Origin of the sequence: Siminovitchia acidinfaciens, from assembly GCF_003605385.1 — a bacterium.
In the GTDB taxonomy this organism is placed as follows: domain Bacteria; phylum Bacillota; class Bacilli; order Bacillales; family Bacillaceae_C; genus Siminovitchia; species Siminovitchia acidinfaciens.
Genome location: NZ_QYTV02000007.1, coordinates 57,672 through 172,781 on the forward strand (window position 1 = coordinate 57,672; position 115,110 = coordinate 172,781).

The following is a 115,110-nucleotide window of genomic DNA, read 5'->3' on the forward strand; positions in this document are numbered from 1 at the left end:
AAAATCAAAAAATTTCTTGCCCGGAAATTCATACCGATGCAAGGCAAGTGCTGCGAGGGTACCTATAATGGCGGAAATCACAGTAGTCACAACCGCAATAAATAGACTGTTCTGCGTTGCACTCAATATTTGCCCGTTTGAAAACAATTGTGTGTACCAGTCAAATGTAAAGCCCGTCCATGTGGTCCCTGTCTTTGAGTCATTAAAAGAGTAAACCATCAGCACAATGATAGGAACGTAGAAAAACAAAAACATGATGAAAGTATAAACACCAAGTATCTTCTTAGTTTTTGGCCGCATCTGCATCTGCCTTTCCAAAGTTGCAATAATTGAATAAAGTGGCTCAACGCGGCCACTTTATTCAATGCAATATTTTAGTATTATTGAATCTTGAGCTCGTTATATAAGCGATTGATTGACTCTAAAGTTTTCGGTTCCAATATTTGATACCATTGGCCTCTTGAGACCTCTTCATCTGTTGGGTAGATTGCAGTATTATTTTTGATTTCCTCATCCATTAACTCTACTGCTGCAGCGTTTGGACTGCTCCCCTTAACTTCTTCTGCATTTTGTTTACTATTTTCTGGTTCAAGTAGATAATTAATGAATACTTCTGCTGTATATTTATTTTCTGCAGTTTTTGGAATAGCGATATTATCCATCCAGAGCACTCCGCCTTCTTCAGGCAAAATAAACCCTACATCAGGATTCGAAGCCATGGCTTTAGCAGCTCCCGTGTTGTATGACATTCCTATCCAAGCTTCCCCGCTTGTAAACTGCGCCTCAGGGGTGCCATCATAAGTTAGAACATTAGGATGAAGTTCTTCCAGCTTTTTCTTTGCTTCCTCCAACTGCTCTTCTGTAGGATTATTGATGTCATACCCTAAGATTTGAAGTGGTACCGTGAATACTTCCCTGGCACTTTCATTCATGGATACATGCCCTTTATATTCAGGATTCCATAAATCTTCCCAGCTCTTTGGCTCTCCAACCTTTGCTTTATTGTAAGCAAGTCCAATACTTCCATAGAAATAAGGAACAGAATATTTGTTGCCGGGATCAAAATCCTGATCTTTCAGCGGTTCTGATATGTGTTCAAAATTTGGAATATTTTCCATGTCCAGCTCTAAAAGAAAATCATCATTAATCATTTGTTCTACAAAATAATCAGTCGGAAACACGACATCATAGGAGACGGCTCCGCTTTTGATCTTTGTATACATCTCCTGGTTGGCACTATATGTGTCCAGAATTACTTTTACACCAAATTCTTTTTCAAAACTTTTTACTAGATCCTGGGATATATATTCTCCCCAGTTAAATACTTTCAACTCTTTCGCCAGCTTTTGCTCCCCGTCTTCTTCGCCCGATGATTCGGATGAAGATTTTGAAGAATTGCCACAGGCCGCCAAAACTAGTAACAAAACGAAAACGGCCAATAGAGATGTGATTTTTCTCAAGATGATCCCCCCATTTTATTAAACTATCAAACTTTTGAAAACCCTTTCAATTGTAAATTATAGTATATGTTGCATTTTGTATTATTACAAATATATAATATATATGAATACCATATAAATTTTAAATAGTCTTATTATTTTACAAAAGGGAGAAGTAAAATGGATCTTCATCGATTGCGCTGTTTTATTAAAATTGTAGAGGAAGGAAGCGTCTCTAAGGCGGCGGAAGCATTGAATATGACACAGCCACCCTTAAGCATCATGATGGGGAAGCTTGAAAAGGAACTGAATGTGTCATTGTTTGACCGTTCTGGCAGAAGGCTGAATTTAACACGGGACGGGGAATTTTTATACCAGCGCGGAAAAGAATTGATCGCGACAACTGAAAATATGGTAAAAGAACTCGTGGAACACAATGATGGGATGCGCGGGACTGTGACTGCCGGCTGTATCACTTCAGCGAATTTATTCATCATTCCCGATGCGGTTAAAAAGCTTCGGGAAGAAGCGCCGAACATCGTAATGCGTGTAAAAGAAGGGAATTCTTCCTTCGTTTTGAATGAATTGAGGAACCATAAAATAGATATCGGCATCGTCCGAACAATATTTGAAGCTGAGGATCTTCATACATCCACTTTATTGACAGAACCATTACTGCTGGCACTGCCGCCTGGCCATCCATTATTGGAAAAGCCGTCTATCAGCATCGCCGATCTGCGGAATGAAAAATTCATCCTTCCGACCTCCTCTCACGGCTCGGGAATCGCCGAAGAGATTATGGAAGCCTGTAATAACAGCGGATTTTCACCCGACGTTGTTTATTGGGGAACAGAAGTTTTTCCGATGCTCTTCATGGTGATGAAAGGTGTAGGAATCAGCTTCGCGCCTTATAATTTCAGTCGAATCAATTGGCCGGAGCTCCCTAAGCTCGTTCCACTGGCGGAACCCAAATTGGAAACGAAGCTCAGTTTGGTCACCCTGCAAAACCATTACCAGCCATCAATTGTTGAACGCTTTTTGGATATAACCAAAAGTGTCGCCAAGGAATTGCAGCCAAAAATATAAATAGGGCGGGGATTGACCTCCGCCCACATAATATTATTTTACTTCAGCCAATGTTTCTTTCATGCTTTCATAGGAATCATTCCAGAAGTCCGAGTTTTCCTTGAATGTTTTTGCCACAATCTTGATCATAGACTTAAATTTCTCTTCGTAGCTATCATCGTCTTTTGAAGGTAAGTCTTTCTTGAATTCACCGACAAATGCTTTCGTTGATTCAGTGATTGGACCCCACTTGGCCACCTGCTCGCCGTTTTCATCAATGAAAATAAAAATGGGGATGACACGATTGCCGTTTGTTAAATATTGATCCATCAAGTCCAAATGCTGATCGCGCGGCAGGAGTCTGACATCCATCTCTGTTTTTTCTGCCAAGCGCAGCAAAACAGGAACATTTAGCATACAATGACCGCACCATACCTCAGCCAACGCGACAACGCGTAAGTTCTTCCCTTTGATTTTATTGAAAAATCCCTCGTCAGCAGGCGGTTGGAAGTTTTCATAAATATGTAAAAAGCTGTCTTTATGATACTCCAAATCTTCAATGTATTGCTCAGTCGTTAGCCCTTTATCAAACCATTCGTTCAAATTCATTATCTTCACTCCTTCAGTGTTCTAAAAAAAGCTTATCGAATCGCGATTATTCTGTAAACTAAACTGCTCGTGTCCTATAATATAAGAAGACATAGAAAAATTTGGAATAAGAAAGGGGCAAGACATTTGGAAAAAATCATTCACGCCGTTCAAGATGAATATCCGGACGAATTTGCGCACTGTTTTGGATGCGGGCGGCTAAATGAAGCAGGGCATCGCTTTCGAACAGGATGGCTGGACGACAGGACCCTCACTATTTATGAACCCAAAGAGGAACACAAGGCGATTCCCGGGTTTGTTTATGGCGGTCTGCTCGCTTCACTGGTCGACTGTCACGGAACAGGTTCAGCAGCGCTCGCTTTACATAGGAAAAACGGCCATGAACCAGGCAGCGGCCTGGCGCCTCCCCGATTTGTCACGGCCTCTTTGCATGTCGACTACTTGAAACCTACACCACAAGGCGCAACATTAAAAGCGATCGGAACAGTTGAAGAAATCCACCCGAAGAAATGGAAAACTTCAGTGGAAGTCTTTGCCACAGATACCCTTTGTGCAAAAGGTGAAGTGGTAGCGGTAGTCATGCCGGATACTTTTAAAAAATGAATAGAAGCCGGTTAAAAAGTCTCTCTATTTCGAGTGGAAGCACATGCTTGTTTATATTTTAAGAAAGCGAATACCAAGAGCGTGATAATTCATTTTCGTTTAATCTTACCAAAAAAGTGGGCACCCGTAGGGGTGCCTTCATAGTGACCGCGTTAACGGTTTATTATCCGATTCGGTCGCTTAGGGCTGCCTTTAGTTACCATGTAAGCTATTTTTTCGCCGCCACGGTCACTTAGGAACGCCCTTAGTTACCATGTGAGATCTTTTTTCACCGCCGCGGTCACTCAGAATCGCCCTTAGTTACCGTGTAAGCTATTTTTTTGCCGCCGCGGTCACTTAGCCTTTGTGTGTTTGCCAAAAATGGTTTCCAATCACGACCATAATGGCTTAGCCCACATATTAGGTTAATTTCAATCAGGATCAAATCAATTTTGCACGACTTTCTTGCGGACCTCTTTCAAGAATGAAATAGCGTTCCTTCCAAAGCACTGACATATCGGATTGCTGAATTTTGGACAGCTTCGCCGGCATTTTCTTTGACCACTTTTTGAAAAGCGTTATATAACCTATCAAAATGAAGTTCCTTCACACGTTCAGCTATGTCTTTTACTTTGCTTGCGGGCAGCGGAATCAGATTCGGATAGCTATACATAAAGCTGACCCAGTTCGTATCAGCCACGACTTGAATGATATCGCCGCTCAATAAAATACCTTTCCCGCTGTTTCCATAAGGCCAATGCAGAACTGCTCCTCCTTTGAAATGGCCACCGAGCCGATGCAGAACAAGTCCTTCCGCCAGTTTATACTGATCACCTTTCCAAAAAACGATTCGATCGCTCGGCTCCGTCACCCACTGCATGTCATCCTCATGAATGTAAATGGGAACGTCGAAGCTTTTCGCCCATTCAGCCTGTGTCGAATAGTAATGCGGATGGGATAGTGCTATGGCATCGATTCCACCCAGCTCCCTGATTTTCTTTTCCGTTTCTTCATCAAGAAAAGTAATGCAATCCCATAAAACATTGAACCCGCTCTCTTGAACGAGGAAGGCGGACTGACCAATCCCGAACTCCGGTTTTGTTGTGATTCTGTGTAAACCTTCCTCCATTTTTACAATTTCATTTTCATATTTTTCGCTGCTCCGCATATCATCAAGTGTTGTCCATGTTTGTCCGGCCGGATTCACATACTGCCTCTCTTCTGTACAAATAATGCATAGTTCGGGTGGCCGAATGCTGTAAGGATATTGGACACCGCAGGTCGTGCAAATGAATTTTAACATTTCCATCCTCCCCTTATCTTTAAAATCCCTTTGGATTCGCTTGGCTTATCACTGTCTTTTTGGCCTAGTCTAGTAGGATATTGTGTTTTCCGGGATATCCCGAGTTTTTCAATGTCCTTCGAAACTATGAATCCTTCATAGTTACCGTATGTACGTTTTTTACGCCTATTCGGGCATTATGAGCTCAAACACCTTCCCCTGATTTAGCAATCAAGTTTTCATGAATTCGTTCATCACGGAACGGTAATGGAACGTCGCAAAAAGCGCCTGTTCCCCAATCGTCTTCCTCGTACAAAAAGCAATTGTCCCGAACCGACAATAGAACCACTCAAAAATTGTTTTCTTCAAACGATGCCAGACTAATAGAAAGCCCTTACAATATAGTTAATCCTAATATATCCGAGGTGGTGATTAAAATGGAAGCGGTAACAAGAAATTTCTTTTTATTCCTTTCCAAAAACAACCTTCTGAATGACATGGCCAAAAAAAGAGGCAGCAGCATTGTCACGGGGAAGATTATCGCCGGGACTGATTTTCCAAGCTCTGTCCAAATCATCAAAGATCTTAACAGTAAAGGCTTGACCACCACTGTTGACCATTTGGGAGAGTTTGTCAATTCCGAAGAAACGGCCAATAAAAGGACAAAAGAGGCTATCCAGACAATCGAAACAATCAGCAGAGAAAACCTTGATTCCCACATGTCTGTCAAAATGACGTCGCTTGGCCTTGATATCAGCCGGGACCTTGTCTTCAGAAACATGACAAGCATTTTGGACACGGCGGAAAAGCATGGTGTCATGGTAACGATTGACATGGAAGACGAGCCCCGTTGTGAGAAAACGCTGGAGCTTTTCAAACAATTCAAGGAATCATACAGCTGCGTCAGCACCGTGTTGCAGGCCTACTTGTACCGCACAGAACAGGATTTAAAAGAGTTAAGTGTTTTGAAACCGTTTTTACGGCTTGTAAAAGGAGCCTACAAAGAGCCGGCATCCGTCGCCTATCCGGACAAAAAAGATGTCGATGCCAATTATAAAAAATTGATAGAGCAAAGTTTGAAATCCGGCGTGTATACTGCAATCGCCACTCATGATGATGGGATGATCGAATATACGAAAGAACTCGCTGCAAAACTGCAGATCCCAAGCGATCAATTCGAATTTCAGATGTTATACGGCATGCGAAGTAAAACACAGCTGGACCTAGTGCAGCAAGGATATAAAGTGAGAGTTTATGTCCCTTACGGCCGCGACTGGTATGGATATTTCATGAGAAGACTGGCTGAAAGACCGGCAAATATTTCATTTGCATTTAAAGGAATGGTAAAAGGTTAATAATTTTATTATGATAAGGAGTTGTGTCGGATGATCACTTTTAAACACGAACCATTTATGGACTTTTCCACAGAGGAAAACAAAGAGGCCTTTAAATCAGGGCTGGAATTGGTGGAAAGCTATCTTGGCAAGGATTATCCTTTGGTCATTGGCGGTGAGAAAATCACGACGGAAGAAAAAATCGTTTCTGTGAATCCCGCCCAAAAAGACCAGGTTGTCGGCCGCGTCTCCAAAGCGAACAGGGAATTGGCCCAACAGGCAATGGATAGTGCGCTCACAGCCTTGGAATCATGGAAAAAAGTAAAGCCGGAAATCCGTGCGGACGTTCTGTTCAAAGCGGCTGCTATCATTCGCCGAAGAAAGCATGAATTTTCCGCTCTGCTTGTCAAAGAAGCGGGCAAGCCTTGGAATGAAGCGGATGCCGATACTGCTGAAGGTATCGACTTCCTGGAATACTACGGAAGGCAGATGCTAGAGCTCAAAGATGGCAAAAAAGTGGAAAGCCGGCCAGGTGAATACAACCGCTACGATTATATCCCGCTTGGCGTCGGCGTCATCATTTCCCCATGGAATTTCGCCTTTGCCATTATGGCTGGAACAACAGTGGCTGCCATCGTTTCTGGCAACACGGTCCTGCTCAAACCCGCATCGACGACACCTGTTGTCGCAGCCAAATTTGTTGAAGTGATGGAAGAAGCTGGGCTGCCAAAAGGCGTGCTTAACTATATCCCAGGTAGCGGATCAGAAGTCGGCGACTTCCTTGTCGACCATCCGAAAACCCGATTTATCAGCTTTACCGGATCAAGAGAAGTCGGCACTCGCATCTATGAGCGTGCTGCCGTTGTGAACGAAGGGCAGATCTGGCTGAAGCGTGTCATCGCCGAAATGGGAGGAAAAGATACGATTGTTGTGGATAAGGAAGCGGATCTCGAGCTTGCCGCCCAATCAATTGTACAGTCTGCATTCGGATTTTCCGGACAAAAATGCTCTGCGTGTTCCCGTGCAGTCATCGTCGAAGACGTATATGACGAAGTTTTAAATCGTGCAGTCGAACTGACAAAAGAGCTGACCATCGGCGATCCTGCGGATCAGAACAACTTCATGGGGCCAGTGAACGACCAAAATGCCTTTGATAAAATCATGAAGTATATTGAATTAGGCAAGGACGAAGGTGAATTGATGACCGGCGGAGAAGGCGATGACTCGAAGGGATACTTCATCAAGCCAACTATTTTCGCAGGACTTGATCCAAAGGCACGCCTTATGCAGGAAGAGATTTTCGGCCCTGTTGTCGCTTTTTCCAAAGCGAAAGATTTTACAGAAGCCCTCGAAATCGCCAATAATACGGAATACGGCCTGACAGGAGCGGTGATTACGAACAACCGCATGAATATGGAAATAGCCCGCGAAGAATTTCATGTCGGTAACCTGTATTTCAACCGCGGCTGCACAGGAGCAATTGTTGGCTATCAGCCTTTCGGCGGCTTCAATATGTCCGGCACCGATTCTAAGGCGGGAGGCCCTGATTACCTGCTTCTTCATATGCAGGCGAAAACTACATCTGAGATGCTGTAGTCACTAAAACGGAGTTGAATTTTATGACAGATGAAACATTAAAGCTAGTAACGATTGTTGTGTATATGATTTTAATGCTCGTGATCGGCTGGGTCGCCTACAGGAGAACTGGCGACCTGACCGACTATATGCTCGGTGGCCGCTCGCTCGGACCGGCAGTCACAGCACTCAGTGCCGGGGCGGCGGATATGAGCGGATGGCTCCTAATGGGATTGCCCGGAGCCGTCTACGCTACTGGATTGACCAGTGTCTGGATTGCCATCGGATTGACTGTGGGAGCCTATTTAAACTGGATTTTTGTTGCACCAAGGCTGCGCAGTTACACACAGGTGAGTAATGATTCGATTACGATTCCATCTTTCTTTGAAAACCGGCTGAAAGACAATACAAAACTGTTAAGGATCATTTCATCCCTTGTCATCCTAGTCTTTTTTACCTTTTACGTTTCTTCGGGACTTGTCGCAGGAGCCGTTTTCTTCGAAAGCTCATTTGGTTTCGGCTATCAGCAAGGGTTGCTCATCATTGCCCTCGTTGTCGTTGCCTACACACTTTTTGGAGGATTCCTTGCCGTAAGCTGGACGGACTTTGCACAGGGACTAATCATGTTAATTGCGCTTTTGATCGTGCCGGCCTTGGCTGTCATAAAAACCGGCGGTCCAGCACAAACAGTGGAAACGATTCAATCCATTGATCCTGCCCTTTTCTCCTTTTTCAGGGATACCACTTTTATCGGGATTGTTTCTCTGCTTGCCTGGGGGCTCGGATATGTCGGACAGCCGCATATCATCGTCAGATTCATGGCGATCAGTTCTGTGCGGGAAACGAAGGTTGCCCGCCGGATCGGGATGGGCTGGATGATCTTATCATTGCTGGGAGCCGTACTGACAGCATTGATCGGAATCGCTTATTTCCATACAACGAACCACACGCTGCAGGATCCGGAAGCTGTATTCATTGAGCTTGGCCAAATCCTTTTCCACCCGCTGTTTGCAGGATTTGTTCTAGCTGCGATTCTTGCCGCAATCATGAGTACCATATCCTCGCAGTTGATTGTCACGTCAAGTGCACTTACAGAGGACTTGTATAAATTAATTTTCCGCCGCGGGGCAAGCGATAAAGAGCTCGTCTTTTTCGGACGGATGGCGGTTCTGGCCGTCGCAGTGATCGCATACATCCTCAGCTCAAATAAAACCGAATCGATCCTGAACCTTGTCGCCCATGCCTGGGCCGGATTCGGAGCTTCATTCGGACCGGTAGTTGTTTTAAGCCTCTACTGGAGAAAATTGACCAACTGGGGAGCGATTGCCGGAATGGTTGCCGGGGCTGTGACCGTTCTTGTATGGCAAAACTTGGATTTCGCTTTATATGAAATTGTGCCAGGCTTCATCATCAACCTTCTTGTTGCAGTGGTTGTCAGCCTGATCACGTATAAACCAAATGACGAAATTGAAAAAGAATTTGATGAGAGCTTACGCCTTTTGAAGGAATAGGACTTTTACTGAAGCGGTCAATGAAAAGTATGATAAACTTTTCATTGACCGCTTGTATTTTTGGATGGGGGGAGTTTGATTGGACCGCCTCTTGGAAAAAATCCGTTCTTTGACGAGTATCGAAGAAATAACCGAAATAATCAGCGAATATTTAAAAAAGCCTGTTGTTATTGAGGACGAGCAGTTCACCCTATTGGCGTACAGCTCATTTTATATCGACCAGTTTGATGAAGCGAACAAGCAAACCATTTTTACAAAGCGCTGGACGATCCCTATCTTGGAAAAATTCATGGATGACGGCATTGTCGACCAGCTAAAAACAATACCGGAACCCTTCAGAGTGGAAAAAATAGAGGCAATCGGATTGAACCAGCGTGTTGTTGTAAGCGCTAGATATAAAGAACGCGTCTTAGGATTCATCTGGGTGCAGGAAACGGACCACCTTCTGACCGACGAAGAATTCGGCTATTTACAGGAAGTTTCCTTTCATGTGGGTAAACTCCTCTATCAAAAAAAGCAATTGAAGTTAAAGAGAGACGAAGAGAAGAACAACTTTTATAAAAAAGTGATGGACGACACTTTCCAAACGGAAGCCCAAATTAAATGGGAAGCCGCGAATGTCAATATTTCCATGCCTGACTCGTTTATTTCCATTGTTTTTGCAGTCGACCCTACAAGTGAGGAAGCCTTCGGAGAGCTGATTGAAAAAGTGGGACTTTTCGCAAATGCACTAAAAATGCCAACCCACCTTTTTATTGATCAGCTAAAGGTGATTGTTATGATCGGAAGTAGTCTGTCATCACCCAAAGACCTGTCTATACAAGCAAACGCACTGGTATCGTCGGTATTGGCTCAATTTAGTGAGGAGCAGGTATACGCGGGAATCAGCCGTGAATATACCTCTGTCATCCATTTGCGAAAAAGTTATATGGAAGCAATTGAGGTTATAAGAACTGCAAAATTTATCGGGATGGAAGAACTCCCGTCTTTTGAATATCAAAAGCTTGGGCTATTCCGCTACCTGGAAGCGATTTTCCATTATCAAAAACAAATGGACGATGTGAATCCAGACCTTCTGAAACTGAAACAAAAAGACGATGAAAGCCAGACAAGCTTGCTTCAGACGTTGGAAGTCTATTTGGAAGAAAACTGCCGCCTAAAGCACGCGGCGAAAAAATTGTACATCCATACAAACACATTAAAATACCGATTGAATCAAATCGAAGAGCTGACCTCCATCAGATTTGATGATTTTCATGCGAATTGCCAGTTGTATATTGATTTACAAATTATGAAGGTGAGTGGCGGGAAAAGCTTTAGCGGAGGGTAATCGGAGGGGGCAATCACCCTCCACACACTATTCTTCACTATTTTCCCTGTTATTTTGTATCACTAAAAATAAAACAGGGGCAGGAATACCCTGCCCACGCTACTTTCCTTATTCACCAAAGGCCTGCATAGCTACGAACTTCCATTCCAATTTGAGGGAATCTCCCTGAAATTGATTTTGGTCTTTTCCATTGTCAACGAAAGAGAATTTTACGACAAGGCGCTCACTGGCACCGCTTGGAAGCCCCCCTTTGCCAATCGCAGGAATGGTAATGTTCTTAGCTACCGCATCCGGTGACATATTTTTCAGGCTTGCCAATGTAGTCTTATAGATCGGTTGATTGTTCTTGTCCATATTCAGCAGAAACTCCACTGCAATATGATTCCCAAAATCTTCTGTATTGTCTCCCATTGCATCAATGACAGTATAATCTGTTTCAATTATGACCTTCCCTATGTCCAGAGTCCCGTTGTTTTTAAGTGTAAAGTTTCGGAGAAACGAATCTCCCGGTTTAATATTCTTTACATTGATTAAGGTATTCGGGTTCACAGACAGATCAAGGGTTCCTGATGCAAATGTATTATCTGTCATCTTGTTATCGCTAAAATAGGCGTAGGTGCCCCCGCTTATTAAAGCAATACCAAGTAAAATTGATGTCAGGCCGACAAGAAACCTTCTTTTTATGTTCATCATTCATTCCCCCACCCATGAAGTACTCTGCCGGAGGCTGAAAAGCTTAGGAAGCATCCTTTATTTCCTTAGCAATGAAACTATGGTCTACTAGATAATCCCAAATGGTTGCACTGATAACGTCGCCCGCAAACTGAATTCTTTCAGGGCTTACATTCTCTATCGTATCACGATAGGTATGGTACTCAGGTTCCAATCCACCGCTTTTGGTCCCCATGTTAAAGCATGATGCTATAATACCAGCATTGTGGAATGGGACATGGTCTGATGACCCTCTCCTAAAAAGAATCAGCTTCTCTTTATCCTTTCCTTGTTTGTCAAATGCCGCATTCGTATAATCCCAGGCGATGTTCGTTTTTCCATCGACTGTGTTGAATGCTAGATAGGACCCAGGTTCATATTTCGAACCGAGCATTTCCATCTGGAAGTTGATCTCACTTCTGTCAATGTCCGCCTGGGGCAAGTTCTTCACATAATAGTTAGATCCTACCAAGCCGATCTCTTCGGCGCCGAAGGCAACAAATCTCAATTCTTTATCAGTAAGGGAGTTCTTCAGAATTCTAGCCATCTCTACAATCGTACCCGTACCTGAAGCGTCATCATTCGCTCCCGGAGAATAATTAACACTGTCATAATGGGATGTAATATAAACAATCTTAGGATTTACAACATTGGCTGGTTTCTTTACTGCAACAACATTTTGTGATGTTTGATTTGAAAACGTGTGAATAACCAATTTCCCCTTCACAGTCCCTTTGGAAAGCTGGGCAAGTAAAGATTCTCCCAACTCTTTTGTCGTCCCGACTACCGGAATCGTGCTGTTGCCATTCAATGTTGGACGAAGCGGGGTAACTGTGTCCACGTTATCGTAAATAACGACACCTATCGCTCCGGCATTCGTTGCATTCTGAACTTTTTCCTGGAAAGTGTTATCTCCCCTTTGAATTAATGCAATCTTTCCTTTTGCAGCAGCAGAGAAGTCCCCAGGTAGACCAAGACCCGCATTATAGATATCGCCCGTCACACCATTTTCTCCTGTTCCAGCAGATCCTGTCGCAGCTCCCAAGGCAATTTCCTTGTTTTTATTTGTAAGGATTTTTAGAGTTCTTTCCGTCCGGTTGGATATAGCAAACTCTTGAATGGAGGTTTCATAGCCTAAGCTTTGGAACTGGTTTTTCAAGTATTCCGCGGCTTGCTTTTCACCTTCTGAGCCTGGCACTCTCGTTCCAATTTCTACACTTAGCTCACGTATATGATCCATGACTCTTTCAGAATCAAAAATGACATCCCACTGGCCAATTAATGCATCCGCATATTCACTTAACAGATTGGCAGCATTCCCGGAAATCATTCTGGTTTTTTCATAGTTGTTTAAAAGGACATGGAAGCTTTCCATATGTTTAATGGCTTTCTTGTATGACTTGCTGCTTTCATAATGTCCTACCGCAGTAATATGGGTTTTTAATGCTCGCGCAACAGCAGCACTTGTAATCTCTCCATCTTTCTCCAACCTATCAATCAGCGCCTGCATGTTGACTATGCTGGCTTGAGATTCCTCCTGAACGATTGGTGTACTGCTTGTCTGACTGTATTCTATGCTTTTCGGGGAAAATCCGACCAGCGTAGAACTGATTAATACAGCCGACATAAGAGTGCCAAAGCGGCGTATTTTCATATAAAAGGCCCCTTTTATAATTTTTTAATGTAAAAAATTTTCCGTTAAATCGGAGCAGGTTAATCACCTGCTCCGATTCTATCCCTTACTTCTGTTCGCCTGGTTTTTGCGTTGCATTGAATTTCCATGTCAATTCCAGCGAATCTCCTTGGAATTGGTTTTGATCACCTTTATCCATAAAGCTGAATTGCACTATAAGGTCATGAGTTTTACCTACAGGAAGCCCTTTATCACCTAATTCAGGATAAAAAATATTCTGACTTATAGCTTCTGGAGTCATATTTTTCAGGTCCGCCAAAGTTGTTTCAAAAATTACCTCATCGAAATTATCCATGTTATACAGGAACTCCACCTGAATATGCTCGCCAAAATCTCCAGTATTGTCTCCTTTTGCATCCTTGACGGTATAGTCTGTTTCCAGCAACACCTTATCGATGTCCAATGTTCCTCCGTTTCCTAGCTCAAAGTCACGGAGAAAAGAATCGCCAGGAGCCATATCTTTAACGTTAATAATTTCTGTCGGACTTAAGCTTAAATCCAAAGTCCCCGCCGCGAAAGTATTTTGCGATGTTTCCGTGTCGCTGAAATAAGCGTATGTACCCCCGCCAATCAACGCAGCTCCCAACGCAACAGACATCATACCCATACCAAACTTTTTCTTCATTGACATTTTTCATTCCCCCAATAAATTTATTATTTCCATCTCTAAGAGATAGGTACTGCCAATTTGCAAGATTAATAGGTTTATTTATTTGGCGTTTCCGCCTCTGCATTCTTATAGCTTTCTGCAATACGAATTGTTCGCCAGATAGATAAAAGGCCATAGCCTACCAGCAATATTCCCGGCAAGAACAACAGAAGCGCACCACCTAATTGTGATTCGGTGATTTTAAATATATAACCAACATAAGGAATGGTAATATCCGTGTATTTACCTACAATATTATTGACATGGACAGGTTCCAGATCAGGACCGTTGTTATTATCACCTTTTGTGATAAAATGGCTCCCTCCGTCTTGCACTTCAACAATCCTATGTGTTACGAGGATTTTTTCCTCTGTAATAAAAGTGATAACATCGCCTTTTGCAAACTGATCCCCTGCATCTGTATTTTTGATCAAAATGATTGACCCGGTTTTTATTCCAGGCTCCATCGAACCGGATAAGACAGCCTTCATTTGATATCCGAATATGCTGGGAGGTTCCCCTGCCATTTTGGAAGTGACAACATTGAACAAGATCACAGCCAGGAAGATATACAAAAATGTCGATCCGATATTACCGACTATTTTTTTTGTCTTTTGCCAGTTCATTGTAAAAATCACTCCCATCTATGTTTGGATTCTAACCTTCCAGTTACGGAGCATTTTTACCATTTTCTTGCTCCTCATCATTGTTGCCATCATTAGATTGATTCGAACTACCCTCATTTTGATCTTCAGCAGGAGGTTTCGTCGTCTCAGCTTTTTCACTCTGTTCGTCAGTATCACTATCTACCTGATTTTCTGTCTGCTCTCTTTCTGACTTTTCCTCTTTTTTGTCCAGCGGCTCTTCAGTTTCGTTTGACTCCAACTGCTTTTCCTCTGGTTCCCTTGCCTCATCTATTTCCTCTTGATCATTGGTATCGGGCTCTTCGGCTTCTCCCAGTTGGTCACTGACAGACATTTCACCGGAGACATTTTCCTCATAGGTGTAATGTGCAGTCGTGGGAGTAGTCAGAAGAGAGGCAATACAAAACAACAAATATAATATGGCAAGCCGCTTGACTACTAGATTGTTTTTCAAGTAATCTGCTATTTTTTTTGCTATTTGAATGCCTCTCATCCTATTTACTCCTCTCAATTAAGATGCTTTTTTCGATTGTGCTCCTTGTTGGGCCATGAGGTCCGCTACAGCCTGGTTAATGATGCTTCCGATAATCCCCATTCTTTCAGGGCTGACGTTTTCAATGACGTCACCAGGAGTGTGATACCACGGCTCCAAGCGATGGACAACCGGCTCCTCCCAGATATACAGGGCTGAGGCTATACCAACTTCATAAAACGGGATGTGATCCGATCCGCCTGAGCGGTACATATGCATGATTTTTTGGTCTATTCCCAACTTGGCGGCGGCTGCTTTGCCAGCCTCCCATGCAAGGTTGGATTTACCATCACCTGTATTGACAGACAATTGGGTAGCCTTGTCCCAATTTGTTCCAACCATATCAAGGTTAAAGTTAACTAAACTTCTGTCCCTTTCTTCTTTTGACAATTGGCCAACATAATATCTGGATCCAACCAATCCAATCTCTTCCGCACCAAATGCGATGAATCTGATTTCTTTATTTGTCGGCATGTCCTTTAGGTTTCTGGCCAACTCCATGATAGAGGCAGTTCCCGATCCATTGTCGTTAGCTCCTGGAGAACCTGGCACACTGTCATAATGCGCTGTAACATAAACGATTTCCGGGTTAGCAACCCCTTTTGGCTTTTTCACTGCAATGACGTTTTGTGATTTTTGATTTGTATGGTTCTGGACCGCAAGATTCAATTTCAATCCGCCCGCGGACAGCTTTGAAAGCAATGCCTTTCCGTCCGCCTGTGTGATTCCCACCACTGGGATGCTGCTCTGGTTATTTCCTAAGCTTGGGTTAGGCGGGGCTAAGCTCTCCACATTGTTGTAGATAACCACCCCGGCTGACCCTGCCTTTATGGCGTTATCAACCTTTTCCCAGTAAGTGTTGTCTCCTCTTTCAATGAGAGCTATTTTGCCTGCAGCTTCTTCAGTAAAATTTTCCGGCTTACCCAATCCCGCATTGAAGACATCACCAGTGACTCCATTTTTATCCGTCCGCGCGGAACCGGCTGACACCGCTGAATGCAATTTTTTGTTATTATCAGAGACTATCTTCAATTCACCGCTGACTCTATCCCGGATACTGAATTCTTGAGTCGAGACGTCATAACCGAGTCTTTCAAACTCATTTTGAATGTATTGTGCAGCCTGCCTTTCTTCATCCGTTCCCGTCACTCTCGGTCCAATTTCCACACTTAAATGGTGAATATGCTGCATCGCTTTTTCCGGATTAAAATTCGTATCCCATTTTTCAATCAAATCATCCGCATAGCCTTTAAGGATACGTGCCGCTTTTCCGGAAATCAGCTTGCCCTTTTCTTGCTGATCTATCAATGTCTTGAAGCCGCCCATATGCTTGATGACTTTTTCCGCTTCTCTTTTCTGCTCGTAAAGATCAACTGCAGTCAAGTGAGTTTTTAATGCGCGTGCCGCTACGGCGCCATTAAACTCACCTTCTGCTTCAAAGCGTTCAACCAGTTTCTTCATTGCATTGGCGCTTACACCTTCCGCCAAGTAATCAATGACAATTTTCGCCTGGTTGTAATTGTTTTTATCTCCGTCAGGATTGTATCCGTTTTCAATGTTTCCTGCTGCATCCACCGAGAACCATTTCACCACCGTTGTCTCATCAATCTTTAACGATTCTGCAGCCTCTCTTGTGCCCGCTACTTGAATCACTTTAGATTTAAGTGTTGGCCTTGAACCGTCAAGCGTGTAATAGACAGTTGCCGGTTCACTCGTTTCAAACTTGATTTTCACAGGATTGTCGTAAGTCCCAGCTCCAGGAACCAGCTTGGATTCAGGGTTAACATCGTCATTGGCATTTTCATAAGCCACTTCAAACATGCCGATCAAGCCATTGGCGAATTCCATCGCCTCAGCGTGCCCTTCACTGAATGCCGGCTGGAAACCTACGGCTGTCCAACGTTTTGTGTTGGCATTCCATAGATCCGCGCCAACTTCAAAGTTCCATGCATAGATACCGTGCTCATACCAAAGCGTATCAGCAGAGTTTCCGCCTGCAGAGTATAATACATCAGGAATCGGGCCGGTCCTGCTTGGTAAAATAACTGTTCCGCGATGTTCTTTTATTCTTTTTAAAATATGATCTGAAGCCTGCCAGTAATAAGCTTCCTCTCCTGCTGTCGGGCGAGGCAGCGTTACCCGGTTTGCATCATATGCACCAGGAGACCACATGAAATACCCGCCGTACGCATGGATATTCATCGCAAATTTAAGGTTTGGATTTTCTTCCGCCAACCAATTCAAGTTCCGGGCTTCCGGCTCTGAGAATGGTTCCGGTCCGGCAAAGGTATCGGAAGTACAGCTTTTTGAACCGCCAATCCAGCCATCCCAAACAGTTCCAATTTTGTAGTTTCGGTTTAAGTCGACTCCCCATGAATTGCGGTAAGCCGGGTCAGATGCTTCAGGTCCGCAATGGTTTGTCATATTCCGGCGCATGGAGTTGTAATCATAAAATGAATAGTGTCCACCATCAGGGTTAACGCTTGGAACAATAAATATATCCAAATTATCTACTAGCTTCTTCGTATTCTCATCTGTATGGTAATTTCGCAATAGTCTCTCTGCCGTTTCAACAGTCACAAGCGGTGTCACCCATTCACGGGCATGTTCCTGTGAATATCCAAGTACACCAGGCTTCGAGCCGTCCCGTACTTTACCGATCCGAATAGCTTTCACTTCGAATGGATCCCTTGAAACTTCTTTTGGTGCCCTTAAATTATCGGTCAGTTTTATATTGCTTTGCGGTTGAACAACGCCTGTTCCATTGGAGGTTCTATATCTAGTCGCCGATACCAAATCACCAGCTTTTTCATTGATCGCCGCGATAACTTCAGCGGATGTACTATTTCTCCCAAGATCTACCATTATATTCTTCCCATCGACTGTTACATCTAATGTGGAATTTACACTTTTTGGAGTTCTAATATCTACTGTAATATCGTTTCCACCCTCATGTCCCCATGCTTTTGATGTAAGGACAATTGCCGAGTTCACTACACTGCCAATGGTGACCTGGGCTTTCCGTCGGTACCCATTTGTTTTTTCAGGGAGTACTATGATTTCAGCCAGTTCTGGAAACTCTTCGGCAAGCTGTTCAATCCTTTCAGTCACTTCTGTCGGCGTCATGTATTTGTCGACAAAGTCACTGAAATAATCATCATCTGCAGGAGTGCCATCGCCGATCCATTCAGTTAAGCCTGTTTCCACTTTTCCGCCCTGGTTAGTGGAAATGACTACATTTTCAGGAACAGAATTAATATCGGTCAAAACATAGTGGTATAAATATTCGCCAGCATCAACTTTCCTTGTCATTGAAGCCGTTCGCTTATTGCCTTTTTCATCTGTCCATTCTGCATTCATGACAGTATTAGGCCCAGCACTAGATTTAACTTCAAGATATAAAAACAAGCCTGACTGATTTTTGAAGTAATCTGCCCGAAAAACTTTCACAGTGTCTGCCTGCTGTGCCAGTTGCTGCTTTTGCTTTTCTGTTTGTTCCTGCTGCCTTAAAAGCTTTTCGCCTTCTTCGGCAGTTTGGAGAACAGTCACTTTGTACCCTTTAATTTTGAGCATCTCAATGTCAGCATCTGTCAAAACCGCCTGCACCTCGAGCTGCCCGTTTCGATCACTGACATATCCAGTCAAGTCGAAACCTCTTACCACCAAGTCTTCCACTGCCTTCCGATCTGGTACGACAATTTCTACAAGCGTCGTTTTCCGTTCAAACTCAACCTCTGTCGTCTCCTCTTTTGGGGTTGCTGCAATGGGGCTGACAAAAAAAGAGGATACCGTTAAAGCAACGATGCTTGTCCCCGCCAAGAAATGTGACACAAATCGTCTATAAGACACTGAATTCCCCCCTACATAAATTTTTTGAATTTCCTTCGTTGATTATATCAGTATTTTTAGAAGATTGTTACGATTTGAAATAAAATGATTATATCGGATTATAAAGATAACATTTTTTACAACGGCAGTTAGTATTTAAGTAATATCGCAACTTTTACTTACTTAATAAAAACTAGTCCTTTTTTCCTGTTTAGCTAAAAAACTATTTTTATAGAGGATATTGCACTTCTGAAAATATGTTTAATTTTCTAGCATAAACAAACATAAAAAACCCCCTCAGCCGTAAGCTTAGGGGCTTCATATGAAGCTGCTAATCTTTAACTGGCTTTGCCGGCCAGCGTTGGATTTTTCTTCTCCATCAATACTTTCAAATAGTTACTATTAGCCTTTAACATTTGATGTGTTCCGCTTGTCATCAAGTTATTCTTTCTATGATGGTCAATCAGCGTATTAAAACCGTCCAAATGCTTAATGACTTTATCGTATTGTCCCGTTTCTTCATAATGCTTTAAGGATGTTGCATGGACCTTAAGAGTTTGAGCAACGCCCTTATTTGAAAACTTGCCAATTACCTCGTAACGTTCTACAAGCGCTTTAATGTGGTCTGCAGATACAACTGGACCTACACCAGGATTTGGAGGATTCATCGGGATCGTTCCAGCATAATCTGTGTTATATCCGGTAATTGGACGAATCGGAATGTCATACCAGCGTTCAGGATCAGCTTTATACAAGTCTCCTGTAGCAAGACCAGACAAAAATCCATGTGTGGCGATCACATTTTGTTGAATCATAGGATCACGCTCACCATCCAGGACTTGACTGGAGGTCTCCAAGAATATAGCAGGATTGCTATGTCCTTCAGGATTTATTCCTTCATAATTTATGCCAAGCATCATACCGGAGACTACCCCACCACGGATATCAATTACAGTGCTACCCGTATCATACTGATCAACAGTAAATTCTTTATATGGGGCAAGAGAATCATAAATTTGAACCGCTGCCTGGCGCGCAAGTTTATCGTACAATCCATCCTTAATAGTCGGAAGAGTTGGTCCTCCTGGTGCTAACGAGATTCCAAGTGACATTGATACAGGAATACTTGTACCAGTAAAGTTTTTAGTCCCTTGATGATGAATATCCAAGGCAAATTCAGGCTTAATATCTGCCCAGAATTTGTAAAAGCCCATTGATTCAATTGCATCAAATCTGCTTTCAAACCAGTCCCTATTTAAATCAACGGAGATCTGTCTACCTCTTTCATCCAGTTTGGGCTTACCCGTTTCATGATCATACAGGATTGTACCACGCTGATTTAGTTCGGCACCATCCGGATTGTACATTGGGATAATGTACATTGTTAATTCTTTCATCATCTCTTTGTAAGAGGAATCCTTCTCATTTATTAAATTTTCAATGATACGTAACGTTGCGTTCGTTCCATAAGGTTCTCCTCCATGGATACGTCCTTGAACCCATACTTTCTTATCTCCATTGCCTATTTTTGCAACATACAGATCCCTTCCTGCTTCACTTCGGCCTTCTTCAATCCCATACTCCCTAAGTGTGAATACATCAAGTTTGCCATCGCTTTGTTCTTCCAGCTGCCCAAGAATATCGACCATTTCATCGTATTTAATAGCATTCGTGCCGACGATGCTGTCCGACTGTGCTCCAGCAATCCCGCTGGAGGAAAAAATAAGAAACAGAGCTGCGGCCACCAGAAATATGCGTCTCTTTAACAACTTCACCACTCCTCTCAATTTTTCCCCTCTTGTTCATTAGGTTGATTCATAGAGTTATGTAAGAGGATAATAGAACCAGTGTCCTAGCAGAAACAATCGACTTTATCCAATCATCATCATCAATTGCACGCATCACTCCCTTCAAAAACCTGTCATTTATTGCTAAGTTCAGTCAGTAAAAATAGAATTAATAAACATAACCGAAACCACCCTAATTCGTGTGTTTTCTGTTATATAGATAGGTATAGAGACCCTTAATATATTTTCTTTAATAAGAAAGCTATTTCAAAAGGATTATATCAGATTTATCTAAATATTTTTATAACTAAATTGAAAACAGGTATTAAGAAATGTAAAACTTGAAAATCAATTCTTGTTATTTGGTACTTAATTACTTTATATTAGTATGAGAAACAGGGATAAAGGACTCATGGCATCCTTTCAACAAAATAAAGGGTGATTTTCGGTTTGTACCAAAAATCACCCTTTTAGCCTCTGCCATGATAAGTTAGATTAAAAAGACAAGATAAAATGATTGATCCCGTACGGTTCAGGACTTCCTTAAATAACCCCGCTTTCCTTATACCGCTCAAACTCTTCTTCCGTCAGTCCAAGCAAATCTTGATAAACCTCTTCGTTATGCTCCCCAATCGCCGGTCCGCTCCATTTGATACTTCCAGGCGTTTTGCTCAGCTTCGGTACAATGCCCGGCATATGTACGGCTCCCATATCACGGTCAGCCACTTCCTGGATCATATCCCTTTCGTGGTAATGCGGATCATTGGCGATATCCTCCATACTATAGATAGGCCCGGAAGGTACTCCATTTTGATCCATGATATCAAGCACTTCCTCAGCATTCATTGTTTTCACCCAAGCAGCAATCAAATCATCCAGCTCTTTCTGGTTCTGTCCTCTCGCTTCATGATGGCTGAATTTTGGATCCTCAAGCCACTCTTCTTTTCCAATTGCGACAGCAAGGCGGTTAAACAGATTATCCGAGTTTGCAGCGACAATAAGCCATTTGCCATCTTTTGTCAGATAAATATTGGAAGGAGCTACACCCGGAAGGATCGAGCCTGTCCGTTCTTTCACAATGCCGTATTTAAAATATTCTCCGAGGGCATTTTCCATCACCGCAAAGACCGATTCATATAGCGCGACGTCGATAACCTGTCCTTCTTGCTCGTTGTTTTTCACCTGGCTGAACAAGGCCATGACCGTCCCAAGCGCTCCGAATAAAGAGGCGAGCGTATCTCCGATGCTGACACCAATCCGTGGCGGTGGTGCGTCCGGAGTACCGACAACGTAACGTAGGCCGCCCATTGCCTCTCCTACGCTGCCGAATCCTCCTTTATCCCTATATGGCCCAGTTTGTCCAAATCCGGAAATCCGTACCATGATAATTTTTCTGTTCACTTTCTTTAAATCTTCATATCCGAGATTCAACTTCTCCAGTGCACCTGGACGAAGGTTTTCCACAACGATATCAGCGGTTGCACAAAGCTCCTTCGCAAGCCGCTGCCCTTCTTCCGTCTTCAAATTCAAAGTGATGCATTTTTTATTCCGTGCCTGGGTTGCCCACCAGACAGACTTGTCCCCTTCCGTTTTATTGCCCCACTTCCGGATGGGATCCCCTGATCCTGGCATCTCGATTTTGATGACTTCCGCTCCGAAATCTCCAAGCATTCTCGTTAAAAACGGACCAGCGATGAAATTCCCGAACTCGATGACCCTCACTCCACGCAACGGTCCATCCTGATTTATATTATGCATAATCTCTCCCCAAACCTTTTTGATTCTATTATAAGGCCTAGAGGTTAAAATAAGAATAGACTCACAATGAGGAGGTATCCGAACGTGAATTCAATCGTACTATTTGACGGCATTTGCAATTTTTGCGATGCAAGCGTTCAGTTCATTATAAAAAATGATCCAAAAGGAAATTTCCGTTTTGCTTCGCTTCAAAGCGATATCGGACAAAAACTCCTCAAGGAATACAACGTGCCTGCTGATGTCGACAGCATCGTTTTGATTGAAAATGATAAAGCCTACTGTAAATCAGCGGCCGCTCTTAAAATCTGCCGTCATTTAAATGGACTTTGGAAAATAGCCTATACATTCATCATAATTCCAGCTCCATTGAGGAACCTTGTCTACGATCTCATAGCACGTAACCGCTACAAATGGTTTGGCAAAAAAGAAAGCTGTATACTGCCGTCGCCCGAGGTGCAGTCCAGGTTTTTATCCTAAAGAGCGTGCGAATTGATATTGAACCCTCTCTTCCATCCTTTTCCCTATCATATTTGACTGATCTATAGGAAGAAACATTTATCCAGCATAAGCCCTTCTATTCATTTTGATTTTTTCAACAGGTAAACAGTCTTCCGAGAACGAACGGATTACTTAAAGTCAAAATTTTATGGAGGGATTTCATTGAAGCTTAAAAGAAAGGTAGCATTATTATCTGGCACAGTTTTATTAAGTGCGGGAATGCTTGCCCCAGTGCACACAAGTTTGCCGGGAAAGCCACTTCAAGCCTCTGCTAATCAAGAATATTCAGTAGCCGGATTTATTAGTCATGCAGAACTCGTTAATCAGATGGACCAGCTGAAAAATTCAAAGTACGCTGACGTAGAAGTTGCTGGCCATTCCAATCATGGCCGTGAAATTTACAAGGTGACGGTCGGAAAAGGTGATAAGGTAGTACTCATCCAAAGTGAAATCCATGGAAATGAAAAAGTAGGTACGAAGGCATTATTAAATATGCTTCAGCAGCTCAGCCAGAACGATTCTCCCGAAATAAAGAAGCTTCGCGAGGAATTAACGATCGTAGCGATGCCAATGATCAACCCGGACGCCACTGAACTAAATCGGCGAGGTAACGAAATGACCTGGGAAGAAGTGGTTTCAAAGTTCCCTGAGCTTGAAGGTGTACGCCCTTCATGGAATTATTACACTTATGTCAATAGATATTGGGACTATGCTTCGAACCCTGGATTTGATGTCAATCGGGACTTCAATCCAAATCTTGACTACACTCCGAAGAGACAGGATTTTCCGGGCAATTCCGCGAGACCTGGCTGGTATATCACTCCAGAAGCACAGACAGTTCGAGACGTTTACAAAGATTTGAAAAAGCAGTTTGGAAACGTGGATGTCTTTATCGATTTGCATCATCAAGGTGAATATGTCATTAAGGATACCGATGACCCTGTCACATTATCTCTTTCCGGCGTTTTTGTACCAGACCCCAACACTGAAGAAGGGGCGAAATATCGTGAATATGCCGACCAATATCAAGGTGATTTTTCTAAACAGCTAAATGTAGCTGCATACAACGCTTTGCAGCAAATAGGCAATTCACCTTTCAAAAACATATCACTCTATCCACAAGACTTGGATTTGCCGGGAACAGCCCTTGGATCCTTCGCGTTGAATGGGAGCGGAGCAATACTGTTTGAAATAACGGGTCAAACTCAGAGCTATGGCCAAAAGCGGATGGGTCAATTAACGAAGGCTGTAGAAACCGGAGTGCTTGGTATCCTGGATAGTGTTGCAACAGGGGATGTATATGAAATCGATGTAGAGGCCTATGATGAGATACCACTGACAGAAAGATAGTTTTATATTAACTCCCTGCAGGGTTGCACTGGACACTCTTGCAGGGAGACTTTTTTTGTAAAAGTCTAGGGAGTTTTGTAGTTATTAAGAGTACTCTATATCCTAAAAATAAGAGGATAAAAACATGCAGTATCGAACTTAATGATGTGGAAGAAAAAAATGAGAGGAATGACGGTTATGCAACAAAAAACCATTGCCGCTTTCGAATATGAGGTTGTTCAGAAAGAGTACATGCTGGTTGGACAAAGTGTTTCCGTAAACTTCCCAGACGCCTTCCCCGATGCTGCCATCAAATTACAAAAGGAATTTTTACAGAGAGCGGATGAGATTCATAACGCAAAGAATAAAAAAATATTGTTCAGTCCGTATATGTGCAACGATATTATCGCAACTTATTTCGCTTGTTTTGAAGTGGATGTGATAGATTTAGTCCCCGACGGAATGATCAGCTTCAAACTTCCGATGACAAGATATGCCAAAATATCATGTTCGAATAAGACAATGAGCGAAGGATATGAAGCCATATTCGCCTGGATCCGAAAGAATGGCCACAAACAGAAATGGTTCGATCATTCATTTCCTGTTGAAATTTATTATCTTGATGAAAAGGCTGGGGAAGAAGCGGCGGATATAATGATACCCATCTATTAATAATATTGAGGATGTTTGGAAAAAGGATAGTCATCCCGTGCTTAACAAAGGACTGAAGCCTTTTCTCCTTTTGCGATGTTTGGTGTCCAATGAGTATAATAATAAAAAATGCTGGCAGGTTTTATGCCGGTAAAAAAGGAATAGTAAGGAGACTCCTATGCAAAAAATAGTTCCGCATTTTTGGTATGACAAAGAAGCAAAGGAAGCCGCATTGTTTTACATCAGTTTATTTGATGGCTCTAAACTTTTAAATGTGACAGTTCTTGAGAATACCCCTTCTGGAGACGCGGAATATGTGAGCTTTAACTTGGCCGGACAACGATTCGATGCAATAAGTGCAGGTCCTTACTTTAAATTCACCCCATCCATTTCCTTGATGGTGGCATGTTCTTCTATTGAAGAAGTAAATGCCAAATGGAATGCTCTCATCGAAGGAGGCACCGAATTAATGCCGCTGGCTGAATACCCTTTTAGCAAATGGTATGGCTGGGTTCAGGATCGATTTGGTTTGTCTTGGCAGTTGATGCTAGTGGAGGAAGGACAAGCGGTACAAAAAATTACCCCGAACTTTCTTTTTTCTAGTGAATCCTGCGGGAGAGCTGAGGAAGCAGTAAAGTACTACGTGGATGTATTTGAAAATTCTAGCATGGGGCCAATCAGCAGATACGGAAAAGGAGAAGCGGCGTCGCCGAAGGCAAAAGTGAATTATGCTAGCTTCAATCTTAGCGGTATTCATTTTTCAGCTATGGATCATGCCTTCGAGGCAGATTTCAATTTTAACGAAGCATTTTCATTCATGATAAACTGCAATGATCAGAAAGAGATTGATTACTTTTGGGATAAGCTTTCTGCGATGCCTGAGGCAGAACAATGCGGATGGGTAAGGGATTCATTTGGCGTTTCATGGCAGATTGTTCCAGCAAATATGGATGAGATCATGTTTAAAGGGTCAAGAGATGAAATCAAGAGTGTTACTGATGCCCTTTTGAAAATGAAAAAAATTGATATTGCTGCATTGGAAAAAGCTCGTCTTGATAAATGAGGCCCTTCAATTACGCAAAATTCGCCTTTTCTAGTAGATTTAACACAAAAATAGGTAAGGAAACAAATCACCTTTTGTTTCCTCACCTGTTTTTGTATTCGCATCCTCAACTTTTAACTCATACTTCATTCAACGTTTCCTGTTCCATTCCGTATTGTACATCATTAATAACCCACCTATTTTCCGCACTTTTTTTATAAAAGATAGTCAATGTCGCAGACCCATGTAAATCTGTGGAACTGTATTGACTGATGATCATTTCGGTCTCACTTATTTGCCTGAATTCGTACGGTAGCTTACTGTCGAACCACAGCGGCGGCTCGGTGGGGATATGTTCAAGCACTCCGTTTTTTTCGATGAAGAATGTATTAAGAAACTCCCCCGCAAGGTCCAAATCGCTAATATTTCTATAGTAATTGATAAAGTCCTCTTTCGTTTTTAAATCATCATTGGCTGGATTCAGCGGAAGGATAAAATCGTCTGCAAGACCAATAGCAATTTCCTCCAACCCTTTTTCGTCATTGATATTTTCCATCCCCTTGCTATGCTCGAGATGCACAGCTTGTGGGCTATGTACCTTAATGTCCATTGGAATAAAAGAAAATAATAAGCTTGCTGCCAGCATATTAGTGATTATTTGGGTGGGCATATACAGTCCTCCTTGTTATTCATCATAATGCTTTCAAGCTCTATTTATGATTTTCCCTTACATCCCGCCGGCAAACCCTTGAAGAAAATAAAAAGCTGCAGACATCCGGATTTTCTCGCAGCCAACAGCTTTTTTAAAGCAGAAAAACCTATTTGATTGGTATCCAGATCTCGTTATAGGAATCATCCTTAAATGGATCCTTATCTATATACGCTTCGAAAGGTGCTATTTCAGCCGGCTCATATCCGTTCGAAGGAAACCATTCCGAGTAAATTTGCTTCCACGTACTTATGATGGCAATTGGAACACGCCCACGAACTTCAAAAACAGCCCATTTAGCAGCAGGGAAATGAAAACTTGAAAATTCCTCCGGCACTTCTCCCTCATGTTCCGCAGCAATCCAATAATCGGTTGTGTTTTTCTTAACATTAGAATTGGTGCAAATGCCCAGCAATCCTTTAATTTGACCATTGTTTAATCTCAGCAATCGGCCAGCGGTTCCGTCCCCATTAACCTCAGTCCAAAATTCCGGCACACCCGGAATCCCCGCTCCCTCATTCCGCGGGAACTCCCGTTTTATTCCTGATGCTTCAAATGCACCTTTTTCAACAATACGATAATTCATTGGTTTTGCTCCTTTCAGATTTACTTGAATCGCAAGGCGGTTGTATGACTGTAGCTTTCCCATCCCTTTTCGGGCTTCACTTGGGGTAATGCCATGCTGTTTTCTGAAAGCTCTTGTAAAAGACTCGGGAGTATCGTAGCCATATTTAAAGGCAAGTTCGATGATTTTACTGTCGGTGCTGGATAATTCTTGAGCCGCCAATGTCAGTCGGCGCCGGCGAAGATATTCTCCTATAGACATGTCGGTCAAAATCATAAATATCCGCTGAAAGTGAAAGGTAGACACATTCGCTTGTTTCGTAATATCGTCAATAGTGATGGAATCCAATAAATGTTCCTCCATGTAGTCTATTGCCCTCTGCAATGACTCAACCAATGCCATGCTCATCAACTCCCACTTCGAATGTTACCAACTATGGTCTTTTTTATCCTGACTTTCTGTGCTTTGAGTGGTCAGGTCATTTAATTCTGAACTTTTATGTATAAAAAGGCCAGGAACCATCCGAGCCTTTCCTTTTCCCTATCTAAAATTTGATACTCTCCAGTACAATGGGGCCTCTGCTCCTTCATCATCACCTTGATGGAGAGTCGTCCACGTCCGCTGCACCCCATGCTTCAAATACACTTCATGATTTGGAGACCGGTCATGCACCCCGGAAAAGTCATAGAACCCGTTTGGTTGCAGCTTAGCCGACACTTGATAATCGACTGCCATCGAATCGGCCAAAGGATTTTCAACTGAATGTTTCAGCACATAGGTAACTTCAGTTTCTTCCACTTTTACATCTTCCAACTGAATACCTTCATCGAAAGCTGTTTCCTCTTTCTTTAAATTTCGCAGCATGCCGTAACCTTTCGTTTTCCCAATATCTTTTCCCAACTGGACATCTGGAAACGGCTCATCCCCTGTTACAACGACTTCTGCCATTGTACGGTAATCTGTTGAGGCTGAGTCAAATCCGCGCCCGTCCCCTTTAAAATAGCGGTAAGGGGATCCTTCTTCTGGATTTTTTATCCATCTTTCTCCCCAAAACGTTTTATACAGGAAGCGCCATTCCTTTCTTTCAGTTGCGGTGTCTCCAGAGTTCAAAATTTCTTCCAAAGGATCAAGAACCTTTGATATTTGAAAAGTTTCCATGACGACATCTTTTTCTTTAGGTTCTGTTCTCAATCGAACCTGCTCATCCAACTCTTTCTCCAATTCCATCAACGGCCGTTCAGCGTGTATCAAATATGTATATTCAACTTGGCTTCGAACCCAGCGGTCAACGAAAAAAGGTTCTTGCACTTTGGCTATCCTTTTTCCATTTCGGAAAATAAGATACTCTTCTACACCTTCAATGGGCTCCCATTCCATTCCAAAAAACGACTTTGAAATAATTGCAGTTTGAATACAGTCCTCCAGCAAATTCTCGGATTGCCGTGATTCCACCGCTGTCGAAGTTTGAACCTTGATCCGCTCGGGTGTTCCTCTCCTGGCTCCTGCTTCGATTGTATAAAGATATGTAGTCCCTGCAGCCAAATTAATATCTGTAAAGGATTCATCGTCCCCTTCATAAATCAGCGTTCCATCCCTATATATACGAAATGGACTTTTTTCGTTTTTCAAATAAAACGTCACTTCATTTATCCTCTGTTCAATCGACTCAATTGGAAAGCCTTTTGGATATGACATCTTCGGCTGAAGCTTTTTACCAATTACAACCAGCGCAGTTCCAATTAAACTGATTAATGGTATCAAATAACGTCTGAACATATACTCGTCCTCGCTCTCCCTTGATAAATAGTTTTCGAACCAGTGACAAGAACCCTTCATATTCTAATCTGCAAGGAGGGTAATCAATGATCTCGTCAGGTTTGTTTTTCCAGGAAATGCTCACATTATATTGTATCGCCATTTTAGGCTGGATCGCCAGAAAAAGGAATTTCCTATGCAAAAAATCAATAGGTATGCTGACCCAGCTTCTCCTGTATATTACGCTGCCAGCCTTGATTTTACATTCCCTGAACATTGAATTATCTATGGGGCTTTTAAAAGATTTTATATGGCTAATTACCATGTCAGCATATATTTGTATCCTGTCCGCAATGCTTGCCGCCTATTTCAATAAAAAAGCCCGTCTGCCAGCACATCAAAAATCCGTGTACGAAAGCCTGATGATTTTTGGAAATCAGGGATTTATCGGATATGCCGTCAGCTTCATTCTTTTGGGGGAAACTGGAATTATTTATCTTACAGTGTTTAATATTTGCTATTTGGTCTTTATCTGGGCGTACGGAATCCATCTTTTTACTAGAAAAAAAGATGCGGTGAACTGGAGAGCCGTTTTGGTGAACCCGGGCATTCTTTCTACAGTCGTAGGTCTAGTCCTATTATTCCTTCCTTTTACATGGCCGTCTTTTTTAGCCGGCACACTGGAAAGCGTCGGAAAGATGACTGTTCCCTTATCAATGATCCTCGTCGGCGCATTGGTTGCTAATGTGAAACTGAAAGTCCTTTTGACCTCACTGAAAAACAAATATTTGTGGGCATCATCCATGCTGCGGATTTTTTTCTTTCCCTTGCTGTTGCTTCCGTTTGCCGCGTTGCCCATTCCATTTCCTGTCATGTTGACCGCCTTTATCGTCTCCGGCATGCCCTCGGCTCCGACTATCTGTATATACGCACAAAAGTATGGCGGAGATTCACTTTTTGCTTCATTGGGCGTATTAATAACAACCGCGCTCTGTATCCTAACAATTCCAATACTTTACCTGATTCTCACTCATACCTTGCCGCTAATTTCCTCATAATAAAAATGAGGTGGAAAAAATGACAAAGGTTCGGCTTGGCTATGTGGCGATGAGCATGGAATTGCAAAATGCGTCTCCATCAAAAACAATGACGTTCGCCCAGTTTCAAAAACTCAATGACAGGGACGCTGCCATACGCAAATTGGAGCGGATTGCATTAGAAAATCTTCACAATACACTCAGATTGCTGAGGCATAATGCTGTTAATGATATTCACTTTTATCGGATGACCTCCCGTTTAATTCCGCTGGCAACCCATGAGGAGCTAAGTGATTGGAATTTCATCTCCCCTCTTAAGGAGAAGCTTCGAGAGCTTGGAGATTTTGTAAAAAAACACGAGATGAGAGTCGATTTCCATCCTGACCATTTTGTTCTGATCAACTCATTGAAAGAAGATGTGTTAAAAAACTCCATCAAAAACCTGAACCTTCATCGTTTGCTCCTGCGCGGAATGGGGATTGATATGACTCACCGATGCGTCATGCATGTGGGCGGTAACTACAAGGATACGGAAAAATCGCTTGAACGGTTTGTGGACAATTGGATGCTCGTCCCCTATCCTATTCAAAAAATGATCATGCTTGAAAATGACGATACCTCTTTCACGATGGAAGACACGCTATATGTATGTGAAAAGCTAGGCATCCCGCTCGTCTTTGACTATCATCATCACCTTGCCCACCATCAGAATCCGGATTGGCAAGAAAATTGGGGACGCGTTGTGGACACTTGGAGTTTCTCTCCCCTGCCCATTAAAATGCATATTTCCAGTCCAAAAAGTGAGAAAGCGTTTCGGCATCACGCTGATTTTGTGGACGTGGACATGTTTTTTCGCTTCCTTAACGAGATAAAAGGAACGGTTAACCAAATTGATTGCATGATTGAGGCAAAGCAGAAGGATCAAGCTCTTTTTACATTGATGGAGCAGTGCAAACAAAGAGGAGATGTAGAAATCATTGACGGCTCTTCTTTTTTGCTGAAATAATCGAAAAGACTGTGAACCTTTTCTCATTAAATCACACCAAGAAACGCCCTGTGATACACTTAGAACGACAAATAATTATTGGAGTGTATCGTAAAATGAACAATAACAATTATGCTGCTGGACATGTTAAACGTAATTACCGGCCGGCAATCATTGCCATTTCAGTCGTGCTGATCGGGGCAATCGGCGTCCTTGCGGGGATGCCTGGAGTGGAGGACTTCGATGCCTTTGACGTCACAATACTCCCTCTAATGAATGCCATTTTAAACAGCTTTACCTTCTTGTTTCTACTGGGCGCATTGATCGCCATAATGAAACGCAATGTCAAGGTTCATCGCCGCTTTATCTACGCTGCATTTGTGACCACATTTTTCTTTCTTATCACTTACGTAGCGTTCCACTTCCTCTCTCCTTCCACACCTTATGGAGGCTCGGGGCTGTTGGCCGGCATTTATTACTTCATTTTGATTACACACATTTTGCTCGCTGCCGCCATTGTGCCACTAGCGCTGACAAGTGTTGCAAGAGCCTGGAATATGGAAAATGAACGCCATCGCAAAATCGCCCGCTGGACGATGCCGATCTGGTTATACGTGAGCCTGACCGGCGTGTTGGTTTATATTATGATTTCGCCTTATTATTAAGTGAAAAAAGTGTCCCGTAAAAAAATCGGGACACTTTTTTGTTAAACTCTCAGCCAATGACAACTTGCCCCTGCAACGACCGCAAGGACGATAAAATACTGAGTGCGGTCAGATGGCTTGTCTTAGGGTTGTCCGGCGATGGATTGTTCTGTAAGGTGAACTCCATCTTTCCAAAGTCACCGGCAGCTTGAATGGTATGAGTATTTTTATCCACTTTTGGATCAGCGATTATCTTAACCTCCGTTTTTTCCACTCCAATACCTGCCAATGAAAGAGTGATGGCGACATTGGCATTTTCCGGGAATCGGGCAATTGCCTCTTTCGCGGACCCATCGAATAATACCCTCTCTTCAGTGATTTCTCCACCCGACAAAGCTTCTCCGGGTTTCCGCGTGACCAATGAAACGGAATGCAAATCCCCCATAATGCCAGCCGCTTTGATAGCATCCAATCCGCCAATAGCACCGGCAGGCAAGTATAATTTCGTAGCATTTTCCTCGGCAACCAATTTCAATTTGTTAAAAAAAGCTGGATCTGCCAAAGCACCGACACTGATAACAACCATATCTTTCTCACATAGTATCCGATAGGCGTACTTCTGCACAGTCTCGATATTTGAGCTTTCGACTATTAGGTCTATTCCGGAGTTCAAAAAGGAATCCAGCTTATCAAAAAACGTGAAATCATACTTTCCTGATAATGAGGGCATGATTTCCTTCGCCTTCTCCCTCTCATCCAATACCGAAATGATTCGGTAATTGGGTATTAACTGATCAATATTTAATTTTTCTAATAAAAACTTCCCCATGGTTCCTGCACCAATGAGTCCGATATTCATTAAGATGTCACACTCCCAAAACTAAATGCAAATAATCGCGCGAACGATCAGTTTTCTTCTAATTATGGCCCACCGCACTCCTTCCAGAATGGGATGAGCCATTTATTTTCTTCCAGTAAAAACGAGCTCAGACCAGCTTCTGCCCACAGTTGGAGCAGAAATTACCGCCGCTCGTCTTCTCCCCGCAATTCGGACAAAAGTTCGGGATCTTTCCGCCGCTCGACGAAGGTGCACCGGACTGATTCGGGACCTGCTCCTGCTGCGCTTGATTCATATTTTTCATCATCTGCCCAGCCATACCCATTCCCATCATCATTCCAGCCATGTCCGCGGCAGTTCCCCCGCCTTTGACTTTTCCTGAAGCGATTCCGTCCGTCATGGACACCTGCTGGTATTTTTGCAAATCACCAATCATGCCATGTGAAGCAGTTTTTGTAATCATATCCTGGATTTCCTTCGGATAGTTGAAACTCATGATGTTAAATCCTGTAATCGTCATTCCGCTGTCAATGATCTGCATATCAAGGTCTGTCTTGATCCCCTGTGCAATTTCAAATGCATTGGCCTGCAGGTTGAACATGTCTTTTCCTTCTTTGGAAATCCATTTCATGAGCAGTTGATCCAAAATGGATGTAATCCGTATTTTCACATCCTCTACAAGGTAGCGGCCTTTCACCCCTGCGATTTTATCTATAAGAGCAATGTAGTCATTCACTTTAAAATTGAAGGTTCCATTGGCGCGAACCGGCATGCCGCCCGGGAGCTGCGGTGTAGGAATATTTATCGGGTTTTTCGTACCCCATTTCACCGTAAACTCTTTTGTATTGACGAACAGGACTTCCACTCTCATTCCGCTGTTGAAGCCGAACTTGAACCCTTTTAAGGTGGACAGGAACGGGATAATCTGGGACTCGATATTGTAATCCCCTTCTTCCTGGAAAATCCCTTCAATTTTTCCGTTATTGATAAAAATAGCGTCCTGGCCCGGTTGGATGATGAGCCGGCTTCCTTTTTTGATTTCGCGGTTACTCCATTTCCAAAAGATCATATCGTCTCTGAATTCTTCCCATTCAACTACATTGGCAAATTGACTTCTAAAAAAGCTCATCATATCCATTCCTTTCGAACCTAGAATTTCCCTCTGCTGCCGCTGTGCGAATGTCCGCCTCGCGTCATACCTCCGCCTCCACCGCCGCCAAAGCCACTGCCGCTGCTTTTATTGGATGGCTTCCTTCTTTTCGTTGTGGTAGTACGAATATATTGGTCCCTTCTATGTTTCACTCTCGTATTCTCGTTATCCTGGTACGTTCGTGCATTGACGGTCACTCTGCCCCCTATATTAAAGGCCATTATTCCCACCGCACCGCCTGCAATCACAAGTGAAGCAATGATTTGGAACCAAAGGTTAAACAATATATTATCCGGGTTCACCCCCGGCCTGATTCCCATATATTTGGATGATGTCTTAATAAAAGATCCAAAGGCTTTGTAATAATCTCCACTTGATAATGCCGGCGTTATTTTTTCTCGCACTAGAGTCGCACGATGATTATCCAAATAGGTTTCCGCCTTATAAAAGCCTGCCACATACACGTCCCTGTTTTTCATATCGAGCGTCAGAATAGCCGTGTTCCCGTGTGGCTTGTCATATCCAGGCGCTTTTTCATCGTAGAAGTTCTGCATATATTCAACAACATCTATGTTTTTTTCATTATTGGTCGTCAGTATGATAAAATCTGTATCCCGCTTGGCTCCATGCTTTTCAGCCAATTTCTCAAGCTCTTTGACTTCTGTATCGCTGAGAAGTCCGGCATCATCATAGATTCGTTGTTTGGCAGGAGTGTCTGCAGTTGCAAAAGCAAAAGGCAATAATAGAAAGAAGAAAACAATCAGAATGAGTGTTTTTCTAAAAATGTTCACCACAGACCCCCTCCCATCGCAATGGAGATGAGTTTTAACGTAACAAACGAGGTGCCTGCGATGCCTCCGAACCAGGCAGCTACCCTTGAAACGCTTATCGGCGGCTTTCCGACCACTTTTCCTGTTTGGCCATTCATCGCAAAAGTATGCTCCGCTTTATCATAATCATAATAGACCATCCAGACAGGAAGAAGCACATAATTACTGCGGACTTTCTTCGTGTTGATATGCTTATGATTATAACTGACTGAAGAATATCCAGTAATAGTGGAACTTATATACGTATCTATGAACTTCTGAATTTTAGCTTCAACTCGCGGATACAGCTCTTTATCATCGAAATTATATTTTTCCGCAATATATCCCGCCAGATAGGGAGTTTTAAAATCCTTTAACTGGTCATAAGGGTAAGGCTCCAACTTATCCATGATTTTGTCGTCCATTTTTTCAGAGGCATCAACAGGGACTTTCAAGTATGACAGGTCAATATCCCGGTACACATCAAAATACTTCGTTTCAGTATACTCATAGTCACCGCTGGTATAAGTCCTCACCTTTGTAGCGATCGCTTCGACCTTAGCCTTGGTGTTTAAATCATACAGCCAAAAAGGGACATACATCCCTGTGATGCCTTTGATCCGGTCCGCTGTCATGAACCCTTTTGGAGTGAGGCGGCCGTTTCTGCACCACTTTTTAAAAGCCTGCATCGCCTCTTCCTTGCTGATGGTAAAAGGAATCACCTTTGCGGGAGCCAGAGCACCAGAAAGACGTTCCTGTAAAACCACCCCGGCACCGCAGAAGCTGCATGTCGTCGCAGCGGTCTCAGCCTCCGTGATCAACATGGCTCCGCAGTTTTCGCAGTGATATTCCTTTGCTTCATCATCTGTTAAAACAGCCGTATTCAAATCTTCGGCAAACTCTTCGATATGATCCTCCCTGCCGCAGCTTTGGCATGTCAACATTCCCGAATCACTGTCAAACCCCATGTCATCCCCGCAATTAGGGCATTTGTAATGGATGACCAATGAGATCCCCCCCCTTTTTTCATACAAGCCTAAAGCACTATTACTTGAACAGTTAGAGAGCTGCAGCCAAGGCTACAGCTCAGTACAGCAATTTTTATTGTTTAGCTAGTGCTGCAGCCCTCCTTGCACCGAAAAGTTATTCCTTATTTTTGATTTGCTCTTTCAAGGCTGCCAGTTCATCTTCGACATCCGGTCTACTATCATATTTTGCCGTCAAATCTTTTATGTCATCTTTTGGCTCCGCATTCAACTCAGCCATGGCATTGGCTTCATCAAGGGCCCTCTCCACTTTTTCTTCCATTCTATCGAACGAGGACATGGAGCGGTTGGCACCTGTAACAGATGAGCCGATTTTATTCAGCCTTTCCTGCGTCTTTGCTACTGCCATCTTGCTTTTGATCATCGTTCTGCGCGCTTCTAGCTCACCGATATCAGATACAAGCTTATCGTGCATTTCTCTCATCCGGACCGCATTGGAAGCCGCCAAACTGTATGCCTGCTGCAGTTCCGCTTCTTTTTCAGCCAAAGAAGCCTTCTTCTCCAGGAATTTCCTTGCGTCATCATCATTGCCTGCTTCCAAAGCTTTGACTGCATAGCTCTGCATCTTTTCAATGTCAGCTGAACACTCATTCAACGCTCTTTTTGAGCGCTGCTCCTCCGCCATCACGGAAGCCGTTTCTGCTTTGACTTTGCCCAAATCGCTGTTTAGGTTTCTCATATACTGATCGATCATTTTCTCCGGGTTCTCCGCTTTGTCCAATAATGCATTGATATTGCTCGACATGATATCTTTAAACCTTGCTAAAATACCCATAACAGCCACCCCTTAAAATATTGTCTAAACATATATACTGAGTGAGCGATGAAAAAGATTCATTTAATTCAAATTTATAAAAAAAGCGTCCTTGCACAGGACGCGATGTTTTACTTACTTCTGATATAAAACTTCTCCACCAATAATCGTCATCTCAATATCGGTATCCAACAGCTCATCCGGGTGCTCTATCTCAAACAAATCCCGCGAATAGACCGTCATATCCGCCAATTTGCCCCTGGCTATCGTTCCTTTTTTATCTTCTTCATTCGTTGCGTACGCTCCGCCGATCGTAAATACTTCAAGCGCCTCCTGAATGGACAGCTTTTCTTTTTCATTCCAGCCTTCATGGGAATCTTCAGGATGTCTCTGGGTCAAAGCCGCATGCATTCCCAAAAGCGGGTCAATAGGTTCAACCGGCGCATCGGATCCTCCCGCACATAATACTCCTGCGGACAATAGCGATTTCCATGCATACAAATACTTTATTCTTTCTTTACCCAGTCTTTCCTGCACCCAAGGATAGTCCCCGACTACAAACCTCGGCTGGATATCTGCCACAAGACTCGGTTTTGCCAGGCGCTGAATTAAATCCTCCCGCAACAGCGATACATGAATGATGCGATCGCGATATTTTACGCTTGAAAATTGATCAAGAACCTGCAGTACATCCTCCACCGCCTGATCGCCGATTGTATGAATGGCGACAGGCATGGAATGCTCTCTGGACTCCTTGACCATTTGATAAAGTGTCTCCTTATCTTGCATCGCCTCACCGTACTCACCAGGCGCATCCTGGTATGGCTGCGAAAGCAGGGCTGTCCTTCTCCCGAGCGCACCGTCCGCAAAAATTTTAATCGCCCCAATTTGCAGCGTGTCATTCCCGTAACCCGCATACATCCCTCTTTCCCTCAAACGATTAAGGAATGGATAATCAATCAAAAGGTTGCAGCGCAAGCCTTTTTTCTCCTGATTGAGCAATTCATCATACATTTTGTATGTCTGATCAAACCCGCCCAAATAACGGGGATCATTCGTATGTACACTTGTCAGCCCTCGCTGCATCGCATGTTCCATCGCCAGTGCGAGTCCATGTTTCAATTCGTCGTACGTCTTCTCCGGCATGCGGTCTGTAACTAACGTGGAAGCCGACTCAAGTAGCAGTCCCGTAGGCTGCTGCGTATTGGGGTCCAGAACAATACTCCCCCCTGTCGGTACCTCGATTGATGGGTGATACTGGATCATTTCAAGCGCTTTGCTGTTCACAAGGAAGGCATGGTGACAGACTCTTTTTATAAAAAGAGGGCAATGCGGCGCTGCTTCATCCAACTCTTGAATTGTCGGTAATCCGCCATCAGCAAAAAGGTTCTCATCAAAACCAAGTCCTGACAGCCATTTTCCTGGTTCAGTCTCATTTGCCCTTTCCCTGATTTTTTCGAGCATCTCTTTTTTGGATCCGACACCCACTAAATTTAAATCTAAAAATTGAAGTGCAACTCCTGAAAGATGCAAATGGCTGTCGATTAATCCGGGAGTAACGGTCTTCCCTTGTAAGTCAACTATTTTCGCGTCATGTCTTCCCCACTGTGAAATCATATCATCGTGTGATCCCAAGTCTATTACTCTACCGTTTTCAACAACCACAGATTCAACTACAGGCTGATCCCTTTCAAGAGTATAGACCTTTCCTTTTGTAAAAATAATTTTTGTCATATGTATTCCTCCAAACAGTGAAAACCACCTAATATCGGGGTACACAAAGTTATCTTTATTTTACCAAAATTCCTGAATAAGGGTTTATTATTTCACACGAAAAAACTCCCACCGCAAATTTTGCAATGGGAATTTTTCAATCGCACATTATTAATGAACATCCATCTTATTACCCAGTACAGGCTTCAACTCATCTTCGACCGTATCTTCGGTCATTTTTACTTTGGACCGGTAAGCGGCCCGGATAATCAAATGCCCGGAGACCGGAGCAGTGATAAATACAAACAGGATTCCCAAAATGAGTCTGACACTGATAAAGTGTTCGGTCATCCATATATAGATAAACGCTCCTACTAGCGACAACTGTACCCCCAATGTGGTACTTTTTGTCGCTGCATGTGCCCGAGTATAAACATCAGGAAACCGAATAATACCCATTGCACTGATCACAGAAATAACGCTGCCGATTAAAATGAGAAATGCTCCGATAAATTCATCGATTTCGCTTACGTTCAATAATAACACCTCTCTCGATAAATTTTGAGAGCGCAATGGTACTGATAAATGCAAGTATGCCCAAAATGAGGATCACTTCAAGAAACGCTTTTGTTTTAAGTAAAACAGAGATGACAGCAATGCCCGAAATAAGGTTCACCACGATCATGTCCAGCGCAACAACCCGGTCAGGGATGGAAGGTCCGCGGATAATGCGATAAAGAGCAATGGCAATCGCGATAGCAAAAAGAACAAGAGCCGTACTCAGCATCATTTCAATCATGAGCGTGTCACCTCCATGATGGCTTTTTCAAACTTCCCTAATGACCGTAACAACGTATCTTTATAGCGTTCTATGTCTAGCGCATGAATGTAAAACACATTTCCTTCCGGCGATACCTCCATGACTACCGATCCCGGGGTCAAGGTCAAAAGCATGGCAAGCGTCGTCACTTCCCAATCCGTTTTCAATTCCGTCTTATATGAAAATATCCCTGGTTTAATATCCACTTTCCGGCTGACAATATGCTTCATCACCAAGAACGCGGACAATAATAGCTCCCAATTAAAAATAAAAATCAGTTTTAAAACATAGTAGAAACGCTGCAAATAAAACTGCTGACCGAAAAAACGGTGCATGAGGAACACAATGACAATACCTGCCAAAAAACCGATAAAAAAAGTTGAAAACCTTAACTCGTCCTCATCATTAAGAACCATCCAAAGGAATGCTATAAATAAATTAAGAATAAATTGAGCAGGCATTTGCATTCCTCCCCTTTCATGCTTACTTTACTCATTTTGATTTAAAACCCCTTCGATATAAAGGTTGGGGTTCGAAAGCGTCAGCGCGGCATCACGGACATAGCCAGATAACAATTCCGCCCCCAAACCGAGTCCAATTGATGCAGCAGCAAGCAAAATGCCTGGAATCAGCAAACCTTTTCGAAGAGGAACCGCTTCATCCTCACTGATGGTCGTCTCACCCCAAAAGCACTGTTTAAAAATGCGGAGCAGTGAATACAGTACAAAGAGACTTGAAATTAAAGAGATGGCAAGCAGAATAAAGGAGCCGGACTCGATTGCTCCCTGACTGACCAGCACTTTTCCTAAAAATCCGCTTAACGGCGGAATGCCTGCAAGCGACAGCATTACAATGAAAAATAACCAGCCCAATGTCGGGTAATTGCGAATAAGTCCACTCATCCTATCCATTTTTGAGGTACCAGTTAGGGCAATCATCGTTCCTGCCAGCAGGAACAATAAAGCTTTTGAAAACATGTCGTGGACGAGATAATATATGGACCCTTCTATTGCTGCTGGTGTTGAAACGGCAAGCCCAACGAGGATGAACCCGGCCCCGATAATGACATTATAAGAAACAATCAAACGAATATCCTTATAGGCGATGGCTCCCAGGCTACCGCCTATCAATGTCACCCCTGCCATGATACCAATCAGAGTATGAGTGATCTGCGGTTCGTGGTAGAAAATAAGGGAAAACACCCGAAACATAGAATAAATACCCACTTTAGTCAATAATGCGCCAAACAAAGCGGCCACTGCCGTCGGAGGAGCGCTGTATGAGCCTGGCAGCCAGAAATAAAGCAGAAGCCCCGCCTTCAATCCGAACACAATCAAAAATAATATACTGATCATTGTTAAAATCGGGGTTTGTCCGGATTCAGCAACCCTTTGAGATAAATGCGCCATATTCAAGGTTCCGACCGCACCGTACAGATAAGCTACCGCTACGAGAAAGAACCAAGAAGAAAGCACATTGATTGCTACATAAATCACCGATTCCTTCAATTGGACCTTTGTTCCACCAAGGGATATTAGAATGTATGAAGCCAGTAACATCACTTCAAAACAGACGAAAAGATTGAAAATATCTCCGGTTAAAAACGAGCCGTTTACTCCCGCAACCATGAATAGGACAAATGGATAAAAAAACATATTTTCCCGGGAACGGCCGATGGAAAAGAACGCATACAACAGACAAATCGCTGTGACAATACTTGTCGTCAATACAAGCAGCATAGAAAAAGAATCTGCCACGAAGAGAATGCCAAAAGGCGGTTCCCAGCCTCCAAAATCAAGGCGAAGAATTCCCGTGCTCCGGATAAGATTTAAAATGTACAGGCTGATGCCTGCAACGGCAGCCATAATACCGATGCTGATCCAGCGCTGAAACTGTATGTGTCTACGGAAAAAAACGAGCAAAATACCAGTGATTAGTGGAAGTGCCATTGGTAAGACAATCATATTATTCATCTTTGGTACCTCTTAACAGAACTTCATGGCCAACGTCAGTTTCCTGATACGACCGGTAAGCCATAACAAGAAAAACAGCTGTGACAGCAAAACTGATGACGATTGCTGTTAGAATAAGAGCCTGTGGAATGGCATCCGTATATGTATTTGGTTTTTCTCCCAACAACGGCACCGTGCCTTTTTTCAATCCCCCCATGACCATCAATAGCAGGTGAACCGCATGGGATAAAATTGCGGACCCCAAAATCACGCGCAACAGATTTTTGGAGAGGATTAAATAGGTTGCCACTGTTACAAGGACGCCTGATAGAATGGTTATTAATGTTTCCATAAACTTAAACATCCTCACTTATACTTAGAATGATCGAAACCACTACACCAACGACCGTCAAGGCAACACCCGCTTCAAATAATGTGATCGTAGCGAATTCGGTTTCACCGAAATAAGGCAGGTGGAAAGTGGAATATGCTTGGAATAAAAAAGGTTTGCCAAAGACGACAGCCCCCAAGCCGGTTGTTACCGAGATGAGCACCCCAAGTGCAGCAACCCGCTTGAAATCAAAAGGAATCCCCTTCTGGATCGTATCTATATCAAAAGCAAGGAATAGCAGGACAAAGGCAGAGGCAAGGACAAGACCACCGATAAAGCCTCCTCCAGGACTGTTATGTCCGGAGAAAAACAAATACACAGCGACAGTCAATATGATGAACACAACGATTTTTGTAACCGTTTCTAATATGACATCATTGATCTTCAACTTTATCTCCTCCTTTACCCAGCTTTAATTTTGTCAATGTATACACGCCAATCCCCGCAATGAAAAGAACAACGACTTCAAGCATCGTATCAAACGCACGGAAGTCTCCCAATATCGCATTTACAATATTCTTACCGCCGGTCAATTCATCGGCTTTTTCAAAAAATCCCGAGATAGTGGTGAATAATTTACCACTTTGAACGGACAGAGCACCCAGGACAAAAATGACACCCACAGAAATTGAGATAAACAGATTAAGCAATTTTACCTTCGGAGCAGTCTGTCCTTCCCCCCTCTCCCATTGAGGAAGGAAGTAAAAGCAAACTAAAAACAAGGCAGTTGTCACTGTCTCGACAACAATTTGGGTAAGTGCCAAGTCCGGCGCGCGTAGTACTACAAACAAAGCCGCAATCCCATAGCCCAGAACTCCATTCAGTAATATGGCTGTCACCCTTGTTGCTGCAAACGGAATAGAGATGCCTGCAGCCATCATGACCAGAACCAGAATCCACTCAAATAAACGGATAGGCGCTTGATTAAATTGACTAATGGAGAATGCTCCTGTCATAAATAAAGCTCCGCCAATGACTAATATGAAAAAGAGATAAATATATAGCAAATAATCCCTCAGAATACCTGTCATATAAAACCTGGTAAAAGCGGAGGAGCTGCTTTCCAGTCTTAGCAGCGTATTGTTATAAAGAATATCAAATGACCATGTTGTTGGAAAAAGTGAAAAAACACCTTTCCACTTTCGCATGTATACATAAAGAAGGGATCCAAAAGCAACAACACCGATCGTCATGAAAACTTCCATATTAAAGCCGTGCCAGACCGATATGTGCTGGCCTAATTCAACTTTTTCAGCTAACGACGGGAAAATGCTTACCATTGCCGGGCGTAATAAATAGTCCCCAACGATATTCGGAAAGAAGAAAATCGCCAAAACCAAAGCAGCCAAAATCGACGGCGGGATAAGCATGCCGACAGGCGCTTCATGCACCTCACGGTCTCCGACTTCAAGTCGGCTTGTACCAAGGAAAGTTTTAAAAACGATAATCATGCTGTAAACAAACGTAAAGACACTTGCGGTCCATGCAATTACAGGAATCAGTATGCCCCATGTATCCAGTGAAAAAATGCCAACTTGAGTAATATTCAAAACAGCGGCGAAAAACATTTCCTTGCTTAGGAACCCATTAAACGGGGGCAGCCCAGCCATCGAAAAACTTCCTATCATCGCAATCGTAAACGACACAGGCATGAAGGACATCAACCCGCCCAATCGGCGTATATCCCTTGTTCCGACCTCATGGTCAACGATGCCCACCACCATGAACAGCGCACCCTTAAAGGTGGAATGGTTAATCAAGTGGAAAAGGCCGGCAAAGGTCGCTTGTGTAAACAGAACTGCTTCCATACTTGCCCCCATGTCCAGGGACATGGAGCCAATTCCCAAAAGACTCATAATCAAACCCAACTGACTGATGGTTGAATACGCCAGTAGCGCTTTCAGATCTGTTTGGCGGACAGCTGTAAAAGAACCCCAGGAAAGCGTTACAAGACCTATTCCTGTCACAAGCCAAAACCAAAGTTCCCCTTCACCAAATACAGGTGTGAACCGGGCCACCAAATAAATACCTGCTTTGACCATCGTAGCAGAGTGCAAATAAGCACTGACTGGCGTCGGAGCCTCCATCGCGTCAGGAAGCCAAATATGAAACGGAAACTGGGCTGATTTGGTGAACGCACCTATCAGCAGCAGAACAAGGGCAGGGGTAAACAGCGGATGATTGATATCAACAGCCGCAATGATTTCTCTTATGTTCATCGTACCTGTCATTAAATAAATCATGATAAAGCTGGTAAGCATGGCCAATCCGCCGCTTACAGTAATCAACATGGCTTTTTGCGCCCCATATCTTGATCCCTTTCTGTGAAACCAGAAAGCAATCAACAGGAAAGATGAAATGCTTGTAAGTTCCCAGAATACATATAAAACCATTAAATTATCTGAAAAGACAACACCAAGCATGCTGCCCATAAAAAGGAGCAAATAAATATAAAAGTGCTTCAAAGATTCTTCTGAGGATAAATAATAAATTGAGTAGAGGATAACGAGACTTCCAATACCAGTGATCAAAAGTCCAAAAATCAAGCTAAGTCCATCTAAGTATGTAGTAAAGTCTATACTATAAGAAGGGATCCACATCATCTTGTTCAAATAGATATTCCCGTTCGCAACCGATGGGATATAACGGGCTATAGCAATAAACAAAGCTGCCGGCACCAGAAAAACAAGCCAGCCTATATAATTAGGGGCATTTCTTTTAAATAAGATGGGAAGAAAAATGGCAGCCAGAAAAGGGATCATGATGATCAGATTCACAGTTAACAAAACCAGACCTCACTTTCATCGCGATATTTGCATTTGCTGTCACAAGGTTATTTTTACAATAATCACCATATTTCTATATATATTTGTTTGAAGCATTCTGCTTTACGATTTGGGCGGCGTACAGGTAGTGCTAGTGCCACTGACGCCACAGGACGCGCTGGTGCAAGCAAAGCAAAAGGACAAGGAAAGCTTCAGCAGCATAAACATCACATGGAGGAAAAGCGTTTGCTTTTTTCGAGGGCGCGGCGACTTGAGGCCGCGACGCACAAGAAATGAAACCTTTCATTTCTCAAAAAAAAGCTTCTTTTTCGTACTACACACAAAAAACGAACATGCATACAATACCTTTAACTTGTTGCAGTTTTGAAAAACACCTTTCTCCACTTGACTCCTGAGTCGGCAAGCGAGATAATGAGATGCCATAAGGATTCTTTTTATCAAATAAAAGAAAAGAGAGGTGTTCAATCTTACCGGTTGAACAAAGATTCCTTGAAACCTTTTTAACTTGGGGACCTGCTGTTAAATCATGCGGCCAGATGAAATTTTGAATTAACTTATCCGTGGACAATGCGGGAAAAAAACTATAAAGTGTTCTATGTATTTTTTCCTTTTAAATTATACACTAAACATAAAGCGTCTGCACTTTACAAGATTGACTGCGTCCATCAATATACTTGTTCCAATATTAAGGTGTCCTAAAGGACTTGAAATAAGGTCTTGAAAAAACACCAAATTTAGTTATAATAATTTAGTTATATTTTTATAAATTGGCCAGTTTCCAATATTGTAGCCATAATTTTGATCTAGAGGTGAAATCGTCGTGAAGAATAGAAAGGGTCGTATGGATGAGAGTATTCTTGTTTGCGTATATTACGGTCCAAATGGAGAACGGTTAATTAAGCGTGGCGCCAAAATGGCGAATATGCTGGATTGTCCTTTGTATATATTGACAGTCGATCCGCTTCCATATGACGAATTCGATGCAGAAAAATCTGGATATGTTGACCGGTGGAAGGAACTGGCTGATGAATTGGGCGCAGAAGAGTTTATTCTCATGGATAATGAAAAACGTCCAATTGCCAAAGCCATTGCCGAAGTTGCACACAAATATAATGTTACTCAAATTGTTATCGGGCAAACTGCCCAAAACAGATGGGAAGAGATTACAAAAGGATCTTTTGTAAATGTCCTTTTGAGAGTGATGTCCTTCATTGATATTCATATCGTATCCTTCGATCGCACACTTCAAACGGAAGAAGATTCCGCTTTTGAAAGAGGAGTGCGCTGCTATTTGCTAAAAGAAGGCGATGACTATGCTCTAAGCTTTTCCTGTCTGAGAGACATCTGCTATGAAGGCATATTTTATAAAGAAATCGGAACGGATTTCAATAATGGGATATTTAAATATACGCATAATGGGAGGCCCTACGAGGTCCAGGTCCATGATAGTAAAATTACCGAACCGCTGAAGACACCGGGAAACGTAAAGTTTCATGGTAAAGGATAAGGTAGAGGATGTATGCAATATAATTAAGAGAGGCCCACTTTTCAATAAGTGAACCTCTCTTTTTGTTTTGTAAAAATTTTTTTAATATTACGTTTCAACCGTTTCTTCCTTATTCGTCACTTCCAGGACATCCAGCAGGAACACAAATACTGGAATTCCAATGATCAGCCCCCACACTCCAAAGAAGTTTTGTGAAAAAATAAGAACAATGAACGTATAAAATACCGGCAAATCGGTTTTTGCCGACATCAATTTTGGATTTAGTATATAGGCTTCCACTGCATGAATGATGGTGATGGCAACCACAACGTAAACAACCTTGATGAAACCGCCAATCGTATAGGCAATCAGACAAAGCGGAATCAGCGAAATGATGACCCCGGCCACCGGAATGAGCCCAAGAAAGAACACCATGATGGCCAGCACAAATAATTGCGGAAAGCCCATGATTGTCAAAGCTATGATCGTCAATACCGTATTGACTAACGCAATGATGAACTGTGCTTCGATGACTTTACCAAAGGTACGTGTGAATTTCTTTCCGAAAAATTCAATTTCAAAATAAAATGGCGCCAGCTTGCTCTCTTTAAACTTGCTGGTAAATTCCTTCAATCGAGGTTTTTCCAAGAGGAAAAACAGGCTTAAGATTAAGGCAATAATCACCTGAACGCTCGTTTTACTAATATCCGTAAAAGATTTTACCAAAAATGATAATCCATTTTCCAAATACGCGGCAAGCTGATTTTTAGAAATAATAGTTTCAATAAAGCTTAAGATGGCATTTTCATGCGGCTGCGAGTAAAATGCAGTGATTTGTTTAATCAACTGGCTGATTTCCGCGGTGATGATCGGGAAATACTTTACAAGCCCATATGTGAGTATGCCTACAATGGCGGTATACATGATCAAAACAAGCACCCGCCTGTGGAGAGGAATCCGTTTGGCCGTGAACTCTATGAGACGATTCATTAAATACGAAAAAATAAAAGTCAGTAATATTAAGTTGATCATACTTCTAAGGCTGTACAAGATTAAAACGATCAGCCCAAAAATGATAATTCGTTTTACTCCCTTTTTCTGAAAAAACGCTGCCACATCCGTCAAGTTCATTTCCCCTTGCTGTAAATCTTCCTATTATTTAATTATCGCCACGAACGCAAAAGATTACAAGGAAAATTAAATGGTTTTTAGCATAAAATTAAAAATTTTAATAAATATTATTATCAGATTATCCACCCTTTGGATTTTTTTCCATTGTAAGCGTACTCCATTTAATAGATAAATAGAAAAACCCCCGCTTGGGGGAGTTATTCAAACGCTGCATCTGAAAGTTCGGCAGCCCAAAATATCCTTGTATACAATTGATAAGTGATGATGTTTTTCAAATATCTTATAAAACGAAGGATCAATTTGCTTTGAAAGTGAATAATCATTGGTAATTTCTGTTGGTAGGGCATCAGGCTGCAACTCCACCTTTTCCACTTCGATATGTTTAAAACCCGCATTTTGAAATTGGGTGAGCCATTCCTGTTCATCCAACAATTGCCTGACGCCGTAGAAATTCAGGATCTCCTCTAGCTGCTTCTCCGAAACAACTGCATTACGGACCATTTCAATAGCCAGTAAAACTCCATTTGGCTTTAAGACCCGTTTATATTCGGGAATTGTTTTTGAGATATCCGTAAAAGCAGTGACAGATTCGGAAAGGAGGAGATCAAATGTCTCGTTTTCAAAAGGAAGGTTTTCAGCGCTGCCATGCTGAGTTTCGATTTGAAGGTTCATCGATTGGAATCTTTTTTTTGCCTTCTCCAACATCATTTTATTGTAATCCAATGCTGTGACCTGGCACTGGTGCTGTTTTGCAATAAACGCAGATGTTTGTCCGGTTCCACAACCGACATCGAGCACTTTCGTGGATTCATCAACTTTTTCCCTGGATAAAATCCTTCTAGTTAGATTAAGGCCGCCGGGATGGGCACCTCCAACACCGAATAAGGCCAAGCAATTCAAATAAGTGCTTTCCACATGCATTACCGCCTTTTGTTTGAAGTCTCCTATATGATATTCAAGAAGGCGGCAAATGCCCCTATGGGGTCTTTTATGGGGGCTGCCCCCATAAAAGACCCCATAGGGGAGCCTCTCCAACTTTATGCAGTTCCTAATACTACTCCAAGTTCTTTCAAGTACTGTCTGTACGCGATGCTCACACGGTCTGATACAAGTGACAGCTCCACCTGCAGATCGAGTGGCAGTTCTTCGGGCTTCTGGTTTTGAACAATCGGCTTGTCCTGTGAAAAAATTTCATCCTGGAAAGCAATGATCTCTTCGTCAGACAATCCAGTTTCATAGTTAAATGACAAAATACCATAAGCGATGGATGTTTCTTCATCAACCGGGCGAACCGTCAACATAATTGTCATGAGTGTATCTTTTTCGCGATCCCTTTTTGTAAACCGAACTGTGAATGGGCGAAGAATTTCATATGTATAATATACATATTTCGCCTGCCCGGAGCCGTCTGGATCTGGCTGGAAGATTGCAATTTCATCAGAGTAAATGCGGCCATCTTCATAATTGACTTTGTAATTTTCTATTTCCCGGTGCGTTTCCGCCCCCAAATATCCCTCATGAACAACGGCAAGATGGCCGACATCCAGGAAGTTTTCAATGATACGTGGCGGCTTTGCCTGCACTTCCTGCGGACCCCAAATAACGTTGTGGAACTCGGTGCCATCCATTTCAGGATACGGAAAAATATCCGGTTGATTTCCTGCGAGATTGACCCAGATAAATCCGTATTTTTCCATACAGGAATAGGATGTCGCTTTCGCTTTTTTCGGAATTGGTTTTCCTTCCGGCAGCTGTGGAATTTTAACACAGTCTCCGTTGTCACCGTACTCCCACGCATGGTAAGGGCATACTAGACAATCATTTTTAACTTCTCCCAATGACAGGGCAGCCCCACGGTGAATACAAAGATCCTTAAAAGCATGCACACCTTTGCTGTTCCTGAAAATTGCAAGGCGCTCTCCCATTAAAACAACCTGAATCGGCTTTTCTTTCACATCTTCTGAACGGCAGGCGACAAGCCAGTCTTCCTGCAGCACTTTGTCCTCTAACATATTGAGTCCTCCTAAACGCATATCATACTCCCATTTTAATAATGAAGCTCGAACTTTTCAAGCTAATCACGAACTAATTGTGTATATTTTATGTTATTGTTCGTATTTACCATATACAAGCCAACCATTTTTATATATAATTCATTCATAAACTTAAAACCTAAATACGAGGAGCGATATGATTGGAAAATAAACCGGAAAGCAGCATCATTATCGGTGTAGACGATAAAGTAAGTTATCCCAAGGCCTTTATTCTCGGGTTGCAGCATGTACTCGCAATGGACTTATATATAGCACCTATCATCATTGCCGGCCTACTTTCGTTAAGTGCCGAAAATACTTCTTTCTTTGTGCAAATGTGCTTTTTGGCAACCGGCTTGGCCACATTGATTCAAACCGGAGCTGGAATCAAGCTGCCTGTGGTTCAAGGGCCATCTTATGTGCCAATCGGTGCGATTGCCGCAATCGGAAGCAAGCTCGGACTCGGCGCCGTTGCCGGAAGTTTGATTCCAGGTGCCATTCTGATCACCCTTCTCGGTTACCCATTAAAAGTATTTGCAAAAACGGTAAGAAAAATCATCCCTCCGCTTGTTGGAGGAACTGTCATTATTATAGTTGGGATAGCCTTGATGCCGATCGGCCTCAACAATGTTTTTCTTGCAGAAGGTAACATCGGCGAAAATGTCATTATCGCCGCAGTTTCTGCAGGTGTACTGATTATTTGTATGCTTCTTGGCCGCCGCCTGCCAAACTTCGGGACTTTTTTCCGGCTTGTGTCTGTCATTGTTGCCATAGTCGTTGGAACAATCACTGCCAGCTTCTTTGGAAGCATTGATTTCTCACCGGTAAAAGAAGCCAGCTGGTTCGCTCTCCCTTCATTGTTGCCTTTTGGAAAACCTGTTTTTAATTTGAGCGCCATCATTACGATGATCTTCGTTTATTTTATTATTTTGATGGAAACAACTGGAACTTGGTTCGTAGTCTCTACTGTTACAGGCAAAGAATTGGATGAAAAACGCCTAAACCGCGCATCTGTTGGCGAAGGCCTCGGCTGTCTCGTCGGCTCATTATTCGGAAGCACTCCGCTTACAGGATACTCTTCTAATGCAGGACTTCTTGCCATCACTGGGGTGGCAAGCCGTATGGTCGTTATGGCGAGCGGATTGATCCTTGTCTGCCTCGGATTGATACCAAAGCTTTCAACAGCTATCACCTGTATTCCTGAACCTGTCATCAATGGAATTTTCGGCATCGTCTGCGTAGCCATTGTGACAAACGGAATGAAAGTAATTCAGCCGATTAATATCGATGACCGCAACATGATCGTTATTGGCGTGCCAATTTTACTTACCATCGCAGTCACTGTTTTGCCAAAAGAAGTGCTCTATGCTGTTCCAGACTGGGCAAACTATATCCTATCTTCCGGTATCACTGTTGGGGCATTGGCAACAGTTGTCTTGAATTTATTGATCCCTCAAGATAAAAAAGCAGATAAGGGAAAACTTAAAGAGGCAGTTTAATTGAAAGAAGCCCAGCGGAATGCCGGGCTTCTATTTGTTTAATTTCCAAACAGAATAATTGAGGGCCAAAGCGAAGATCACCCACCCAATATAAGGAACCATCAGTGATCCGGCAGTTCTGTCCACCTTGAAGAATTCATACGTCGTAAGAGCAATCGCACCAAGCAATACGGTCATTTCCACGAGTGCCGTTCCGCGCAAACCCCATCTAAAAAACAAAAAGGACCAAAGAAAATTTAGACCGAGCTGAAAATCATACGCCTTAATCGCCGGGATTTCTCGGCTCTTTTGAGCATTTTTTAAATCAACTCGATATTTGGCCACTCCCATCGCACTGTACAAAATCGTCCATACAGTTGGAAAAACAGCAGCAGGTGGTGAAAATGAAGGCTTGTCCAATTTATTATACTTCTCCTGAGAATTACGATTTGCCAGCCATCCAACGATTGATCCGCCAACAACAGGAACCAAGATTCCTATAGTGAGTTTTTTAGTATTCAGGCGTCCGTTCACTTTTAGAAGTTCCACTTTTTATCCTCCTTTTTCTTTAGTTGTATGCTTCCCTTTTTCATCGTAAAAAAACGGACAGTGCTTGTCTCTATTACTAATTCCTTCTGACTTACGTCGAGCAGATTTCAAATATAGTGTGACATATTCCATATGCTCCACAGGAATGTTTTAACCCACACCTTAAAATTCTGTTATAATGGACTTAATTTTTCCTTTGTTATCTGAACTTTGAAAAGGAAGTGATTTATTGAAATCTTCTCCCTCAGCCAGAGACACATACGTCTTCCTGGCAGTTTCGTTTGTATTTTGGGTCTCACATTTTATCTATGTTCCTGTATTGGCCCCATATATTGAGTCGCAGGGAGGAACATATACATATATGGGTCTTGTATTAGGCAGTTATGGGATTATGCAATTATTATGCCGTATGCCCGTTGGAATTTTTTCAGACATTATGAAAATGAGAAAGCCGTTTATTCTTCTTGGAATACTGATCAGTTCACTTAGCTGCTTAATATTTGCTTTAACGGATCATTTGGGATGGATTCTTGCGGCACGCTCGCTTGCCGGACTGGCAGCCGCAACGTGGGTCGTTTTTACAGTGCTGTATTCAAGCTATTATACGGACCAGCAAATTACCCGGGCAATGGGCAGCATTTCCCTCGTTGTCGTTTTGGCCCAATTCACCGGCACGAGTATCAGCGGTTACCTGGTGGACCTGTGGGGATGGAAAGCTCCATTCTGGATAGGATCAATCATTAGCTTAGCGGGGATGCTCCTCGCCGTTTCTATCTCTGAGTCCAAAGAAAAAGTCGGCGGCACTCCAATAAAATTGAAGGATCTGTCATCGGTTATTACTGAACCACTATTAATTAAAGTGTCGCTGCTATCAGTTGTAGCCCACGGCATCCTCTTTACCACTATGTTTGGGTTCACTCCAGCCTATGCCTTAAAAATTGGGTTTCAGACGAATGAAATCAGTTTGATCGTAATTGCATTCATGGTGCCGCATGCCTTTTCGACTATCTTAACTGGAAAAGTTTTCGTTCCCATGCTGGGCCAATGGAGAACACTGCAATTGGCATTCGGTTCTGTTGCCATTTTTACAATCCTAACTCCTTTTGTAAAAACAAAATTACTGCTTTGCATTTTACAAGGATTCAACGGATTTTCATTAGGCCTGTTATATCCTGTTTTACTGGCAATGGCCATAGAAACCATCCCCCATCAAAAAAGGGCGACAGCCATGGGAGTATACCAAGCGTTGTATGCTATCGGCATGTTTGCCGGCCCGTTTTTTGGCGGAATGTTAAACTCTTATATGGGAATTGGAGGAGCTTTTTACTTGTCTGGGGTATTGGGAGTATTTGCAACTGTATTTTCGGTCATTTGGAGCTATCAAACTAACAAATACAAAGGACTTACCAAATCCATTTCAACTAAAAAAAGGACCGTCTAAAAAGCTCTGTATCTAGTAAAACCGGCGCTTATCTTAGTCAGCGAAAGCAAATACCAAGAACTGCATTGTTCACTATCATCCAGCAATCTGGCCTTACCAGCAAAAGCGAGCATTCTTCGTGCCCTTCTTGGTGACCGCGAGGGCGCTATTCCTCTGATGCGGTCACTTAGGACCGACCTTAGTTACCAAGTTGAAGATTTTTTTGGCGTTGCGGGGACTTAGGACTGACCTTAGTTACCGGGGTGGTGATTTTTTGATGTTGCAGGCACTTAGGACCGCGCTTAGTTACCGAGGGGGAGACTTTCTCGCAGGTGCGGGCACTTAGAATTGCGCTTAGTTACCGAGGTGGAGATTTTCTCGCCGGTGCGGGCACTTAGAACTGCCCTTAATTACCAGGGTGGTGATTTTTTCGCCATTTTGGTAACTTAGCCCTTCCTTTCGACATTTATCCGCGGTCCAAAAGTGGTTACCACCCGCAACCCTATGTAAATTTGGCCCTCATTTAAGTTTAACTTCAATAAAGGGCCGTTCAGAAAGTCAAAGACTTTCTGAACGGCCCTTTTTCAACCTTATGATTTGCTGTTTTCCAACTCTTCGACCATAATCGATAGTTCTTCCCAGCGTTCCATTTTCTTTTCGAGGGCAGCTTCAGTTTCCTGCTGCTTGGAGAAAAGCTTCTGCACTTTTTCAGAGTCGCTTCCCGCTTCTGCAATCTTTACTCCAAGCTCCTCAATCTGTTCTTCGAGTGCAGCGATTTCTTCCTCAATGACTTCCCATTCTTTCTGGTCTTTGTAGCTAAGTCTGACCGGTTTTTTATTTACGGATCTTTCTTTTACCGCAGCTTGCTTTTCCTTCGGTTCAGGCTTTGTTTCCTCTTCGGCTGTTGCCAAAAACTCACTGTAATTTCCGTAAAACTCCTTAATGGCGCCAGCTCCTTTGAAGACAAGGAGGCGGTCGACTACACGGTCAAGAAAATAGCGGTCATGCGATACAGCAACGACGACACCCGGGAAATTTTCCAGATATTCTTCCAGTACACCGAGCGTCTGCGTATCCAGATCATTCGTCGGCTCATCCAGAAACAGCACGTTTGGCTCAGTCATCAGTACCTTCAATAAATAGAGCCTGCGTTTTTCTCCCCCAGACAGCTTCCGAATATATGTCCATTGGGCCGGTCGCGGAAAAAGGAATCGTTCCAGCATTTGCTCCGCCGTAATCGCTTCTCCGTTTTTCGTATGAATGACCTGTGCGGTTTCTTTTATATAGTCGATAACACGCTGATTCCCGTCCAGCTCCTCGTCCCCTTGGGTATAGTAGCCGATTTTTACAGTTTCACCCGTGTCAACTTCTCCGGCATCCGGTTGGATGCGGCCTGCCATCATGTTTAATAAAGTCGTTTTCCCGGAACCATTTGGACCAATAATACCAATCTTATCGCCGGGTTTGAGCAAATAGTCAAAGGATGAAACAAGCTGACGGCCGCCCAAGCTTTTCTCAATCCCCATCAGTTCAATGACCTTTTTGCCAAGCCGGCTCGTACCAACCTGGAAAGCTGCTTCATCTTTTTTCGTGTTGAATTTTCGATCTTGCATCTGATCAATTCGCTCGATACGCGCCTTTTGTTTTGTCGAGCGGGCTCTGGCACCGCGCCGAAGCCATGCCAACTCTCTTCGAAGGGTATTAGCATGCTTCTGTTCGCTCGCCAACTCCTCAGCCTCGCGTTCCGCCTTCTTTTCAAGAAAATATTCATAATTTCCTTCATACGCATGTAACTGTCCATTATCCAATTCATATATCCGGTTGGTCACGCGGTTAAGAAAATATCGGTCATGGGTTACAAGTAACATGGCACCTGGGTAACTCGTCAAATATTTTTCCAGCCATTCAACAGTCCTGTGGTCAAGGTGGTTCGTCGGTTCATCGAGAATCAGGAGATTGGCGGGTTGTATCAGGGCTTTTGCGATGGCTACTCGTTTTTTCTGGCCACCCGACAGCAATCCTACCTTTTGATCAAATTGCTGGATGCCGAGTTTGGTCAGCACCGTTTTGGCCTGTGCACTGGCATCCCACGCCTTCAACTCATCCATTTTTTGCTGCATGGAAAACAGCTGCTCCTGCGCATGAATACTCTCTGGCTCCCTCTCCAGCCTTTGGAGCGCCTGCTCATATTGGCGCATCGCCTTCATAATATCCGCATCACCGAAATAGATCTGCTCAATGACCGTCAATTCCGGATCAAGTTCCGGCTCCTGGGCCAGGTATTCAATCCGATAATCCTTTGCATGATTGATTTCTCCTTGATCTGGCGCCTCTATTCCGGCAATAATTTTTAAAAAGCTTGATTTACCTGTGCCATTTACTCCGATCAGGCCGATCCGCTCACGGTCCCGAATAATGCACTCAATCCCGTCAAACAGGATTTTGTCACCGTATGATTTTTGTAAACCTTCAACTGTCAGCATAGGTCAACCTCGTTTCAAAATTTTAATATTGCCCGCCCTCAGTTTCGCTAATGAAATAAGCTCCACGAATAAAAGGCAAAAAATAGTGACAAAAAGAGCCGATAAAAGACTGTTTTTCACCACAAGCATGATTCCCGGTTTAAACTCAATTAAAGAAGTGAATGTAAAAAACATGCCGAACGTAAAAAGCCGGCTCCAATGTGAAATATTGCTTTTAAAAAGAACATCCGGAATAGGATGTTTTTTCAGTTTGGTAATAAAAATAATTAACTCTATGATTTCAACAATAATTAAAACGGCAAAAACAACTGTCCAAAAACCGATCGCGTAAGCCATTGGTATCAATTTATTATACAGCAAAGCTACGCCGGAGATGGATAAAGCGCCGTGAAAAATACAATTCGTCGCATTCCAATGATTGATTAAAAAATGGCTGAGGATAAATAAGAAACTGACGATGTAAAGAATTAGTCCCAGGCAGATGATAAGAAGGGTAAATCCTCCATCTAGTTCCGGAAAAACAGTTGGAAGCATGATGGCTATGGACTGTGTACTTACCGTGGTCAAAAAAAGATTCCCCGACAAAATTGTATTTTTCCATTCCGTAAGTCCAACCCAAAAAGTATAAAGCGATAATCCCAGATAACCAAACCATAGAAAGATGTTTGATAACGCCAGCATGACTAGCCAGATATGGTTGGCTGTACCAGTAAAAGTTGTTAAGACAACAATAATGGAAGTTCCGGCAACCCATGTTCCAATCGTAAAGCGGTTGATCGTAGAATTAAAATGTCTGTCAACGAAAGAACGGTTGGCAAGAGTCACAAGCATATTCATCCAAAAAATCAGCCAAAGAAAAAAGGTCGCATAATACAACATTGTATTTATGACTGAATGATTAACAGGCCAATGAAGAACGCCGAAATTGATAATGCCCAGCGTCATGATGACTGCCATAAAGCCTGTGTTCATATATATCTTTTTCCGATAAAATGCCAGATTTAAGATAACCGCTAAGGCAAAGAGTATGAAAACCATGAGTAAAACCCTTTCGTTGCTTCGTGATTATATTATAAATCAAACTTGAGATGTCTGCTTTATAATTAATAGGTGTAACTTTTTTATTCAGAAATGAGTCGCAAACCTAGACCGCTATTGCATTGAATACATCCAAATCATATTAACTGAACAAGCAAAAAAACTCCCCGAAAAATCAGGGAGTCGACAGTTTATGATGGGCTTACCGTAAATAGACACCTTTAGCTATACTTGAAAACTTAAACAACCCAGACATTCCCGCATGCGTTCCTTAGCTCATCTACCATGTGCTCATTCAGTCGATCATCTGTAATCACATGGTCGACTTCTGACATTTTTGCAAATGTATGCAGCGAGATTTTACCGATTTTACTATGGTCTGTGACTACAAAAATCTCCTTGGAGGACCGGATCATGCTTGTCTTTGCAGACACCAATGTATCATCGAAATGAGTTAATCCTTTTTCTGGATGCAAGGCTGGTGTTCCAATGAAGGCCTTTGATACGTTTAGATTGGCTAATGTGTGATTGGTCACTTCCCCATTAAGGATAAAGTTTTCACGGTACAGAACCCCGCCTGTGACAATCACTTTCAGATTGGAATATCTGAGCAGCGCTGCAATATGAATATCATTAGTAACCACGGTAATGTTTTTTCTATTCTTAATTGCCTCGGCTATGTGTTTTGTGGTAGTACCTGAATCGAGAATAATAGAGTCCCCTTCTTCGATAAAGGAAGCCGCTTTTACACCTATTCGCCTCTTTTCTTCGACAAATGCACCTTCTCTTAAATCGAAGTGGGGTTCAGACAATACTTCCTCTTCGTTTAAAACCACTCCGCCGTGAGTTCTTTTTATTTTTTTATCTTTTGCCAGTTCAGTAAGATCGCGTCTTATGGTTGCTTCATGAACTTTAAAATAAATTGATAGATCTTGGATGGACGCCGCTTTTGTCTCTTGAACATATTTCAATATTTGCTGTTTTCTTTCAGCAGGCAGCATGTCTTTCACCAACTTTTTACCTTTTAAGTTTAATTATATCTAATAAAGGCGCAGTTTCTTAATAAAAAAACGACGGAATCATGGCGCATACAGTAGGAGCATATATATCGGACCACATTTGATTCTTACTGGAATATCATTTTTCAAATGGCAGGCCATATTTTCACGATAGATCCAACAAAAATCCTAGATAGGAAAAAGACGGCATCAATTTGCCGTCTTTCATTCATTATTCCGAAGTCGCTGGATTAGCAGCAGGGATGATTTCCTTGCTGGTACTTTCTTCAGGTAATTTAATAAAATATGTCAATGCTGAGCTGAGGAAATATAGGATTGCAAAAATCCAGATAATCCCCACATCACCAACAGTGCCGATGAATAACCCGACAATTGCCGGTCCAATAAATACGGGCATACCCGCTCCCAAGTTCAACACGGCTAATGCGGCTCCCTTGTCCTCTTTTACAAGGGATGGCACCAATGCAGTAAGCGGCACATAAGCGGCTAGGCACGCTCCCCATACAATCCCGATAGCGCCAACTAAGAAAATGTTTCCGTTTGTCCATAGCGGGATATAGAAAAGACCGAGAGTCGTAATTCCACAGCCAATTCCACCAAACCACATGATTGTATTTCTCCAGCCGATTTTATCACCGACCATACCAAAGATTAAATTAAATAAAATATTACTTGTAAAGATGGCACCCCATATGGCTAGCCACTGGCTTGTCGGTACTCCGTGACTCGCTAAATAAAGCGGCAAAAAAACAGGGAATGCGAACTGGGCAGTCGTGTTAATAATACGGACAATTCCTCCAAGAAGAACTTTGGGCTCTTCTTTCATAATGGTAATGCCCTTACCCAATTCTTTAATTTTTTCAGCCGAAGTCCCTTTATTTGATGGCAATTTATCTTTATTGATAATCAAAGCAAGGAACGCACCAATGGAAACCCATAAAAGCGAACTCCATAATGTATTGATATGCCCTAAATGTTTAATAGCCCACACGGAATAGTAGGCACCAAGGACATTCAGTCCCCCTGTAAACACGAACCAAAACCATCCGACAGCAGAACCAAGACGCCGTTTTTCAGCCCTATATGAAATCCATACTAAAAATGAGTACGCAAAAAGTGGATATCCAAAACCACGGAGGGCATACATAGGAACCATGATTGCCAAATTCATGGACGATAACCCAAAGCTGATAAAGCCAACCGTTCCAATAATATATAGTAAAAATCCAAGGAACATTGTTTTCTTTCCGCCTAAGGCTTCAGCAAGAACGCCGCTGAACCAGGCAGATATCGCAACTGTCACTCCATAGGCAGTAAATAGCAAACTTGTCTGCTGGACAGTAAAACCATGGTCGATCAACCAAGGGCTTAGCCAGCCGATTTCCAAGCCGTCTCCCATCATAAAAATCAGAATCCCTATATAACCCCATACAATCTTTTTAGGCATACCGATTTTGTCAAACACAGTTGTGGCCGTACCCATTTCTCCATCTCCTTAGATAAAATGACTGATTAAAAAATTTAAATCATTGATTGTTCTTGCTTTCCCACTCCAAAGAAAGATATGTCTTTTTCCATCCTTTATGTTGGGCGGCATCTTCCATCGCACTCGTTAAGTCTTCTATTGTACGAACAGGTACACGTTTCTCAGGAATAAGCTTCAATAATGCATTTTGATAGTCTTCATCCAAAAAGGCATCCATTAATTGCTGAAACTCTTTTGTAGTACTTCGTGAACTTCCAACTAGACGAATTCCTTTTTCCAAAATATCTCTAGTATTAATTGGGACTAACTCTTCTGTTACGCCCATTAACACAAGGTTTCCTGCAGTATCCAGCAGGTCAATCGCCTGGTTGATCGCGCTGGAGCTGAACTTTCCGCCTGTGCATTCAAAAACGGTTTTAACGCCTTTTTCGGAAGCAAAGTCATAGTCATGGACCAACGCTGTAGTTGCGAAGCTTTCGAATTGTTCTATTTTTTCCGGGATAGCCCCAAATATCAGCAGGTTTTCTTTAGGAACTTGATAGATGAAGTGCAGAGCTGCGGCAGTCAAATATCCAACAGGCCCGTCCCCAAAAACTGCTACTTTTTGGGAATTGGAGGTCGTCAATTCCTCTATAAGATTGATGGCGAATAAAGAGACCGAACACAACTCCGCCATAATTGCTATATCATCATCCAAATTTTCAGGAACGTGTACAAGATTCTCTCCACCGATGACTAAATTGCTTTGGCCTATACCGTCATAACCGCTTCCCAAAAACACACCATCTGAACAATAGTTGTCATATCCGCCGCCTTTGCAGCTATCGCAACATTCTTCTTTGGAATGATTATTTAAGACATAACCGGGAATACTTGGTACGATGACGACACGGTCGCCTTGTTTAAAATCAGGGTGAAGCGAATGTTTTACGATTGCCAAGCCTTCATGAAATAAAGCCATCGGCAATTTCGCTTCCAGGGCTTCTTTTCTTCTATTACCCGTAAAATATCTCAAATCTGCATGGCAAACACTTGCCAGATAAGGCTCAACTTCGACATCATTTTCTTTCAAGATATGTTGAAGGGTCTGTTTTTGAAAAACACCGGGAGCTGTCAAACGAAAAGCTGTTGAGGTTACTTTTTTGTCAGTTGCTGCAGTCATTATAACTCCACCCTCATTGTTTATTTTTGCTCACATTTTTTTATCCTTGCTTATATTAATATTTAATTCAACCTAAGTCAATAAAATTTTTGCTTATTTACGCTTATACATATTGATTTATTGTTTATTCATGTTTAGTATTGGTAGAGGAAAAAATGCCTTACAGGGGTGTCATTATGAAGTATTCAATTGGTATTGATTTCGGGACAGGGTCGGGCAGAGTGCTGATTGTTAACGTTCAAACGGGGGAAATTGCCGGGATGAGCGTAGTGAAATATTCAAGCGGCACAATTGAAAAAGCATTATTTGATAACATGATCCCTGATTCCTTTGCACTTCAAGATTCAGCAGATTATATAGATGTTTTGCAGAAGGGGATTCCTGCTGCATTAGCCGATGCCGGCATCAACAAAGAGGACATCATTGGGATGGGAATCGATTTTACTTCATCTACAATGGTTGTGACAGATGAGACATTCACCCCTTTGAGCTGGTATGAAAATTATAAAACTAACCCGCATGCTTATGTGAAATTGTGGAAGCACCATGGAGCAAGCGAAGAAACAGCCGCAATTTTGGAAACCTCACAAAAACAAAAAGAAAAGTGGCTCGGTAATTATGGCCTAAATGTAAGCAGTGAATGGATGATCCCTAAAATTTTAGAGCTGAAAAATAAAGCTCCTGAAATTTTGAAAAAAACGGCTTATATCATGGAAGCCGGAGATTGGATTGTTTCAAGACTAGTCCATGAAAATGTGCGCAGCAATTGCGCTCGGGGATTCAAATCTTTTTGGAATGAACAAGACGGATTTTATTATGACTTCTTTGAACAGATAGATCCAGATCTCCCAACCATCGTTAAAGAGAAGTTAGAGGGAAGATTAGTTAAAATTGGAGAAAAAGCCGGAGTACTGACAAGGGAAATGAGTGAATCCTTGGGGCTTCCCGAGGGGCTTCCGGTGGCAGCGGCAATCATTGATGCCCATTCTTCATTGCTTGGAATCGGATCCAGGCAAAGAAACCAGCTAACGATGGTCATGGGAACATCTACCTGCCATTTGATGCTTCACGAAGACCAAAAGAAAGTTCCTGGTATTTCCGGAAGTGTCAAAGATGCCATCATTCCCGGCCTGTTCGCTTATGAAGCAGGTCAATCAGCTGTTGGTGACCTTTTTGAATTCGCTGTTAAACAGGCCCCGAAAGAATATATAGATGAAGCAAAAGAGAGAAATATCTCCGTATATAAATTATTGGAACAAAAAGCAGCTGGCAAGAAACCTGGTGAGGCAGGGCTGGTTGCATTAGACTGGCATAATGGAAACAGGTCCCTCTTGAGCAATAGCGGTCTCAGGGCTCTGCTCATTGGCCAGACTTTGCATACGAAACATGAAGATATTTATCGAGCTTACATGGAAGCAACGGCTTTTGGCACGAAAATGATTATGAGCGCTTACGAGGAAGCCGGCATGGATGTGGAAGAGGTGTTTGCCTGCGGAGGACTGCCCCAAAAAAGCCCGCTGTTAATGCGAATATATGCTGATATTTTGAATAAACCCATTTATATATCAGCAACTGACTATGCCCCCGCTGTCGGAGCAGCTATATTAGGCGCAGTGGCAGGAAAAACTTATGACAGTATAGAAGATGCCGTTGCAGGCATGGAGCAGCCATTTTTAAAAACGGTGCACCCCATCCCCGAAAACGTTGAAATATATAAGAAACTGTTTGCCATTTACAAAGATATGCATGATTATTTCGGCAAGCAAAACACCCATATAATGGAAGAGTTAAATAAGCTATCATATCTATGATCATACAAGGGCCCCCTTAATGTGGGCCCCTTTTTTAAATGTTTATCAGGTCCTTACAGGACAGATAGCCTGCATCCCCGGTGCAATTTACCGGGCCTGCTTTTTCTCAACATCTTCATACTTAACAACGCGTGCAATCTCAGCATTCAATTGCTTATCCGGATATTCCTTCCCATATTTGGACACGGACATTTTATAGAAAACAGCCCCTAAAATGGTCCAGGCAAAAACGATGACCCACTCATACGGCCAAACCAACGCGGATGGCATACCTGGCAAATAAAGGATACCTACACCAATGGACATAACCACCGCAATCCACCCGATGGACGTTCCTCCGCGGAGACGGAACGGACGGTCCATTGTCGGTTCCTTTTTCCTTAAAATAATAAAGGAAGCTGCAACCATAAACCAGGCGATGACAAGACCGAATCCTCCTGCATCAACAAACCAAACAAGTGCTGGACGCCCTAATAAAGGTGCAGCAGTAGATAAAACAGCAATCAGCAGGATTGCTTTATGCGGTGTATTGTATTTTGGATGAAGTTCTCCCAATGATTTTGGAAGCATTCCTGCTTTGGCAAGCGCATATATAGCACGGCTTCCACCAACATAGAAACCGATCCAGCTTGTCAAGATTCCGCCGATTCCTCCAAGTACGAGGACATTCCCCATAAATTGGCTTCCGCCGAACGCTTTCGCCATCGCATCGGCAGTGACCAAATTGGAATTGGCGATTTCAGCCGGATTCAGCACGCGAGAAACTCCAAATATGACGGAAACATACCACAAGATGGCTAAAAATACCGAAAAAATCAACAGAGAACCGATTCTTTTTGGAGGAAGGTTTATTTCCTCCGCCGCCTGCGGGATGACGTCAAATCCGACAAACATGAACGGCGTCATAATGATGACTGTCAGCAATCCTGCCGTTCCTTTTTCAAATAACGGCTGCATGTTTTCCATATTGCCCGCAACCGTACTTCCTGTAATCAATAATACTCCAGCTATAATAATCAATAAGGTCAAAATAAAGTTAATAATCGTTGAAAATTTAATTCCCCTGTAATTGACCCAGGCAATAATGATAGATCCTATAATTCCTACTCCTGCCCAAGTCAACGTGACATCCCAGCCTGCAATCGTATATAAGTGTCCTTTGCTGTATCCAGGAATTAAGTATTCGAAAACCGTAGGCAAGGCAACAGCCTCAAACGCTACAACAGATACATATCCAAGAATGATGGCCCAAGTGGTGACAAACGACGCCACCCTGCCCATTGCCTTAAAGCTGTATATGAGCTCACCGCCCGCAAGCGGAAGTGCCGACGCCAGCTCAGAATAGGTCAATCCAACGAAAACGACTAGCAAGCCGCCGATCAAAAATGCCAGAATGGCCCCGAGCGATCCCGCTTCTGTAATCCAAAGCCCAGCTGTGACAACCCAGCCCCACCCAATCATGGCACCGAATGCCAAGGCAAGGACATCCCTGTTTCCAAGGGTTTTAATAAAGCGTTGTTCCTCTTTCATTTCGAACCTCCTTTTGTATGCGTTTACAAAAACAAGCCTGATTAAAGCTCTTTTTTTCACCTCATTTCTTATTAATCATTTAATCTTCCATGAAAAAATCTGACAAGAAACGCCAAAAGTCTCACGGGATTATTTCGAATTTAACAAACATTATGTATTCAGTCAAGACTTTAATAATAGATATAGAGTTCTCCTATAAATGAATAGTTACTTCGAAAAAAGAAAACCGAACATTATTCTCGTTATTCTCAGAAACTATTCAAAACCAGAGTGTACTACCAAAGCCAATATTACGATGAGCTTGGAGGAAACATAAGAATATTGCTCCAATAATAATGAAACTAATGCATCTTTAATAATATTTATATGTGAAAAAGAAACGTCCCCCATCTTTTTAACTTGACAGGGGACCTCTAATATTAAATCCACATATTAAACAATCCTTCGTTGAAACCCAAATTCAGTGAGTGTACTTTTACCTCACTCGTTTATTTGAACATTATATTGGCATTGGCGGATATTACAAAAATCATAAAAACGATTCGCCTTTGGATATTTTTCGGGGATTATTTTTCTGACTGGAGGGAAATTTAAAGAACGAAGTAGTTATTGACTATGATATATCCATCTTTATTGCAGGAAATTAGAAGGGAAATAACTATGCAAAAAACTACCGGAAGGCCGCAGTTAAAGGAAAACCTCAAATTTTTCCTAACAGCATCAATGAAGGGGATTTCTCAAGTCTTGCTTATTGATAATGCGGTTACTGGCTTTTTCATTCTGCTAATAATTACGAGTACTTCAATTTTTTTAGGCATTATTACATTGTTATCGACTATTATAGGAACCCTAATTGGGATTGTGGGGGGAGCTGACAAAGAGAGTGTCACTCAAGGTCTGTTCGGCTTTAATTCAGTTTTAACGGGCATTGCTTTGGCCCTGTTCATGAACGGACCCTACCACTGGATTATCGCTTTGCTCGGAGCCGCTTTAGCAGCCATATTAGCAGCTGCTATGATGCACGCGATGAAACCCCTGGGTATTCCGGTCCTTTCGGCTCCTTTTATTTTAATTACTTGGTTTACGCTGCTTGTTTCATACAGATTAAAAGCCTTCACACTCACTTCGGAATTAGTTCCCCAGGATTTAGCCCGTTGGAAACTTGATACAACAGGGAAAGTCGATTGGACAGAAGGAGCCTTTTATGGAATTGGACAAATTTTTTTCCTGCATGAAACCATTGCAGGAGTGTTGCTGTTTCTCGCTGTCTTCTGGGCCGGTTGGAGACTGGGTATTTTTGCTATAATGGGAAATCTAACCGCTTTGCTTGCCTCATACTGGCTTGGCGGAGAACACACGCTAATTTTCATGGGACTATATGGTTATAATGGGATATTGGCAATTCTTGCTGTGGCAATTGTTTTTAATGATAACAAGGGATGGATACAACCGCTGTTATCGGGTATACTCGCCGCCTTTTTAACGGTTCCTCTTACAGCCAGTATCACAACATTGTTATTACCATATGGACTGCCCGCATTAACCATGCCCTTTATTTTAAGCACATGGATTATTTTGGGAGCAAGGAAGGTTCTTCCCAAATTATAAAAGGCATTCGCACAACTGTTGTGCAGAATGCCTCTATACAAACAACTAGGTTGAACTTTCAAACAATCGCTTATCTCCTTGCACGCTGTGTAACTCATGAGAAGGGCTGAAATGGAAGCAGTTGATTTCATACTGAGCCGTTCGCGAAATTGTGCTTCAAACATGGTAACTTCCAAACCTCATAGCAGTTTAACTTGCTATATTAACTATGTTTCACTTTTAAAATGTTAAAAATAACAATTTTGCAAGGCTCGACTGAAATGAATTAAGAACGGACAATGAACTCAAGATCCGCTCTGTTTACCTGCAATTGCAGCAACTTCATGAGACTCTTCTTCCCAACCCTTGCACACATCCACCCACTGGCTGGCTGAAGAATATTCATATAGTTCATCGCATGTTAATTCAATCGCTGAATTTGTACTTCCGCAGGCGGGAAAAACTGTATCAAAACGCTTCAATGATATATCCAAATGCACCTTTAAATCATTTGCCAACCCAAACGGACACACGCCTCCAATGGCATGTCCGGTCTGCTCCAATACTTCGTCCGGTGAAAGCATGCGCGCTTTAAAATTAAAAGTTTTGCGAAACTTTTTATTGTCGATTTTCGCATCGCCGGCGGCTACCACCAATATTGCCTGATCCTCTTCCCCTCTGAAAGAGAGCGTTTTGGCAATCCGTGCCGGAATCACGCCTATTGTTGCAGCAGCCTGCTCTACCGTTGCGCTGGATGTTTCAAACTCCATAATATCTGCTTCACGATTCCACTTTTCAAAATGAGCTTTTACAGTTTCAAATGACATGTCGTTCTTCCTTTCTAAATTATTGAGCTGCTGATGCCCCTCAGCTTCAGTCTATCATTAAATTTTGTTTAATCTTTCTTAAAGATCCTTTTTGATGAATAGCAAAAAGGTCATATCCATCTTTTGTTCATAAGAAGCGGTATGCAGCATCCTCCTCGTATTCTTTCGAACACAGATCCGGCCGCGGTACTAATTCAAGTATAAATGAATGGCTGAAGTATCTCTTTCATCTATTCACTTTCTCCGTTAACCTCTTTTTTCATTCTTCCTAAAAAAACTAGTAACGGTTTTATTATTTTTTGTTAAATGATAGTTACGTTCAAAAAGCATGGCGTTTGGGGGTTATACGGTATGAAAAACGCAATTTCATAAGGTTAATTATACTTTCCTACCAGACAAAATTATTTTTTTCTGAATTTTTAACAACAATATGTAGTGTACGTATTGATTATTAACAACAACATGTAGTATAATCTTTTTAACCTATTGCTAGCCGGGAGGGACCTGCCCCTAATGTGAATCTCCATTTATTTTTGGTTTTCCTGTGTAGCTTTTTCACCCATACTCCCCCAGCTGCACAGATACTTAAAACTACAAAGGAGAATTATCGAGATGGAGAAATTGCCAAACAACAAAAGAAAACAAACATTGCTGGATGAAATCAATTCATTGAGGAAAGAAATGATCATCTATGGCACTACTAAGGGATTAACCAATAAAAAAACGATTGAAATAAGTCAAAAGCTGGATATCATTTTAAATAAATACCAACTGACTTAATATTATTTTCGTCACTCTCCCTCCTGCGACGTCTTTTAGGTAGAAAGTTAATTGCTAACAACAGGTTGAAATCTTTTTTTATAAAATTCATGATATTGACTTAAAAATTATACTATTAAATAGCTTGTTTCATTATTTTCCCTCATAGATAATGTTTTACTTTCCCCATCATTCCCTCAGCCTCTATTCTTATAATCAATGCAAACACCTTTCGTTCTCCTTTGCAAAAAAAGATTCAACAAATCGGCCCAATTCATCCAATGATTCAACCCGTATCGATGCTACATTTATGTTACGGAGTTGATCATAATGGCTTTAACTACTAAAAATGATGCGGCCCTGCTCGCAGAAGCAACACAATTCATTCATACTTGTTACAGCGAGCTTGGCCTGTCAAAAGAAAAGCAATCGAAGCGGATGGAAGAGATACAGAAGGAAATTTCAAATACAGGTACATACACACACAAAGGCTTTGAATTGACGCACGGAGCAAAAATGGCTTGGCGCAATAGCAATCGCTGTATTGGACGATTGCTTTGGCATATGCTGGATGTTTTTGATGAACGAGAGGTTGAAACAGCTGATGTAGCTTTTGAAAAACTGGTAAAACATATTCATTATGCTACAAACGGGGGTAAAATTCGCCCTACGATTACAATCTTTGCTCCGAGGAAAAATGGGAATGACCCACTTCGAATATGGAACCATCAATTAATTCGCTATGCCGGGTATGAAAAAGAGGGTAAAATCATCGGTGATTCGACATCACTCCAATTAACAAAAATGTGTGAAAACATGGGCTGGCAAGGAGACCAAACCCCCTTTGATGTTCTTCCTCTGATGCTACAAGAGCATGATGAAAAGCCAAAACTATATGAAATACCGAAAGAATTCGTAAAAGAAGTTGAAATTACTCATCCAAACATGCACGGGTTCAACAACCTTGGTGTGAGATGGTATGCTGTGCCTATCATTTCAAACATGCGCTTGGAAATAGGCGGCATTGATTATCCTATGGCCCCCTTTAACGGCTGGTATATGGGAACAGAAATCGGGGCGAGAAACCTTGCAGATCAGGATCGCTACGATTTATTGCCGAAAATCGCAGAATTGATGGGATTAGATACTAAGTCAATTCGTTCATTATGGATTGACAAAGCATTGGTTGAATTAAATATTGCGGTGATGCATTCCTACCACGAAGCCGGTGTAACGATAGTTGACCACCATACAGCTGCGGAACAGTTTAAACGTTTTGAAAAAAAGGAATTGGAAATCGGCAGAGATGTCACCGGTGATTGGACATGGCTTATCCCTCCACTTTCACCTGCTACAACTCATATTTATCATCAACCATATAAGAATGACATCATTAGCCCGAATTATTTTTATCAAGAAGATCCAAAGAGAAATTGACGAGTCAATAAAGCCTCATGCGTTTCAAATATGGTGCCGTGGGGCTATTATTTTTTTTACTTTCGTCAAATAAATCTACCTTGCTTATGTGGTTGATTTTAATAGATATCGTATTAAAGTCCCTTCGTGCATATTACGAAGAGGCTTTTTTATCACAGAATGCCGCACCTAATTTCCTCCTAATTGGATCCATGATAATAATCCCTCTTTTATATTACCCAGCAGAATATAAGAACCAGGACTAATAGATTACATTCAATAATTGTAATTAAAGGTTAATATTTCCATAACAACTTGTTATTAGATTGTTATGCTATTGTCATCTTCATCGGTTATGGTAGGAGACGTGCAGGTATGAGGCACTGCAAAATATTCGATTGAAAAATTAAAGTCGAATATTTAGACCAAGCCTCCTATATTGTCACTACATAAAAGGAGGGGATATACATAACGACAGAAAAATTATAGAGTTACTTCCATTTATGTAGGTAGCTGTCAAAGGTTAAGAATTAAAAAACGAAGGGAGTTTGATGATTCTTGGTAAAAGATCCTAACCAAAAAGGAAAGAATAATAACAAAAAATTGTTACCGTTTGTAATGTCGACCTCAATGTTGACAGCCGCTGTTTTCTCGGTAGGTGCTCCAGCTTTAGCAGACGAGAATGATGAAAAATCGGAATTTAAAAATCATGGTGAAATGGTATCCTCTTATGCCACAAGCATTCCTGGCTCGCCTGAAAAAGGAAAAATAATGAGGACAATTGCAAGTAAAAATTGGCAAGAAGCTGCTCCGACTGGCGAAGAACAACCTGCAGATGATACAGACGATGTTGAACAGCCTGCTGACGATGCAGACGACGCTGAACAACCTGCTGACGATGCAGACGACGCTGAACAACCTGCGGATGATGCAGACGACGCTGAACAACCTGCGGACGATGCAAACGACGCTGAACAACCTGCGGATAATGCAGACGACGCTGAACAACCTGCGGATGATGCAGACGACGTTGAACAGCCTGCTGACGATGCAACTGGCGAAGAACAACCTGCGGATGATGCAGACGACGTTGAACAGCCTGCTGACGATGCAACTGACGAAGAACAACCTGCAGATGATGCAGACGATGTTGAACAGCCTGCTGACGATGCAGACGACGTTGAACAGCCTGCTGACGATGCAACTGACGAAGAACAACCTGCAGATGATGCAGACGACGTTGAACAGCCTGTAGACGATGCAACTGACGAAGAACAACCTGTAGATGATGCAGATGACGTTGAACAGCCTGCAGATGATGCAGACGACGAAGAACAGCCTGCAGATGATGCAGATGACGTTGAACAGCCTGCAGATGATGCAACTGACGAAGAACAACCTGCGGATGATGCAGATGATGTTGGACAGCCTGCAGATGATGAAGGTGACACAGAAGAGCCTTCTGAAATAGACGATAACAAAGAAAGGCCAGCAGACGATACTATCAATGAAGATAATACGTCAGCTGACCAATCAACCGATGGTACTATTGTAACAGAAGAGCACGTAACTGTCTATAAGTCTCTTTTGAATGATTTCGACAATTTAATCGATTACTATAATACACTTATAGAAAATCATTTTGGAGTTATTTTACCAAGTGATGGCGAAGAACCAGCTATTGGCGATGATACTGCGGAAGAACCAATTGCTGGAGATGACGCTGCAGAAGAACCTGTTGCTGAAGATGACGCTGCAGAAGAACCTGTTGCTGGAGATGACGCTGCAGAAGAACCTGTTGCTGAAGATGACGCTGCAGAAGAACCTGTTGCTGAAGATGACGCTGCAGAAGAACCTGTTGCTGAAGATGACGCTGCAGAAGAACCTGTTGCTGAAGATGACGCTGCAGAAGAACCTGTTGCTGAAGATGACGCTGCAGAAGAACCTGTTGCTGAAGATGACGCTGCAGAAGAACCTGTTGCTGAAGATGACGCTGCAGAAGAACCTGTTGCTGAAGATGACGCTGCAGAAGAACCTGTTGCTGAAGATGACGCTGCAGAAGAACCTGTTGCTGAAGATGACGCTGCAGAAGAACCTGTTGCTGAAGATGACGCTGCAGAAGAACCTGTTGCTGAAGATGACGCTGCAGAAGAACCTGTTGCTGAAGATGACGCTGCAGAAGAACCTGTTGCTGAAGATGACGCTGCAGAAGAACCTGTTGCTGAAGATGACGCTGCAGAAGAACCTGTTGCTGAAGATGACGCTGCAGAAGAACCTGTTGCTGAAGATGACGCTGCAGAAGAACCTGTTGCTGAAGATGACGCTGCAGAAGAACCTGTTGCTGAAGATGACGCTGCAGAAGAACCTGTTGCTGAAGATGACGCTGCAGAAGAACCTGTTGCTGAAGATGACGCTGCAGAAGAACCCGTTGCTGAAGATGACGCTGCAGAAGAACCCGTTGCTGAAGATGACGCTGCAGAAGAACCTGTTGCTGGAGATGATGCTGCGGAAGAACCAACAAACGAGTTTGAGCAAACAACAGCCTGGGATAAATTAGTCGGCTATTACCAAAATCTTGTTTTTGCATACGAATCTTTTGTCAGCTTTTTAAAAAAATAAGCAATCCCGTTTAAAAGGACCTTGCCATTGGGCAGGGTTCTTTTTCTTTGATTATTAATCTGGTTCAACAACCTATAAAGACATACTTAGAAAAGAGTCCGAACCGATCGGAACTATTTTTGTAGATCATAGCATCATTTACACACTTAAGGGATTTTAATACCTGTTAAGAAATTTATAGCTGTTACCGACGATGGCAAGGAGATGATTCCTTCCTCATAACACGCATGGCTTAGGGCCTGTAGAAACAGAATCTGCTGGAGAGACTGATAGAACATATCCGTACTAAGCTTATCAAATGGATATCTAAAATAATTGATGATGACATCGCGGTATGCGTGTTTATTTTTGATCAAAACATTTAAAATGAGCAGTCAGTAGCTATAGGATATGAAAATTGCAAAATTGATATGTCCAAAGTAGAGCTGGCATAATTATGAAGGCGATCTCCTTTAAACTTATATTATAATATACAAAAAGTTAACTATAATTATATTTCATTTAGCAAGGAGGCATAAGAATGGGAGATGCAAAAAGCACTGTTAAAGCTGGTTTTATTGAAGCTCTTCCATTAGCCATCGCCATTTCGGCGTATGGATTATCCTATGGCGTACTCGCCAATCAAGCAAATTTTAGCTTGGCTGCTACTGTCGCCATGTCCATGTTAGTGTTTTCCGGATCGGTCCAACTGGTTACAGTTGCAATGCTGGCTGCAGGTGTAACGATGCCCAGTGTCCTTTTGACCTCCGTCCTGTTGAATTTGCGTAACTTATTATACGGTGCCTCCCTTGCGGAAGGTCTTTCCACTGCCAAGAAGAAGTGGCGATGGTTGTTGTCGTTTGGCGTGTCGGATGAACCTTTTGTGCTGGGTAGCGCTAGATTTAAAAAATATGGCCCGGACCCTCTCTATTTTGGAATTGTAACCGGTACATTCTACTTGGCCTGGATTGCCTCTTCGTACTTTGGTGCGTTTATCGGCGACCAGATTGATCCTTTAAAATTCGGATTGGACTTGGCCTTCCCTGTCACCTTTACGGCCCTGCTCATTCCTTCGCTTAAAGGGAAACCAGTCGTTGCAACAGCAGTTGCTGCAGCACTGATTGCAAGTTCGCTTGAATATTTTTGGCCTGGCAATGACTTGAAAATAATATTAACCGGTCTTTTGGCGCCGCTTGCGGGTCTATATGCAGCCAGGAGGGCAGAACATGCTTAACCATTGGATACTGATTGGACTACTAGCTGTTTCCACTTTTTTATCGAGAATTATCGGCCTTGAATTCATGACTGGACGAGAATTGAGCCCGACCTTGCGCTTATATTTCAATTACGTCCCGGTTGCAATCATGACTGCATTAATCATCAACCAAATTTTAACAAGCACGGAGGGACAGTTCTCGATTTCAATTCCAGTTCTTGTGGGATGCCTGGCGGGGGCAATTGCAATGAAACTATTTAAATCTTTTCTTCCTACAGTTGTAATAGGGATTGTGGCTGGGCTACTGGTACGGTATTTATAAAATTGAGCAGGAAAACGGACTGGAACGTTTATAAGAGAGTTGGAACGCCTGGTTGCAAATTGCAACCAGGCGTTCCAACCTTTTTTATGAAAATAATAGACTATTCAGCTCCCGGTGAAAAACACCCAAAAGTAAAAGCAAAAATGCCAAGCACATTGTCTTGGCATCTTTGCTTTTATATATTTTAAAAGGGGGGTGTAATTCTGGAACCTTCACATCGAGCAGTGGCGGCTGCAAAGGTCAATGCTCTGGTTCCCTACTGCGCGTCATCATGTTAATGATCAAGTAAGTACTCAACATCATATACCTCCTTTATTTCTTCAAGCCACGCAGGGACTTCATCATTCATTTTCGATTCGAACAAGGTGGATCTGATCTCTTCTTTTGCTGATTCATAGTCCGCCTTTTTCGCTTTTGTTTTCCCATTGAGCTTAATGATATGGTAGCCGTACTCGGTTTTGACGGGATCACTTACCTCCCCAACTTTCATGGAAAATACTGCCTCTTCGAATTCTTTGACCATTTCTCCTCTTCCGAACGTACCAAGGTCCCCTCCGAATTCACTGGTCATTTCATCCGTTGAATGTTTTTCGGCTAATGCAGCAAAGTCTTCCCCTTCACCCAACTTCTTGATTACATTCCTTGCAGCGGCTTCGTCCTTTACTAATATGTGGCTCGCCGTCACCTGTTCCTTTTGTTCGAACTGGTCTTTGTTTTCCTTAAAATACGACTTCATTTCCTTCTCGGTGATTGTAATTCGTTTTTCCATCAGCTTCGTCAAAGCCAAGTAATCTTTAATGTTACTCTCGAAATCTGCAGCGTTCATGCCGCTGGCTTCCAATGCTTTTTTAAAAGCAGCTTCACCGCCGTATTCTTCCTTATATTTCTCTACTTCTTCATCGATGTCTTCCCTGGGTACATTAATGTTCTCTTTCTCTATCTCCATCTCGATCATTTTTTGGTTTACCAATGACTGCAAGACATCCGTCCCGTAGTTGGCTACAAGTTCATCATGCAGTTCACCTTCACTGATCTTTTCCCCGTTGATACTGGCAACATATTTTTTCTTATCCATTGAAAGCAAGCCGATAATTGCTGCAACAATAAAAAGGACTGCAATAATCATTATGTTAAGGCTGGACTTCATCTTTCTCTCCCTGTTGATTACTTGCAAGCTTCGCTGTAAATTTCCGTTTTTCGCCTTTCCGGTAGACTTTTAACGTTACCTGATCCCCGATGGAGGCCTTGGTGTATAAAAATTTCCGAAGACTGCTTTCATCTTTGATAGGTTCACCATTTATGGATACGATGACATCCTCAGCGTGCAGCCCCGCTTTGGCGATGTCTGAGTTTTTGTCAACCGAAGCGACCACTACTCCCTCTTGCACTGTTTCCGGAAGATCCTGCAAATAGAAGGCCGGAACTTTGCTTAATCCAACGACACTTACTCCCAAATAAGGGCGGACCACCTGTCCGTTTTTAATAAGCTCTTCAGTAATCGTTGTAACCTCATTACTTGGAATGGCAAATCCCAACCCTTCCACGCCGCCTTCTGATATCTTCAAGCTGTTGATGCCGACAAGCTCCCCGGAAGCGTTAATGAGGGCTCCCCCACTGTTTCCCGGATTGATTGCGGCATCCGTCTGGATGACATTAAGATCCCAATCGCCAGCTGATGTATTCACTTGGATTGTACGATTGACAGCACTGACAATCCCCTGTGTCACTGTTCTAGACAAGTCAAGCCCAAGTGGATTTCCGATTGCAACAACTTGGTCACCGGCACGAAGCGAGTCGGAATCACCGAACTTAAGCGGCTTGATATCATAGTTTCCTTTGATCTTTAAAACTGCGATATCCGTTAATGGATCCGTTCCAATCAAATCCGCCTTCACTTCTTTTCCGTCATATAAGGACACGCCGATTTTACCCGCACCCTCTATGACATGGTTATTTGTTACAATATAAGCTTCATGATCCGTTTTTTTATAAATGACTCCAGATCCCGTTCCCGCGGTCACTTCCGTTGAATTTAGATACCGGTCATTTTGCTTTCTTTTATTGACAACACCAACAACCGCTTTGGATGATTGCTCAACAATATCAGCGAGCGAATTCACACTTGCTTGAACTTTTTGCACAGGTAGATTTGATGTGTTTTCAGCCCGTTGCTCAGAATGACTTGTGTCAAAATACTGCACTGAAGCCAAAGTGATGGCTGATCCAACAACACCTGCAGTCACCGTAGATAAAAAGCGTTTGAACACTGGCATCTTATTGTCCATTTTCCATCAACCTTTCATCGTTATCTCTTATTTTCACTTTACTGGCCCAGTGTGTCAGGCAGATGTCAGGTCGCTTTTAAAAATAAAAATTGTTACATTTACCCATTGAATTTTTAATGCTAGTCCCCTCGTAAAAAAATAAAAAACTGCCGCAAATAAAACGGCAGTTTAATCTACTTTTGGCAAGCTGATCCGGAAGGTCGTCCCCGACGATGTACTTTCAATCAGTTCAAGATCCCCACTCATCGCCTGGGCAATCATCTTGCTGTACGGCAGCCCTAATCCCAGCCCACCGACTTTAAACTTTTTGTCATTACCTCGATAAAATCTTTCGAAAATGAGGAGCTGCTCCTCTTTTGGAATTCCCGTTCCCGTATCTTTTATATCAATTTGAAGTGTATCACTCACGTTCGTGATAAAGATTTCAATGTTACCAGGAGGATTGACCGCCTGTTTGGCGTTGTTAAGCAGGTTTGTCATGATTTGCTGTAGCCGGATTGCATCCACTCGTATAATTGCATCGTCATGCAAAGGTCTCACTTCAACAACAATTCCATCAACAGCTTGGCCCGTCTCCCATTGATAGACGCAGTCTTTTACAATCTCGTTGATCGAATGGTTATCCATCGTCAATGGAACAGCATTGGCTGCAAACGAATTGAAAGCCAATAAATCTTCCACCATCGTTCTCATCTTGACGGTTTCTTTTAAAGATATTTTTAAAAACTCCTTGGCTTCTTCCCCACTTACCACTTTATCGTCAATCGCCTGCAATAGGCCACTAATCGATGTAACCGGCGTTTTCAATTCGTGAGTAACTCCCGCAAGCAATTCCGTCCGCAAGGCTTCCAGCTTCTGTAACTGCTCCGACATTTCTTTAAAGGAATGGATCAATTCATCGACTTCTTGTGCCTTTGAATCGCTCGGTAGATCTATTTGATAGTTCCCTTTCCGTACCTGTTCAGCAGCTTTTGATACTTCCTGGATCGGTCTGGATAATTTTCTTGATAAAATATATACTGCAGCCCAACCAAGGAGGGCAAGACTGAAAATCATAATCGTAAGCTGTTGGTATTCCTGATCAACTTTTGATAGATTGCCCTCGGTTTCAGCAATCACAACCCAGCCCAATAATAAAGACTCAAACTCAATCGGTTTTTTTACAATATAAAAAGGTTCATACCCTATTCCCTCCGAGTGCTTTTGAACTTCATTGGGATCATTAAGGATGGAAGGATCCAACTGATGCTTCAAAGGGCTTTGCGGACGATTACTGGCCAGGATAGTACCTCTGGCATTAGCAACATAAATAAATGGATTTCTCTTCATATTCAAAAGATGGCCGCGTTCGGAAAACAAACCAGGTATATCATTCAGCGGAGGTATAGCCGGTTCTTCATTTCCCACTAACCGGTTGGCGGTTTCTTCCGCCATGAACTCCATCATATGCAGCCTGTTTTCCAAAGTCGTATGCCGGATCCATAAAGCGGAAACGACTGCCATAATAATCAAGCCGATTAAAATAGTTAATAAATATCGCGTTGTCCAGTAACGCTGCAGCGGAATCTTTCTTCCAATTCTACTGGACACTTAGCTGATACCCCAATCCCCGTAACGTGCGAATTTCCCCGTCTTTGGCAGGCCAATCCTTCAGAGATTTCCTTAACCGCTTGATAGACAGATCGACCGCACGGTCGCTGCCATCATATTCCCAGCCCCATACGTGTTCTATGAGCTGATCCCTTGTGAATGTTTGATTGGGGTGCTCAGCCAGAAAAAGCAACAGCGATAAATCCCGCGGTGTCAATTGGATCTCTTCGCCGTTCAATCTCACGCGGTGTCCTTGAAAATCAATTTCCAATTGTCCATACCGTTTGATAGCATGATCAATTTTTTCATACCTTCGCAATACGGCTTTCACTCTTGCGACAACTTCCTCCCCGACAAACGGCTTGGATATATAATCGTCCGCCCCTTTATTTAAGCCGTCCAGCCGATAATTCACATCACCGAGAGCTGTTAGCATAATAACAGGGCAATCGCTTTTTCTTCTGATTTCTCGTAATATCTCCCAGCCGCTCAACCCCGGAAGCATCACATCCAGCAAAACAAGTGCAGGCTTGACTTCATCAAATTTTGCTAATGCTTCATTGCCGTTTGATACTGATTCAGTATGGAAATCCGCCTTTCTCAAATACACCTTGAGTACCTGATTGATGGGATATTCATCTTCGACGATTAAAATGGTTGTCATGATCCCTCACCAACATTCCCGCAATTTTAATGGTTCATTGACTATATCATGAAAAGATGTCAGGACGATGTCAAGGGTTTGATAAAAGAAAAGCGAAGGCGCTCGTTTAGCGACGTACAAACTGAAATGCGGAAGACGGCCGTTTAGGGGCGACAAGCGCTGGAAGGCTCAGAGCGCGACATCCTGTGCCATTGCATCCGGACAACACGCGACGCAGGACACCTAGTGGGCATATGTTTTCTTACGTCATGAAAAAAATGCCAACGGAACATTAAAGGTTCCATTGGCATTTTTAATATTGCGGGACTATCAGTATTTCATTATTGCTAAAAAGATCTTAAAACATAGTACAAACCGGTTTCTATAAGACAAACTTTTTATGCCATATCTTCAATCGTCTTTAGGTATTCCTCTTTTTTCGCATTGTCAAAACGGCCTTCCGCCTTGGAAATTACAACGGTAGCGGTAGCATTTCCAATTACATTTACTACCGTACGCCCCATGTCGAGAAGACGGTCGACTCCCGCAATAAATGCAAGCCCTTCGAGGGGAATGCCCACTGTTCCTAATGTTGCAAGCAGAACGACAAAGGAGACACCTGGTACGCCTGCAATCCCATTGGAGGTAATCATCAATACTAAGACCAAGGTAACTTGCTCCATAATGCTTAAGTCAATCCCGTACATTTGCGCAATAAAGATAGCCGCAAGCGCCTGATAAAGTGTCGAGCCGTCCAAGTTAAAGGAGTATCCCGTCGGGATGACAAAGGAGACAATGTCTTTCGGACAACCTTTCTTTTCCATCTTTTCCATCAACTTAGGCAATACAGTTTCCGAGCTTGACGTTGAATACGCAAGGATGAGTTCGTCTTTTAATAATTTGATTGTTGTAAAGATGCTTTCTCCTACTTTTTTCGAAATGGCACCAAGTACGACAACAACGAAGAAAATCATCGTTAAATAGACCAGGATCATTAATTTTCCAAGCGGCACCAATGAGCTTAAACCGAATTTTGAAACCGTGACACCAATTAATCCAAACACACCAAATGGCGCAAATTTCATGATTAGATTAGTCACCCAGAACATGGCATCTGCAGTCCCCCTGAAAAATGCCAGTACCGGTTTTCCTCTCTCGCCGATTGATGCAACCCCTAAGCCGAATAATACCGAAAAGAAGATGATCGGAAGCATTTCACCTGCTGCCATCGACTGGATAATATTATTAGGGACAATTCCGACAAGGACGTCCATAACCCCGCTATTTTGTACCTCTTCTGTCGTTTGGACATATTGATTAATATCACCTTTGGAAAGGGACGACATGTCCACACCTACACCCGGTTTAAAGATGTTTGCTGCAGAAAGTCCAACAATGATGGCGATCAGGGAAACAAATTGAAAGTAAATCATGGTTTTTCCGCCCAGTTTACCCAATTGCTTAATATTTCCTGTCCCGGCAACACCTACAATCAATGTAGAAACGATAATTGGTACGACGATCATTTTAATCATATTTATAAAAATTGTACCGAGCGGCTGCAAATAAGTTTCGACCGCAGGGTTCCCATAAAAAACAGCCCCAACAATAATTCCTAAAATTAATCCAACGAGAATTTGATAGGCTAAAGGAAATTTAAATTTCTTCCTCATCGAAAAGTCACCTCTTCTTATTTATTGAAAACGCTTGCTTTAAAAAGTTTATAAGAAGAGTTTATTGATGACTTATAGAATCCTATTAAATCCGACAAATATTTAATTATTTATTTTCATATTCCCAATCGATTAATTTCAAAGATGTATCTGTTCATTCAATTTTGATAATATTTATCCATTGTTTCAAGATATAGCACTTGAAGGAATTTCCGAATATTAACTTTTACTTTGCTTGGCTTTTGGTCGCCCTCTTGAATTTGTTTCATTCGATTTCTCATGTCCTGGAAGTCAAAATAACGGGGTGCGTAATATTCAAACTCTGGATTGGTGTAGTCAATGGAGCCTAATGAAGCCAAATTATTTACAGCTGTAAGAATCGTTCTACGGATTCGCTGTTCAATGGCTTTGCTTTCTTTTTTAACATCCACATCTTTGAATTTTTGAGCAACCGCTTCGTATAAATCCTTTAAAGGCGGCAATTGTCCGTTATGTTCATTTTCCTCCATTAAAATTTCAATCATCAATATAATATCGTCGCTCCCTGTTTCGCCGACAATGCCCATATCATTCAAAATGGAGATAACGATTTCCTTCACATCTCGTTGTTTATATGGCTTTTCATTTGAAACGATATGAGCTAATGATTGTTTGATTTGAATTAAAGAATCTTTTAGTCGAAATTGTTCTGCCGTCTTTTTTAAAATGCTAGTTACTTCAACTCGATTAATCGGCTTATGTATAAAATACTCTACGCCCTTTTCATATGCTTCCCCCACCATTTCCTTATTGACTACTTGAGAAATCATAATGAATTGTCCTAGGAACCCCTCGTTCCTTAGCCGTTCAATTGTTTCAATTCCATCCAGTTCCGGCATCAATAAGTCGATTAAAACAAAATCAGGCTGAGTCGACAACACAAGCGATAGCGATTCTTTTCCACTTGCCGCTTCACCTATTACCAGACCAAGCCCACTTTCGTTTATGATTTTCTTTAACATTCTACGGCTTGCTGTATCATCATCTACAATAAAATAACGCAGTTTTTTCCACTCACTTTCTAATATTATTGGTTGGAATCTGGATTCGAAAAATAGTGCCGCTCTCAGGTGTTTCTATTTGGATTTGTCCTTCCATAGCATGAATAACTTCTCTCACATGAGAAAGACCGATCCCTGTTGCAGCGACGCCCTGATCACTGAATTTTGTCGTATAGCCAGGTTCGAATACGATGTTTACATCGTCTTTCGGTATTCCCTCGCCGGAATCTCTTATAAAAAAATATGTATATCCTGATTCCTCAATTATTTCAAGATTAATTTCCCCTCTGGCAGTAATGGATTCCACCGCATTTGCCGTAATATTATTCAATAGAGCAAGCAGAGGGATGTGTTGATCTGTTTCAAAGTCAATAGACATCGTCAAATGAAAAGCAATATCCTTCTTTAGAAGCTTACTATATTTTTCATTCGCTGTAATTACAAAATCTAGAAGGTCTGAGAGAAGAAAAACATCATCTTTTCTCTGGCTGGTAATTTTCGAAAGACCAGAGTAAATTCGCTGCGAATCCTTTTTCACTTCATGTATTTCTTGTGCGATGTGTAACGCTTGCACACTTAAATCTTCAAGACTTTTCTTTTTTAGCCTTCTATATAAATCATGGCTTGAAGCAGTAATTTGTTCAATATGATTCATTGATTTTTGCAAGTAAAGGGTTTCCGCATACAATTCGGAACCAACACCAAGCATTTCTTGGATTTGCTTCTTTTGTTCGGAAATCGTGATAGCACTATAAAGACCAACAACAAAATAACTTCGTAATAATGCCACGCCGCACAATATTGCCAATTCCTGAAAGGTGAAATTAACACCGTTTATTAATAATGATCGTACAAGGTGCTCTGCACTGTTTCCGATTAGTTCAGATCCTGCAGCAAAAACTCCTAGCAGCAGAGGATTTGTTTTATACTTTTCTAAACCTATTATTGATAATCCCAGTGCAAATAAAAAATAAAACAATGCAGCGGGTATATGATTTTTCAAACTGCTCAACAAGTCAGCATGATGAAAAGTCGTATCAATAAATAAGCGAAAACAAACGACTGTTACGCCAGTGATCAAGCCGGCCCGTATAAGAGAGTCGGGAGGCCGAATAAGAATAAGCAAGAAAAAAATAATGCTTCCCAATCCAAACCGAATCGCTTCTCCATTAAAAGGAATTACTTTAATTTCACTTGCAATCGCAGTCAATAAAGCTATAAAGATCAAATATAAACGATCAACTCCAATGGAGCTATTCTTGAGAATGTTGCTCATAGAAAGCTTGGACGCCTCCTTTTTGTATAAGGATATATATTTATAATAACAAAGTTTTAGTGCTTTTTTGATCCACGCAAAACATGAAATAAGTACTTTGTTTTTTAATTTAAAAAAGCTGGTCGGATCATCCTTCATGGATGGTTCGATCAGCTTTTCAGTTGGGGCGGATTTTTCCAGGCGAGTGCAAACACGAAACCAGCTAATAAAAAGACGGCTGAAAAATAATACGGGTAGTCTAAATCAACATCAAATAGGATGCCCCCGATAATTGGGCCTAAAACGTTCCCTATGCTAGTAAACATTGAGTTCATCCCGCCAACAAAGCCTTGTTCATTGCCGGCAATTTTTGATAAATAGGATGTCACCGCTGGGCGGATCAAGTCAAAGCCGACAAAAATGATAAACGTAACGAAAAGGATGTTCATGTATGCATGAACAATTGTCATAAGAAATACGAGCAGGACGGATAGGATCAAGCAATAGCGAATTAATCCTATTTCACCAAGCACCTTTGTCAAACGGTCGAAAAATACAACTTGCGCAACCGCTCCGACAATGGCACCGCCTGTTATGACAATGGCAATATCCCTGGGAGTGAACGCAAATTTATGGTCCACAAATAAAGAGAAGAACGACTCAAAGACAGTCAGGCTGAACGCTGTGATTAAAATAATAATAAAAGCAAAAAAGTACTTCGGTACAAATATTCGCCTGATCCCCCGTTGTTGATCTTGCGTTGCTACTTCTTTATTCGGCTCCGGCTCCCGAAGCGTAACCATGGATAAAACTGCTGCTATGAAAGCAAATGCAGCGGCTGTAAAAAACGGAACCCGCGTTCCAATTTCAGCCAAAAACCCTCCTAGGCCGGGGCCGATAATAAATCCCGTTGAAATGGCCGCCGACATATAGCCGAGCGCTTTAGGGCGCGTTTCCATCGTCGTAATATCCGCAATAAAAGCGGTGACTGCCGGCATGACAAAAGCCGCACTGATTCCACCAAGCAAACGGGAAACAAAGAGAACCTCCACCGTTTTACCGAGCCCAAATAACAATTCCGAGACACTGAAAATGGCGAGGCCATACACAATCATCTTTTTGCGTCCATATTTGTCCGCCCAGCGGCCGGAAATTGGTGATACCAGAAGCTGCATAACAGCAAATGCCGCAACAAGATTGCCCACGACCGTACCCGATAATTTCAATTCATTCATGATCGTCGGCAACACCGGAATAACTAACCCAATCCCCAAAAAGGCAATAAAAAGATTTCCTAGTAATATGGCTAACGTAATATTTTGTTTTTTCATTTGGCTTTCTCCTTCTATTCATCCCAGGAGGAGATTTATAAGAACCAATATAATCTTAAAGCTGCCGATGAGTCAATGTTTTTGAAATTGAAAAAACGAAAAAAACCATAGATAAACCTGATAAAAGGAGTTATCCATGGTTCAATTGAATCCACGCTTTCACTTTTTCTTCTAAATATCCGGCCGGGGTTCTTCCTTTTCGGCCTGATTGCCTTTGTGGTTCCTTTCGACAATCTCCTTTAACTCTCCTGTATCGCCTTTGGCATTTATAATTTCGATGATTTGATTCAACCCTTCGCTTGTTTCGTCTTTCTCATTTTCCATGATAAGGCCTCCATTTTTTAATATTTCCCTTAGTATGTTTGAATTAAAGGTAAATATCCGAAGGCTGCATCTTTAAAATCAATACAACATATAGTTCGAGTGTAAACAATGACACCATTCCTGAGCCAAAAAGCCCTTGTGCGGGATATTTTTTGGGGAGGAAATTTAAAATTGGGATATGGAGATAAGTCCGGTTCTTTTCAGAGCCACTTCCATTTAACTGCTATGTGCAATGTTTTTATGAAAGAGTGGCGGAATTTTTATAAGTGCTGATTGTTGTGGGAAAAGTTACGGGTATTTTAAATATATGAAGGGAATTACCGTAAACCGAAGGGGTTTTTCAACTTACGGAGAGTATTACCGAAGTTCGAAGAATACTTCGTATTCCAAGTAGTATCATCGAAATTCGAAGAGTATTCTCAAACTTTCATGAGCAACCAATATTTATTAATGTAGTTGGCACCTCAAGTAACCCCCCATAATTCGGGCAAACGGGCCCTTTCGTCCCTATACTTTATTCAATACCTCCAAAGTTTTTAGGACATGCTCCAAAAAGGGAGGTATTTCCCTCATGTTCTCTTCACTGATTTTCACCTTAAATTTCACTTCTATCTGATTCATATAACCTGGTGCATCTTCTCCATATGTGAAACTCAGTGTCTGTGTTAACTCGATGTCATTTTCCCATACTGCATACAAAGCATCTTCAATTTTCACGCACTGCTCGCGTGCATCATGAACATGTTTGTAAAATCGTAAAAACAACGTACATCCATACGTTGCATCAGGTGTTTCCAATATCTCCCCTGCCAAATCTTCCAGAGAAGCAGCCAACAATACTTCTGCTGTTACATCCGGCTGATTCACAAGCGTGAATTGAATGGATAGCTCCCTGGAAAGTATTGCAAAGTCCGTGCGGTCCGAGCGGTTTACTATCGTAATCTTTTCATCAATATTATCCAGATCATATATACGATTTTCAAATGCCACTTTTAAGTTTTCAAAATGAGTCGGATGGTACATTTAAAGTTCTCCTTTTACTTTTTACAATTAACGATCGATTGTAAAGTTATTTTCCCTAAGCATGTCGGTGAAAAAGCAAAAACATGTACCGCTCGCTGCTAATTGCGAACCAAAAGAATACGCCTGAACTTAACTAGAATGGTTCGCCTCTCACTAGCACGCTCCGCAACGAAGTGGGCACAAAACCCAAAGGTCAACATTATCATACCAATATTTACGCTTTCCGAAAAATCCCGTAGCAAAAGCTGCTCGATTTTCTTTATATACACAGAAAAAAGCAGGGGAATTTCCACCTGCTTTGATGTTCAAGTTAAAGAAAGTATAAAATTAGACAGAAGTATCTATTCAAACGACATTCGTTATGTCAAGCTTTAGGCGCCGATAGGCGGGTGCCCTGCGTTTTTCTTTAAACCTTATTCAACTACACGTCTGACAACGCCCTTAAATGCACCTTTCCAATAAGTGTTGCTCATCGAGTCGACAGAAACTCCGTGGGAGCTATTGTCATTTAAGAATGTGCCATTGCCGAGATAGATCCCTACATGACCGTTTCTTTTATACGTATCAAAGAATACAAGGTCTCCCCTTTTCATCTCTGAAGCACTGACTGCTCTTCCCTGGTTGACTAATTCACTCGTTGTCCAACCAAGATTCACTCCTGCTGAAGCGTATGCCCAGCGGACAAATGAGGAACAATCAAAACGTCTGTTTTGGATATCAGCGGCTGTTCTTCCTCCACCCCATTTATACGGAGAACGTCCGACAATTGAAGAGCCTGTGCTGATTGCCGTTTCAATGGCACCTGATCCTTTTTTTACAGTAGGAGCAGATGGGGCAGCCGGACGGCTTGCCTGGACTGTGCTTCCATTGGATGTCGGTGAAGACTTCTTGGCTGTGTCTCCATTGGATGTTGCTGAAGACTTCTTGGCTGTAATGCTTTTGGATGTTTGTTTTGCCGCTGCATTTCCAGTTGATTGTGCAACTGTTTCAGCTGTTTTGCTTTCTTCCTCAGCTACAGCGATTGCTTCCTTCTCAGCTTTTTCTTCTTCAGCTTTCTTTGCTTCTGCTATGATAATTGCCTTTTGGTTCTCCAGGTCTTCCAGTTCTTTGTTAGCTTTGCTTCGTTGCTCTTTCACTGCGGCAAGCATGCTGTTTTTATCATTTACCTGATATGTAAGCTGTTCTTTTAAGTTTTCAATCTCTTTAAGCTCACTTTGGACTTTTTCTAATTTCGTTTTCAATTCCGTTTCAGATGCTTCCAGCGTTTGTTTATCCTTCTCCTGTTCCTCCAGGATACTCTTATCGGCGTTTAATATTTTTGTCAACGCCATTGAACGGTCAACAAAATCACTGAAGCTTTCAGCTTCAAGCAATACATCGATATAGCTGGACGAGCCAGTTTGCTGGACAGCGCGAGCTCGTTTTTTCATCAGCTCAAATCGCTTCTCCATCCGTTCTTCTACCTCTGCTATATCCTTCTCCAACTGCTTCGCTTCTTTTTTATTTTTAGAAATATCCTCCTTAGTGGAGGTTATCTTTTCATTCGTTTCGTTTACCTTGGCTTCCAACTTTCCAAGAAGTTCGTTCATTTCCCGTTCTTTTTCCTGCATTGTGGAAACCTCTTGCTTTTTCGCGGAAATCTCTTGATCTAAATTCTCATGAGCATATACTTCAACATTCGGAATTGATGAAAATATCAATCCCGCACCAAGTACTGATGCTAGTAATCTTGTTTTCAATTTAAAATTTCCCCCATTGGAACTATTTATTTATATATCTATGTTCCTAATTTTTCCTAAAAAACATACTTATCCGACACCTATTGATAGTCATCCTTGATTATAGCATCATATTTCGACAGATTACTTTACATTCATCTTGCATTAATATTTCAATCATGTTACAAAATTTTTCCTATTCAACCAAGGTGTGGTTTTTATGGGAGGGGAAATATATGAAAAACACAAAACTTCTCACGTTTCTTACTTTGTATGTTCTATGCTGATATGCAACCAAGTGCACTTAAAGGAGGCTAAAGTAATAGTTCTAAGAATCTACCCTCTTAAAAAGTCGAAAATTTTTTCAATAACGGCTAAATGTGCCCGCTGCCTATACCAGGCAGACACAACGAGTATTTTTATGCTCGTTTTTTCGGTTGCTTGCTGCAATCAGATACAATAAAGATATTCACCTTTTCCTTCATAATAAGGAACGTGTATACATGGGCCCGTTTAATTGGATCATAGTTGTATTCAGGTAATCTGCAATGAATCCTCTTCTAGAATATTTTTTCATATAAATAAGTTATTGGTACCATTACCTCCCTTATTTAACATGACCCTTAGGCTTTTTCTTGCACCACCTGTTACATATTAGCTTTTAACCAATGAAAAAAGCCCTCCCTGCAGTTTACATGGACTAAGGGAAGGCTAATCACAATTTAAAGTTTGGCTTTTGCTATATTACTAGCGGAAATATTTTTTACCGCCTCAATGGTTTTGTCGATATCATCCATTGATATTTCTCTATGGGTAACAAAGCGGATTCTGTTTGGGCCTGCAGGGTTAGCCAGCACACCAAACTTGTTAAGCCTGCTTACGAACTCTTCCGCTGTCATTCCCAGTTGACCGATAGAAAACATGATCATATTGGTCTCTACACTTTCTGCGTCAATATCGATTCCATCAATAAGAGCAAGGCCTTCGGCAAGGGCTTTTGCATGAGTATGATCCTCTTGGAGGCGGTCAATCATTTCTTCCAATGCTACAATACCCGCCGCTCCTATGATTCCTGCCTGACGGGTGCCTCCGCCTAGCATTTTCCGCCACTTTCTGGCTCTTTCAATCAATTCCTTTGGACCAGCCAAAATAGATCCCATTGGTGCACTTAATCCCTTAGATAAACAAAATTGTACAGTATCGGTATACTTGGTTATCTCTTTCGGATCGACACCGAGACCAACCGCTGCGTTGAACAGTCTAGCACCGTCCAGATGGACAGGGATTTGATGCTGTCTAGAAACTTGATATACATCTTCCATATAGCTTAGGGGAAGAATACTCCCGGCTGAATCGCCGTGTGTATTTTCCAGGCAAATAAGGCCTGTTTTAGGACAGTGGACGTCCTCTTCACGGATGGCAGCTGCAATCTCCGCAACGGGCATCTGCCCATTAATCCCTTTAATCGTTCTTGTCTGAACACCAGCAATCGTCGCAAGGCCTGCTGTTTCATAGTAGAAGATATGAGATCGCTCTTCTAAAATCACTTCATCTCCGCGCTGCGTATGTGATAATACCGCGACTTGGTTCCCCTGTGTCCCGCTTGTCACAAATAACGCCGCCTCTTTCCCAACTATCTCTGCAGCCAGCTGCTCCAATCGATTGATCGTCGGATCTTCACCATATACATCATCCCCGACCACAGCATCACGCATGGCATCTCTCATTTTTTCAGTAGGTGTTGTTACTGTATCACTTCGTAAATCTATTGGCATATGTAGTGCTCCTTCCAAATGGATTCCTTCCTTAATAGTAGCAAAATCCTCTTTCGTTCACACCACAATTTTAAAAAAGTGAAAATTTTGTCCCTTAGGCGGCGACAGTTGAATCATCTAGACTTAGATAACATCACCTCTGGTTTATTTATGACGGATTGAACGGACAATGAAGAAAATCATAGGAATGAAAATGAATGCTAGAAAGACAGGCATAAACCAAAATCCAAGCGATTCTGCTTTTCCAAGTCCGACCTGGATCGTATTCCAGCTGATAGCGGCAAACAGAAAGACCATGATATTCTTGAGAACATTCAGCATCAGCCTTGAATTTTTGTATTGGAACTCTATATTTCTTTCATTAAGATTAAGATAATTATGCCACTCCGGATGCTTTTCAAAAAAGCTCAAGAAAATTGCCAAAAAACCAGCAATTACCGGAAGTATGATTAGTTCCCATTTTGATCCCATGCGTGTAATATTCCCTGCCGCATCATAATGTCCCGGCACTTCGGCAGGCAAATTGCTCCAGATCACAATCAAATAAATGACCCACGAGAAAAAGACGATTAAAGCAGTCCAATCAAGTGCTTTTTCAAAATTTGTTTTTGGAATATCAAGTTTCGGACGATTATAACTCTGCATATGAACACCTCTTTACCTCTAATACGGACGGGCCCTCCAGGTGGTTTCGTTGTTTTCCAAGGAAAAAAGACCTCTCTCAGGAGGTCTCACCATAGACAGCTTGCGAATAAAAGTTGATGCTTACTATTCTATCTCCCAAGTCCCCCTTTGTCACCGGTTCAAACTTCGGTTTCTTTTGAAATGTGTCAATACGCCCTTACCCAAATACAATGTCATTCTGTAGCTTCTTGATATACACATTTATTAATAAAAGTTGGGTTTTTAGAAAAAGTGAAGGGTAATTTATAAAATGTAAGGCCAGGATCAAGAACAAGCGAAATCATTTTTAAAAGAGTTTATTAAAATCAAAAGTGTCAATCCTCCGGGTAATGAGAAGGAAGTCGCTCTAAAATTTAAGGCCCTTTTTGATGTACATGACATCGAATCTGAGTTTGTTGAGTATGACGAAAACCGAACCAATTTATTACCCATTTAAAAGGTGAGGTTGAAGGCCTGTCCTAGGACTCACCGGCCATATGGATGTTGTTCCAACGAATGAATTCGAATGGAACTGAAGAAGCAGATGAGAAAATATATGGGCGTGGGACCAGTGATATGAAAAGCGGTTTGGTTGCCTGTGCTTTGGCTATGGTGTCATTAAATGAAGAAGGGCTTCCGAAAAAAGAGGAAATCATCCTTTTTGCAACAGTCGGAGAGGAAGCCGGTGCAGTCGGTGCCCGGCGGTTAACTTAATAAGTTTCCTGAGTTCTGGGATATGCACAGAAAGCTATTAGGTTAAGACAGCTTAGAAAAGTTGTCTTAACCTAATCTTTGTGAGGCTCTCTCCGTTTTCTTGGTGCGTGAAAGAACGAGTTTTATTGTACCGGCCCCTTCGTAATCTCCGTAAGTTTAGAATTGACCGCAAAGACCTTTGCATTCACCTTCGGAATTCCAAAGCCTGCCAATCTTTTGGAATGCATATCTAAATATTTTTCAGCAGTTTCTTTTGTTTTGAAAAGATAAATTCCACCGGCTTCTTCTGTCTCCGGACTTTCCGTCCAAATCTTCCATATGAATCCTTCTTCCTCATTAATGCTCTTCGCTAGATCAGAAAACGCCTCCGCCATTTCATCTCCGAATGGCCCACTCATCTTGAAATCCACTTGTAAAACGAATGCCATGGTCATCCTCCTTTTTATTCAGCAGTAAAATATAATTCCCCTAGAAATTCCTTCGCTTGATAACTGCCTGGTTTTAGTTCTTTCTCAACAAAAGCTTTAATATCCTGTTTTTCCACATCGTACATCACTTCAATTTCTTTTGAAAATAGAAGTTTCTCTTTTTCGATTAAGTCAGAAAGAGATGTCTGCTCCGTTGGTTCTAATTCTTCTGCATCCAGGATGCGCTTTAACCCATCAACGTAATATTCAAGTGGACGACCGCCTACAATTTTTACGCCTTTATTTTCCTCGTTGACCATGATAATAGTTGGAAATCCTCTGACACCCAGGCTTCTGGCAAGAGCAAAATCCTCATCTAACAATTGTTGTCCAATTGGCTGTTCAGCTTTATTTACAATGGTTTCCCCATCCAAGCCTAGGCCATTGACAATGTCCACCATAACGGGTTTCTTCGCAATATTTCGATTGAATACGAATAGTGCTTCTCTGGCACGTCGCAAATAATCATTGGCTGCTTCATCGCCATGTTGTTTTTGGATTACTTTAAACACACGGGAAGGCGGATAAGATGATTGAACTGGATTATCGATCATGAGTGAACCATCAATAGGCATGCGGAAGTGCTCTCCCACTTCCCTCCAGTGTCCGGCAACATCTGCAGGTCCTGAAATTCCGTTGGCTGGATCTACGGGACCGTCACCCCATTTTTCCAGCAGCCCGCCCATAACCGTATGAAAGTTAAAATATTGTCCATATTGCTCTGTAAAACGGAGTAGGACCGGTTCAATTGCCCAGCAATGAGAGCAAATAGGATCTGTTACATAATAAAGTTCAATGGATTTTTTAGGTTGATTAAAATCAATAACCTCCATATCTTCCTCTTCAGCTACTCCACATATCCCTGTTTCCATATCACAAATCATATTGTTCTTGTTTGTCATTTTAATTCTGCCTCCTTTTAGATTTTCCATTTTCATCGTAATCTTTGCTGATAAAATTAATCTCTGATTGTTTTTAATGCAGTTGACCAATCCACAACCTCATCCAACATTCTTTGGACAGTTTCTTGATGGAATGGTGCTGGGTTAAAGGTGCTCATTTCTTCAAAATCGGTAAAGAGACTTAAGGCCGGCTGTGTTCCTACTGTTGCAACTTTTGGTACAGTCAAAATCAAACGTAAATTGTTCGCCGCTGTCACTCCAAGAGATGAGCCATAGCTGACAATTCCGGCCGCTTTGTTATTCCATTCGACGTAAAGATAATCAATGGCATCTTTCAACCCGGACGTAATTCCTTTGTTATATTCCGGAGTGACAAAAACAAATCCATCGAGCTCACTAATTTTTTCAGACCAAACTTTCGCTTCCGGAGTCTGATAGTCCTGTGACATAATAGCTGGAACAGATTCGTTATATCTTGGCAGATTGTAATCCTTTATATCAACCAGCTCAAATTCGGCATCCGCTCTTTGATCTGCGATGGATTTCACCCAGTCTGCAACTTGTATATTTACTCTCGAATCTCTTGTGCTTCCAGTAATAATACCAATTTTAACCATGATGTTTTCCCCCTATTAATGTTGTTTGAATTTGAATGAAGCCTCCTAATTGCTTTACAACTTCATATTAGTAGATAATAAAAAGCAGCAACACCAATAATTTATTGAATTTGTCGTTTATACAACACATCAAAGGAATTGTTTAAAAAGTAGGGGGACCGTGAGATGACTCAATCAAAGACAGATCCTCGGATTCTGCGTACCCGTAAACTAATTATGGATTCTTTTATTGAACTTTCTGGTAAAAAAGAGTTCAAGGACATTACCATTAAGGATATAACAACAGAGGCGATGATAAACCGTGCCACATTCTATTATCATTTTGAAGATATATATGACTTGTTGGACAAGGTCTTATCAGAGGTATTATTAATTAACTTGAACGGTCATAACTTCGAGGAAAAAGAACTGAACGAAGAATCGATTATCAGTATCTTCGTAGCCATAACAACCTTTCAAACATCATTATCCAATCGCTGTCACAGAGGGTACGAAGATACCATCGCCCGCATTATCAGGGAGCAACTCGAAATCATTTTCTACAAATTGTTGTTAAAGCAACATAAAATTGAAGAGGATGAAAGCCTAAAAATTTCTGCTGTTATCCTAAGCTGGGGAATTTACGGAGCTTCGGTAGAATGGAGAAGAAATGCTAGTAATATATCGCCTGAAGAATTTATTCAGTCAGCTATTCCTTATATGTTGTCTGGAGTAAAGTTGGGTTCTATATCCAAAGCGGAGTAATATGACATTTTAAAAGAATAGTTAATGAAAAAAGGTGCTGGTTGACAGTCCCTTTTTTCAAACTATGTGTTAATAAAAGTTTGTTGAAACAACCACTGTCGGTTCTACGCTTATAGGCACCAACTTTCTAAAATATTTTTCTCCGTCAATTATGATTGATGCTGGTTTTGAACCCTCATATAGGCGGTCAAATCAGTTCCGAATATTAACTTCCATACCCTAAAGTCATCCATAGAGTCTTCTACTCCTTGTATCATAGCGTTCTCTATCCCAAAATGTTTTTCCTAACCATTCATCTAAATTTGAATGACTTGTAAAGACTACTGCTTCGTCACCACAATCGTCTTCTTCAATTACAAAATAATAAGTTGTTGATAGGTCTTTTTTATGAGATTCCACAAACACTTTAAAAGCTCTCTAATTGTCTTTTAATCCTAGATCAAACATCTTCATTTAACGCCTTCTTGTATTGAAGTTTGTATCTACTACAAGAAAAAAGAATTGTTTTTCGTTAGTTCAAAAAAATCTAAAAAAACGGGACTTTTGGATCTAATACTGGTAAACTATTCCTAAGAATATGTGATTGTTGTGATTAAATTCACATTTTTTTCATAGATCACCATTTAGTTAACAACCTAAAATACCTTCATTGCTAAAAGGATATAGGTACTAAAGATTTTTTCATTTTAAAGTTAAGTAAAATAAGGAGCTAAAATGAAATCTAATTTATCAATTTTTAAATCAAAAACTGGAGAAGAAGAGTTTTTAAAATCTTATGATGAAGTAATGAAGCTATGGGAGGTAGCATACGAAGAAGTAAAAATTCCCACACAGTTTGGAGAAACACATGTAATCATTAGCGGACCAAAAGATGGTATTCCTATAGTAATGTTGCATGGTATGACTGGTAATTCGAGTTTCTGGTATCAAAATATCACTGCCCTTCAAACCTATCGGGTATACTGCATAGATACATTAGGGGATTTTGGAAAAAGCCTTGTGCAGGCTCCATTGAAAACAGAAGAAGACTGCGTTTTATGGCTTGATGAAGTATTTAATGGACTAGGTATACATAACATTCATTTAATAGGTCACTCAATGGGTGGATGGCTCTCATTGAATTATGCAAGAAAACGACAGGAAAATCTAAGAAAATTGGTCCTAATTGCACCGGTTGCTTCAATATTACCAATTCCTTTTATAAAACTAGCTTGGTATATTTATCCTTCTATGCTGTTTCCATCGGAAAAAAGAATTAAAAAAGGATGGAAATGGTTCTGTGCAAAAGGAAATGATATTCACCCCATTATAATGCAGCAGATTATTACAGCTTATAAGCAATGCAGACCCCTTCTTGCTGTGATTCCAAAAAGCTTTCCAAAAGAAGAACTGAGTGGACTTAAAATTCCTATATTGTTTATAGTGGGAGATGAAGAAAAAATTTATCGTGCAAATAAGGCAAGAAAAACAATAAAAGAGAAAATTCCACATGTTGAAACAACAATCATTCCGAATTGCGGTCATCTATTAATTACAGAACAAGCTACTAAAGTTAATAAGGCTATAGTTGATTTTTTAGTTAGGGAACATTGATAATAGTTCATTTAAAACATGAATTAATCCTTTGTACAGTTACTAATGATATTGTGTTCTATTTCTTCCTTCCATCAAATTTTTTTGCCCATTTCTTGAAAGTTGTTATATGATACTAAGCTTGGCAGGACAATCTTTACTTTTTTAAAAACTCGACTAAACTATCATTGACTTCATCTGCTTTCTCAATAGAAAGACCATGTCCCGCGTTTAAGATAACTTTATATTCAATATGCGGTATCAACTGCTTAGCTTTTTTTAACATTTTGTGATAATTATAAATTACTTCCTTATCCCCTACCATAACCAATGAGGGCATACTAATTTTCTGAAAGTCTTCTTTGCTAAAAACAGAGGGAACAATTGTTTTAGTAAATTTAAAGTGTTTTATGCCTAAATAAAACTGTTCGAATAAACCTGGATGAACCTGATTACCTTTGGCAACAAACCATCTACAGAATGAGTTAATGACAAAAGAACGTCTTGGAAAAATCATTATTCCCATGAGCCTAAAAAAGAATTGCTTATGAAAAGGAATAAATGAGGCTGCTGGAGCTAAAAGAATTAGTTTACCAACTTTTTCGGGATAAAGAATTGAAAAGTTAATTGCCTGCCAGCCGCCTGCTGAGTGTCCACACACTGCTGCCTTTTCAATTCCCAATGCATCTAGAACGTCAGAAAGCCATTCTGCACAGTCTTTTTTTTCCTTATAAGGTTTTGTAACCACGCTTAAGTTTAAATCAGCCAATATATCTATCGCATATGTACGGTAATGTTTGCTAAGTTCATGAATGTTCGGATACCACATGGTTGCTCCAAATCCAAAGCCGTGCAATAGAATTAAAGGAGGAGCATCCTTTGGGCCAGCTTCAATAATATGTGTTTCTCCATAACGCGTAGAAACGTAAAATCTTTCGTAATCTACTTTCCATAACGAAAGATTTGAATCATAAATTTCTTTAAATTTCTCCGCACCCTCAATATTTCTAAATGCCAAAGTATAATTGGTCAATCTAAAATTCCCCTTTATAAAGAAAAATTAATTTATAGTACAACTTCTACAAATGTTCTTTGACCGCTTTAATAACATCTAAAGGTGCTTCAAATGGCACAATGTGGCCAATGTTGTCTAGTATGCTAATTGTTGCATCTGAACAGCCTGCAAGTTCAGGGCATCTCATTGCCCCACCCTGTTCCGTTCTGCCTATCTTTACATGTACCGAAACACGGCGTCGCTTTCTATAACATGTGAGGTCACAGCACTTGAAGTCGTTGCCTCAGATTCTTGCCCTGTAATAGGCTATGTTCGCTTTCAACGAACCTGGCTTTAAAAATTCCTCTATTATATAATTGAGCTCTTGCTCTCTGAGTTTTTCATGTTTACCAATCCAATGTTTATAAGTTACCACGACACTAATATTAAGCCTTTTTCTATTTTGATATTCCGATTACGGCTTTGGCGATGTTTATGGAGGCACTGACGTCCGTATGGCTTTGATAGCCACATTGATACAGTGGAAATTATTTAGATGGCTGTTTCGTTTATCGACATGTCCGCATTTACATGTTTGAGAGGTATGTTCAGGGTTGACATATTCAACTGCGATTCCTACCATTTTCGCTTTATTTTCAATAAAATGCTGCAGCTGATAATGTAACCAGTTGTGCAAATTGCGACCTGATTCTATTCTTGACTTTCCCGTATGCCTGTCAGATCTTTCATTCGGATCAGATGAACACCGTTCTCCAATACAAACTTGATGATCTGACGGCTTACCTTATGGTTTGTATCTCTCATCCAGTTGGCTTCTTTCCGGAGGTTCTGTAAACTCTTAAATAGCATATTATGTCTAATATTCAACATTTCTTTTCAGAATCCTTTGTTGTAAGCACGATTAATTGTAAAACATGCACCTGCTTAAAATGGTCACTCTTTTGGCTTCAGTATAAATACGCATACACCATTAGTTAACAAGACTTGATTCGATGTTTGTTTAGATTTGAAATAATTAAGGGCAATTCTTGCTACAGAGTTGCCCTTTTATTGAAAAAGGTGTTCACTTTATTTCTGACTTTTTTTCAGCATTTTTTGTAAGTATTCTTCGGATTTCCCTACAGGGATACTAAGACTTTCCCAATATTCATTTCTTAATTGCTTACCAATATACACGATTTGCCCTATATGATAAGCATAATGGGCCATTTGCCTTTCAATCGCTTCTAGTACCGTATGTCTTTCCCCGCGGATGAATACATCTTTTAATAAATCCTGATCCTCTAATTCATTTAATGTTTTAAAGAGGGTATTCCAACCCTTTTCCCAAACGATTAACATTTCTTGTTTTGACGATAGATCATCCTCAAATTCTTCGTCACGATTCCTATATGTTTTTTCCCCATCGGAGGTTAAAAAATCTGACCATCTGGACACCATGTTTCCACTTAAATGTTTTACTATTACAGCTACACTGTTAGAAGCTTCATTTAAATTCCAGTGAATATCCCCTTCTGACAATTGATTTACAGTCTTATCACCGAGGTCTTTAAGACTGTGAAATCTTTCTTTTACAATTTTTAAATATTCATTTCCAAGTTTCATAATTGTCTCCTTTCAAATAACCCTAAATTAATTTTGAATTTCTAACAATAAACCCTTTTTATTTCGAATTAAACAATAGTACCTATTATTAAGATCCAATTAGAAATAGGAGAATGAAAGTAATTTTGATTGAAAACGGTAAATTATACTGATAACCAGACTCATATTTCCATGATTCACGGTTGATTTTATTAAGTATACGTTGTTGTTCATCTACCATACATTGATACTCGTAATGGTTCATAACAGATCTCCTTTACGCCCTCCGCAAAACGCGATATGGTTATTGATTATATACAAACCGGAATGCTTATTCTCTTCCTTCGTTAGTACATTGTTTCGATTGGTCCAAATCAACTTTATGACAATCTTTACCGTGACTGTCTTTTGAAGGTCTGTATATGATTACTGCTTAGACTTTTTTATAAGTTTCCAAAAGGGCATCCATTTTTATTGATTCCTCCATATAAAAAAGAATGAGTGGTATTGCTAGTATCGCCAACTAAGGAAGTCAACCTGGGCCATGAGATATTTCGACCAGTAACCACAACTGCCACTTTACGGCCATTTAACTCCTTGCCACATTGCTTTAAGGCAGCAATTCCTGCAGCACCAGAAGGTTCAACGATATACTGGGAATCCAACATTATTTTCATTGCAGCAATAATTTCCGCTTCAGTCACTGTTAAAATTCGATCAATATGTTTTTGGATGATTGGAAAAGTAACCGTTTCAGGCTCAATTGATCCGCTTAATCCTTCGGCTATCGATGGCTTTAAATCAACTGGAGTTACCTTTCCGTTTTGATACCAGACAGCTAAAGAAGGACTGTTTTTGGTTTGGACACCCCAGACTTCAATTTTCGGATTTACGCCCTTTAGAGCCAGGCACATACCAGAGGCGAGTCCTCCACCACCCATACTTGTAATAACTATACCTACATCAGATAAATCATCTAAAATCTCTAATCCAACAGTTCCGCCTGCAGCAATAACGGCCCGGTCATTATATGCAGAAAGGAAAAAATGTTCCTTTTCTTCGGCAGCTTTTAAAGCGGATACTCTAGCTTCCTCGATGGAGTCAAAAAATGATAACAGGGCTCCATATCTTTCCAGCGATTGAACCTTGCCTAGATCGGCGTCCCTTGGTAAATAAACATGGACTGGGATATTTAACTTATGAGCTGCATACGCTAAGCCAATTCCATGATTCCCAGCTGTCGAAGCAATCACACCACCTTTACTTTTTGTTTTATCCAAAGACAAAAGTTTATTAAAAGCTCCCCTGGTTTTGAAGCTTCCAGTAACCTGAAGATTCTCCAGTTTTAAATAAACATTTGAAGAATATAAATAACTAAACTCCTCGCTATACTCCAGGGGCGTATGGCGAATGTACGGGCGAATCCGTTCATGAGCTAGAGCGATCTCCTGCAGCGTAATTGCGCTTAGATTCAAAACATCAACTCCTTATTTTATCGGTTATTTAGATTTTACAATCTGCCCTTTGCATTGGATAATACATGTTAAACATAAGGTTATAACCATCTGTTATAAGGAGGTTGTCGGTTTGAATCTTCAACAAATGGAATACGTCAAAACAATTGCTGAGACAAAAAGTATGAATAAAGCATCGGAAGTTCTTCACGTTTCCCAGCCAGCCTTAACAAAACAATTAAAAATTTTGGAGGATGAATTAAAAACGATCTTGTTTGAAAGAGATAACAGCGGTTGTCATTTAACAAAAGAGGGAGAGCTTTTTCTGGTGGAGGCTAAAAAAATACTGAATCAAGTGCATTCCCTAAAACAACAGTTCGTGCAAAGAGAAAATAAAGTTATTAATATAGGGACATTGCCAAGCATTGCTGCCCATTTTTTGCCTGGCATTGTTAAGAAACTTAACAATTCAGGCCATAAAATCAATATTCACATCGCGGAAACCAGCGAGCAAATCAAAAACCTCTTATTTGATGGAAAAATTGACGTTGGATTTGGGCAAGACGTGAAGAAAAGAGACTATGTATATTCAATTTTGATAGAACCATATTATCTAATTGTTCCTGAGGCCCATCCATTAGGCGAAGCTAAATCAATATCACTCAGCGATATAACCAATCAAAATATGATTGTACCTACGCTTCCCTGTGATATCCGAATATCACTTGATAAATATTTAAAGCACCAAGGAATTGTTATGGAAAACATGATGGAAGTCGGTCAAAACGACTCTATGTTATCACTCGTCAAAAACGGGGTTGGTTTGACCATCCTTCCGAAGATGGCCGTTAATGCTATAGATAAAAGTGTAAAAGCTATACCGATTAAAAGCGGGGAATTCAATAGAAAGATCTCTTTGTTAACTCACTCTAAAGAATTACATGATTTGATCATCGGCCAAATCTAATTAAAATACATGCGCACGAAGTGTTTGATGAAGAAATCCGAGTCGCATAAAAAGTGAAGAAAGCTCGAACAAGGGTCTTCCCCTTCCCTTTGATTAACCATTATATTAGCGTTCAACAAAAAGAGATGCAGAAAAGTTTGGATGTCTCATGAAAAGTGAACTGGATTTTGACTGAATATAATCAAAAAATGGTCACGGGATAATCCCGTGACCATTAAACATTGATGTTATCATGTTTTGTTTATTACATCATACCAGGCATTCCGCCCATGCCGCCCATGTCAGGCATGCCCATGCCGCCGCCTTCTTCAGGTTTGTCAGCAACTACTGCCTCAGTTGTAAGAAGCATAGCAGCTACAGATGCAGCGTTTTGAAGCGCGTAGCGAGTAACTTTCGTTGGATCAACGATACCAGCGTCGATCATGTTTACCCACTCGCCGTCAGCAGCGTTGAAGCCGATACCGATTTCTTCTTTTTTCAAGCGATCAACAACGACAGATCCTTCAAGACCAGCGTTTTGAGCGATTTGACGTACTGGCTCTTCAAGCGCACGAAGTACGATTTTGACACCAGTAGCTACGTCGCCTTCGCCTTGAATTTCAGCTACTTTTTTGTAGACGTTAACGAGTGCAGTTCCACCACCGGAAACGATTCCTTCTTCAACAGCTGCACGAGTAGCGTTTAATGCGTCTTCGATGCGAAGTTTGCGCTCTTTCAACTCAGTTTCAGTTGCAGCACCAACTTTGATCACAGCTACGCCGCCAGCCAATTTAGCCAAGCGCTCTTGAAGTTTTTCTTTGTCGAACTCAGAAGTTGTTTCTTCCAGTTGCGCACGGATTTGGTTTACGCGGCTTCCGATGTTTTGAGACTCGCCAGCACCTTCAACGATTGTTGTGTTTTCTTTGGATACAACAACTTTTGCAGCGCGTCCAAGTGATTCAATTCCTGCAGTTTTCAAGTCAAGTCCAAGATCTTCTGTGATCACTTCTCCGCCAGTCAAGATCGCGATATCTTCAAGCATAGCTTTACGGCGGTCGCCAAATCCTGGAGCTTTCACTGCTACTGCGTTGAATGTTCCGCGAAGTTTGTTCACTACTAGCGTAGCTAATGCTTCACCTTCAACATCTTCAGCAATGATCAACAAAGGTCTGCTTTGCTGAACCACTTGCTCAAGAAGTGGAAGTACTTCCTGGATGTTAGTGATTTTCTTGTCAGTGATCAAAATGTAAGGATCTTCAAGGACAGCTTCCATTTTATCGGAGTCTGTTACCATGTAAGGAGATGCATATCCGCGGTCGAATTGCATACCTTCCACAACGTCCAACTCAGTTGTGAATCCTTTTGATTCCTCGATAGTGATGACACCGTCGTTTCCAACGCGCTCCATTGCTTCTGCAATCAGTTGCCCTACTTCTTCGTCACCGGAAGATATGGATGCAACTTGAGCGATGGACTCTTTGTCTTCGATTTGCTTAGAAATGTTGTGAAGTTCTTCAACTGCAGTCGCAACCGCTTTTTCAATTCCTTTGCGGACGCCGACTGGGTTGGCACCAGCAGTAACGTTCTTCAAGCCTTCTTGGATCATTGCTTGAGCAAGAACAGTAGCTGTAGTTGTTCCGTCACCGGCTACATCGTTTGTTTTGCTTGCAACTTCAGAAACAAGCTTTGCACCCATGTTTTCGAATGCATCTTCAAGCTCGATTTCTTTCGCAATTGTTACACCGTCATTCGTGATGAGCGGAGAACCGAATTTTTTCTCAAGAACTACGTTGCGTCCTTTCGGCCCCAAAGTAACTTTTACTGCATCAGCCAATTGGTCTACACCGCGAAGCATCGCACGGCGTGCATCTTCGTTAAACTTAATGTCTTTAGCCATTTATAATATCCTCCCTATCGTTTAATTCTCTCATATAAAAAGCGTTCTTTTTTTATTAGCCGATAACAGCCAATATGTCAGACTCACGTAAAATTAAATATTCAGTACCTTGGTATTTCACTTCTGTACCAGCGTATTTAGAGAAGATGATGCTGTCGCCTTCGGATACTTCAAGTGCAACACGCTCGCCGCTGTCAAGTACACGTCCAGTTCCAACAGCAACTACTTTACCTTCCTGCGGTTTTTCCTTCGCAGAATCCGGAAGAACGATGCCGCTCGCAGTTTTCTCCTCTGACTCCACCAGTTCAATGATTACGCGATCCCCAAGTGGTTTTAACAAGTGAAACAACCTCCTTAAAGTATATGTAAGTTTTTTATTAGCACTCTAACGTCCTGAGTGCTAACACAAATATTATATTAAATAATTTGTTTTCCATTTGCAAGCGTTAACCACTAATTTTCAAAAAAAGTTTCCTCATATTTCGAGTTTATCAGGATGGGTAGTTTGTCGGAAATTGGCGGGCGGTTCCTCCTAATTGGCACTAATAAACTATTTTACACAAACAACTGGGGGTTTAGTCCGGGGTCTGACCCCCACCTCGGTGACGCGTTAAAGCGCTGGGGGTCTGCCCCCTAAAATAATTGTTATATTGCTTCACTCTATCAATTCGCATATAATTGTGGTAATCATCAGAAGTAACAGAAAAGTGATCGACTTCAGATGATGCAGAAAAATCAAGGGGGGAAAAATATTATGAAAAAGGTATCGCGAATTTGGTCACTGGCATTTCTCTTATTAGCCCTGACTGCCCTATTATTTGGCTGCGGCGGAGGGTCAAAAGGCTCTGAATCTACAGGCGGAGGCGATTCAAGTGACGGCGATGGCAAGAAAAAGCTCGTTGTCGGAACGGATGCTACATACGCACCAATGGAGTATATGGATAATAACGGAAATATTGTCGGTATTGACATCGATATTGTGGAAGCGATTGCAGAAGAAGCAGGCTTTGATGTTGAATTTAAAAACATCGGCTGGGAGCCTTTATTCCCTGCAGTAGAAAACGGAGAAGTTGACTTTGCGGTTTCTTCCATCACCATCACGGAAGAGCGCCAGGAAACTTATGATTTTTCCGAGCCATACTATATCGCAAACCAAGTCATCCTTGTAAAAAAGGGATCGGATATTAAGTCGTTCCAAGATCTGAAGGATAAGAAGACGTCTCTTCAAATCAATACGACAGGCCATACAATGCTAAAAGAAATTCAAGGAAAGACAAGCTCTAAAATCATAGCTTCCGAAACAATGCCACTAGCTATTGAAGAGTTGCTGAACGGAAATGCTGAGGCAGCTGTCGGGGATAACTCCACTGTTAACGAGTACATTAAAAATAACCCTAACGTAGAAGTAGAAATCGTTGAAGATGACAGTGCAGAAAAAGAATACTACGGATTGATGGTCAAAAAAGGAAACTCCGAAGTAGTCAATCTATTGAATGATGGAATCAAGAAAATTAAAGAGAATGGGAAATTGAAAGAAATTACCGGCTTCGATGTTGAGTAAAAAGTACCTATTATCAGGAGTCTGACCCCCAGATCGGTGGCGAGTTAAAGCGTAGGGGGTCTGTCCTCCCTGAACGATTTCTATTATAAAATAATTGTCGTATTGATAAGCTGGGATAATTGCCCTATAATTATGTTAATCATCAGAAGTTACAGAAAAGTAACAAGCTTCAGATGGTACATAATATAATAGGGGGAAAGATGCATGAAGAAAATATCGCGTTTTTGGTCATTGGGGTTCCTATTATTAAGTACAGCGTTTCTTTTATTTGGCTGCGGATCGAAAGACTCTGACTCCGCAAGCGGGGGAGAATCATCTAGTGATGGTGATGCCAAGAAAAAGCTCGTAGTAGGAACTGAAGCGGCTTATGCACCAATGGAGTATATGGATAGCAACGGAAATATTGTAGGAATCGACATCGATATTGTGAAAGCGATTGCAGAAGAGGTCGGAGTGGAAGTTGAATTTAAAAATATCGGCTGGGAGCCATTATTCCCTGCGGTAGACAACGGGGAAATTGATTTTGCCGTATCTTCCATTACGATTACGGAGGAGCGCCAAGAAACTTACGATTTTTCAGATCCCTATTATGTCGCAAATCAAGTCATCCTTGTTAAGGAAGACTCGGATATTGCCAGCTTTAATGATTTAAAAGATAAAAAAGCATCCGTTCAAATTAATACAACGGGTCACAAGATGTTAAAAGAACTCATGGGAAAAACAAGCTCTAAAATTTCAGCAACCGAAACAGTGCCTTTGGCCATTGAAGAGATGTTGAATGGAAATGTGGACGCAGTTGTCACTGATAACGCTCCGGTTAATGAGTACATTAAAAACAATCCAAACGTCAAGGTGAAAATGGTAGAGGATGATACCGCTGAAAAGGAATATTATGGATTAATGATTAAAAAAGGCAACACAGAGCTAGTGAACTTGTTAAATGAAGGTATTCAAAAGATCAAAGATAACGGAAAGCTAAAAGAGATCACCGGTTTTGATATTGAGTAGTATCCATTGATCATCTAACGAACATTCACAGCTAGGGGTGGTTATGATAGATTTTTTAGACATTAGATTGGATATGATCTGGAATTATAAGGAGTTATTTATTAGGGGACTATGGGTAACTCTTGGGCTCACAGCGGTTGGCTATATCTCTGGAGTGATTTTGGGCCTATTCATTGGTATGGGTAAACTATCATCCAAAAAATGGATCTATTTACCTTGTAAGTATTATGTCGATTTTTTCCGAGGAACTCCGTTATTGGTGCAAATATTGCTCATTCATCTGGCCCTCATTCCATCAATTTTCGGTCATTCACTCGGATATTTTGTATCAGGAGCTCTCGCCCTGACATTAAACTGCGCGGCTTATAATGCGGAAATAATACGAGCGGGGATTCAATCGATTGAAAAAGGGCAAATGGAAGCGGCAAGGTCTTTGGGAATGCCAAGAAGTGTTGCGATGAAGCATATCATTCTACCGCAGGCGTTCCGGCGCATGGTTCCGCCATTAGGCAATGAACTGATCGCCTTATTGAAAGATTCATCGCTTGTAACCGTTATTGCGGCAAACGACTTATTGTATGCAGGTAAGGTTGTTGCCGGCGCATACGCGAGATTCTGGGAGCCTTATATCACTGTAGCGATTCTCTACTTGCTCCTAACTTTTGTTATAACTAAAATTATTGCTTATGTTGAAAAGCGCTTCAGCAATAGTTACATCCCCAAACAAAGGCGGCGTGTGTTTTCCTTTGGCCGTTCGGCGGTGGAGGTGAACAAATGATTAAGATTCAAGGGTTGCATAAATCGTTTGGAGATCTGCAAGTGTTAAAGGGAATCGATTATGAAATCAAAGAAAAAGAGGTCATATGTGTTATTGGACCGAGCGGTTCCGGAAAAAGCACCTTCCTCCGCTGCATCAACCTTTTAGAGGAAATCACGGATGGGACCATCTATGTTGGCGGCGTCAAAGTCAACGATCCGAAAACAGATATTAATGAATTACGGAAAGAAGTGGGAATGGTCTTCCAGCAATTCAACCTCTTTCCGCATATGACCGTATTGGATAACATTACAATTTCACCTGTTAAAATTAGAAAAATGAAGCCCCGGGATGCCGAGGAGCTGGCGCATCAGTTACTTCAAAAGGTCGGTCTTGGCGATAAGGCAAACTCATATCCGGAGCAATTATCAGGCGGACAGATGCAAAGGGTTGCCATTGCAAGAGCACTTGCAATGAAGCCAAAAATCATGTTGTTCGACGAGCCTACATCGGCTCTGGACCCGGAAATGGTAAAAGAGGTTCTGGACGTCATGAAGCAGCTGGCATTGGACGGAATGACCATGGTAGTTGTAACGCATGAAATGGGCTTTGCGAGGGAAATGGGAGACCGGGTATTATTCATGGACCAAGGCTACCTTGTTGAAGAGGGGCCTCCTGAGCAGATTTTCAGCTCACCGAACAGTGAGAGGACGAAGGCGTTTTTAAGTAAGGTCTTATAAGAAAAGCCCAAGGCGCGCAGCCTTAGGCGACAAGCATGAGACAAATTTTGATGATTAAATTGGAAGTCCAATCCAAACCACCAGATGAGGTGGTTTGGATTTTTTTGTGTTCACTTCTCTCTGCTTATCTTCTTTTTGATATGATAGAGTAAGAGAAACAATTGGAGATGAACACCCGTGGATTTGCTTTTAATCGTATTACCAGTCTTTTTAATATTTTTTGCCGGATGGCTTGGACAAAAACTGCTCGGGTTTGATATTAAATCGATTTCGAAAATGGCACTTTATATTATGTCTCCGTTCCTTGCCTTCCGAACGTTTTATACAAATGAAGTCACGATGGACTATGTATATATTTTCTTATTCAGCTGCCTTTTATCGCTCATTCTGATCGGGGTTACATGGATAACAGGGGTGGCCATGCGCGCGGATCGCCCGAAGCTTTCAGCAATGATTCTTGGTGGAGCATTCATGAACAGCGGAAACTACGGGGCACCGGTTGTTTTATTTGCGCTCGGTGCAGTGGCCTTCGATTATGCTGTTATCATGATGGTTTTCCAATCTTTCTTGATGAATTCCATCGGCATTTTGGTAGCATCCATCGGCGGTAAAGAAAATGCCTCGATTCGGAATGCTGTCATGCAAGTGGTCAAGATGCCCGTCATTTACGGAGCCGTGTTCGGTCTTGTTTTACAGCTTCTTCCCATTCATTTACACGAAACAATAATGAATGCTGTTGAGCTAATTGCGGATGCTTCGATTCCCACGGTGATGCTTGTACTAGGCATGCAGCTGGCTGCTATGCAAAGAAGGCGCGTCGCCTATAGGTTTGTTTCCGCAACTGTCGGCATCCGGATGATTTTATCGCCAATAGTCGCTCTTCTGCTTTTGTATTTCCTGCCAATAAGCGATTCGATCAAGGCTGTACTTTTCATCCAGGCGTCCATGCCGGCGGCAGCAAACACGACTTTGTTGGCAATCCAATTTGATACGGAGCCGGATCTTGTCTCGTTTACAACATTCATAACGACGATCGTGAGTCTATTGACGATTCCGTATGTTCTCTTCCTAATAGGTGTGTGAACAACATTTGAATCCCTTTCTGTTTATTAGTAAAATGGAACTTACGGTTTTAAATCGTTGGAAGGGACTTTTTACATGATGAATAGAAAATATACTTTCATTGTACTAACCTATATTGCAATGCAATTATCCGTCTTTATCGGCATGCCGCTTTTTTATGTTATTGGTACAAAGGTTTTGAATATCGCTCCTAAGGAAGCGGAAATTCAAGCGACAGGCTATTGGCTTGTTTTCAGTTTTTTGCTGGGCTTGGCTATTGTTTTGTTCCTGTTGCGGAATAAAGAAAGACAAAACAAAATCGAAAGAGCGGAACCCTTGCCTCTTGGCATATCACTTGCCTGGGCTGTGGGTGGAATTTTCCTTGCTTTTTTTGCGCAAATCCTGGCAGTCAGCATTGAAAATATGATCGGGGTAAAGCCTGGGTCTGAAAATACGCAGGAGATATTGCAGATGATCGAGCTTTTTCCTGCAATTGTTTTGATCAGTTCGATTATCGGACCAATCCTGGAAGAGATTGTTTTTAGAAAAGTGATCTTCGGCACACTCTATAATCGACTGCCTTTCGGAATGGCGGCGGTAATCAGCTCTATCATTTTCGCTTTTGCACACATGGAGCCGGTCCACTTAATTTTATATACGGCAATGGGATTTGTTTTCGCTTTTTTATATGTCAAGACAAAAAGAATTATCGTTCCAATTATCGCTCACGTCATGATGAATACGCTCGTCGTTGTGGCGCAGAGATATATCCCTGAAGATTTGGAGAAGAATATTCAAAGCTTCATACATTTGGTACGGTGGATGGGAGGTTTCATTTCATGAGGTCACCGTTGTTTTCCGGTATGGTCTACATCGTGCTTGGTGTCGTATTCACCTTTTTTGCCATTCAACAAGTAAAATTGAACGAATGGGGTTTCATGGTATATTTACTGATCATTTTAGCCACCTTCGACTTTGGAGCAGGCTTTCGATTAATATCCCTCCACTTCCGGTTAAAAAATGAACAGAGAAAGTAATAAATGACGAGCATTTGTTATATAAAAACCATGAGGCCGCGCAGACAGTCTTGGAAATTCACTGTCTGCGCGGTATTTTTTTAGTGCTTATATTAATATGCGGGCGGTTGGGAACCAGATAAGATGGTTGATTCAAGGGCTAAGTGACCGTTAAGACAAAAAAAATTGCACCCACGGTCACTTAGAGAGCGGCTAACTTACCGCACCAGCGAAAAAAGTGCCTGCATGGTAACTAAGAGCGGACTTAAGTCACCGACACGGTAATAAAATTGCTCTCGCGGGCACTAAGGGACCCGCTAACTGACCGTCCCAGCGAAAAAAAGCCTTCACGGTAACTAAGAGCGGACTTAAGTCACCGACACAGCAATAAAGTTGCTCTCACGGGCACTAAGAGAGTGGCTAAGTGACCGATACAGAGAAAAAATATTATCGCGGTAACTTAGAGCGATCTTCCCCTGCCAGTGTCAATTTCAAACGAAGCCGCTTCTTTAGTCCATTCTCCCCCGCTTTCCATGACAAAAGCGCAAGAGCCTTGATCAGTCCCGACAAGCACAAGACGATTCCCGAGGAGGCGGTTCTTCAGCCACCACAGGGAAGCAGCTTACTTCAGTCCCATCATGTGAAGCTTCCCTGAGTCTGCCTCGTGCAGCTTTGCGACGAGCTGAACAGTTACTTCCTCGAATAAGCTTTGGCGCAGGAGCACATTCTTCCTGAATCTGTTTCCTTGCAGGCTTGTGACCTCGAGGGGCTAGGCGCTGGCCGCCTTAAAGCGCCACGTCCTGTGGCGCCGGCGGCACTAGGACATCCTGTCCGTCGGAGCTGGACGTAGCACGAATAGATAATCAGTCATTAACAAACTTGTGCGCTTTATAATTAAAGCAGGCGAGAAAACGAGTCATTTTCGTTTTCCCACCTGCTTTTTTTAAAATAAAAATGCCATTTATTTTACAATCGCAAGACGGTGATGGTTAACTGCTCCTACAAATTCAAGCAATTGCTTGTTTGTACGCTGCAAAATCGACTCGTCGACAATCGGATTTTCCAGATGTTTGTCGAGCTGGCTGTCCAAATAATAGATTCCCTGAAGGCTCTTTCCCTTCAATGCCGAAATCACCGGTTTTAGTGAAAATTCAATGGCCAACAAATGGGCCGGGCTTCCTCCGGTCATCAGCGGAAGCACAGGGATGTCTTTCAGTGCATCCTGAGGAAGGAGGTCAAGCAACGTTTTTAAAGCTCCTGAATATGCAGCTTTATATACCGGCGATCCGATAATCACACCGGCTGCCCCCTGGACATCTGCTGATATGTTTTCGATGATCGGGCTGTCAAACTTTGCATAGATCAAGTCTTCAGGCGGGACATCTCTGACAGAAATATGCCGAATGCTGAAACCTTCTTGTTCAAGCAAATTCCCTAAGTGTTTCAATATTTTCTCCGACCTTGAAAGCTCAGCCGGACTTCCAGATATGATGATAATATCGCTCATGCCATTCTCTCCTCTTTACCCTGGGCGGTCTGCCCGTAATTTTTTTAATATAAAAAACCTCTCCTGAAAAATAAGAAGAGGTTCGTTTGCAAATTTATCGTTCTCTTCTTATCTTTCAAGCTAAAAAAGCTTGCTGGATTTGGCACAGTACCTTTACGGTCTGTTGCCGAGGCTTCGTAGGGCCAGTCCCTCCACCTCTCTGGATAAGAATTCGTATATTAAATTATATTGATTGCATAAGACTTGTCCATATCATAGCTGATTCAAAATTGTCTGTCAAGCCAGTTTTCTTTTACTTGACCGCTTTTTATCGATCAGCATTCATTTCCCTTTCCCATTCGGCTTCGGCTGCTTGCACCTTTTTATAGCCAATTTTAGAAATCCAAATGCTGATTTCGTAAAGTAATAGCAACGGTACTGTGACCATCATATGTGAAATCACATCAGGTGGCGTGATGAATGCCGCGATCACGATCAAAACGAAATAGGCATATTTCCGGACCTGCCTCAACAAGACCGGCGTAACAATGCCAAGCCGCGTTAAAAAGAGAACTACGACTGGCAATTGAAACAGAATGCCAAACGGAATGGTGATTTGAAACAGGAAATGGAAATACTCATTGATGCCAATCGTTGTCTGGATTTCCATATTGCCCGACAAACCAAGCATGAAACGAATCACAAACGGAAACAGGACAAAGTATGAAAATAGAACCCCTGCCAAAAATAACGTAACAGAAACAGGAATATAACTGAGCGTCACTTTCCGTTCCTTATCTAGTAAGCCAGGGCTGATAAATGCCCATAACTGATATAAAATGACTGGCGATGTCATGATAAATGCCAGTACAAATGCCATTTGCATGAACACCTTGAACGGGTCGGTCACCCGGAAGGCATTCATCGTTATATCATGCGCAACACTTGCATGCTGGATCAATTTAATGAGCGGCTGCGATAAAAAAAAGCTCACAACAACTGCTAACACAAAGAAAACGACTATAATCATCAGCCGTTTTCTTAATTCTTCTATATGATCAAGAATCGTCATGTCTTTCTGACTCATGTCGTTCATCCTATCACTGGTTGGCGTCTTTCTTCTTGTCCTTTTCATCGTCGTCATCTGCCAGCCCTTTAGTTGCATTCTTGAATTCGCGCAACGTACTTCCCGCTGCTTTGCCTAGTTCCGGCAACTTCTTTGGACCAAAAATCAATAGAGCGACAAGGGCAATAATAATTAAACTTCCTGGACCTACTCCCACGGGGCCCACCTCCTCATACTGTTATTTTAACGGAATCTCGTCCGTTTAGCCATTTATATTCGTATTTTCCTGTGAAATTTCCGTGTCGCCGTTAGGATAATTTTTCAAAAAGTAGATAAGCGACTGCAGCTCGACTGCCAAGTCAATATGGTGGACACGAATTGACGGTGGCACATTGAGGCGCGCCGGCGAAAAATTCATGATTCCTTTGACATTCGTCTGTTTGATCCGGTCGGTGATTGTCTGGGCAGCGCCGGCAGGTACAGTCAATATCGCAACCGTTACATCTTCATCCCGAAGGCGCTCCTCCAACTCTTCCATATCATAAATCCGGACGCCGCATATTTCTTGTCCGACTTTTCCTTTATCCACATCAAACGCCATTTCAATCTTCGTATTATTGTTTTTTAAGAAATTATAATTCAAAAAGGCCGTTCCCAAATTTCCTACGCCGATCAAAGCTACCTTTGAAAGCTCATCCTGATCCAATGTTTTTCGGAAAAAAGTAAGTAGATAATTTACATTATACCCATATCCCTTTTTTCCAAGCGCCCCAAAATAAGAAAAGTCCCTTCGAATGGTGGCGGAGTCCACTTTGACCGCTTCACTTAATTCAGCGGATGATACTCTTTGTTTTCCCGAAGCATGCAAATTCTTCAAAAATCTGTAGTAAAGCGGAAGCCGTTTGGCTGTTGCTTGTGGTATTTTTGTTGTTTCTTCGTTCATTTATCCAATCCTCCAAGACATACGAAAATGCCGTATGCAGATAACGAACTGCCGACATATATTCCTTCAAAAAACCTAGCGCCGATAATCTTTACTGGATACTCCACCTGTTTTTTCTATTAAAAAAGTAGGTCCGATCACCATTCCTTTATCAATGGCCTTGCACATATCGTAGACGGTGAGCGCCGCAGCGGAAACTGCTGTAAGAGCCTCCATTTCAACACCCGTATTTCCAACCGTTTTCACGGACGCTGAAATGATCAGCTGTTTATGATCGGCTTTGCCGTCCTGCCATTCAAAGGAAAAATTGATCCCTTTCAAAGGAATCGGGTGACACATTGGAATAATGTCCCAAGTTTTCTTGGCAGCCATGATGCCAGCCACCTGGGCAACTGCAAGGACATCCCCTTTTTTTACCTTGTTTTGACTAATATGTTCATAAATTGTGTTGTTGACTTCGATGCTCGATTGGGCGATGGCTGTACGGACTGTCTCAGGTTTTCCGCTTACATCCACCATTTGAGCCCTGCCTTCTTCATTAAAGTGAGTCAGTTTCTCCACGCTCAACACCTCCTATACATCATACACTATTTTGTCAAGCCTGTGGTGTTTCTGCCGAAGAAAATTGTTAATTGTCAAAAGCTGAAATATGGTACACTGTCTATGATTAGAGGTGTAAAATCATGTTATTGTTACAGGTGCAGCAGATCACAAAGCACTTCGGTGCCGATCTCATTTTATCGAATATAAAACTGGAACTTCATAACAGGGACCGAACTGCGCTTGTCGGAAGAAATGGCGCGGGAAAGTCCACTTTATTGAAAATTATCGCAGGAGAACTATCCCATGATTCAGGTCAAATCGTAAAACCGAAAGATGTTTCAATCGGCTATTTATCGCAGCATACAGGCCTGGAATCGGAACTGACAATTTGGGAAGAAATGCTTTCTGTTTTTGATGATGTCAGGGAAATGGAACAAAACCTCCGCAGTATCGAGCAGAAAATGTCCGACCCTTCAAATTATGAGCAGAAAGGCGCTTATGAAAAACTTTTATCGGAATATGACCGGTTGCAGGAAACTTTCAAAGAAATCGGCGGCTATCAATATGAATCCGATATAAGATCTGTCCTCCACGGTTTCAGGTTTTTCGAGGAAGATTACAATACAAATATTTCAACGCTCAGCGGCGGCCAGAAAACCCGCCTGGCTTTGGCGAAGCTGCTTTTAACAAAACCGGATTTGCTTATTCTGGATGAGCCGACCAACCACTTGGATATTGAGTCAATGGCCTGGCTTGAAAAGTACCTGCAAAATTATCCTGGTGCTCTGCTCCTCGTTTCGCATGACCGATATTTCCTGGATCAAATCGTAACGCAAGTGTATGAGCTGTCCAGGAACGAAATCTCGATTTTTCACGGTAACTACAGCAAATATTTGGAGCAAAAAGCACAAGCGTATGAACGGGACATGAAGCTTTTTGAAAAACAGCAGGGAGAAATCGCCAAGATGCAGGACTTCATCCAACGCAACCTTGCCAGAGCCTCCACAACCAAGCGTGCCCAAAGCCGCCGAAGGCAGCTGGAAAGAATGAACATCATGGACCGGCCGGCTGGCGATGAAAAATCAGCATCCTTCTCTTTTACAATCGAAAAGCAAACAGGAAATGACGTACTCTCGGTTGTTGACGGTGCTGTCGGGTATGATGGCGAACCTTTGGCTGCAAATATTGATCTGTCCATCTCTCGCGGCGACAGCATTGCGCTTGTCGGACCGAACGGAATTGGCAAGTCAACCTTGCTGAAAACAATCATTGAGAAGCTGCCGATTTTATCGGGGGAGATCAAATACGGCTCCAATGTGCAGATCGGCTACTACGATCAGGAGCAGGCCGATTTGTCATCCAACAAAACGGTGCTGCAGGAACTATGGGATCATTATCCAATGACAAACGAGAGAGACATTAGGACCGTTTTAGGAAACTTCCTGTTCAGTGGCGACGATGTGCTTAAGGTCGTTTCTTCTTTAAGTGGAGGCGAAAAGGCCCGCCTTGCTTTAGCCATATTGATGCTGCAAAAGGCCAACCTGCTTATACTGGACGAGCCGACCAACCACTTGGACCTTGACAGCAAGGAAGTTCTGGAAAATTCGCTTGTGGATTACCCAGGGACAATTTTATTCGTTTCCCATGACCGCTACTTTATCAACAGGATCGCAACCAAAGTTGTTGAGTTGTCCGGAGAGGGAACTGTGGAATACCTTGGGGACTACGACTATTTTGTGGAAAAAAAGACGGAAATAGCAGAACTTGAAAAACTCGCACAGGAAAAAGAATTGGAAAAAAGCAAAACTGCTTCAAAATCTGTGGATAAAAATTCTTATGCACAAGATAAGGAACTTCAAAAGCTTGAGAGGAAGCGAAAACGAAGACTCACAGAAATTGAAGAGCTTGTTGAGCAGCTGGAATTGGAGCTGGCCGAAAAAGAAGAATTGCTATGCCAGCCCGATGTCTACGAAGATCATGAACAGTCGCTTGCCATCCATTTGGAAGTGGAAAAGATCAAGGAAGAAATCGATCAGCTTATGGAAGAATGGACCGAACTTTCAGAAGTACTTGATTCATAAGCAAGGCCTGCGTGATGCAGGCCCTGTTTTAATTGATGATGTAGAGGAATGCTAGACTGCTTGCTGCAAGTTTCACTTCCGAAGAAAAGGCATGATCCAATTCCGACTTCCAAGCAGCTGGGACTGTCGAATACAAGATTAGCCGTTTTTCAAAAAGGAATTGTTCTTACCCTCTTCTGGTTATTCACACTTTTATCCACATATCCAATCTATTAATTTCAAGTTATAAACAAACCTATCAACACTATCCACAATTCAACCTGAATAAATCCACATTACCCACAACCTTGTGGATTACATAGCTGGAACAATTAATTTCTTTATTTTATTATTAACATTTCCCCAAAATAACCGAAGTTAACCACAGAACAAAAGCGCAAGTGCCTTGATCAGCATTGGGCAAACAAAATTTTTTACGAGGAGGCAGTTCTTCAGCGAAGTTACTTACTACACTTGCATCATGTGAAGAATTACCGCAGCTTTACGACGAGTTCTCCAAATACACTATACCGCCGGAGCATAATCATCTTTACAGGCTTGTGACCTCGAGGGGAAAGGCGCTTACGCCTTAAAACGCCAAGTACTATGGCACCCGCAGGCTCAGGATGCAATATCCTATCCGTCGGAGGCTCGGCTTAGTACAAAATAATAATAAGTCAACAAACAAAGCGCTTTATATAATTCCTGCACATAAAAAAGCAACTGGAGATAAATCCAGCTGCTTTTTAAAAATTCTCTATATCCAATCCGGGATTTGCGTTCATATCAAGCTTGCCTCTTTTTCCCTCTTCATACAGCATGCTTCCTGCTGCTGCAATCATTGCAGCGTTATCTGTGCAAAGGTAAAGTGGCGGAATAATCAGTTCAACGCCATCTACATTGCCAAATGCTTTTTCCAATGATGCGCGCAGTCCTTTATTGGCCGCTACCCCGCCTGCGAGCAACACTTGTTTTACCCCATATTCTTTTGCCGCGCGGACAGTTTTTTCAGTTAACACTTCAACCACACTTGCTTGAAAACTAGCTGCCAAATCTTCTGGGGATATTTTTTCTCCGCGCTGTTCCGCATTGTGCAAAGTGTTGATAACTGCCGATTTTAACCCGCTGAAGCTGAAATTGTACGATCCTTCTTCTAGCCAGGCTCTTGGCAAATCGATGTTGGGAGTTCCTGTATGCGCTAGTTTATCAATGTGCGGGCCTCCTGGATATGGCAGGTTCAACGTACGTGCCACCTTGTCGTAGGCCTCCCCTGCGGCATCATCAAGCGTTTCGCCTATCACTTGGAAGGATCCGTCCTTTTCCATGTAAATGAGTTCCGTATGGCCGCCAGAAACGACAAGCGATAATAAGGGAAATGTAAAATTTGTGATCAACCGGTTCGCATAAATATGGCCGGCGATGTGGTGCACCCCGACAAGCGGCTTGTTCAAGCTGAATGCCATTGCTTTTGCTGCGTTGACACCGACAAGAAGGGCACCGACCAGACCTGGACCTTCCGTGACAGCAATTGCATCGATTTCATCATAAGTGACATTCGCTTTTTCCAGTGCTTCCTCAATGACAATCGTAATCTGCTCCACATGGTGCCTGGAAGCAAGTTCAGGTACAACCCCGCCGAACCTGCGGTGGCTCTCGATTTGAGATGCCACGACATTTGATAGAATTTCTGTCCCATTTTTAACAACCGAGGCTGCAGTTTCGTCACAGCTTGTTTCGATTCCGAGCACTATTAAATCTTTTTTACTCATATATTCACCCACATGACCTGTGCATCTTCTCTATTGTCGGTATAATAACCTCTTCTGATGCCGCCTTCCTGGAATCCCAGCTTCTTATAAAGTGATTTCGCTACATGATTGCTGACACGAACTTCAAGCGTCATCGTTTTCGCTCCGGCTTCCTTAGCCAGGCTCATCATTTTACACAGCAATTTCTCACCAAGCTTGCGCCCGCGATATTCAGGAAGGATGGCTATATTTGTCACATGCGCCTCATCTAAAATAATCCAAACACCGCAGTAACCTGCCTGTGTACCGTCCACTTCGATAAAAACATAGGAGGCAAAGCGGTTATGGGCTATATCGTTATAAAAAGCTTCTTCGGGCCATGGAGACGAAAATGACCGGCTTTCAATATGATAAAGTTTATGGATATCTTCTATTTTAGCAAGACGAAAATTGATATTTTTCGTTATTTCCATGCTGCGATCAATCATTGGTCATTTTCCCCTGTCTCTCCAGCCATTTCGCTTCAGCCTCTACAAGCCGGATATAATTTGGAGTAAACGTATGAACATTTTCTTCCGGACGGCTGATACCCATTAACCCGAGTTCTCCCGGCCTTGGATTATATTCTCCGATGGCCGCGAAATGAGCCAGGTCTCCCAGTGCCGCGCTAAGAGTTTCCCTGTGGATTGCTAAATCATTGCCGACAAATAATATAGGCTGCCCAGTCTCTTTCAACATATCAGCCCACTCAGCTGCAGGTATGTTTTGATCCTCTTTGATCATTACAGCCTCTTGATTTTCAAAACAATAAAGGCCTGTATAAATCAATCCACGCCTGGCATCAAAAAGCGGCGACACCAAGCCTGGAAAATAACGTCCCGATGCTGCGAGAACTTGCAGACTGGAAACACTGGACAAGGGAATGCCAAGGCTCCAAGCCATCGTCTTGGCAATGGTTACGCCGATTCGAACGCCAGTATAGGAACCAGGACCGCCCGCGACCACAATTTTATCCAATTCAGTCGGTTTCGTTTCACAGTCGACAAGCAAGCGTTCAATGGCAGGCATGACGCGTACGCTATGATTTTTCTTTAAGTTGGTTATATATTCACCAATGACTTTGGTTTCGTCTACAAGAGCGATACCAAGCACGTCATTGGAAGTGTCAATTGCCAGGATTTTCATCTAATAACTCCTTACATAATGCTTCATACCTTGTCCCAGTCGGCTTCAATACAATGCGCCTACGATCTTGGCCTTCGTGATATATATATATGGCCAAGTAATTTGAAGGCAGCTGGTCCTCGATAAACTGAGCCCACTCCACCACTGTTACACCTTCACCGTAAAAATATTCATCGAAACCCAAATCTTCGAATGAACCTTCCAAACGATATACATCCATATGATATAACGGGAGCCGTCCGTGATACTCTTTGATAATTGTAAAAGTCGGGCTGCTCACGTTTCTCTTTATTTCGAGACCAGAGGCCAATCCTTTTGTAAAAGTGGTTTTTCCGGCACCGAGATCGCCTTCGAGAAGCAAAACATCTGCTGGCTTGAGCAGCTGTCCCAATTGGCTTGCAAACTCCAATGTTTCTTCCGGAGTATTTGAAATAATTTCATATGTCTTCATTAAAAGACTCTCCTAGTTGATTATACAAAAAAACCTTAGGATCCTCTACCTCCCTAAGGTTAAGTTTGCTTATTTTATTGAAAAAAGAAGGTAATTGCGGGGGCAGGATTTGAACCTGCGACCTTCGGGTTATGAGCCCGACGAGCTGCCGAACTGCTCCACCCCGCGACGATATTAATTAACTTATTTAAAGCATGCCCATTGGGCCGGACNCGATATTAATTAACTTATTTAAAGCATGCCCATTGGGCCGGACTGTCCCGATCTCAGGAAGCTAATTCAAGGTGCTGCTCGATCGGTACAACTCGCAGTTTATTCAGCGAAGCAATGCTCGTTGCTCCACCCTGCGACGATAAAAATTTAACTTGTCTTGTAATTATATAGGAAGAAAATCATAAAAGCAAGAACAAGGGAAGGAATCATGAAAGAAATATCGTTTAGATCAAATTGATTCAAATTGAAAGACGCAAATGCATCGAATACACGAGTTCAGAGAGGATTTACACGAAGCCAAGACAGGATTACACGGGTCGGAACTTGAAAGAAAATAAGAAACAATCATAGTGACCCGTACGGTATTATTTTTTCTGTAACGGGCACTTAGAGGCGCGCTTAGTGACCGAGTTAGCGGTTTTTTCGCTTTGGCGGTCACTATGAAGCGGTCATGGTGCCCATCATAACAATTTTTCCACTTTAACGGTCACTATGAAGTAGACATAGTGACCATCACAACGATTTTTTCCCTTTGGTAGTCACTATGAAACGGTCATAATGACCATCGTAACAACTTTTCCGCTTTAACGGTCACTATGAATCGATGATGTGACCATCATAACGTTTTTTTTTCGCTTTGGCGGTTACTATGAGAAGCTGTCATGATGACTATCACGATTATTCCCTTTGATTAGCATTATGGGGCTCTCTTGGTAAGGCAATAATTGTTGTTCGCGTTTTGGCAATTACTTACGAAATAGACCACAAACCAAATGTCTCTATACACAAAAAGACATGAAGCCAATTGACTCCATGTCTTTCTCATTGCCCGGCGACGTCCTGCTCTCACAAGGGGAAGCCCCTCACTACCATCGGCGCTGAAGA

106 protein-coding genes, 1 tRNA gene and 1 riboswitch (1 of these 108 cut by a window edge) are annotated in these 115,110 nt (G+C 42.0%); of the genes, 35 read left to right on the forward strand and 72 right to left on the reverse strand.

Annotated elements, in window-relative coordinates; genetic code table 11:
* Together D4T97_RS14990 and D4T97_RS14995 are read right to left on the reverse strand one after the other, a co-directional pair.
* Positions 1-300 carry the 5' end (the start) of an ABC transporter permease gene (locus tag D4T97_RS14990; protein WP_126051572.1) on the reverse strand. It extends 483 nt beyond the left edge of the window, so the window shows 300 of its 783 coding nt (coding positions 1-300); the start codon lies at positions 298-300; its stop codon lies off the left edge, out of view.
* An 80-nt stretch (positions 301-380) separates the two neighbouring features.
* Complete coding sequence (locus tag D4T97_RS14995) at positions 381-1,460, reverse strand: ABC transporter substrate-binding protein (RefSeq protein ID WP_126051573.1); 1,080 nt, start codon at positions 1,458-1,460, stop codon at positions 381-383.
* Between the two features lie 159 nt (positions 1,461-1,619).
* Here D4T97_RS14995 and D4T97_RS15000 point away from each other — a divergent pair, with 159 nt between their 5' ends.
* Positions 1,620-2,525: a LysR family transcriptional regulator gene (locus D4T97_RS15000; protein ID WP_126051574.1), complete on the forward strand. Its 906-nt coding sequence runs from the start codon at positions 1,620-1,622 to the stop codon at positions 2,523-2,525.
* Between the two features lie 33 nt (positions 2,526-2,558).
* On the opposite strand, the gene D4T97_RS15005 is transcribed toward D4T97_RS15000, so the two are convergent.
* On the reverse strand, positions 2,559-3,113 hold the full coding sequence (locus D4T97_RS15005; protein ID WP_126051575.1) for a thioredoxin family protein: 555 nt from the start codon (positions 3,111-3,113) through the stop codon (positions 2,559-2,561).
* A gap of 126 nt (positions 3,114-3,239) precedes the next feature.
* On the opposite strand from D4T97_RS15005, the gene D4T97_RS15010 reads away from it, so the two are divergent.
* The gene (locus D4T97_RS15010; RefSeq protein WP_126051576.1) at positions 3,240-3,716 is read left to right on the forward strand and encodes a PaaI family thioesterase; all 477 of its coding nucleotides are present in this window, start codon (positions 3,240-3,242) and stop codon (positions 3,714-3,716) included.
* Between the two features lie 457 nt (positions 3,717-4,173).
* On the opposite strand, the gene D4T97_RS15015 is transcribed toward D4T97_RS15010, so the two are convergent.
* Complete coding sequence (locus tag D4T97_RS15015; RefSeq protein WP_126051577.1) at positions 4,174-4,998, reverse strand: MBL fold metallo-hydrolase; 825 nt, start codon at positions 4,996-4,998, stop codon at positions 4,174-4,176.
* A 416-nt stretch (positions 4,999-5,414) separates the two neighbouring features.
* Here D4T97_RS15015 and D4T97_RS15020 point away from each other — a divergent pair, with 416 nt between their 5' ends.
* From D4T97_RS15020 to D4T97_RS15035, 4 genes are all read left to right on the forward strand, one after another.
* Positions 5,415-6,332: a proline dehydrogenase family protein gene (locus tag D4T97_RS15020; RefSeq protein ID WP_126051578.1), complete on the forward strand. Its 918-nt coding sequence runs from the start codon at positions 5,415-5,417 to the stop codon at positions 6,330-6,332.
* 30 nt (positions 6,333-6,362) lie between these two features.
* Entirely contained in the window at positions 6,363-7,907 is a 1,545-nt protein-coding gene (gene pruA / locus D4T97_RS15025; RefSeq protein WP_126051579.1) for an L-glutamate gamma-semialdehyde dehydrogenase, read from the forward strand.
* Between the two features lie 23 nt (positions 7,908-7,930).
* Complete coding sequence (gene putP, locus D4T97_RS15030) at positions 7,931-9,397, forward strand: sodium/proline symporter PutP (protein ID WP_126051580.1); 1,467 nt, start codon at positions 7,931-7,933, stop codon at positions 9,395-9,397.
* 79 nt (positions 9,398-9,476) lie between these two features.
* Complete coding sequence (locus D4T97_RS15035) at positions 9,477-10,727, forward strand: PucR family transcriptional regulator (protein WP_126051581.1); 1,251 nt, start codon at positions 9,477-9,479, stop codon at positions 10,725-10,727.
* A 108-nt stretch (positions 10,728-10,835) separates the two neighbouring features.
* Here the strand turns inward: D4T97_RS15035 and D4T97_RS15040 are convergent, their stop codons facing one another.
* The 8 genes from D4T97_RS15040 to D4T97_RS15075 form a co-directional block, all read right to left on the reverse strand.
* Positions 10,836-11,417 carry a TasA family protein gene (locus tag D4T97_RS15040; RefSeq protein WP_126051670.1) on the reverse strand — a complete coding sequence of 194 codons (582 nt, stop codon included), beginning with the start codon at positions 11,415-11,417 and terminating at the stop codon, positions 10,836-10,838.
* A 46-nt stretch (positions 11,418-11,463) separates the two neighbouring features.
* Complete coding sequence (locus D4T97_RS21005) at positions 11,464-13,092, reverse strand: M28 family peptidase (protein ID WP_126051582.1); 1,629 nt, start codon at positions 13,090-13,092, stop codon at positions 11,464-11,466.
* Between the two features lie 85 nt (positions 13,093-13,177).
* A complete protein-coding gene (locus D4T97_RS15050; RefSeq protein ID WP_126051583.1) occupies positions 13,178-13,762 on the reverse strand; it encodes a CalY family protein in 585 nt (194 codons plus the stop codon).
* 74 nt (positions 13,763-13,836) lie between these two features.
* Positions 13,837-14,406, reverse strand: a complete 570-nt coding sequence (gene sipW / locus D4T97_RS15055; protein WP_126051584.1) for a signal peptidase I SipW — start codon at positions 14,404-14,406, stop codon at positions 13,837-13,839.
* A gap of 43 nt (positions 14,407-14,449) precedes the next feature.
* Complete coding sequence (locus D4T97_RS15060) at positions 14,450-14,917, reverse strand: hypothetical protein (RefSeq protein WP_126051585.1); 468 nt, start codon at positions 14,915-14,917, stop codon at positions 14,450-14,452.
* An 18-nt stretch (positions 14,918-14,935) separates the two neighbouring features.
* Positions 14,936-18,805, reverse strand: coding sequence for a M28 family peptidase (locus D4T97_RS15065; RefSeq protein WP_126051586.1), 3,870 nt, complete (start codon positions 18,803-18,805; stop codon positions 14,936-14,938).
* Positions 18,806-19,122: 317 nt separating this feature from the next.
* A complete protein-coding gene (locus D4T97_RS15070; protein WP_126051587.1) occupies positions 19,123-20,553 on the reverse strand; it encodes a M14 family zinc carboxypeptidase in 1,431 nt (476 codons plus the stop codon).
* Positions 20,554-21,114: 561 nt separating this feature from the next.
* Positions 21,115-22,329 carry a CaiB/BaiF CoA transferase family protein gene (locus D4T97_RS15075; protein WP_126051588.1) on the reverse strand — a complete coding sequence of 405 codons (1,215 nt, stop codon included), beginning with the start codon at positions 22,327-22,329 and terminating at the stop codon, positions 21,115-21,117.
* Positions 22,330-22,413: 84 nt separating this feature from the next.
* Here D4T97_RS15075 and D4T97_RS15080 point away from each other — a divergent pair, with 84 nt between their 5' ends.
* The 4 genes from D4T97_RS15080 (at position 22,414) to D4T97_RS15095 (ending at position 25,870) form a co-directional block, all read left to right on the forward strand.
* Complete coding sequence (locus D4T97_RS15080; RefSeq protein ID WP_126051589.1) at positions 22,414-22,806, forward strand: thiol-disulfide oxidoreductase DCC family protein; 393 nt, start codon at positions 22,414-22,416, stop codon at positions 22,804-22,806.
* Between the two features lie 183 nt (positions 22,807-22,989).
* Positions 22,990-24,177, forward strand: a complete 1,188-nt coding sequence (locus tag D4T97_RS15085; protein WP_235872271.1) for a M14 family zinc carboxypeptidase — start codon at positions 22,990-22,992, stop codon at positions 24,175-24,177.
* Between the two features lie 177 nt (positions 24,178-24,354).
* Complete coding sequence (locus D4T97_RS15090; RefSeq protein ID WP_126051672.1) at positions 24,355-24,828, forward strand: GyrI-like domain-containing protein; 474 nt, start codon at positions 24,355-24,357, stop codon at positions 24,826-24,828.
* A gap of 157 nt (positions 24,829-24,985) precedes the next feature.
* Positions 24,986-25,870, forward strand: a complete 885-nt coding sequence (locus tag D4T97_RS15095) for a VOC family protein (protein ID WP_126051590.1) — start codon at positions 24,986-24,988, stop codon at positions 25,868-25,870.
* 118 nt (positions 25,871-25,988) lie between these two features.
* On the opposite strand, the gene D4T97_RS15100 is transcribed toward D4T97_RS15095, so the two are convergent.
* The 3 genes from D4T97_RS15100 to D4T97_RS15110 all read right to left on the reverse strand — a co-directional run bounded on the left by D4T97_RS15100 (position 25,989) and on the right by D4T97_RS15110 (position 28,899).
* Positions 25,989-26,519 (reverse strand): hypothetical protein, encoded by a 531-nt coding sequence (locus D4T97_RS15100; RefSeq protein WP_126051591.1) that lies wholly within the window; start codon positions 26,517-26,519, stop codon positions 25,989-25,991.
* Between the two features lie 148 nt (positions 26,520-26,667).
* Positions 26,668-27,525 carry an AraC family transcriptional regulator gene (locus D4T97_RS15105; protein ID WP_126051592.1) on the reverse strand — a complete coding sequence of 286 codons (858 nt, stop codon included), beginning with the start codon at positions 27,523-27,525 and terminating at the stop codon, positions 26,668-26,670.
* Positions 27,526-27,663: 138 nt separating this feature from the next.
* Positions 27,664-28,899 carry a DUF3238 domain-containing protein gene (locus tag D4T97_RS15110; protein WP_164525591.1) on the reverse strand — a complete coding sequence of 412 codons (1,236 nt, stop codon included), beginning with the start codon at positions 28,897-28,899 and terminating at the stop codon, positions 27,664-27,666.
* Positions 28,900-28,985: 86 nt separating this feature from the next.
* On the opposite strand from D4T97_RS15110, the gene D4T97_RS15115 reads away from it, so the two are divergent.
* From D4T97_RS15115 to D4T97_RS15125, 3 genes are all read left to right on the forward strand, one after another.
* Complete coding sequence (locus D4T97_RS15115; RefSeq protein WP_126051594.1) at positions 28,986-29,936, forward strand: AEC family transporter; 951 nt, start codon at positions 28,986-28,988, stop codon at positions 29,934-29,936.
* A 19-nt stretch (positions 29,937-29,955) separates the two neighbouring features.
* Positions 29,956-30,921: a UV DNA damage repair endonuclease UvsE gene (gene uvsE, locus D4T97_RS15120; protein WP_126051595.1), complete on the forward strand. Its 966-nt coding sequence runs from the start codon at positions 29,956-29,958 to the stop codon at positions 30,919-30,921.
* Between the two features lie 95 nt (positions 30,922-31,016).
* Positions 31,017-31,565 carry a DUF420 domain-containing protein gene (locus D4T97_RS15125; protein ID WP_126051596.1) on the forward strand — a complete coding sequence of 183 codons (549 nt, stop codon included), beginning with the start codon at positions 31,017-31,019 and terminating at the stop codon, positions 31,563-31,565.
* 49 nt (positions 31,566-31,614) lie between these two features.
* Here the strand turns inward: D4T97_RS15125 and nadX are convergent, their stop codons facing one another.
* The 13 genes from nadX to D4T97_RS15190 form a co-directional block, all read right to left on the reverse strand.
* Positions 31,615-32,403 (reverse strand): aspartate dehydrogenase, encoded by a 789-nt coding sequence (gene nadX / locus D4T97_RS15130; RefSeq protein WP_126051597.1) that lies wholly within the window; start codon positions 32,401-32,403, stop codon positions 31,615-31,617.
* A 127-nt stretch (positions 32,404-32,530) separates the two neighbouring features.
* Positions 32,531-33,511 (reverse strand): SPFH domain-containing protein, encoded by a 981-nt coding sequence (locus tag D4T97_RS15135; protein ID WP_126051673.1) that lies wholly within the window; start codon positions 33,509-33,511, stop codon positions 32,531-32,533.
* Positions 33,512-33,531: 20 nt separating this feature from the next.
* Positions 33,532-34,326 carry a TPM domain-containing protein gene (locus tag D4T97_RS15140; protein WP_126051598.1) on the reverse strand — a complete coding sequence of 265 codons (795 nt, stop codon included), beginning with the start codon at positions 34,324-34,326 and terminating at the stop codon, positions 33,532-33,534.
* A complete protein-coding gene (locus tag D4T97_RS15145) occupies positions 34,320-35,348 on the reverse strand; it encodes a TFIIB-type zinc ribbon-containing protein (RefSeq protein WP_126051599.1) in 1,029 nt (342 codons plus the stop codon). Before D4T97_RS15145 ends, D4T97_RS15140 begins: the two co-directional genes overlap by 7 nt.
* Before the next feature lie 136 nt (positions 35,349-35,484).
* On the reverse strand, positions 35,485-36,162 hold the full coding sequence (locus tag D4T97_RS15150) for a PspA/IM30 family protein (protein ID WP_126051600.1): 678 nt from the start codon (positions 36,160-36,162) through the stop codon (positions 35,485-35,487).
* A gap of 114 nt (positions 36,163-36,276) precedes the next feature.
* Positions 36,277-37,875, reverse strand: coding sequence for an amidohydrolase (locus tag D4T97_RS15155; protein ID WP_126051601.1), 1,599 nt, complete (start codon positions 37,873-37,875; stop codon positions 36,277-36,279).
* A gap of 150 nt (positions 37,876-38,025) precedes the next feature.
* On the reverse strand, positions 38,026-38,391 hold the full coding sequence (locus tag D4T97_RS15160) for a Na+/H+ antiporter subunit G (protein WP_126051602.1): 366 nt from the start codon (positions 38,389-38,391) through the stop codon (positions 38,026-38,028).
* Complete coding sequence (locus D4T97_RS15165; RefSeq protein ID WP_126051603.1) at positions 38,369-38,653, reverse strand: Na(+)/H(+) antiporter subunit F1; 285 nt, start codon at positions 38,651-38,653, stop codon at positions 38,369-38,371. Before D4T97_RS15165 ends, D4T97_RS15160 begins: the two co-directional genes overlap by 23 nt.
* Positions 38,650-39,135 carry a Na+/H+ antiporter subunit E gene (locus D4T97_RS15170; RefSeq protein ID WP_126051604.1) on the reverse strand — a complete coding sequence of 162 codons (486 nt, stop codon included), beginning with the start codon at positions 39,133-39,135 and terminating at the stop codon, positions 38,650-38,652. Before D4T97_RS15170 ends, D4T97_RS15165 begins: the two co-directional genes overlap by 4 nt.
* Before the next feature lie 27 nt (positions 39,136-39,162).
* On the reverse strand, positions 39,163-40,647 hold the full coding sequence (locus D4T97_RS15175) for a Na+/H+ antiporter subunit D (RefSeq protein ID WP_126051605.1): 1,485 nt from the start codon (positions 40,645-40,647) through the stop codon (positions 39,163-39,165).
* Complete coding sequence (locus D4T97_RS15180) at positions 40,640-40,978, reverse strand: Na(+)/H(+) antiporter subunit C (RefSeq protein WP_126051606.1); 339 nt, start codon at positions 40,976-40,978, stop codon at positions 40,640-40,642. The genes D4T97_RS15175 and D4T97_RS15180 overlap by 8 nt, the downstream gene beginning before the upstream one ends.
* A 4-nt stretch (positions 40,979-40,982) precedes the next feature.
* The gene (locus D4T97_RS15185; RefSeq protein ID WP_126051607.1) at positions 40,983-41,405 is read right to left on the reverse strand and encodes a Na(+)/H(+) antiporter subunit B; all 423 of its coding nucleotides are present in this window, start codon (positions 41,403-41,405) and stop codon (positions 40,983-40,985) included.
* On the reverse strand, positions 41,392-43,803 hold the full coding sequence (locus D4T97_RS15190; protein ID WP_126051608.1) for a Na+/H+ antiporter subunit A: 2,412 nt from the start codon (positions 43,801-43,803) through the stop codon (positions 41,392-41,394). The genes D4T97_RS15185 and D4T97_RS15190 overlap by 14 nt, the downstream gene beginning before the upstream one ends.
* Before the next feature lie 820 nt (positions 43,804-44,623).
* Here D4T97_RS15190 and D4T97_RS15195 point away from each other — a divergent pair.
* Positions 44,624-45,310 (forward strand): universal stress protein, encoded by a 687-nt coding sequence (locus tag D4T97_RS15195; protein WP_126051609.1) that lies wholly within the window; start codon positions 44,624-44,626, stop codon positions 45,308-45,310.
* An 87-nt stretch (positions 45,311-45,397) separates the two neighbouring features.
* Here the strand turns inward: D4T97_RS15195 and D4T97_RS15200 are convergent, their stop codons facing one another.
* The 3 genes from D4T97_RS15200 to D4T97_RS15210 form a co-directional block, all read right to left on the reverse strand.
* Positions 45,398-46,414 (reverse strand): AI-2E family transporter, encoded by a 1,017-nt coding sequence (locus D4T97_RS15200; RefSeq protein ID WP_235872272.1) that lies wholly within the window; start codon positions 46,412-46,414, stop codon positions 45,398-45,400.
* A gap of 207 nt (positions 46,415-46,621) precedes the next feature.
* Complete coding sequence (locus tag D4T97_RS15205; protein WP_164525592.1) at positions 46,622-47,341, reverse strand: class I SAM-dependent methyltransferase; 720 nt, start codon at positions 47,339-47,341, stop codon at positions 46,622-46,624.
* Positions 47,342-47,457: 116 nt separating this feature from the next.
* The gene (locus tag D4T97_RS15210; RefSeq protein WP_126051612.1) at positions 47,458-48,432 is read right to left on the reverse strand and encodes an aromatic ring-hydroxylating dioxygenase subunit alpha; all 975 of its coding nucleotides are present in this window, start codon (positions 48,430-48,432) and stop codon (positions 47,458-47,460) included.
* Between the two features lie 182 nt (positions 48,433-48,614).
* Here D4T97_RS15210 and D4T97_RS15215 point away from each other — a divergent pair, with 182 nt between their 5' ends.
* The gene (locus D4T97_RS15215) at positions 48,615-49,952 is read left to right on the forward strand and encodes a uracil-xanthine permease family protein (RefSeq protein ID WP_126051613.1); all 1,338 of its coding nucleotides are present in this window, start codon (positions 48,615-48,617) and stop codon (positions 49,950-49,952) included.
* Between the two features lie 30 nt (positions 49,953-49,982).
* Here the strand turns inward: D4T97_RS15215 and D4T97_RS15220 are convergent, their stop codons facing one another.
* Positions 49,983-50,480, reverse strand: coding sequence for a TspO/MBR family protein (locus D4T97_RS15220; protein WP_126051614.1), 498 nt, complete (start codon positions 50,478-50,480; stop codon positions 49,983-49,985).
* 229 nt (positions 50,481-50,709) lie between these two features.
* Between D4T97_RS15220 and D4T97_RS15225 the strand changes: the two genes are divergently transcribed.
* On the forward strand, positions 50,710-51,921 hold the full coding sequence (locus D4T97_RS15225) for an MFS transporter (protein ID WP_126051615.1): 1,212 nt from the start codon (positions 50,710-50,712) through the stop codon (positions 51,919-51,921).
* Positions 51,922-52,490: 569 nt separating this feature from the next.
* Here the strand turns inward: D4T97_RS15225 and D4T97_RS15230 are convergent.
* The 5 genes from D4T97_RS15230 to D4T97_RS15250 form a co-directional block, all read right to left on the reverse strand.
* Positions 52,491-54,383, reverse strand: coding sequence for an ABC-F family ATP-binding cassette domain-containing protein (locus D4T97_RS15230; RefSeq protein WP_126051616.1), 1,893 nt, complete (start codon positions 54,381-54,383; stop codon positions 52,491-52,493).
* A gap of 3 nt (positions 54,384-54,386) precedes the next feature.
* Positions 54,387-55,421, reverse strand: a complete 1,035-nt coding sequence (locus tag D4T97_RS15235) for a hypothetical protein (RefSeq protein WP_126051617.1) — start codon at positions 55,419-55,421, stop codon at positions 54,387-54,389.
* Between the two features lie 239 nt (positions 55,422-55,660).
* Complete coding sequence (locus D4T97_RS15240) at positions 55,661-56,422, reverse strand: DeoR/GlpR family DNA-binding transcription regulator (RefSeq protein WP_126051674.1); 762 nt, start codon at positions 56,420-56,422, stop codon at positions 55,661-55,663.
* A 229-nt stretch (positions 56,423-56,651) separates the two neighbouring features.
* Positions 56,652-57,923: an MFS transporter gene (locus D4T97_RS15245; protein ID WP_126051618.1), complete on the reverse strand. Its 1,272-nt coding sequence runs from the start codon at positions 57,921-57,923 to the stop codon at positions 56,652-56,654.
* Positions 57,924-57,966: 43 nt separating this feature from the next.
* Complete coding sequence (locus D4T97_RS15250) at positions 57,967-59,088, reverse strand: zinc-binding dehydrogenase (protein ID WP_126051619.1); 1,122 nt, start codon at positions 59,086-59,088, stop codon at positions 57,967-57,969.
* Between the two features lie 176 nt (positions 59,089-59,264).
* Here D4T97_RS15250 and D4T97_RS15255 point away from each other — a divergent pair, with 176 nt between their 5' ends.
* Positions 59,265-60,899 (forward strand): ribulokinase, encoded by a 1,635-nt coding sequence (locus tag D4T97_RS15255; RefSeq protein ID WP_126051620.1) that lies wholly within the window; start codon positions 59,265-59,267, stop codon positions 60,897-60,899.
* Between the two features lie 87 nt (positions 60,900-60,986).
* On the opposite strand, the gene D4T97_RS15260 is transcribed toward D4T97_RS15255, so the two are convergent.
* The gene (locus tag D4T97_RS15260; RefSeq protein ID WP_126051621.1) at positions 60,987-62,429 is read right to left on the reverse strand and encodes an APC family permease; all 1,443 of its coding nucleotides are present in this window, start codon (positions 62,427-62,429) and stop codon (positions 60,987-60,989) included.
* A gap of 660 nt (positions 62,430-63,089) precedes the next feature.
* Between D4T97_RS15260 and D4T97_RS15265 the strand changes: the two genes are divergently transcribed.
* The gene (locus tag D4T97_RS15265; RefSeq protein WP_235872273.1) at positions 63,090-64,037 is read left to right on the forward strand and encodes an urea transporter; all 948 of its coding nucleotides are present in this window, start codon (positions 63,090-63,092) and stop codon (positions 64,035-64,037) included.
* Between the two features lie 284 nt (positions 64,038-64,321).
* Here D4T97_RS15265 and D4T97_RS15270 read toward each other — a convergent pair whose 3' ends face one another.
* The gene (locus D4T97_RS15270; protein WP_126051622.1) at positions 64,322-64,843 is read right to left on the reverse strand and encodes a YbaK/EbsC family protein; all 522 of its coding nucleotides are present in this window, start codon (positions 64,841-64,843) and stop codon (positions 64,322-64,324) included.
* Positions 64,844-65,455: 612 nt separating this feature from the next.
* Here D4T97_RS15270 and D4T97_RS15275 point away from each other — a divergent pair.
* From D4T97_RS15275 to D4T97_RS15295, 5 genes are all read left to right on the forward strand, one after another.
* Entirely contained in the window at positions 65,456-65,623 is a 168-nt protein-coding gene (locus tag D4T97_RS15275; protein ID WP_126051623.1) for an aspartyl-phosphate phosphatase Spo0E family protein, read from the forward strand.
* Between the two features lie 309 nt (positions 65,624-65,932).
* A complete protein-coding gene (locus D4T97_RS15280) occupies positions 65,933-67,039 on the forward strand; it encodes a nitric oxide synthase oxygenase (RefSeq protein WP_126051624.1) in 1,107 nt (368 codons plus the stop codon).
* Positions 67,040-67,576: 537 nt separating this feature from the next.
* The gene (locus tag D4T97_RS15285) at positions 67,577-69,637 is read left to right on the forward strand and encodes a midas domain-containing protein (RefSeq protein WP_164525593.1); all 2,061 of its coding nucleotides are present in this window, start codon (positions 67,577-67,579) and stop codon (positions 69,635-69,637) included.
* A 520-nt stretch (positions 69,638-70,157) separates the two neighbouring features.
* Positions 70,158-70,850, forward strand: coding sequence for an AzlC family ABC transporter permease (locus tag D4T97_RS15290; RefSeq protein ID WP_126051626.1), 693 nt, complete (start codon positions 70,158-70,160; stop codon positions 70,848-70,850).
* Positions 70,843-71,154 (forward strand): AzlD domain-containing protein, encoded by a 312-nt coding sequence (locus D4T97_RS15295; RefSeq protein ID WP_126051627.1) that lies wholly within the window; start codon positions 70,843-70,845, stop codon positions 71,152-71,154. The genes D4T97_RS15290 and D4T97_RS15295 overlap by 8 nt, the downstream gene beginning before the upstream one ends.
* 274 nt (positions 71,155-71,428) lie before the next feature.
* On the opposite strand, the gene D4T97_RS15300 is transcribed toward D4T97_RS15295, so the two are convergent.
* From D4T97_RS15300 to D4T97_RS15355, 13 genes are all read right to left on the reverse strand, one after another.
* Positions 71,429-72,301 carry a peptidylprolyl isomerase gene (locus D4T97_RS15300; protein WP_126051628.1) on the reverse strand — a complete coding sequence of 291 codons (873 nt, stop codon included), beginning with the start codon at positions 72,299-72,301 and terminating at the stop codon, positions 71,429-71,431.
* The gene (locus tag D4T97_RS15305; RefSeq protein WP_126051629.1) at positions 72,285-73,439 is read right to left on the reverse strand and encodes a S1C family serine protease; all 1,155 of its coding nucleotides are present in this window, start codon (positions 73,437-73,439) and stop codon (positions 72,285-72,287) included. Before D4T97_RS15305 ends, D4T97_RS15300 begins: the two co-directional genes overlap by 17 nt.
* Before the next feature lie 168 nt (positions 73,440-73,607).
* Complete coding sequence (locus tag D4T97_RS15310) at positions 73,608-75,029, reverse strand: HAMP domain-containing sensor histidine kinase (RefSeq protein ID WP_235872274.1); 1,422 nt, start codon at positions 75,027-75,029, stop codon at positions 73,608-73,610.
* Positions 75,019-75,693: a response regulator transcription factor gene (locus D4T97_RS15315; protein ID WP_126051630.1), complete on the reverse strand. Its 675-nt coding sequence runs from the start codon at positions 75,691-75,693 to the stop codon at positions 75,019-75,021. The genes D4T97_RS15310 and D4T97_RS15315 overlap by 11 nt, the downstream gene beginning before the upstream one ends.
* 377 nt (positions 75,694-76,070) lie before the next feature.
* Entirely contained in the window at positions 76,071-77,345 is a 1,275-nt protein-coding gene (locus D4T97_RS15320; protein WP_126051631.1) for a cation:dicarboxylate symporter family transporter, read from the reverse strand.
* Between the two features lie 158 nt (positions 77,346-77,503).
* Positions 77,504-78,388: a response regulator gene (locus D4T97_RS15325; RefSeq protein ID WP_126051632.1), complete on the reverse strand. Its 885-nt coding sequence runs from the start codon at positions 78,386-78,388 to the stop codon at positions 77,504-77,506.
* Positions 78,389-78,398: 10 nt separating this feature from the next.
* Positions 78,399-79,661, reverse strand: a complete 1,263-nt coding sequence (locus tag D4T97_RS15330) for a sensor histidine kinase (RefSeq protein WP_126051633.1) — start codon at positions 79,659-79,661, stop codon at positions 78,399-78,401.
* 149 nt (positions 79,662-79,810) lie between these two features.
* Positions 79,811-80,971, reverse strand: coding sequence for an MFS transporter (locus tag D4T97_RS15335; RefSeq protein ID WP_126051634.1), 1,161 nt, complete (start codon positions 80,969-80,971; stop codon positions 79,811-79,813).
* Between the two features lie 171 nt (positions 80,972-81,142).
* Complete coding sequence (locus D4T97_RS20555) at positions 81,143-81,295, reverse strand: hypothetical protein (RefSeq protein WP_164525594.1); 153 nt, start codon at positions 81,293-81,295, stop codon at positions 81,143-81,145.
* 507 nt (positions 81,296-81,802) lie between these two features.
* Complete coding sequence (locus tag D4T97_RS15340; RefSeq protein ID WP_126051635.1) at positions 81,803-82,318, reverse strand: hypothetical protein; 516 nt, start codon at positions 82,316-82,318, stop codon at positions 81,803-81,805.
* Between the two features lie 413 nt (positions 82,319-82,731).
* Positions 82,732-84,057, reverse strand: a complete 1,326-nt coding sequence (locus D4T97_RS15345; protein WP_235872275.1) for a C40 family peptidase — start codon at positions 84,055-84,057, stop codon at positions 82,732-82,734.
* Between the two features lie 701 nt (positions 84,058-84,758).
* Complete coding sequence (gene ltaE, locus D4T97_RS15350) at positions 84,759-85,811, reverse strand: low-specificity L-threonine aldolase (protein WP_126051637.1); 1,053 nt, start codon at positions 85,809-85,811, stop codon at positions 84,759-84,761.
* A 144-nt stretch (positions 85,812-85,955) separates the two neighbouring features.
* Positions 85,956-86,456: a DUF1648 domain-containing protein gene (locus tag D4T97_RS15355; RefSeq protein ID WP_126051638.1), complete on the reverse strand. Its 501-nt coding sequence runs from the start codon at positions 86,454-86,456 to the stop codon at positions 85,956-85,958.
* Between the two features lie 534 nt (positions 86,457-86,990).
* Between D4T97_RS15355 and D4T97_RS15360 the strand changes: the two genes are divergently transcribed.
* Positions 86,991-87,188, forward strand: a complete 198-nt coding sequence (locus D4T97_RS15360; protein WP_164525595.1) for a M20/M25/M40 family metallo-hydrolase — start codon at positions 86,991-86,993, stop codon at positions 87,186-87,188.
* A gap of 122 nt (positions 87,189-87,310) precedes the next feature.
* Here the strand turns inward: D4T97_RS15360 and D4T97_RS15365 are convergent, their stop codons facing one another.
* The 3 genes from D4T97_RS15365 to D4T97_RS15375 are packed head-to-tail and all read right to left on the reverse strand — an operon-like array spanning position 87,311 to position 89,174.
* Positions 87,311-87,616, reverse strand: a complete 306-nt coding sequence (locus tag D4T97_RS15365) for a monooxygenase (RefSeq protein WP_126051640.1) — start codon at positions 87,614-87,616, stop codon at positions 87,311-87,313.
* Positions 87,617-87,630: 14 nt separating this feature from the next.
* On the reverse strand, positions 87,631-88,557 hold the full coding sequence (locus D4T97_RS15370) for a DsbA family protein (RefSeq protein ID WP_164525596.1): 927 nt from the start codon (positions 88,555-88,557) through the stop codon (positions 87,631-87,633).
* Positions 88,558-88,613: 56 nt separating this feature from the next.
* On the reverse strand, positions 88,614-89,174 hold the full coding sequence (locus D4T97_RS15375; protein ID WP_126051641.1) for an NADPH-dependent FMN reductase: 561 nt from the start codon (positions 89,172-89,174) through the stop codon (positions 88,614-88,616).
* A gap of 165 nt (positions 89,175-89,339) precedes the next feature.
* Between D4T97_RS15375 and D4T97_RS15380 the strand changes: the two genes are divergently transcribed.
* Complete coding sequence (locus D4T97_RS15380) at positions 89,340-89,918, forward strand: TetR/AcrR family transcriptional regulator (protein WP_126051642.1); 579 nt, start codon at positions 89,340-89,342, stop codon at positions 89,916-89,918.
* Between the two features lie 225 nt (positions 89,919-90,143).
* Here the strand turns inward: D4T97_RS15380 and D4T97_RS20820 are convergent, their stop codons facing one another.
* Positions 90,144-90,323, reverse strand: coding sequence for a hypothetical protein (locus tag D4T97_RS20820; protein ID WP_235872276.1), 180 nt, complete (start codon positions 90,321-90,323; stop codon positions 90,144-90,146).
* 309 nt (positions 90,324-90,632) lie between these two features.
* Here D4T97_RS20820 and D4T97_RS15390 point away from each other — a divergent pair, with 309 nt between their 5' ends.
* Complete coding sequence (locus D4T97_RS15390) at positions 90,633-91,511, forward strand: alpha/beta fold hydrolase (protein ID WP_126051643.1); 879 nt, start codon at positions 90,633-90,635, stop codon at positions 91,509-91,511.
* A 136-nt stretch (positions 91,512-91,647) separates the two neighbouring features.
* Here D4T97_RS15390 and D4T97_RS15395 read toward each other — a convergent pair whose 3' ends face one another.
* From D4T97_RS15395 to D4T97_RS15410, 4 genes are all read right to left on the reverse strand, one after another.
* Positions 91,648-92,523 carry an alpha/beta fold hydrolase gene (locus tag D4T97_RS15395; RefSeq protein WP_126051644.1) on the reverse strand — a complete coding sequence of 292 codons (876 nt, stop codon included), beginning with the start codon at positions 92,521-92,523 and terminating at the stop codon, positions 91,648-91,650.
* 454 nt (positions 92,524-92,977) lie between these two features.
* Entirely contained in the window at positions 92,978-93,199 is a 222-nt protein-coding gene (locus D4T97_RS21135; RefSeq protein ID WP_408021618.1) for a zinc ribbon domain-containing protein, read from the reverse strand.
* Positions 93,200-93,573: 374 nt separating this feature from the next.
* Positions 93,574-94,110, reverse strand: coding sequence for a DUF1572 family protein (locus D4T97_RS15405; protein ID WP_126051646.1), 537 nt, complete (start codon positions 94,108-94,110; stop codon positions 93,574-93,576).
* Positions 94,111-94,532: 422 nt separating this feature from the next.
* Positions 94,533-95,564, reverse strand: a complete 1,032-nt coding sequence (locus D4T97_RS15410; RefSeq protein ID WP_126051647.1) for a threonine ammonia-lyase — start codon at positions 95,562-95,564, stop codon at positions 94,533-94,535.
* A 112-nt stretch (positions 95,565-95,676) separates the two neighbouring features.
* On the opposite strand from D4T97_RS15410, the gene D4T97_RS15415 reads away from it, so the two are divergent.
* Complete coding sequence (locus D4T97_RS15415) at positions 95,677-96,510, forward strand: LysR family transcriptional regulator (RefSeq protein WP_126051648.1); 834 nt, start codon at positions 95,677-95,679, stop codon at positions 96,508-96,510.
* A 244-nt stretch (positions 96,511-96,754) separates the two neighbouring features.
* On the opposite strand, the gene groL is transcribed toward D4T97_RS15415, so the two are convergent.
* Positions 96,755-98,386, reverse strand: coding sequence for a chaperonin GroEL (groL, locus tag D4T97_RS15420; RefSeq protein ID WP_126051649.1), 1,632 nt, complete (start codon positions 98,384-98,386; stop codon positions 96,755-96,757).
* A gap of 55 nt (positions 98,387-98,441) precedes the next feature.
* Positions 98,442-98,726: a co-chaperone GroES gene (gene groES, locus D4T97_RS15425; RefSeq protein WP_126051650.1), complete on the reverse strand. Its 285-nt coding sequence runs from the start codon at positions 98,724-98,726 to the stop codon at positions 98,442-98,444.
* 414 nt (positions 98,727-99,140) lie between these two features.
* Between groES and D4T97_RS15430 the strand changes: the two genes are divergently transcribed.
* The 7 genes from D4T97_RS15430 to D4T97_RS15460 all read left to right on the forward strand — a co-directional run bounded on the left by D4T97_RS15430 (position 99,141) and on the right by D4T97_RS15460 (position 104,551).
* Complete coding sequence (locus D4T97_RS15430; RefSeq protein WP_126051651.1) at positions 99,141-99,947, forward strand: basic amino acid ABC transporter substrate-binding protein; 807 nt, start codon at positions 99,141-99,143, stop codon at positions 99,945-99,947.
* A 204-nt stretch (positions 99,948-100,151) separates the two neighbouring features.
* On the forward strand, positions 100,152-100,955 hold the full coding sequence (locus D4T97_RS15435; protein ID WP_126051652.1) for a basic amino acid ABC transporter substrate-binding protein: 804 nt from the start codon (positions 100,152-100,154) through the stop codon (positions 100,953-100,955).
* Between the two features lie 46 nt (positions 100,956-101,001).
* Positions 101,002-101,733 (forward strand): amino acid ABC transporter permease, encoded by a 732-nt coding sequence (locus D4T97_RS15440; protein WP_126051678.1) that lies wholly within the window; start codon positions 101,002-101,004, stop codon positions 101,731-101,733.
* Positions 101,730-102,452: an amino acid ABC transporter ATP-binding protein gene (locus D4T97_RS15445; protein ID WP_126051653.1), complete on the forward strand. Its 723-nt coding sequence runs from the start codon at positions 101,730-101,732 to the stop codon at positions 102,450-102,452. Before D4T97_RS15440 ends, D4T97_RS15445 begins: the two co-directional genes overlap by 4 nt.
* 177 nt (positions 102,453-102,629) lie before the next feature.
* Positions 102,630-103,535: an AEC family transporter gene (locus tag D4T97_RS15450; protein WP_126051654.1), complete on the forward strand. Its 906-nt coding sequence runs from the start codon at positions 102,630-102,632 to the stop codon at positions 103,533-103,535.
* Between the two features lie 78 nt (positions 103,536-103,613).
* The gene (locus D4T97_RS15455) at positions 103,614-104,357 is read left to right on the forward strand and encodes a CPBP family intramembrane glutamic endopeptidase (RefSeq protein WP_126051679.1); all 744 of its coding nucleotides are present in this window, start codon (positions 103,614-103,616) and stop codon (positions 104,355-104,357) included.
* Positions 104,354-104,551: a YdiK family protein gene (locus D4T97_RS15460; RefSeq protein ID WP_126051655.1), complete on the forward strand. Its 198-nt coding sequence runs from the start codon at positions 104,354-104,356 to the stop codon at positions 104,549-104,551. The genes D4T97_RS15455 and D4T97_RS15460 overlap by 4 nt, the downstream gene beginning before the upstream one ends.
* Before the next feature lie 940 nt (positions 104,552-105,491).
* Here the strand turns inward: D4T97_RS15460 and ssuE are convergent.
* The 5 genes from ssuE to moaC all read right to left on the reverse strand — a co-directional run bounded on the left by ssuE (position 105,492) and on the right by moaC (position 108,586).
* Positions 105,492-106,037, reverse strand: coding sequence for an NADPH-dependent FMN reductase (gene ssuE / locus D4T97_RS15465; RefSeq protein WP_126051656.1), 546 nt, complete (start codon positions 106,035-106,037; stop codon positions 105,492-105,494).
* 105 nt (positions 106,038-106,142) lie between these two features.
* A riboswitch (SAM riboswitch) is annotated at positions 106,143-106,247 on the reverse strand.
* Positions 106,248-106,344: 97 nt separating this feature from the next.
* Positions 106,345-107,103 (reverse strand): twin-arginine translocase subunit TatC, encoded by a 759-nt coding sequence (gene tatC / locus D4T97_RS15470; protein ID WP_126051657.1) that lies wholly within the window; start codon positions 107,101-107,103, stop codon positions 106,345-106,347.
* 13 nt (positions 107,104-107,116) lie between these two features.
* Positions 107,117-107,308: a twin-arginine translocase TatA/TatE family subunit gene (locus tag D4T97_RS15475; RefSeq protein ID WP_126051658.1), complete on the reverse strand. Its 192-nt coding sequence runs from the start codon at positions 107,306-107,308 to the stop codon at positions 107,117-107,119.
* Positions 107,309-107,344: 36 nt separating this feature from the next.
* The gene (locus D4T97_RS15480) at positions 107,345-108,025 is read right to left on the reverse strand and encodes a redox-sensing transcriptional repressor Rex (protein WP_126051659.1); all 681 of its coding nucleotides are present in this window, start codon (positions 108,023-108,025) and stop codon (positions 107,345-107,347) included.
* A 75-nt stretch (positions 108,026-108,100) separates the two neighbouring features.
* Positions 108,101-108,586, reverse strand: coding sequence for a cyclic pyranopterin monophosphate synthase MoaC (gene moaC / locus D4T97_RS15485; RefSeq protein WP_126051660.1), 486 nt, complete (start codon positions 108,584-108,586; stop codon positions 108,101-108,103).
* Positions 108,587-108,708: 122 nt separating this feature from the next.
* Between moaC and D4T97_RS15490 the strand changes: the two genes are divergently transcribed.
* The gene (locus tag D4T97_RS15490; protein ID WP_126051661.1) at positions 108,709-110,649 is read left to right on the forward strand and encodes an ABC transporter ATP-binding protein; all 1,941 of its coding nucleotides are present in this window, start codon (positions 108,709-108,711) and stop codon (positions 110,647-110,649) included.
* A gap of 725 nt (positions 110,650-111,374) precedes the next feature.
* Here D4T97_RS15490 and tsaD read toward each other — a convergent pair.
* The 5 genes from tsaD to D4T97_RS15515 form a co-directional block, all read right to left on the reverse strand.
* On the reverse strand, positions 111,375-112,397 hold the full coding sequence (gene tsaD, locus D4T97_RS15495; protein ID WP_164525599.1) for a tRNA (adenosine(37)-N6)-threonylcarbamoyltransferase complex transferase subunit TsaD: 1,023 nt from the start codon (positions 112,395-112,397) through the stop codon (positions 111,375-111,377).
* Complete coding sequence (rimI, locus tag D4T97_RS15500; RefSeq protein WP_235872277.1) at positions 112,394-112,864, reverse strand: ribosomal protein S18-alanine N-acetyltransferase; 471 nt, start codon at positions 112,862-112,864, stop codon at positions 112,394-112,396. Before rimI ends, tsaD begins: the two co-directional genes overlap by 4 nt.
* Positions 112,857-113,561 (reverse strand): tRNA (adenosine(37)-N6)-threonylcarbamoyltransferase complex dimerization subunit type 1 TsaB, encoded by a 705-nt coding sequence (gene tsaB, locus D4T97_RS15505; RefSeq protein WP_126051663.1) that lies wholly within the window; start codon positions 113,559-113,561, stop codon positions 112,857-112,859. Before tsaB ends, rimI begins: the two co-directional genes overlap by 8 nt.
* A complete protein-coding gene (gene tsaE / locus D4T97_RS15510) occupies positions 113,542-114,012 on the reverse strand; it encodes a tRNA (adenosine(37)-N6)-threonylcarbamoyltransferase complex ATPase subunit type 1 TsaE (RefSeq protein WP_126051664.1) in 471 nt (156 codons plus the stop codon). The genes tsaB and tsaE overlap by 20 nt, the downstream gene beginning before the upstream one ends.
* A 94-nt stretch (positions 114,013-114,106) precedes the next feature.
* Positions 114,107-114,180 (reverse strand) — tRNA-Met (locus D4T97_RS15515).
* Between the last annotated feature and the right edge of the window lie 930 nt (positions 114,181-115,110).

Coding starts and splice junctions, on each gene's coding strand:
- D4T97_RS15000 (WP_126051574.1), top strand. CDS start 1,620: ATGGATCTTCATCGATTGCGCTGTTTTATTAAAATTGTAGAGGAAGGA.
- D4T97_RS15005 (WP_126051575.1), bottom strand. CDS start 3,113: ATGAATTTGAACGAATGGTTTGATAAAGGGCTAACGACTGAGCAATAC.
- D4T97_RS15015 (WP_126051577.1), bottom strand. CDS start 4,998: ATGTTAAAATTCATTTGCACGACCTGCGGTGTCCAATATCCTTACAGC.
- D4T97_RS15020 (WP_126051578.1), top strand. CDS start 5,415: ATGGAAGCGGTAACAAGAAATTTCTTTTTATTCCTTTCCAAAAACAAC.
- pruA (WP_126051579.1), top strand. CDS start 6,363: ATGATCACTTTTAAACACGAACCATTTATGGACTTTTCCACAGAGGAA.
- putP (WP_126051580.1), top strand. CDS start 7,931: ATGACAGATGAAACATTAAAGCTAGTAACGATTGTTGTGTATATGATT.
- D4T97_RS15040 (WP_126051670.1), bottom strand. CDS start 11,417: ATGAACATAAAAAGAAGGTTTCTTGTCGGCCTGACATCAATTTTACTT.
- D4T97_RS21005 (WP_126051582.1), bottom strand. CDS start 13,092: ATGAAAATACGCCGCTTTGGCACTCTTATGTCGGCTGTATTAATCAGT.
- D4T97_RS15050 (WP_126051583.1), bottom strand. CDS start 13,762: ATGTCAATGAAGAAAAAGTTTGGTATGGGTATGATGTCTGTTGCGTTG.
- sipW (WP_126051584.1), bottom strand. CDS start 14,406: ATGAACTGGCAAAAGACAAAAAAAATAGTCGGTAATATCGGATCGACA.
- D4T97_RS15060 (WP_126051585.1), bottom strand. CDS start 14,917: ATGAGAGGCATTCAAATAGCAAAAAAAATAGCAGATTACTTGAAAAAC.
- D4T97_RS15075 (WP_126051588.1), bottom strand. CDS start 22,329: ATGCATAATATAAATCAGGATGGACCGTTGCGTGGAGTGAGGGTCATC.
- D4T97_RS15090 (WP_126051672.1), top strand. CDS start 24,355: ATGCAACAAAAAACCATTGCCGCTTTCGAATATGAGGTTGTTCAGAAA.
- D4T97_RS15095 (WP_126051590.1), top strand. CDS start 24,986: ATGCAAAAAATAGTTCCGCATTTTTGGTATGACAAAGAAGCAAAGGAA.
- D4T97_RS15100 (WP_126051591.1), bottom strand. CDS start 26,519: ATGCCCACCCAAATAATCACTAATATGCTGGCAGCAAGCTTATTATTT.
- D4T97_RS15105 (WP_126051592.1), bottom strand. CDS start 27,525: ATGGCATTGGTTGAGTCATTGCAGAGGGCAATAGACTACATGGAGGAA.
- D4T97_RS15110 (WP_164525591.1), bottom strand. CDS start 28,899: ATGTTCAGACGTTATTTGATACCATTAATCAGTTTAATTGGAACTGCG.
- D4T97_RS15115 (WP_126051594.1), top strand. CDS start 28,986: ATGATCTCGTCAGGTTTGTTTTTCCAGGAAATGCTCACATTATATTGT.
- uvsE (WP_126051595.1), top strand. CDS start 29,956: ATGACAAAGGTTCGGCTTGGCTATGTGGCGATGAGCATGGAATTGCAA.
- D4T97_RS15125 (WP_126051596.1), top strand. CDS start 31,017: ATGAACAATAACAATTATGCTGCTGGACATGTTAAACGTAATTACCGG.
- nadX (WP_126051597.1), bottom strand. CDS start 32,403: ATGAATATCGGACTCATTGGTGCAGGAACCATGGGGAAGTTTTTATTA.
- D4T97_RS15135 (WP_126051673.1), bottom strand. CDS start 33,511: ATGAGCTTTTTTAGAAGTCAATTTGCCAATGTAGTTGAATGGGAAGAA.
- D4T97_RS15150 (WP_126051600.1), bottom strand. CDS start 36,162: ATGGGTATTTTAGCAAGGTTTAAAGATATCATGTCGAGCAATATCAAT.
- D4T97_RS15155 (WP_126051601.1), bottom strand. CDS start 37,875: ATGACAAAAATTATTTTTACAAAAGGAAAGGTCTATACTCTTGAAAGG.
- D4T97_RS15165 (WP_126051603.1), bottom strand. CDS start 38,653: ATGATTGAAATGATGCTGAGTACGGCTCTTGTTCTTTTTGCTATCGCG.
- D4T97_RS15170 (WP_126051604.1), bottom strand. CDS start 39,135: ATGCCTGCTCAATTTATTCTTAATTTATTTATAGCATTCCTTTGGATG.
- D4T97_RS15175 (WP_126051605.1), bottom strand. CDS start 40,647: ATGAATAATATGATTGTCTTACCAATGGCACTTCCACTAATCACTGGT.
- D4T97_RS15180 (WP_126051606.1), bottom strand. CDS start 40,978: ATGGAAACATTAATAACCATTCTATCAGGCGTCCTTGTAACAGTGGCA.
- D4T97_RS15205 (WP_164525592.1), bottom strand. CDS start 47,341: ATGCATGTGGAAAGCACTTATTTGAATTGCTTGGCCTTATTCGGTGTT.
- D4T97_RS15210 (WP_126051612.1), bottom strand. CDS start 48,432: ATGTTAGAGGACAAAGTGCTGCAGGAAGACTGGCTTGTCGCCTGCCGT.
- D4T97_RS15230 (WP_126051616.1), bottom strand. CDS start 54,383: ATGCTGACAGTTGAAGGTTTACAAAAATCATACGGTGACAAAATCCTG.
- D4T97_RS15235 (WP_126051617.1), bottom strand. CDS start 55,421: ATGGTTTTCATACTCTTTGCCTTAGCGGTTATCTTAAATCTGGCATTT.
- D4T97_RS15240 (WP_126051674.1), bottom strand. CDS start 56,422: ATGCTGCCTGCTGAAAGAAAACAGCAAATATTGAAATATGTTCAAGAG.
- D4T97_RS15245 (WP_126051618.1), bottom strand. CDS start 57,923: ATGGGTACGGCCACAACTGTGTTTGACAAAATCGGTATGCCTAAAAAG.
- D4T97_RS15250 (WP_126051619.1), bottom strand. CDS start 59,088: ATGACTGCAGCAACTGACAAAAAAGTAACCTCAACAGCTTTTCGTTTG.
- D4T97_RS15255 (WP_126051620.1), top strand. CDS start 59,265: ATGAAGTATTCAATTGGTATTGATTTCGGGACAGGGTCGGGCAGAGTG.
- D4T97_RS15260 (WP_126051621.1), bottom strand. CDS start 62,429: ATGAAAGAGGAACAACGCTTTATTAAAACCCTTGGAAACAGGGATGTC.
- D4T97_RS15265 (WP_235872273.1), top strand. CDS start 63,090: ATGCAAAAAACTACCGGAAGGCCGCAGTTAAAGGAAAACCTCAAATTT.
- D4T97_RS15270 (WP_126051622.1), bottom strand. CDS start 64,843: ATGTCATTTGAAACTGTAAAAGCTCATTTTGAAAAGTGGAATCGTGAA.
- D4T97_RS15275 (WP_126051623.1), top strand. CDS start 65,456: ATGGAGAAATTGCCAAACAACAAAAGAAAACAAACATTGCTGGATGAA.
- D4T97_RS15280 (WP_126051624.1), top strand. CDS start 65,933: ATGGCTTTAACTACTAAAAATGATGCGGCCCTGCTCGCAGAAGCAACA.
- D4T97_RS15290 (WP_126051626.1), top strand. CDS start 70,158: ATGGGAGATGCAAAAAGCACTGTTAAAGCTGGTTTTATTGAAGCTCTT.
- D4T97_RS15295 (WP_126051627.1), top strand. CDS start 70,843: ATGCTTAACCATTGGATACTGATTGGACTACTAGCTGTTTCCACTTTT.
- D4T97_RS15300 (WP_126051628.1), bottom strand. CDS start 72,301: ATGAAGTCCAGCCTTAACATAATGATTATTGCAGTCCTTTTTATTGTT.
- D4T97_RS15305 (WP_126051629.1), bottom strand. CDS start 73,439: ATGGACAATAAGATGCCAGTGTTCAAACGCTTTTTATCTACGGTGACT.
- D4T97_RS15315 (WP_126051630.1), bottom strand. CDS start 75,693: ATGACAACCATTTTAATCGTCGAAGATGAATATCCCATCAATCAGGTA.
- D4T97_RS15320 (WP_126051631.1), bottom strand. CDS start 77,345: ATGAGGAAGAAATTTAAATTTCCTTTAGCCTATCAAATTCTCGTTGGA.
- D4T97_RS15330 (WP_126051633.1), bottom strand. CDS start 79,661: ATGAGCAACATTCTCAAGAATAGCTCCATTGGAGTTGATCGTTTATAT.
- D4T97_RS15335 (WP_126051634.1), bottom strand. CDS start 80,971: ATGAAAAAACAAAATATTACGTTAGCCATATTACTAGGAAATCTTTTT.
- D4T97_RS20555 (WP_164525594.1), bottom strand. CDS start 81,295: ATGGAAAATGAGAAAGACGAAACAAGCGAAGGGTTGAATCAAATCATC.
- D4T97_RS15340 (WP_126051635.1), bottom strand. CDS start 82,318: ATGTACCATCCGACTCATTTTGAAAACTTAAAAGTGGCATTTGAAAAT.
- ltaE (WP_126051637.1), bottom strand. CDS start 85,811: ATGCCAATAGATTTACGAAGTGATACAGTAACAACACCTACTGAAAAA.
- D4T97_RS15355 (WP_126051638.1), bottom strand. CDS start 86,456: ATGCAGAGTTATAATCGTCCGAAACTTGATATTCCAAAAACAAATTTT.
- D4T97_RS15360 (WP_164525595.1), top strand. CDS start 86,991: ATGAATTCGAATGGAACTGAAGAAGCAGATGAGAAAATATATGGGCGT.
- D4T97_RS15365 (WP_126051640.1), bottom strand. CDS start 87,616: ATGGCATTCGTTTTACAAGTGGATTTCAAGATGAGTGGGCCATTCGGA.
- D4T97_RS15370 (WP_164525596.1), bottom strand. CDS start 88,557: ATGACAAACAAGAACAATATGATTTGTGATATGGAAACAGGGATATGT.
- D4T97_RS15375 (WP_126051641.1), bottom strand. CDS start 89,174: ATGGTTAAAATTGGTATTATTACTGGAAGCACAAGAGATTCGAGAGTA.
- D4T97_RS15380 (WP_126051642.1), top strand. CDS start 89,340: ATGACTCAATCAAAGACAGATCCTCGGATTCTGCGTACCCGTAAACTA.
- D4T97_RS15390 (WP_126051643.1), top strand. CDS start 90,633: ATGAAATCTAATTTATCAATTTTTAAATCAAAAACTGGAGAAGAAGAG.
- D4T97_RS15405 (WP_126051646.1), bottom strand. CDS start 94,110: ATGAAACTTGGAAATGAATATTTAAAAATTGTAAAAGAAAGATTTCAC.
- groL (WP_126051649.1), bottom strand. CDS start 98,386: ATGGCTAAAGACATTAAGTTTAACGAAGATGCACGCCGTGCGATGCTT.
- D4T97_RS15430 (WP_126051651.1), top strand. CDS start 99,141: ATGAAAAAGGTATCGCGAATTTGGTCACTGGCATTTCTCTTATTAGCC.
- D4T97_RS15435 (WP_126051652.1), top strand. CDS start 100,152: ATGAAGAAAATATCGCGTTTTTGGTCATTGGGGTTCCTATTATTAAGT.
- D4T97_RS15445 (WP_126051653.1), top strand. CDS start 101,730: ATGATTAAGATTCAAGGGTTGCATAAATCGTTTGGAGATCTGCAAGTG.
- D4T97_RS15455 (WP_126051679.1), top strand. CDS start 103,614: ATGAATAGAAAATATACTTTCATTGTACTAACCTATATTGCAATGCAA.
- D4T97_RS15460 (WP_126051655.1), top strand. CDS start 104,354: ATGAGGTCACCGTTGTTTTCCGGTATGGTCTACATCGTGCTTGGTGTC.
- ssuE (WP_126051656.1), bottom strand. CDS start 106,037: ATGAGCGATATTATCATCATATCTGGAAGTCCGGCTGAGCTTTCAAGG.
- tatC (WP_126051657.1), bottom strand. CDS start 107,103: ATGAGTCAGAAAGACATGACGATTCTTGATCATATAGAAGAATTAAGA.
- D4T97_RS15480 (WP_126051659.1), bottom strand. CDS start 108,025: ATGAACGAAGAAACAACAAAAATACCACAAGCAACAGCCAAACGGCTT.
- D4T97_RS15490 (WP_126051661.1), top strand. CDS start 108,709: ATGTTATTGTTACAGGTGCAGCAGATCACAAAGCACTTCGGTGCCGAT.
- tsaD (WP_164525599.1), bottom strand. CDS start 112,397: ATGAGTAAAAAAGATTTAATAGTGCTCGGAATCGAAACAAGCTGTGAC.
- rimI (WP_235872277.1), bottom strand. CDS start 112,864: ATGATTGATCGCAGCATGGAAATAACGAAAAATATCAATTTTCGTCTT.
- tsaB (WP_126051663.1), bottom strand. CDS start 113,561: ATGAAAATCCTGGCAATTGACACTTCCAATGACGTGCTTGGTATCGCT.
- tsaE (WP_126051664.1), bottom strand. CDS start 114,012: ATGAAGACATATGAAATTATTTCAAATACTCCGGAAGAAACATTGGAG.